Consider the following 111,418-nt stretch of genomic DNA (forward strand, 5'->3'; position numbering starts at 1 on the left):
GGGAGCCGGCGCCTTATCTCAGGGTGAGCGAGAAGCCGCCCGCGCCGTGCGCGTCGAAATACCGGTACAAGGTGGAAGCATTCCAGCCATGCGGCGCCTCGCGACGGACGTCGAGGTGACCTGGGTCTTCAAAGCTCACCTCGGGCGTGGGTCCTTTCAACGTCGCGCCGCTGTAATCCAGCGTCACGGAGTCGCCAGTGTCGGCAAAGGAGATGGTGATCTTGCCGTCGCCATAGCTGATGTCGGCGTCGTCGATTGAACGCTCGGCGAAGACGATCGTTGTCTCTCCGGCAACCCGGACGACATCCTTGCCGTCGCCGCGATCGAAGAACAGCTTGGCCTTATCCGTGCCGGTGAGATCGATCCGATCGTCGCCCAGCCCGCCTGAAATGGCGTCGGCGATGCGCGCGTTGATCCTGATCGTATCGTCGCCGCTGCCACCCTCGACGCGATCGACCTTGGCGGCGGCGATGGCGATGGCGTCGTCGTCATCGCCTCCGTAGACGCCAAAGACGGCCTGACCGCTCGCGATCGTGATGATGTCGGAGCCCTGGCCGCCGGAGATGCCATCGACCCTCTGCCCGGCGGCGGCGGTGATGATGTCGCGGCCTTGGCCGCCTGAAATACCGCGCGCTTCGTTGCCTGCAGCAACGGTGATGATGTCGTCGCCGGCGTCGCCGGTTATGTTGTCGATGTTCATTCCGCCCGCAAGGGCAAGCACATCGCGTCCGTCGCCGCCCCAGATTCCCGAGATATCCCGTCCTGCAGAAACGGCGAGCGCGTCATCGCCTTCGCCGGCGGAGACGTTATAGACATCCCGTCCGGCAGCAATGTTGACGACATCATTGCCGGCGCCGGCGAAGATGCCACGACCACTGGGTATGACGACGGCGATTTCTTTGCCACCGACCATCGTGTTCGTCACGACAGCGCCCGGTGCGGTCTTTCCCTGCCAATAGTCGGAGGTGGCGTCTTCAGTCGACACCAGATTGAGCCGATCGTTTCCGTCGCCCAGCGAGACGTAGTTCGGTGCGGTATCGTCGCCGGACGACATGATGTTGACGGTGTCGTTGCCGGATCCGGTTTCGATAAACTCGGCATTGACGGGCATAACGAGCAGGAAGCCGTCGCTGCTCCCGGCGCCTTCAATCGACAGCTTGATGATCCTCGCCAACGCACTTTGCTGGGCGCTGTCGCCTCTGCGAAGGCTTGGACCATCGGTCAGGAGGCCGATCGGTTTCGGCTTCTCACCGGAACCGCCTCTGAGCAGCAATTGCAGGGCCACCTGCTGTCGGGATACGGATGAGGCGCTCGTCATGGGTCCGGAACCGGTTGCACGGTTCCAGACAGGCGTCGCCCGACTGAAACCAGGGATTGCAAGGCAGTTTGCCGATTCGGCGTTACCAAACCGTGCATGGTTGCAGACGGGAAAGCAGAAATCCGGTCGGCTCAATCCTGGTGCAGGATGAATTCCAGATAGAGGTTGCGCTGCAGGATCGAGTGGTTGTCGTCCGAGATCAGCGACACCATCACCGCGCCGTCGTCGCGGGTCCAGACGTCGAGCCCTTCCATATTGTCGATCTGATAGCCCATATCGGCTTCCATCAGCACCGGTCCGTCGGCGACAGCGCCCTTCTCGACGCTTTCGCCATAGATGCGTCTGAGCCGCATCTTCACCCCGCCGGCCATCGAGAAACTGCGCTCCAGAAGCAGAAGGTCGCCGTCCGGCAGGAAGGCGCCGTCGGTGATATCGAAATCGCCATTGCGCTTGACGGTAAAGACGCCCTTGTGTGGCCCTTCGATGATGGCGGCATAGATGTTGCCGGCCTTGTCCAGGCTCTTTTCCGAAACCACGACCAACCCGCCCTCGTGCTGGCCGTAGGGATTGGCGTGGGTGACAGTCTCGAAGCCACGGTTCTGCCTAAGTTCCCGGGCTGGAACCAGGAAATTCAGCTGCTTGAACGGCGCCTTCATATTGTCGGGGTCGATCTTGAACTGGGCGACGCGCTGGTCGCGCTCGAAGCCGACGGTAGCGATGCCATCCTTGACCGCCAGGCCCTCGGCGTCGACCTGCCATTTCTTGTCGATCGGCCGTCCCGAGGCATCGACCATCTGTTGCATGCGGAAATTCTGGATGCCGGACGGCCGCTTGTCGGCGTCGTGGGCTATGGTGCCGAAAAACCAGAAGCCTGTATCGGCGACGCCGATGAAATCACTGCCGGGTTTGAGGAAGCGAAACGCCGACAGCGCGCCGAAATCGCGCGTCGTCGAGGTCATCTCAAGACCGCCGACGAACTCCAGCGGACCGAACTGTTTGTCGGCGCTGCCTATATGGAAGTTGCTGATCGGTCGGGCCGAGACTTCGACCGGCTCGATCGCGCTTGGCCCGGCGGCGATGGCTGGCGCCAAAGCCATGCCAAACAAGGCAGTGGCGGCGAAAAACGTCTGCCTGAAGCCACCACGCAAAAAGATCATCCGGCGCGCCGATAGCCGCCGCGGCGCGTGTCGCGCGCGTTTTCCTCGGCAAACAGCGAGGCCAGCTGCTCGGTCATGGCGCCGGCCAGTTCCTCGGCATCGACAATGGTGACGGCGCGCCGGTAATAGCGGGTGACGTCGTGGCCGATGCCGATGGCTAGAAGCTCCACCGGCGAGCGCGTCTCGATCAGCTCGATGACGGCGCGCAGATGGCGCTCGAGATAATTGCCCGGATTGACCGACAGCGTCGAATCGTCGACCGGCGCGCCGTCCGAGATCATCATCAGGATCTTGCGCTGTTCGGGCCGGGCGATCAGCCGGTTGTGCGCCCACAGCAGCGCCTCGCCGTCGATGTTTTCCTTGAGCAGGCCCTCGCGCATCATCAGGCCGAGATTGCGCCTGGCCCGCCGCCAAGGATGGTCGGCAGATTTGTAGATGATGTGGCGCAGATCGTTGAGCCGTCCGGGATTTGGCGGCTTGCCGTCCTTCAGCCACTTCTCGCGCGCCTGGCCGCCCTTCCACGCCCTTGTGGTGAAGCCGAGAATCTCGACCGAGACGCCGCACCGCTCCAGCGTGCGCGCCAGAATGTCGGCGCAGGTGGCGGCAACCGTGATCGGCCGGCCGCGCATCGAGCCCGAATTGTCGAGCACCAGCGTCACCACCGTGTCGCGGAATTTGGTATCGCGCTCCTGCTTGAACGACAGCGGCTGCATCGGGTCGATGACGACACGCACCAGCCGGGCCGGATCGAGGTAGCCCTCTTCGAGGTCGAAATCCCAGGAGCGGTTCTGCTGCGCCATCAGGCGCCGTTGCAGCCGGTTGGCGAGCCGGCCGACGACGCCGGAGAGATTGGCCAGTTGCTTGTCGAGGAAGGCACGCAGCCGGTCGAGTTCTTCCTCCTCGCATAGCTCTTCCGCGCCGACCGTCTCGTCGAAGGCAGTGGTAAAGACCTTGTAGTCGATCTCTTTTGGCAGATTGGTGAAGGGATTGTCGTTGCGGCGCGCCTCGCCGGGCGTCTCGGCGTCTGCATCGTCATCGTCGGAGAGGTCGTCGGCGGTGGCGTCTGACGCCTCCGTCTCGGACGACTGTTCGTCGTCAGCCGAGGCCTCGGCATCCTCGGACTGCGACTGCTCGGAGCCGGAATCGTCTTCGCCGCCCTCCTCGCTTTGCTCCTCGCCTTGCGGCTGGTTCTCGTCATTGTCCTCGGAGTCTTCGGTCTCCTGGTCGTCGCCGAGTTCCTCGGCCATCTCCATGGACGCCAGCATGTCACGCACGACGCGGGCGAAGGCCTGCTGGTCGCCGAGTTTGGCCGAGAGACCATCGAGGTCGGCCTTGGCCTTCTCCTCGACCCAGGGCCGCCAAAGTTCGACCAGCCGCTCGCCGCTCTTCGGGATCGGGCGGCCGGTCAGCTTCTCGCGCACCATGAGCGCGAGTGCTTCCTCGATCGGCGCGTCGGCCTTGTCCTTGACGTCGACAAGGTTGGCCTTGGCGTATTTGTCTTCCAGCATCGAGCCGATATTGTCGGCAACGCCTTGCATGGCACGGCTGCCGATCGCCTCGACACGCGCCTGTTCGACCGCGTCATAGATCGAACGCGCCAGCTTGCCTTCCGGCGCCAGCTTGGTGTGGATGCGCTGATCGTGGCAGGCCCGCTTCAGCGCCATGGAATCGCCGAGCCCGCGGGTAATCGCGATATCCTCCTTCGAGGCTTTCTTCGGCAATTCAGGCAAACGGGCACGGCTGCCGGCAAGTGCGGGCCTGTCCTTGGCGAAACCGACTTCGAGTTCCTTGTCACCGGCAATGGCGCGCATGCAGACGGTGACGGCGCGCTTGAAGCTGTCGGCTTCAGACCCCGTCTTCGACTTGTTGCGCGTGTTGTCGCCCGGACCCGCCATTATCTATCTCTAATTCGCCGCCGGCTGCTGGCCGAGCTGAGTGCGCAGGATACCAACAATCTCTTGCACCGAGATTGTAAAATAGCCTCCCTTGCCGCTGTCATATGCCTGTCTCCACAGGCTGTATCCATGGCCGAAGCCATCGGGAATTGGTGCAGTCCCCTCAAGCTCAACCACACTCTCCCTGAGCACGTCAGCCGCCACAGGAAGGTGGGGAACGGTTTGCAGCGGCTTTCCGTCATTCGGTATCGGCGCATCGGTAACTGAAATCGACACGATCGGTTGATCTTCGCCTTCCAGATTGTCGACTGCGCCTATGATCACCCGCGACGATATTGGCGTCGCACCGTGATAGGTCCAGGTCTGCCCAGGTTTGAAGGGTTCGTTCTGGGCCATAGCTGCCTGAGAGAGACCAAAGCAGAGGATTGAGAAGCCCCACAGGAACGTCCGACCGGTTGTTCCCATGGAGCGATGTTACCCCAGCACCACGTTGGCGGCGCTCTCGGGCAAATCCTCGCCGAAGGCGCGCTGGTAGAACTCGGCCACCACCGACCGCTCCAGCTCGTCGCATTTGTTGAGGAAGGTCAGCCGGAACGCCATGCCGATATTGCCGAAGATCTCGGCATTTTCGGCCCAGGTGATGACGGTACGCGGGCTCATCACGGTCGACAAGTCGCCATTGATGAAGGCCGAGCGCGTCATGTCGGCGACGCGCACCATCTTGTTGACGATGTCCTTGCCCTTGCCGTCGCGATAGTGCTTGGCCTTGGCCAGAACGATGTTCACCTCATTGTCGTGCGGCAAATAGTTCAGCGTCGTGACGATCGACCAGCGATCCATCTGCGCCTGGTTGATCTGCTGCGTGCCGTGATAGAGGCCCGTGGTGTCGCCGAGACCGACCGTGTTGGCGGTCGAAAACAGCCGGAACGCCGGATGCGGACGGATGACCCGGCTCTGGTCGAGCAGCGTCAGGCGGCCTGACGATTCCAGCACGCGCTGGATGACGAACATCACGTCCGGACGTCCGGCGTCATACTCGTCGAAGCACAGCGCGACATTGTGCTGGTAGGCCCAGGGCAGGATGCCGTCGCGGAATTCAGTGATTTGCAGCCCGTCCTTGACGACGATGGCATCCTTGCCGACAAGGTCGATACGGCTGACATGGCTGTCGAGGTTGACGCGCACGCAAGGCCAGTTGAGGCGGGCGGCGACCTGTTCGATATGGGTCGACTTGCCGGTGCCGTGATAGCCCGACACCATGACGCGGCGGTTGTAGGCAAAGCCGGCAAGGATCGCCAGCGTCGTCGCCTTGTCGAACAGATAGTCCGGATCGATGTCCGGCACATGTTCTGATGTCACCGAATAGGCCGGCACCACCATCTTGGACTCGAAGCCGAATTTTTCCTTCACCGACACCGTCGTGTCCGGCAAATTGGCGATGTCGCGATCGACCTTGTTCATCTCTATCCACGTCTCCACGGGCGAAAAGCCTGATTTCGCCGGCAATCGATTTTGTCCGGGGGCGGTCTTAGAGCCTTTTCCACCCTTATGAAAGTTGGAAAACGACACGAACCGTTGGGTTGCTCAGCACAAACCCGCCTGCTTGAGCACGCGATAGGCCTGCAGCACATCGCGGAACCGGTCTTCCGAACCTCTGTCGCCGCCATTCGCATCCGGATGGTGGCGCTTCACCAGTTCCTTATAGCGCGCCTTGATGTCCTTGCCAGTCGCCTTTGTATCAAGGCCAAGCGTTTCCAGCGCCTTGGCCTCAAGCGGCTTGGCCTTGCGTTCGCGCGCCTCGCGCGGGTCTTTCGGCCCTTTGAACAGGTCGAAAGGGTCGCGCATGCGGTTGTAGTAGCCGGCGCGGCCGGAGCGCATCTGCGCCATATCGGGGGAAGAGCGCGTCGAGGCACCGGCGATGCCCATCTTCCACGTCGGCCGGTGGCCGGTCATCGCCTCCTTCTGGAAGCGGGCGATCTCGGTGTCCGGCACGCCGGAGAAGTAGTTGAAACCCTTGTTGTATTCGCGCACGTGGTCGAAGCAGAACTGAAAATACTCGCCTTCCTTCATGCGCCCGACCGGCGCGCGATGGGTGCCGGCCTCCTTGCAGCCGTCCCACTGGCAGATCGGCGAGCGCGACTTCAGCTCCGCGTCCTTTTCGGGACGGATCCGAATCTTCTCGAAATATTTGGGGTACGGTTTCATCTCACCCATTTATGGGCTGTTCGCACGTGCGAAACAAGAATTGACATTTTCGCGATGATCGCCCTAACCGCTGAATCGCGGCATAAAGCAGGGCGAATGGTGATTTTTGAGGCGGCCCGGCGAGATCGATCCCGATTTCCCGATCACGCCTTGCAGATATGGTGAAGGGAAACGGCGATGTCCATACAGGCGACCATGGAAGACAAGCTGAACAAGGCGTTTTCGCCGGAGCGGCTGGTTATCGTCAACGAAAGCCACCTCCATGCCGGCCACCACCACCACGGCTCCGACCATCACGGCGCCTATGACGGCACCGGCGAGACGCATTTTCGCGTCCGCATCGTCTCGCCCGTCTTTGCCGGCATGAGCCGCATCGACCGCCACCGCGCCGTCAACGAATTGCTGGCGGCGGAGCTGAAGGCCGGCGTCCATGCGCTGGCCATCGAACCGGCCGCCCCCGGCGAAAAGACCCGCTGGTAGGCGGATTTCGCCTTAGATCACTGCTTCGATCAGAAACGGTCCGGGGCGCGAAAGCGCGCTGTCGAGCAGCGCGTCGAAGCGTTCGCACGTATCGGCGCGGGCCGCCTCGACGCCCATGCCATTGGCCAGTGCAACCCACTCCAGCGCGGGATGGTCGAGACCGAGCATGCGCCTGGCGTTCTCGCCGATCGAATTCACACCGACATTTGTCATTTCACCATGCAGGATGGCGTAGGTCCGGTTGGAAAACACGATTGTGACCACGTCGAGCTATGCGCGCATAGCCGTCGGCGGCACCCGTGACTACGCCCTCGAACAGGCCGAGCACGCACCGCATCTCAGGCTTGCGGTCGAGTGCGGCAACGAAATGCATTTCCGACGTGCCGGGGTTGGCGAAACAGACGGTGACATGATTGGCCAGCAGCACGTCACACAGCAGGTCGGCGCCATTCATGAAATTCTCCCCCCGGTTCGACAGTCAGCAGCAATGCACCTAGGTGCGCCGGCTCGGCAATATCCCCCGGCACTTTTGGTCTGATCCAGCACGCTCGCGGCGATCAGCTGACCGTCGATTTGAGGAACGCCAGCGCGGCGGCCGTCAACGCATCGCCGTCCTCGCCAAAATCATGGTTGATCGACATATGCGTGTAGGCGCTGCCGTCGAACAGCGTCACCGCTGTGCCGGTGGCGCGCAGGCGCTTGGCAAAGGCCGTCGATTGCTCGTCACGGCCATCGGCGCGAGAGTAGGCGATGAAGGTCGGCGGATGCTTGCGCCCGTCGACATAGCTCGCCGGCGACAGGGTCGCCCATTGCGAAGGATCGGAAAAGACGCGGGCATAAGCGCGGACCATGCCGCCACTTTTCTCAAGCGCCGCAAGATCATAAGCCCTGGTATCGTCGAGGATCAGCCCGGCCACACCGGGCAGCCCGCCGCGCATGCCGGTAAGCGCGATCAAATGGCAGCCGGCCGAATGGCCCATGCCGACGATGCGGTCGGGATCGCCGCCATGTTTGGCGATGTTGGCCCTGACATAGGCATAGGCCTTCTCAACATCGCCGGCCTGGGCGGCGACATCGGCCTCGGGCAACATTCGATAGTCGATGGAGACGAAGCAGAAGCCGTTGGCGAGCAGGAAGGCGGGCTTGGCGCCGACCTGGCTGCGTTTGCCGAACTGCCAGGTGCCGCCATGAACGAAAAACACCACCGGCAGGCCGCTGGCGTTTTCGGGTGCATAGATATCGAGCTTGGCCGGTCCGTAATCGAAGGTCTGGGCAGACGGCCGCCGCCCCGAAGCCGTTGCGCCGCCGACCGGCAACAGCGCCGCCAGTGAGGCCAGAAGCAGAGTTCGCCGGTCGATCATCATTCTCTCCTGGTCACCCGTCGCAGAATGCATCGTGGCGCCGCGAAGTTCCAATGAAGGATTGGTAATGCGGGCTGCGCTAGGTTTCTCCCGCCGGCCGGATCCTGATCCTGGCGATCCGGTTCTTGTCGCGCTTCATCACCACGAAGCGCTTGCCGTGGAAGGTGAAAGCCTGCTTTTCCTCGGGGATCGACTGCGTCTCGTGGATGACCAGGCCGGCAATGGTGGTGGCTTCCTCGTCCGGCAGGTTCCAGTCGAGCGCCCGGTTGAGATCCCTGATCGGCACCGTGCCGTCGACGACGACGGAGCCGTCGGCTTCCTGCTTGACGCCCTGGATGTCGACATCGTGCTCGTCGGCGATCTCGCCGACGATCTCCTCGATGATGTCCTCCAGTGTCACCAGACCTTCGACCTCGCCATACTCGTCGACGACGATGGCGAAATGCGCCTTGGCGCGCAGGAAGGCGTTGAGCTGCTCTTGCAAGGTCGTGGTGTCGGGCACGAACCACGGCTTGGACGCGATCTTCATCACGTCGATCTTGGTAAAGTCGTTGCCGACCTCGTTTAGCGCCCGCAGCAAATCCTTGGCGTGCAGCACGCCGACAATGTTGTCGAGCGAGCCCTTCCACAGCGGCATGCGGGTGTGCGGGCTCTGCAGGATCTCGCGCACCACGGCTTCCGGCGCATTGTCGGCATTGACCGAGCGCATATTGGTGCGGTGGACCATGATGTCGGAGACTTCGAGCTCGTCAAGGTCGAACAGGCCGCCGACACGGTCGCGGTCCTCACGCACCACCTGGCCGTCACGGCGGAAATCGTCGACCGCGCCGCGCAATTCGTCCTGGGTCGACCGCTGCGGCTCGATGCGCGACAACTCATAGCCGAACATGGCAAGCAGGCGCGTGCGCACGGCAATGAAAAACAGGATGAGGATGGCGAGGACGGCGACGACGATCCAGCCAATGTCCATCTCAGCCGGCTTTCCCGTTGTCCGGATGATTTTCCCTGAGGAATGACAGCACTTCCGACGCCGGCACATCCTTGGCAATAAAAGCCTGGCCGATGCCGCGCGTCAGGATGAAGGTCAGCGCGCCGCGCGACACTTTCTTGTCCTGGGTGATGAAGCCAAGCAGCGCCTCGGCGTCGGGCAATTCGCCGGGGATGTCGGACATGCGCCAGGGCAGGCCGACGGCGCGCAGATGCGCCTCGACCCGTGCCGCGTCGTCCGGGCTTGCCAGGTTGAGCCGCGCAGAAAAGCGATGCGCCAGCGCCATGCCGATGGCGACACCTTCGCCATGGACGAGACGGGCGCCGTCATACTGTGTGGCCCCTTCCAGCGCATGGCCGAACGTGTGGCCAAGATTGAGCAGCGCGCGGTCGCCGGTTTCGAACTCGTCGCGGGCAACCACGTCGGCCTTGGCGCGGCAGGCTTCGGCGATGGCCTCGGCTCGCTCCGCACCGCCCGCGAATACTTTTGTCCAGTTCTCTTCCAGCCAGGCGAAAAACGCCGGCCGGTCGATCAGCCCGTATTTGGCGAGCTCGGCATAGCCGGCGCGGAATTCGCGGATCGGCAGCGTATCGAGCACTTCGGTGTCGGCCAGCACCAGCTTCGGCTGGTGGAAGACGCCGACCAAATTCTTGCCGCGCGGGCTGTTGATGCCGGTCTTGCCGCCGACCGAGGAATCGACCTGCGCCAAGAGCGATGTCGGGATCTGGACGAAATTCATGCCGCGGCGCACGATCCCGGCGGCAAAGCCGGTGAGATCGCCGATGACACCGCCGCCAAGCGCTATGACGACGTCGCCACGCTCTAGCTTGGCGGCCAGCACGCCGTCGACCACCTCTTCGAGATGGGCAAAGCTCTTGGTCTTTTCGCCGGCCGGCAGAGTAATCACGGCAGGCTGGATGCCGCCTTTTTCCAGACCGGCCTTCAGTGCGTCGAGATGTGTCGCCGCGACATTGTTGTCGGTGACCACCGCCGCCCTCGTGCCGGGCAGGCGGCGCGATATCTCGGCGCCGGCACGCGTCAAAAGGCCGGGGCCGATCAGGATGTCATAGGCGCGCTCGCCAAGGCCGACCTCGACAATGACAGGCTCGCTCATGGCCGCACCTCGCCCGGCGCCGTGGTGGCCGGAATGCCGAAATGCCCGCACAATGCGTCGACGACCTCTGTCGCAATGACTTCCTTGCGGTCGTCGCGGGTCGGCACGGTAACGTTTGACGTGGCATAGACCGGATAGCGTTCGCCCATCAGCCGCTCCAGCACGGCGCGCGGATCGGGGTTTTTGAGCAAGGGCCGGTTCTGCTTTTTGGAGACGCGCTCCATCAGCAGATCGAGCTCGGCCTTCAGCCACACCGAGACGCCATGCGACGAGATCGCGTCGCGCGTCTGCGCATTCATGAAGGCGCCGCCGCCGGTCGACAGCACCTGCGGGCCGTTTTCCAGGAGGCGCAGGATGACGCGCTGCTCGAGCGCCCGGAATTCGGTCTCGCCATAGCGTTCGAACAGCTCCGGCACGGTCATGCGCGACACGCTTTCAATCTCTTGGTCGCTGTCGATGAACGGCAGCGACAGCATGGCCGCCACCTTGCGGCCGATCGCTGTCTTGCCGGCGCCCATCAGGCCGACAAAGACAATCGAACGACTGCCCAGCCTGTCGAGCAGCGTAGCATGGCTCTCGCCAGGAGGATTAGCTGGTAACGCGTTCATGAAACCATGCTGTTTCTAAGCCGTCTTTGCCGGCGTATCGACATCAAAAGCCGGTTTGCGTCAAGCATGGCACCCTGAGCAGGTCCCGGAAAGTGCAGTGGTTTTCCCGTCGGGACTGGCGTCAAACAAAACCCTTCGTCCTTGAATTGGCCGGATTGGCGTCCCATAAGGGCACAGGGTTTGGAATCGCAGAACAAGAAGACGGGCGAAAATTGATGCCGACACTGTTCCGCTTTGTCGTGACGATGATGATTCTTGCCGGCATTGCCTATGGTATGATGGTGGCGCTGGCGATGTTCGTCGAGCCGAAAAAGGCGGAAATCACCGTGCGCATTCCGCCGGAAAAGCTGAACCCCAAGAAAAACTGACCCGAAGAAACTGACCCAATGCAGGCTGACTTCAGGAAATGAACAGCGCGGCGCGCATCGAAGCCTTTCTCGAAATGATGAGCGCCGAACGCGGTGCCGCCGAAAACACGCTGTCCTCCTATCGCCGCGACCTCGAAGACGCCTCGCGGCAGATTGGCGGCGGGCTAGCCGGTGCTGCTGCGGCCGACATCCGCGCCTATCTCGACGACGTCGCCGCACGCGGTTTTGCGCCGACATCGCAGGCGCGCAAACTGTCGGCGATCCGCCAGTTCTTCAAATTTCTCTATGCCGAGGGCCTGCGCGGCGATGACCCGACCGGCACGCTCGACAGCCCGAAAAAGGGCCGGCCGCTGCCCAAGACGATGAGCGAGGCCGATACCGGCCGGCTGCTCGACCGCGCGGCGCTTGAGGCCGCCGATGATGGCGACGGCGACCGGCTGGCGGCATTGCGCCTGCACGCGCTGGTGGAGGTGCTCTATGCCACCGGCCTGCGCGTCTCCGAACTGGTCGGCCTGCCGGTGACCGTCGCCCAGCGCGACGACCGCTTCTTCATGGTTCGTGGCAAGGGCGACAAGGAGCGCATGGTGCCGCTGTCGGCCAAGGCGCGCACGGCGATGCGGGCCTGGCTCGCGGCCCGCAAAACGGTGCCGGCTTTCGCCGACAGCCCGTTCCTGTTTCCGGCCGCCGGCGACAGCGGCTATCTCTCCCGGCAGGTCTTTGCCCGCGACCTCAAAGGCCTTGCGGCACGGGCCGGCATATCGGCGGCGAAAATATCGCCGCACGTGCTGCGCCATGCTTTCGCCAGCCATCTCCTGCAGAACGGCGCCGATCTCAGGGCGGTGCAGCAACTGCTCGGCCATGCCGATATATCGACCACGCAGATTTACACCCATGTGCTGGAAGAGCGGCTGGTGCGGCTGGTCAACGATCATCATCCGCTTGCCGACTAGGCCTCATATCGCTATGTGAGGGCACGTTCCACCGCGCGGCGCCCCGCTTTTCAGGGTTCCGTCAGTCTTTGCCTTCCGACGCATCGGTCCGCTCAAGAATGTACAATTACCTCGATTTCGAAAAGCCGGTGCAGGACCTTGAACTCAAGATCCTCGAGCTGAAGAAGCTTGCCGAGAATGGCGAGGCGGTCGATGTCGGCGACGAAATCAGCCGGCTTGAGAAGCGCGTGCGCGACGCGCTGCGCGATATCTACAAGGCGCTGACGCCGTGGCAGAAGGTGCAGGTGGCGCGCCACACCGACAGGCCGCATTGCGTCGACTACATCAAGGGCCTGTTCAGCGACTTCACGCCGCTCGCCGGCGACCGCAATTTCGGCGAGGACCAGGCGATCATCGGCGGCTTCGCCCGCTTCCGCGGCGAACCGGTGGCCGTCATCGGCCAGGAAAAAGGCTCGGACACGGCGAGCCGGCTCAAGCATAATTTCGGCTCGGTCCGGCCTGAAGGCTACCGCAAAGCGGTGCGGCTGATGGAGCTTGCCGACCGCTTCAAGATCCCGCTTCTGACGCTGGTCGACACCGCCGGCGCCTATCCCGGTGTCGGCGCCGAGGAACGCGGCCAGGCCGAAGCCATCGCCCGTTCGACCTCGGCTTGTCTTGGCCTCAAAGTGCCGTCGATCTCGGTCGTCATCGGCGAAGGCGGCTCGGGCGGCGCCATTGCCATCGCCACGGCCAACCGCGTCTACATGCTGGAACACGCCATCTATTCGGTGATCTCGCCGGAGGGCGCCGCCTCGATCCTGTGGCGCGACACCACGCGCTCCAAGGATGCGGCGACCAACATGAAGATCACCGCGCAGGACCTTCTGGAAATGAAGATCATCGACGCCATCATTCCCGAGCCGCTCGGCGGCGCTCAGCGCGCGCCCGAAACGGTGATCGCCGCCACCGGCGACCTCATCGCCAAGACGATGAAGGATTTTGCCGGCGCCAACACCGATTTTCGCGAGCAGCGCCGGGAAAAATACCTGGCGATGGGCCGCAGCCTCTGATTTCAGGCCGGCCGGGCGCCGCAATGTGGCGTCAGCGAGCAATTTCGCCACAAAAATGCCGCCGCATTCGGTTCAATGAAAAGTCCGTGACATCGAGCGAAATGCCGTGGGGGCAGCCGTCCGGAGCTTGCGGTAAGGAATTTTCAAGGTTAACGGGCTTAGGGTCCGTGAAGGTTTAGTGTGTTGGCCTGCGGCTGCGAAGCCCCACGCCCCGGGAAAAAGACATAGCCGTAACCATGTTTGCCAAGCTTGCCCGCACCGGAATACTGATTGCCGCCCTCGGCGTCGCCGGCTGCAACGATTCCTCGATGAAGGATTTCGCGCCGGAAGCCAACAAGCCGCTGCCGGACAAGATCCTCGCCGACATGAAGGCCAAGGGCATGGTCCGCACCTCGTCGGTGATGGCCCGCATCTTCAAGGAAGAAGGCAAGCTCGAGATCTGGAAGGCCAAGACCACCGGACGCTACGAGATGGTTGCCAGCTACGACATCTGCAAATGGTCGGGCAAGCTCGGCCCGAAATACACCGAGGGCGACCGCCAGGCGCCGGAAGGTTTTTACACGGTTCGCCCATCGCAGATGAACCCGCGCTCGAACTATCACCTGTCCTTCAACATCGGCTATCCCAACGCCTATGATCGTGCCAATGGCCGCACCGGCGCCAATCTGATGGTGCATGGCGCTTGTTCGTCGTCGGGCTGCTATTCGATGACCGATCCGCAGATCGAGCAGATTTACGCCTTCGGCCGCGACGCCTTCCAGGGCGGCCAGACCGAGTTCCAGATCCAGGCCTTTCCGTTCCGCATGACCGCCGCCAACATGGCGCGCTATCGCAACGACCCGAACTACGAGTTCTGGAAGATGCTGAAGGTCGGCTACGACAATTTCGAGATCACAAAGGTGCCGCCGAAGGTCGACGTCTGCGAGAAGCGCTATGTCTTCAACCAGGTGGCGCCCGAAGGCACGACCTTCGATCCGACCGGCGCCTGCCCTCCGACCACGCAGCCGGATTCGTTGAAGAGCGCCTACAACGCCTATCAAAGCAGCTATGACGCGGCCTTCAGCGGCGCCGTCAAGGCCAGCGTGCCGGCGCCCAAGCCGACCATCGCCGGCATCAAGGAAGCCAGCATCGTTTCCGACTGGTCGAAGCGGCGCGCCCGCGGCGAGCGCGTGCCGATCGATCCGCCGTCGCTCAATGCCGATGGCACGGTGACCGAGACGGCGCGCATGGGCCGCATCGATTCGCCGGCCGGCCGCAAGATGGCCGCGCTCGACGCCGAGAAGGAAGCCAAGCGCAAGGCCGAAGAACAGCGGGTTGCGGCCATCGAAGCCGCGAAAGCCGCCAAGGCCCAGGCACTGGCTGAAAAGGAAGCGGCCAAGGCCCAGGCGCTGGCCGAGAAGGAAGCAGCCAAGCAGGCCGCCCAGCAACCGGTCGCCACCGCCAGCGTCGAGGCAGCCCCAGCCGAGCCGCAGGCCGACGAAAGCCGGCTGGCAAAGATCAAGAACAAGCTGCTCGGCATGTTCGGCGGCTGAGCGCTTGGCCAAACGCGCTTCCGTCTACGATCTCAAGGGGCTGAACTGCCCCCTGCCCGTTCTCAAGGCGAAGAAACGCCTGGCGGCAATGCAGCCGGGTAGCCAGCTGTGGCTGGAGACCACCGACCCGCTGGCCGTTATCGACATCCCCGCCTTTTGCGCCGACGCCGGGCATCAGCTGGTCGAAACTGCGGCCGTCACCGGCGGCCATCGCTTCCTGGTCGAGCGCGGCGCTTAGCGCCCTGGAAATGCTCTAGCCCCCGGCAATCGCCAGCGGATTGCTCTCCAGCGCCGCACGATCCGGCGTGTCGATCGACGGGCGGTTGGTGAAGGCGGCAAACAGCCGGCGCACATAGTCTTCCGGCATATCGAGCGTGATCAGCACCAGCCTGGTGCCGCGCTGGCCGTCCGGCCAGGACGGCAGCCGCGCCGGCGGATGCAGAATCCTCTGCACGCCGTGGACGACCAGCGGCCGTGACGGATCTTCCGTAAGCTCGATGACGCCCTTCATGCGCAACAGCTTGTCGCCATGCGCCGAGCGCAACAGGTCGAGGAACATCTCGATCGCCGAAAACGGCACGGGCCCGTCATGGACCAGCGAATAGGAACGCACACGGGAATCGTGGCGGTGCTCGGCGTGATCATGATCGCCGTGGCCATGGTGATGGTGGTCGCCATGATCATGGTGATGTTCATGCGCGGCTTCTTCGCCGAGCCAGCGCTGGACATCGGCGGATTTGGTCGCCGGATTGTAGAGGCCGCAATCGAACAGCGCCGCGACGCCGGTTTGGCTGTCACCGGCCTCCAGCACTCTGGCTCCCGGATTGAGCTGATGGAGCCGCGCCCGCAGGGCCTTGAGATCGGCGGGATCGCCGGCCAGATCGACCTTGGTCAGCACGATACGGTCGGCCACCGCCACCTGTTTGACCGCCTCGACATGACCATCGAGCGTGGCATTGCCGTTGACCGCGTCGACCAGTGTGATGACGCCGTCGAGCCTGAACGCCTGGACAAGCGCCGGATGCGCCATGATCGACTGCAGCACCGGCGCCGGATCGGCGAGCCCGGTGGTCTCGACAACGACGCGGGCAAGGCGGGCTATACGACCTGTCTGCAGCCTGTCGACGAGGTCGGCCAGCGTGTCGACCAGTTCGCCGCGCACCGTGCAGCACAGGCAGCCATCGGACAGCTGGATGATGCCGTCGGAGGCCTGCTCGACCAAGAGATGGTCCATCGCAACCTCGCCGAATTCGTTGATGATAACGGCGGTATCGACCAGCGCCGGATCCTTGAGCAGCCGGTTGAGCAATGTCGTCTTGCCGGCGCCGAGGAAGCCGGTGAGCACAGTGACGGGTATCGGAAAGCTGGCCATCGGCCTAGTTCGCGGCCTTGACCGGCTGGTCGCCTTGCACCGCGGTTGCCGAACCCACCACGACCGGTTCCGAGCCCTTTGGCGCCGGGATGTCAGGCCGCCAGTTCGGCAGCGGCACATCGGCGAATTCCTGGCCGCCCTGGTCGAGCATTGCCTTCGGCGCCGGCCCGGTGGCGCCGCCGAGGCCGACGGCAACCAGCGTCGGCACGTGGTCGAGCTTTTCCCGATAGGGCGATTTCGGTGCGGCCGCAGCGTCTTTTGGGGCCACCGGCGGCGCTGCCTCGGACTGTTCTTCGGGCGCCTTCTTCTTGCAGATCTCGTCATGCATGTCGTGGGGTGACATGGTGTCGCCATAGGAAGGCATGGCCGCGACCGTGAGCCAGTTCGGCTCGGACATGGCAAAGCCCTGGTCGAGCAGCCTGGCGGCGGTCTCGGCGCGGCTGATCGCCGATTTTTCGCCAAGCACGACAGCGACCAGCGTGCGCCCATTGCGGGTCGCCGAGCCGATCATGTTGAAGCCCGAGGGACAGACGAAGCCGGTTTTCATGCCGTCGGCGCCGGGATAGCGGCCGATCAAGAGATTGTAGTTTGAGATCGCCTTCTTGCCGACGGCAAGGCCTTCGATCGAGAACCAGGGCGCATATTGCGGGAATTCCTTGCGGATCGCCATCACCAGCAAGGCAAGGTCACGCGCCGTCGTATACTGCTCCGGCGAAAACAGCCCGTTCGGGTTGACGAAATGCGTCCCGGTCATGCCGAGCCGCGCGGCTTCAGCGTTCATGCGGATGGCGAAGCCGGCCTGCGAGCCGCCTATATTCTCGCCGACAGCCATCGCGATGTCGTTGGCCGATTTGACCAGCATCATCTTCAGCGCATTGTCGAGCCGCATCACCGAACCAGGCTTGAAGCCCATCTTGCTCGGCGGTTCGCCGGCCGAATGCTTGGTCACCTTGATCGGTGAATCGAGTTGGACCTCGCCGGCGGCAATCGCCCGGAAGGTGACATAGGCAGTCATCAGCTTGCTCAGCGAAGCCGGATACCAGCGGCTGAAGGCGTCCTGATGCTGCAGGACCTTGCCGCTGTTCAGGTCGAACAGGACAATCGGATTGGCCGAAGCCGGCCCAGCCAGCATCGGCAGCGCCAAGGCGCCCGTTAGCAGTAATTTGAGGATATGGCTGTGCCGCATCATGGAATCCGAAATCGCCTCTTGCCGTAGTCGCCCCTGGCTCCGTAAGATTTCGTTACGCGATGGCCAGCATGATGAGATCCGGCCCTCAATTTCCGGATCACGTTGTTTGCGGTGCTATTTACCCTATGTGACGCCAAGATGGCAAAGTGCCTGGCAATCACAATTGCAAAGCAGCAGGCCAGACCGTCTGCTCCAACAGCGAGATGGAACCATTATGCCGATTCTGAACCGCGCCGCCGAGATGCAGGATGAAGTTGCCGGCTGGCGACGCCATCTGCACCAGACACCAGAACTGAATTTCGATGTCTTCAAGACCGCGGCCTTCGTCACCGAGAAGCTGAAGGAGTTCGGCTGCGACGACGTGGTGACGGGCCTCGGCAAGACCGGCGTCGTCGGCATCATCCATGGCCGCAAGGGCGATGGCGCGACCATTGGCTTGCGCGCCGACATGGACGCGCTGCCGATCAACGAGATCACCGGCAAGTCCTACGCCTCGACCGTTCCCGGCAAAATGCACGCCTGCGGCCATGACGGCCACACGGCAATGCTTCTGGGCGCAGCCAAATACCTAACCGAGACGCGCAATTTCGCCGGCTCCGTGGCTGTCATCTTCCAGCCGGCGGAGGAAGGCGGCGGCGGCGGCAACGAGATGGTCAAGGACGGCATGATGGAGCGCTTCGACATTTCCAGAGTGTTCGGCATGCACAACATGCCGGGCCTGCCGGTCGGCCAGTTCGCCATCCGGCCGGGCCCGATCATGGCGGCGACGGCCGAGTTCACCATCACCGTCAAGGGCCGCGGCGGCCACGCGGCGATGCCGCACGGCACGATCGACCCGATCGTCATCGCCAGCCAGCTTGTCGGCGCCCTGCAGACCGTTGCCTCGCGCAGCACCGACCCGGTCGAGGCCGTAGTGGTGTCGGTGACCAAATTCCACGCCGGCGACGCCTACAACGTCATTCCCGAGATCGCCGAGATCGCCGGCACGGTGCGCACGCTGAAAAAGGAGATCGCCAAGAAGTCGGAAGAGCGCATCCGCGCCATTTGCGACGGTATTGCCACCGCCTTCGGCGCGACGATCACTGTCGACTATGACGCCAACTACCCCGTGACCTTCAACAATCCGGAAGAAACCGTCTTTGCCAGCGATGTCGCGGCAAGTGTCGCCGGCGACACCCAGGTCCACCGCGCCATCCAGCCGGTGATGGGCGGCGAGGATTTCTCCTACATGCTGGAAGCCCGGCCCGGCGCCTTCATCTTCATCGGTAATGGCGAGACCGCCGGCCTCCACCACCCGGCCTACGACTTCAACGACGAAGTCATCCCGCACGGCATGAGCTACTGGGTGAAACTGGCCGAAACAGCGCTCGCCGCCTAACCTATGCCGCCGAAAGGCCGGCCGATTTGCCTTCGGCCGGCCTCTTGATCTGCCTTCGGCGAGCCTCTTGGCGAAACGATCCGAAGCGGCTATGTGTCTGGCCGCGTGGTCCCGTAGCTCAGTAGGATAGAGCGGCAGATTCCTAATCTGTAGGTCACAGGTTCGATTCCTGTCGGGATCACCAAACAAAATCAAGGCGTTGGTGGAATGAAGCCCGCAAGGCAGTCTCCCGTGGGGGCGCCGCTGGGGACGCGAGACGCCGCGAGCGTGCTTAAGCTGCCCGTCGTAGTCCCCGTCGCACGTCCTCGACGTACCACTGCAGCGCCTGCCATGGGTCATCTTCGAGCAGCCTCACCGCCTCGGCGTAGGCCTCGCCCTCGCCAAAGTCCTCCTTGAGGCTTTCAATGTGTCCCTTCATCCACTCGGCCACGGCGGTCTCAAGGATGCCGTAGTCGATTCGCTCGCTGCGCTGCTCGAAGGTCTTCATCTGGTCTAGCTCCTGTTGTCGCCCCCATCGGATAGAGGGCCGGCCCCGAACCCGTCAAATCAGGAATAGTCAATGTGCCGGTGGAGACATCCCTCGACCGGGAACGTCCCGCCTGTGGAGCGAATCGACAGACCGCCCCGACACACCTCTTGGGGGCGATGCATCGGGACGGGAAAGTCGTTGTGGATCAGAGACCGTGCGCCTTCCGAGCCGCTGCTATGGCCTGAGCATGTCCATGGAAGACATGCCACTCGCCCTTGGCCGCAGCCCTGCGAAGCGCCGGGTAGTCGGCCTCGTCGACGTGCTCGAAGTAGGTCTGAAGGTTCAGCCCATGCTGCCGCAAAACGTTGCGGTCGAGGTGCTGGTTAAATGCAGTCTCGACCACAGCCGCCTCCACCGGGTCGATCCCGTACGCTTCGCCGGTAAGGATTTGTCCGGTCTCCACGTAGGCATCCACGATGAACTGCTGTTGGGGTTCGCTGTGAGTGTCCCTGAAGCGGTCAAGGCTCTGGTCAGCCATGCGGACAAACTCGGCATGTTGTTTCTCTTCTCTCTCGTCGTCGGTTAGTTCCTCGTCGGCCTCCCCGGCCTTGTCATCCACGGTGGGCAACGGAGCGGCATCAACCGCCCCGTCACTCTCGGCCCCCGTGGCTACCTGAAAGAATAGCCGTAGGGGACCAGAGCCGCGTTCACAGCCGCGACGTAATCGCCCTGGCTGATCTCCCCACGTGCCGCCATGTCTTTGGCTTGCTGGGCTCCCAACTGGATGCCACCAACGGTCACCGCAAGCTGATCTACAAGGGCCTGCGGAGCTGAGCCGTTCATCGGCTTAGCCGCTGCTATCTGGGCTTTCTGGCCTTCGGTCAGGGCCTGCCCGGTGTTGATGCCAAGGCGCTTAGCCTGAAGCTGTTGATTTGCCCGAAGGCCTGCTTCCGTTTGTGCCGCGATCTGCTCGTTGAAATCGGCCTCCCTGCGGTCTTTCTCGGCCTGCTCATGGTCCCGCCGCATCTGATCCACCCGGTCTTCAAGGGCCTGTCGCTCCCGTGCTTCCTGAGCGCGGATGTCGATCTGGTTGCTGTTGATCTGGAGCCCGGAGGCCTTGCTGAAATCGTTCATGGTGTTCGTTCCTTCTGGTCGTGATGGATCGCCCCGGCGCGTCATTGCTCCGGGTGCGGTATGTCAGTCTTGGTGGTGGCTGGGTCAGCGCCTTGGCGTGAACCCAAAGGTCATCGTCTGTGGGGCTTCAGGACGCGCGCTAAGGCCTGTTGGGGTAGTTGCTCCGGCAAGACCATCGCTGCCTCCGGCCACCCTTCCACGCGGCGCTGTGGGTCTCATAGACATCTCGGCAATACGCCGTGCGACTGCCACAGCCTCAAGCTCGGGATAGCCGTAGACTTCAAAGCATCGTTCAGCAGCCGTGTTGAAGCTGTGGGTCCATTCGATGCCGATCCCCGGTAGCCTTCGGTCCAACTCGGAGACGGTTTCCCAGTCGTCCGCTTTGATCCACTCGACCAACGCAAGGGCCGCTTCTCGCGTGGGGTAGGTCGCGACCCAATCCCCCCGCCTGATGTCGTCAAGGTTCAAAGCGAGCGTTCCTATCGTTGCGCCACCTAAGCGGCCCGTGCTTCACGATTAGGGGCAGATGGTCATGGAAGGTTTCCCCATGCTCGCTGCCCGCTGTAGACGCCTCCAGCATGTCGATAACGCTAGGCTCATTGTCCCGCGACGGATGCCGAACGGGAAGGCGGTTCAACCAGTCTAGGGCGTCCAGTTCGACATGCCCGCGAAGACCAGCCTTGGCGGCTCCTTTGCCGACCAGCCGCTTCAGTTCCATGTTCAGCATTGACCGGCTGGTGATGTACGCGCGGTCGGCCCATTTGCCGGTGGTGTGAACCCTCTGCCTGCGGGTCCGCTTCATCTCGACCGTCTGGATGATCCATTCACGGTCGGTCTCGACAACCCGGATTGCTGGGGTGATCTGGCGGGTTATCTCAGCCATTTGTTGCCTCCTTGACCAGACGCGCGGCCTCTCGCTTCATCCTCCGCACCTCGGCAACCTGGGCCTTGTTGCGGTGATACCATTCCCGGCTGATTTCCTTGGCGCGAGCCGGGTTCGCTGCTCGCCATTCTCGACCGTGTATCCGCCATGCAATGCGGTCGGCCTCAGTCGACATGATAGGGGTTGGCTCCTGTGGTAATGTTCATCGGTTGTGATCCTTTCGGGTGGGTGTTCGTGGTGACATTCGAGCTTCCCTTAAAGGGACGCCTCTGGTTGACGTGGAAGGGTGAAGACCTGTGGAGGGGAGACAGTCGGTCATCCAAGCCTGTGGAGGCCAGACTTCAGGGCTCGTTGGGGTTCCCTCTGGCTATGACCTTGGAACAGGGGAAATCCAGAGAGTAGACCAAGCTGTGAGTGAAGCTGTGCTGAGGTGGATCAGGGTACTCAGGAAACACATTCCATGGTCTTCGGAGCGAAGCGACCAAGGACAACTCAGAAATAAGGGTATCTCTAGGTTGTCTCTGGTTTCAGAGGGCTTGTAGAGGGGTGTCTTATGTCCCTGATCCACTCAGGAGAACCTTGGTGTCATCTTCGGACAAACCTATCGTCGATAGGAAACCCGAAGGGCTGACCAAGGTAAACCCGAAGGGGATGTCCCTGAGGGGAGTTGTGCCTATATGCGGTAGTCAACCATCTATCTTGTTGTTATGATTGAGAAATCAGACTTCGATGCCCTCACAACTTCCGGGTTGGTTTGTACACTAATGATCTTTGGCCTGTGCGTTTGCGCGACGCGATCTGCGCCTTGATTGCAGCGACATGCTTTGATACCGCCTGCTTGGAGATGCCGAGCAGCGCCGCCACGTCGGATTGAGGCCATCCATCCACGACGTAGAAGGCAACCTTCTCGCGGGTGCTGGCTCCGATGCCCTCGGCTGTCCACGGATCGAAACCGAGAAGGTCAGCGACCATGGGAGGCTGTGCGGCCCTCAGGTATGCCCAGACATCGAACGGAGCGCGTCCACGCTTGGTCACCTCATGGCGCTGCACACGGCCCCGCCAAGCGATCCCCCTCCGCTCAGCTTCCAGAGCCTCACAGGGCTGCGACAGGTGAGATCGGATGGCACGGTCGGTGATCCCCAGCACTTTCGCTGATGCGGGCTGCGAGAAGCCCTCAGCGCGTAGGACGAGGGCGGCCTTATGGTTGAACTCTGGCGCGCGTTCATTGTCCTTGCGGGTGGCCTCTTGGTAGCGTTGGGTTGTCCACCGGGGGCCTTTCTCCCGGAACGCCTCGACCGCTGCAGTCCAGTCCGCCGAGACCTTGGAGAAGTTCATCTCGACGGGATCGAATGAAGTCATGCTGGTTCCTTGATGCTGATGGTTCAATGGGCAGTGCCTCATACAAAACAAATCCATGGTCGGCGGTTTCATACAAAGCGGTTCTCAAAACAGATAGAGGGACACGCGCGCCTCACCAAAGCTGACCCGCCAAGCGCCACGTCCCGCTGCCCCGGAAGGTGCAAACAGGGCAACAGGCAGTCGCAATGCAGGGGAGAACCGCGCGGGTCAGCTTGGGAGAGGAGCGTCTCGTAGTGCTAGTGGAAGGGTTATTCGCCTTCACAGTGCTAGTGGGGGCCTTATCGCCCTGGTAGTGCTAGTGGTCACCCTAACGCCTTCACAGTGCTAGTGGAGGCCCTATTGAACCACCTTGGCAGTGCTAGTGGTGCGGGTATTCGCCTTAGCAGTGCTAGTGGGCAACCTATCCGCTTCGTAGTGCTAGTGGTCAGGGTAATCGCCTTCGCAGTGCTAGTGGAGGTGCTATGGCCTTCATAGTGCGCCCCTATCTGGTGAGGAGCCGTTTCGTAGTCCTAGTGGGTGGGTCATTCCCTCGGTAGTCTTAGTGGAGTACCTATTCAGCAAAGTTGGTTTGTCTTGTGAGGCCGGGGGGCATTCACTGTGGAACCCGAGGAGTTGAAAGTTCGCATTGAGATTGCGCTGGCTGGCGGGCGCCTCAGCCAATGGCAAAGACACTTCCTCGTCGACATTCACGCCCGTCTTGTGAAGTACGGCCCCGAAACGCGCCTGACCGACAAGCAGCGCGCCAAGCTCTTTGAGGCTATCGGCTACGCACCACCAATCAGCCAGGCACCGCCGCAGCCCCGCCCTACCGGCCCTCGGTCGACCCCGTGGAGGCCGCGCCGCCGACGGAGCCCACTTGCGCGTGAGGCCCGCTATCTGGCCGGTCGATTTGCCAGAGCCTTTGGCTTCGCACTGGCATTAGTCGTGGGGGGCCTGATCTACTCTTACGTTACCGGAGCCAGCCACATGCCGTCTTCAAGCGGTTGGGCCTCCGGGTCACCAGACACCGAAACCACCACCGTCACGCCGTTGACGAGGAGCCAGTTCACGATCACGGACGGTGATACCATTCGGCTTATTGGTGCCGCGAAAGGGACCCGGCTGGTCGGCTTCAACGCGCCCGAAAGCATCGAGCCAAGGTGCGACGTTGAGGCAGACCTTGGGCGTCGAGCGAAGGCGCGGCTCAAAGAGTTGGTTGCTACAGGGAAGCTGGAGCTGAAGATGATCCCGTGTTCTTGCCCGCCGGGCACTGAGGGGACGGGCAAGTGCAACTACGGGCGTAGCTGCGGTCATCTATTTGCCGATGGCCAAGATGTGGGCGACGTATTGGTGTCAGAGGGGTTGGCCGTGCCGTTCGTCTGCGGCTCCACAAGCTGTCCGCCAACGCCACGCCCTTGGTGTGGGTAGGGCTGCGCTTAAAGCCCCCACACTGCCAACGCCTTCTCGGCGCCTGCCCGATCTCCCTTGATCCTAAGAACGGCCTGTCTGGTCAGTCCTGTTGTTTCGGCAATGGCCGATGCCCCAGCCCCCGCGTCCAGCATCGCGGTTACCCTAGCGAGCCCGTCACGGTCATAGCTAGGCTTCCTGCCACGATACGCCCTCGGGTTGACCCTAGCCGCCTCTATGCCAGCCTTCTGGGCCTCCTTGGTGGCGACCGCTTGTGCCTCTGCCGTTGCCGCCATGAAGGCAATCAGCGCGTCTCTCACGGCCTTCTGTATCGGGTCCTTGGTCGCGCCGTCGAACACCATGGCGTTGATGACGGTCTTGATGATGACGCCATCCCGCATGAAGTGGCGAATGCTGTCCGACACATCCTGATAGTCGCGCCCCAGCCGGTCGACCCAGCGCACCACCAGCGTGTCACCAGGGCGCAGGATGTCGAACAGCCGCTTGCCCTGGGGTCGCTCTGCCAGCTTGGTCGAGACGCCAGACACGCCGTGGTCAGCAACCACCTTGTCGATCTTGAAGCCTGCCTGCTCGGCCTGCTTCTGTTGGTGATCTAGTGTCTGCTCTGCGGTGGATACGCGGGCATAAAGGACGGTCTTAGTCACGGGTCGGCTCCTGTCCGTAAGGGTTCTGTCCGCTGACTAGCCTGCCCGTTGATCGAAGTCAATCCTAACGGACACTCTTTCGGGCACCATTCTGTCTGTACGTTGGACTATACCCTTGCGTACAGTCCTCACTTGCCCTCAGTAGACGTACCACTCGGCTGGAAACGAAAGGGGGCACGGGGGGGCGAGGCGCGTGCCTGTTATCCGATCATCCGCTCAGATTTTTGCACCGAACATTCCCGCCTCGACAAGGTGCATGGTAAAGGTCGTTTGGGCTAAGACGAGGTAGGGACGATGGCGGGGTACGATGTTGGTACGCATTGGCAGCAACTTGTTCTGGCGCCATACCATGAATTTCTTGATGCCGAGAACCACCTTGCGCAAGAGCCAGACGGGTTCAGGGCTGTTCGCGCGGGCATCACTGCAGCTTTCTTCCTCTACCACTTTCACGAAGTGGCGACAGCGAGGGGACTGTTCGGTAGCGCATCGGTTGTCGACGTAAGGCGGAAGATTGAGCTCGCGGCAAGATCGGCGGCAAAGGAGAGCCGGGTGGAAGATCACGGCCTGCTTGAGGAGGTCATAAACGCCGTGAAGCATGGGAGTCTTTATAGGAACAGGCTTTTGTACAACGGTGATCACCAAATCATCCTGATTTCCCCTGGCCGGATAATGGTCCACAACGAAGAGTATCGTGATGGGAACCCGATGGTCATTGTCGAGACTGATGGGGCCGGGGACCGATCGCTTGCCACTATGTGCCAGAATGTAATCTACGGCTGGCGTGACCTTCTCGGACTCCCTGACGGCAACTAAGTCGTGGTGTGAGATCCACTTTTGTGGGGCGCTGATGGATTTCTTGGGGTTCACCTCTTGGGACTGGGCTACCATCTCAAAGACTGTCGTCGGGGCTGGTATAGGCACGGCAGGCGTCCAAGGCGCTCTTTCGTTTCTGAAAGAGGCTAGGGAACGGAAGTTTCATGCCGCCTATGTGGCGCTTCGGATTGCGGTCGCATTGGAGACGTTTGCGGACGCTTGCTTGAAAGTGATCGGAGACAACGACCTTGCGGAAAGTTCTCGTGGTCACGCTGGCGGGGTGACAACCGACCTTCCCGACACACCAATCTATCCAGCGGATGATGGCGGCTGGCGGTCACTGAGGCCACAACTTGCCGAACGAGCCCTTACATTCCCCGGTAAAGTATCGTCGGCCCAGCGGAGCGTAAGCTTCATGTTTGATGTCGCTGACTACGACAGCGCAGCTGGAGCTTGCTACGACGCCTGCGCGAGGCTGGGAACAGAAGCTTTGGACTTGGCCGAGGAATTGCGGCGCGCCTACAGATTTCCGCTGTTCAAGATGAGCGGCGCCGACAAGTTACGATCAGCTGCGGATGAAATTGAGGCCCGGAGGAGCTGAGCCTCGGCGTGTTCGCAGACGCGCCGACGGAAAGTTCTACCAAACATTTCGACCCTCCATTAGCATCGCCTAATGGCTCTCCATTGGTTCAACCCTCCGGTCCCTGTAAGCGGCGAACGCGCAGGCATGACCCACAACGTCAGCAACGTCGAGGCGGCCTCCGAACTTCTCCTTCAGTGGACCAAGCGTGGGCCTAAGTGGAACCTCGCGGTGCGCGTCTGCATGGCCTGCCTGGCTGACCAAGCGACACCTCAGGAGGTTCGCAAAGCGTTCCGAGCTGCTGCAATTGAGGAGGGGAAGCTCCGCACTGCTCATGAGGGGGGCTGAGTGAGCATCTGCGAGGGATGCCTCGTCACTCCATGTCCGGCACGTCGCCACCAACAAAGAGCGTGGTCGGTTCTCCGTATTCGCCCAGCGACGGGTTTGCATCGCGTGACCACGCAATGACCCCGGCATGTTTCCCCGCCAAGCCCTTCGCCGTCCTTATCGCCCGGTCCTCGGTCTGCTGCTCAGCTGGTCCGAAGACAGGCTGAAGGTCGCCGCTCTCATCGCGGTCGAAGGCCGTGACGACTATCAGCTTGGGCATCTTCGGTTGCGGAAGGATGTTGTCTGACATGCTGCGGCCCTTCGTTGGAGGTTCGTTAATCGGCCCCACCGCGCTGGCGTCGATGCCACCCCCGGCTGAACCCATAGCTGACCGCAGGAGCCCACAGGGCCACCTCGCGTTCTAATGCGGCCTTGGCTGCCAGAAGCGCCTTCACCGCCTCTCGGGCATCCCCTCCGTAAGCCGCTATGGTCTGATCGACCGCAAGCTCCCAGTCCATGGCGGGAGGATCGACTTGCTGTTGCTCAGCCGGCATTGCTCGGTCTCACAGGTATTTCTCACCATCGCCGCGATGCTCGAAACAGAACCAGTGCGGTTCACGCTTTGGCTTCGCGAAACCCCATCCGGCATCTTTGCCGCAGCCAGGACGCTCGCACCAATGATGCTGGATACCGGGCGCTGTGACGTGTTCTGGGCTTGGAAGCCTGATCTCGTCGCTCATGTCGCCGGCCTCAACCAACGACAGGCGGGGTCTCGTCGTAGCCAATCGCAACCATGCCCGGATGCCGGTAGGCCACGGCAAGTATCTTGGTCTCAAGCTCGCAGTTGTAGACCATAAGCGCCTTCACAGTCTCAAGCGGGCTGTCGTAGCGGGCGATCAACTTCTCCGCTTCGGAGTGCAGTTCGGCTTTGGCGTCAGCGTCTAAATGGATGGTGCCCATTGTCCTACCTCCGTGCCGCCCGGTGTGGTTCCGAGCGAGCGTCAAGTTGTTGCTGAAGGCGCCCGTTGAGGACGATCATTTCCTTGAGCGCCTTCATCACGTCGCCCTTGTTGACGGCTACGAACTTGTCGGCGACGGCTTGAAGAGCAGCCTCTTGGCGGCTGTCGAGCCTGACAATGTGGTCCATGGCGATTACTCCAAACGCTTAGACACCCGCAGTGAACAAAAAGAGAACATAAATGTCAAGGGCGGATTGACCGAGGCAGGAATGAGTTCCTATTTTGGGTCATGCCCGATACTGGTGGAAGACGAAAGCGCGGCGGCGAATGGAAGCTCAGCAATGCCCATGAGATTGGGCAGCTGGTGCTGGTCCGCTGTGGGCTCTGCAACGTCAAACGATGGTATCTGCCGAGTGACCTGAGGGAAATCTTCGGGGACATCGAGGCCGAGCTGGTCGGGAGCAAAATGAGCTGCAAACGGTGCGGCAAGAACGAGTACATGCACGCCGAGACACAGAACCCTTCCGCACCAGAACGGCAGAACATTAGGGTTACGCGGCTTGCCGAGGTTAGGACGGTGCGGCGGGTGGTCTGGAAGGATGAGGACTGAGGAAGGGTGCGGTCCAAGCAGGCATTGGTGCAGTCAGCTATATCTGGAACTGTGAATTTCCGTCGAAATGAATGCACCTCTTACTCGGGCAGGGATAGGTTATTTGCTTGCTTGACACCCGCCTGAAGTGTCTCCACTTCTGGGGGCCATGACGCTCATCAGACCTCGACTAACCGACCATTACGGCATACTGCGATCACAGGCAGAATTGGACTTCGCAATACCGTTTTTCGACGAAGACGTGCCACTGTACGTCGATCCTTTCCTGTTGTGGCGTTCTCCCTCGCATCAGGATCAGGCATTACACACAGGTCTACTGAACGCCTTTAATCACTTGGGCTATTTGGTAGCAAAGGGGGAAGAGACGCAGGCCATAGCAACTCTGATCGCCGCTTCCGAATGTGACGAGGTGGGTCTTGGCTCATCGGCCACGCGAAGGGGAAAGCGCATTGGAGAGGGCAAGGCGGGGGAGATCATATCGCTTTTCAAGCGGGTTCCAAGATATGCGCAATCCGGTTTTCGCCACTTTGAGGAGATTCAGTTTTTTGTCGATGGGATATCCAAGGACCGCATCAGCGACATCACTTGTAGCTTTCTGAAGTCGTTCCTGATCGACTTTACGATTCAGCAATGCGACCGGCTCGGAATACCCAAGCAACGATGCGACGTTGAGAATGTCTACAACGCCAGGAAAAATTCGTTCGAGATCGGGCGAGCCATTGAGTTGCCGGCAAATCCGCGAGACGGAAGGCCCCTGATTTTCGTTCCCAAGCGTTGGCTTAGGTTCGTGCCGTGGATCAACTATGATGACTATTTTGAAAAGCATTGCCCTCAGGATGAAATCTCTCATGCCCCGGAGGAGTTAACCCGCGTCGAGGTCCTCACATACAATCGGGATCACTACGGGGTAGTGAACGCATACATCGAAGCTAAAGAGCGCACGTTTGAAGATTGCCACAACGACCCTCTTTTCTCACAGATTCCTATCACCTCGGCCAAGCGGAAACTCTCGCTCATTCAGAAACTTCCGACAGGAAAGAATGACAATGCAGACAAGAAATATGAGGAGGCAATTGGCCAACTGTTACCTTCGCTTCTCTATCCAAAACTCGATTTTGCTAAAGAGCAGGCGCGTACGAATAGCGGGGTCAGCATTCGAGACCTGATATTCTACAACACGGCTTCGACCCCGTTTCTTGATGACATATACAAAAGCTACGGCTCTCGGCAAATCACCATGGAACTCAAGAACGTCGCTGCAATCGAGCGCGAGCACGTTGATCAGCTAAATCGGTATCTCGCCGACGAGCTGGGCCGGTTCGGCCTGTTTGTTACTCGGAACCCGCTCAAAAAAGCAGAGATGAACCGTACTATCGAATTGTGGTCGGGACAACGAAAGGCGATTGTGACCCTCACTGATGTCGACATCGCTCAGATGGTAGAGCTATTTGAAAGCAAGCAACGCGATCCGTTAGATGTGATTGTAAAGAAATACGTCGAATTTAGGGCAAAATGCCCGTGAGGAATATTATGAAAACGAAGCAAGAAGTTGAAGAGCTTGAAAAGATAATCGGGCAACTAAGTGGTTTGCATTTAGAAATTTCTCAATTGGCAAAGAAATCTCCCAACGACGGCCTCAACGTGTTCAAGTTGAAGCTTGTCAATAAAGTTTTGGAGGGATCAAATAATATCTTGATTGGGCGATACAGGCCATTCGAGGATTTCGATCAGTTCGACGAATCTGCACTTCCAACAAATAGTGACGTGACGATGATCCTGGCACTGTATTTAGAGCAAGTAGAGAGATTTCGTTCCGACAATGTTGTCTTTCATGCGCATCAGTGGGTTTATCTTGTTGATGAATCGCCCAGCAACATCAAGGCCCTTGGACCCACAAGGGTGGGAGGAGAAAAGAAGTGAGATCCGAGGACGAGTTCCCGTACGTCACTACTGATGCAAATGTGGCGATCTATGAGGCGAGCACTCCCATCTTCGAGGGGATACTAAGCGAGGTTCGGGAACTCTCAAAAAAGAAACCCGAGGCCTCTATGAGTGCCAGTAAGGTGAAACTGGTGAATCGCGTGCTTGCCGATCTTCTGATCTTTCTTAAAGACGAGCCAGCCGGAAAATACCTCGAGGAGCTGGATGAGGATGCATTGCCCCAAATGAGCGATGCGGTACTGAACATGGTGCAATTCGAGAAAGCGCTGGAGTCATATCACTCAAAATATCACCAGTATTTCAGTGATCTTGGCGGCAGCTACTGGCTCACGAAGGAGCTAAAGGAGGATTGGACGGAGACTGATGACGGCCCGGAAGAATGACGGCCAGTCGGATGATCTTTGTCGCCGCAAGCTGAACGGGAGCCCATTTGAAGTCGTCCAGTTGCATTCCTGCCCTACAGCAAATTCAGCTGGCTCCCTGCATCGTTGCTACCCTGGGTAAACTTGATCTGCGTGGCCGGCTTCTCGACGATCACAAGCGCGTCGTCCGGTGCAGTGCGCTGTAGCTGCTTCGCCTCTGGCCAGGGCGCCGTAAGCCACTTCTCCGTCTCCTCTTGCGTCCTCAGGATGACCGGCATTGCCTTCTCGTGGATCGGCTTGATGAGGGCGTTAGGCTCGGTCGTCAGGAACCCATAGACCTCATGGTCGCCCGGACCATCCTTCACCTTGCGCACCCCGTACCAAGGGGTCCAGAGGCCGGCAAAGAAGAACAGCGGACGATCCTCACTCAGGGCAAACCAGTAGTTCCGCTGAATGCCGGTCTCGGGGTCCTTGTCATCCGGCTTGGGGCTTGGCTCCGCGAAGCTGGTCACCGGCACAACGCAACGATGCTCGACCCCGAGATACTGCTGCCAGTGAAAGTAGTTGGTCTTGCGAACGTTGGTTGTGCCATAGTCGGCCTTGCCTTTCACTCGCTCCGGCGGTGACGGCATTCCCCACAGGAGATTGCCAAGCTCGCGCGCCCCGTCCAGCGCGTTTCGGACCACCGGGCCGGGCCTGTTCGGGTAAATGTCAATGGACGGCTCAAGATTGCCCAAGATGTCCCGCAAGGTGCCGGTCCATTGGCGGATGGCCTCTTGCGAAGTGGTGAGGTTGTAGAGGTTGCACATCGTTTTAATGTTCCCAACAGACACTGAGTTTCAACCAGTTTCTCTCATCGCCAGTTGCCCCGGTCCAGTTGCCCCTTGAAATAGTTCTTTAAGTGGCTCTTAGTTGAGGTTGGTGGGTTTGGATGTTGGGTTATGCGTTCGGTTGTGAAGTTTCTCGCTGTCGCGTCAGTTATTGTCGCCACATCAAGTTCAGCTAAGGCTCTGGAATACAAGCCGGTATCGTCGCCGGGCGAGCTTCCGTTTCTCATCGTCTCCGGTGAATTTGGGGTCAACGAACCTCTGAATGAGTTTAGCCGCGCTGTCACAAGCAGTGGGGCTAGGGTGGTCGTATTCGACTCGCCGGGGGGCAGTATCGGAAGTGCAATGCAGCTTGGACGTATGATCCGCGCAGCCGGCCTTGATACGCTTCAAGTCCGACAGTTGCAGTGCGCGTCGGCTTGCTCGTTAGCTTACATGGGTGGCGTTCGCCGTGTTGCCGATCCGGGCTCTATTGGTGTTCATCGCTCATCCTTCGCCCCAGAGAACGGGATGTCCACCGACGAGGCTGTGGCCAACGTTCAAGCCGTAACTGCCGATATCATGTCCTACATGTCCGAGATGGGCGTGGACCCCAAGTTGATGGCCGTAGCATTGAGTTACGACAGGTCTGATATGCGATATCTCTCCGCCAGTGAGATGGCTGAACTGCGGGTAACCAACATTTCCACCACGCCGCCGTCCATTGACACGTCGCGTGTGTCGCCAACGCCCAGTCCGGCCCCGGCTGAAGCCAGCGCAGACGAGCGGCAGCTAGAGAACGCGGCGGTAGCATTTATCAAAGGGCTCATCGAGCACCATGGCGACAACGCAGATTTGGCGATAGCTCAGGTTCAAAATTCGTATGCTGGCATCGTCGACTATTACGGAAAGCCAACGGACCTAAGCTCGATCATCGCCGACAAGAGAAGCTATTTCCAACGATGGCCGGAACGGGGATACAATCTCCACGACGAGAGCGTCATAGTCACCTGTGCCAATGAGCGATGCATGGTGTCGGGCACTTACGACTGGGTCGTCCGCAGCCTGCCAAGGCACAAGCAGGCAAAAGGTGTGGCGCGCTTCAGTTACACGATTGCGATTGGGCAGAACCCCAAAATCATCGCTGAGACCAGCAAAGTCATGCGCTGAAAGTTCCGTCAGATTAGTGCCTTCTCAAGCGCCCGTCTCGCAACCTCAAGCCGCGCCTCGTCGCCCCCATAGTCCTCACCAACGCTGCCCGATGAGTGACCCAGAACAATGTCTTGGTCGGACTTGGTGACGCCCGACATCACCCGAACGCCTTCTCAAGCACTTCCTTCTGTTTCCCGTCCATCACGTGCGCATAGTGCTTCAACAGCACCGCAACCTGTGTGTGCCCGGTCAAAGACATCACCGTCCTGAGGTCGGCGCCCGACGCCACCAGACGGGACGCAAACGCCTTCCTGAGGTCGTATGGACGGACGTCACTGAGCCCCGCCGCCTCGAACATCTTGGCGGCGAACTTCTTGATGGTCGTTAAGTGCCCCGTCTTCGCTGCCTTGTAGCCCCGCTGCCGCGTCCCCTTCGCTCCATCTGACGGAAACACGAACGGGCTGTCTCCGCGCTCTTCGATCATACGCTTGAGCAGCGCCACCGCCTCGGCCCGCAGCGTCACGCGATGGGTCCGCCGTTGCTTCACTGTTTGAGCCGGCTTCGTCCACACACCGGCGTCGAGGTCGACGTCAGTCCATCGCATGGCGAATGCTTCCTGCGGTCGGCTCCCGGTCAACCACAACAGCCGCATGGCGTCCGCATTTTGCCCGGGATTGGCATCAAGCACCTTCAACAGGCCGTCAATCTCAGAGTCAGCTAACAGCCGCTCCCGGTGTCGAGCTTCCGCCTTGGCGCTGCCCATGACTGGATTGTCTGCCCGATAGCGTCCCCGCAATGCCGCTGTAAACACGCTCGATAGGCCGGCCCTGACATGGTTGTGTAGAGCCGGTCGACGGGCGAGCTTCGTGAGAATGCGATCGATATCCGTAGCCGTCACGTCCCTCAGAAACCGAGTTCCGATTGTTGGCTCGACGTGGTCACGCATCTGTTGCTTGAAATCGCGCACGTAGCGCGCCGCCCTCCCCTTCGCTTCCATTGTCTCGACCACTTCCTTGATCAGGTCGGACACGGTAACGCCAGATCGCTTTCGCTCCCGCTGCTTCTCTGCCGGGTCGGAGCCCGCAGCAAGCTCTCCGAAGCGTTGCCTCGCGATTGCCCTAGCGTCATCAAGGTCAATTTGCTCGACGGGTCCGATGTTCATCTTCCGGTCGCGACCGTTCCTGCCGCCGAAGGTGTCGTCCTTCCAGCGCATCGCGAAGGTCGGTCTCCTCCCAGGCCGAAGGCGAATGCCAAACGCAAGAACCTCGGTGTCCCAAATCCATGTCTCTGTGGTAGTCTCCTTAGGCAAATCTCGTTCTATGAGCCGCTTTGTGATCTTCACGCGCATGTATCGCCTCTCTGCCCTGAGGACCTAGCCGGGGACGCCGTGGGGACGTGCGATGCCGCCACCGTACGCCTTGTGTTCCTGTATTTCTGAGTCCGTCATGGGGACGTGTAATTGCGCCGGGTCCACTCCGCAAGCCTTATTTCTCTAAGGCGTATCCCCTGTAGCGTAAGGTATTTACCTGCCAGACATGGGCGACTTCGGCCACAGCTTCCTAATCTGTAGGTCACAGGTTCGATTCCTGTCGGGATCACCATTCAGTCACTGCCATTTTGGCGGCGTTGAACGGCCCCGGAATTGGGCGGACATTTCCGCTTGTTAGCGATAAGGATACCCTGACTGTTGGCGGAGCGCTGGCCAAAAGTCTCCGTTCTGTTCGATTTCCTAGCAGGCGTCTCTGCATGGCAATTTACGTGCCCGACTGTTTTGCCAAGCCAATTTCCGCCTGCCGCACTCTACTTTATTGCAAGACGTTCAAATTTGAGCTTCCGCGCTCATGCTTTGTCGAGAGTATCTCCTGTAGTCATTTAGACCTTCTGCGCCGCAAGGATCCGCCGTTCAGGATGGCCGTCGGCGACGATGACGAAGAAATAGGAGAACGCAATGACTCGCAGTCACGTTGAACGTCTTGATGAGTTCAGGGAGATCCTGGTCGCGACTCGACGCGAAGGAGTCCGTAACGTGCACCATACTCGCGACGCAATGCGGGCAAGTGGCTTTCAGATCGGGGACAGCGACGGCTCCAGCTACGGAGCCGAGTTGAAGGCGCTCCAAGAGGAAATTGAGGCAGTCGATCGCGCCATCGAAGACGAGAAGCGGCTGGCCTTGGCCATCGAGAGCGCCGCTCAATCCCGACGACCGACCAAACCGAGAATCGTGAAAGGGGCATAGATTCAGATACGGCTCTTGGCGCCCGTCGATCGCCTGCGGCGCCCAGCCGATCAGGACAGTGCCGGCCGGGTGCGTGCATCGATACGCGCGTGTCGCTCAGGGACGAACGCGGATGACTGTCTTCCCCGAGCGTCGCTCGGTCGGGTTGAAGGCGGAAACGGCATCGTCGAAGATCGAGATGGTGCCGATATTAGTCCGCAGTCGTCCGTCCCGCACCCGCTGGACGATCTCACTCAGTTGAGCACGATCGGACTCGACAACGAAATCGACGGCCAGGCCATTGGCGGGCCGCGCCTCGGTCGGCCCGACGATAGACACCAGTGTTCCTTCGGCTCGAATCAGGCCTGCTGACCGCTTCTGGATGTCGCCGCCGATTACATCGAACACCAGGTCGACGCCGCCGACGTCTTCCAGGGCGTCCTTCTCGAGGTCGACGAACTCGTTCGCGCCGAAGTCGAGCGCCTTCTGACGGTCGGCAGCGCGTCCGGTGCCAATGACGTAGGCGCCGGCCTCCCGTGCGAGTTGTGTCACCATCGATCCGACTGCGCCGGCCGCACCGTGCGCAAGGACGCTCCGCCCAGCCCGAAGGCGGCCATGGTCGAACAGACCCTGCCACGCAGTCAGGCCTGAGATCGGCAAACTAGCGCCTACCGCAAAGTCGACGTCGCCCGGCAGCGGCGCGAGGTTACGCGCCTCGACGGCCGCATACTCCGCTAGAGTGCCGTCGCGATACCAATCGGTGAGGCCGAACACCCGCTGGCCCACCGACAGTCCCGTCGTGCCGTAGCCGAGGGCGGTAATAATTCCGGCCAGCTCGTGCCCGGGGACCGATGGCGTTCGGTCACGGCCAACCCGATCAATCCAGGTCGAGGGCCATGTCAGTTCAGTCGGGACGAATCCCGACGCATGAACCTGAACGACGACGTCGTTTATAGCCGCCTGTGGCTCGGGGCGTTCCACTAGCTTCATCCCGGCCGTTCCCGCAGCCTGGTCTGTCACAACGATTGCCTTCATCGGAATTGTCTCCTCCGTCATTTGTCACGTGGCGATGGCCGGTAGATATGTCCGGCTCTGGTCATGAAACAGGACCAAGATTGTCGGGAATGATGGTGCCGTTGCGCCATGGCCACTATGTGTATCCATGCTGACCGCACCGCTAGGACGCCGCTGGCCAACGAAAACGTATGAGGGTTCACTAAAAAGTTCGGAACATCAAATGGACAGGAACAGAACCAAAGCGGTTACATCAGACCTTCGAAAGCAAGCAGCAAGACTTTAGTCCGATAGAGAAAAAGCCCACCACTGAGGTGCCAGCAGCGGGCTTTTAAGCGGCTACATCGACCGCCTTGCAAGTACAACTCGAATGGGCGGCTATGGCTCCCGGTGGTTCCGTTACGGTCCGAGTTGGGTCGCCAACTCAACGAAAGCCGGCCGCAATCTAGCTGGCAACCAGCGGAACGGTGACGGTCGTAGCGTAATTAATCGGATACTGGTCGAAATACGGGAAGGCGATGACGAAGGCATAGCTGGCGGTCAGATGCGCCATCTTGAACCCGCCGCTGGCAGGGTCGATCGCGATCGTCACAACGACGTTCTGCAGACCCAGGTTCGCCAATTTCTCCGTAGCGATGGCCTGGATGTCGCTCTGCGAAAGCGTGTTGTTCAGTTGCAGCGCACGAGAAGAGGTCTCCAGCGTATAGCGGACGGTCGACACGGCGTTCATGGCCCAGCCGAAGGCGAAGATTCCGAACAAAAGCATCACCAGGATCGGCGCGATCAAGGCGAATTCCAGCCCTGCTCCGCCGGAGCAGTCACGGCGCCATCTGGACCAGATCCTTTCAGCGGACACGGATCACCTGCTGATGACTGATCGCGCGCGGGTCCGGGAAGACGCCGAAGTTGAACGGGGGCACCCAGGTGCCCGTCGCCGTTATCTGGACGAAGATGGTCGGCAGCTTCTTTCCGCCGCAGATGGTGGTCTCATCCACGACAGTGGTGCCGCACAAATAGGACCGGACCAGCACGACCGCGGCGTCATCGGGCTTGTTGTTCCAGCTCGAAAGCGCCATCGCCTGCGTTCCCGTGTCATAGGACGCGCCGGCCATCACGAGATTGGCCGCGGTTTTGACGCTGGCGCGCATCTGCAGGTAACTCGTCACGTAGGACCAGCCGTCGGCGATGCCGAAGCAGACCAAGCACAGGACGGGCAGCAACATGGCAAATTCCACGGCAGCTATACCGGATTTGTCCCGGACAATGCGCAAGGTCCGCCCACCCATCGCGCTACTCGACGAGCTGAACGGACTGCGTCGCCGGAATGTCGCCCATCCCGAGGCTGGTGCAGTCTTGCTTGATGGTCGTGCTGCCGGACCACTGGATGGTGTCGGCGACGACCTGAGTGCAGCCGCCGCTGCCCGAGAAGTTGCCAAGGTAGTTGACCTGCTGTCTGGGAAAATAGATGGCGCCGGTCAAAAGCGAGTCCGCGGTGCCATTGAAGGTGCTCTGCGCCGCGTTCCCCGTCCTGTCGCCGTAGAACAGCACGCCGGAATAGGTTCCGGATGTCGGCGCGCTCAGCGTCACCTTGGCGTTGCCGTTCATGCTGACGGTGTTGCTGCCCGCCATGAAGATGGTTACCCCGCTGCCCGCGACGACTGCGTTGGCGTTGACCTTCATAGCGCCCTGCACGACGTAGACGCCGGGCTGCAGGGTGACGTTGCCGCTGAGGCTCATGCCGCTGCAGTAGGTGCCAGGCTGGAGTGTTTGCGACGTCTTGTTGCCGTTGACATTCTTGCACGGGTTGCCGGCCGCGGGCGTCGCCAGGCTGGAGAAAGGATCGGATGCCGGCAAGGCTTTGGTGATGTTGGACTTGCAGACCGTGGTTGCTGGAACGTTCAGCACCATGCCGCCGACCGTGATCAGACAGTCGGCCTTTATCGTCGCCGATCCCTGGGTCTTGATGGCGTCCGAGGCAATCGAGTCCGACATGACCGAGCAGCCGGTGAGGTTGACGGTGGTGTTGCCGGAAAAGAGCGCAGCCTGGGCGGCCGACGTGCTGAGCGCCAGCACGCAGGCTTTTGAGGCGTCGGTGATGAGCGCCACGGCCCTCGCCTGTTCCGGAACCGGTGCGCTGTTGAAGATCGCCGTGAAATAGCGATCGAGGTTCTGCTTGACGATGACCTCCACCGCCTTCTTCGCGGTGTTTGGGCCGGACAATGGCGGCGTGTTGACCTGGATCGTGCCCGGCGTGACAAAATTGTTCGAGGTCGCCGACTGCGTGGCGGCCGCGATAATGGTCGGGTTGTCGGAACCCGCGACTTTCTCGAGCGCACCGGCATAGGCCGCGGCATCGGCGACGGCCTGCAGCTTAAGGCTGCTGTAGTACCAGAAGGACGTCTCCACACCGAGGCCGGCGCCGCCGACCACGATCGGCAAGGTGAAGGCAAAGGTGACGGCAACGTTACCGCTCGCGGCGCGTGTTAGGCGGCCGAAAACAAACCACATCCATGTGAACGCATTGAATGCCATATGTTATTAGAAACCACGAATAGATAAACGAATGTCTAAAAACTCCATTCCGATTCGACGTAGTCCGACGGGCCAGGCGCAATTGTTGCGATCGCGCCTCATGCCGCCGCTTGACCGTCGGAGGTATCGCCCCAGAAACGATGAATGCGAAACATCGTTTTCATGAAGAGGTCATACGCCGCTATCGCGAACTTTGTTGTCGACCAAAATGACATTTTACCCGTCAGAGACGAAGCTATCGAGAAGACAGGGGGATGGTTTCAAGACGCAAAATTGTTCAAATGTGCGGCGAGGCCGGAACGACAATCACGGGTACACTGAAGGGGCGCCTGACAGGAATGGATTTTGATTGGCAAAGCATCAACGCTTCAGCTTCGTTTGCCGAGCGCGACTACGTGACGAACAAGCTGTCGACGTGGATGCCCATTCTTGAACCTCTAAGGGACACGCCGCTTTCGATTCTGGAAATTGGCTCCATGGAAGGTCGCTCCGCGCTCTTCTTTGCCAGCTATTTGCGAAAGGCCGTCATCACCTGCGTCGATCCCTTCCACAAACGGGGGAAACGGTTCGACAGGAATTTGAAGCGCTACGCCGATCGGGTGACGAAGATTCGCGACTTCTCGCTGCCGGCGCTGATCAGACTACGCCAGGCAGGGGCGGAATTCGACCTGGTCTATATCGATGGCTGTCATGAGCGCGAAAGCGTCATGATGGATAGCGTCCTGGCATGGGGGATGCTCAAGCTTGGCGGCATGCTCATTTGGGACGACTACACCGACTATAAGGACGACAAGGCAAATTGGGAGCGTCCCACGTCCGCCGTCGATGGCTTCCTGGTCGCCTACTCGCAAGAGTTTCAAGAGATCTCGCGCACCAAACAGCTCATCGTAAAGAAGACCGCCGATACCCCACGGTGCCCGGTAAGGGGAAAGATCGGCTCCCGCCGCCTCAGGGCCTTTGTGCAATCCATCCAGGGCTGGCTTTGAGAGCCACGGCGACGGGACGCGCCTCGGACAGACGTTCCATCCGAAACCAGCCATTCCGCGGCAATCAGCTCGTGAGGCGCCCACGAAACAACGTGCAGCCATCGGTCAGGCGCGACCTGGAGATATCCCGAAATCCAGCCTCGCTCATCCACGCCCGATACTGACCTTCGGTGTACGATTCGCCTGCGCGATAGAGGTTCAGGAAGGTGAGATTGAGAAACACGCCCTCACGCGGGCCGAGGCGGTCGTCATCGACGACGCCCCACCCTGCAATTGCGATCTCGCCGCCTTGTGTGAGGCAACGCGCCGCGTTCAGGATCGAACTGCGCGCCTGGTCCGGCGGCAGGACCTGGACGACGGCCTTCAGGATCGCCAGATCGTGCCGGCCGATCGATGGCGCGACCGTTATGTCGCCTTCTTCGACAGCCACGTCGCCGGCGCCGTATTCCGACAGGATGGCTGGCGCGACCGCTGCGACCGTTGGCAGTTCCATCAGCGTCGCCGCGATGTGCGGCCACCGCTCGCGAAGTCCGACGAGAATGGTCCCGGCGCCGCCGCCAATGTCGATCACCGAACCGATCGCCGAGAGGTCCAACTCGCGGGCCAGATTTCGGCCGAAAATCACCCCGCCCGGTGCGAGCATGCGGCTGAAGGCCGCCGCGGACTCAGGCCCCGCTTCGGAAAAGTCGTGCAGCGCAGCCGGTCGGTTCTGTCGCAACGACTCCGCGGTCAAAACGTCGGCTCCCCAGAGCTCGCGCAGCAGCGCATGGTCGCCGCCGCGATAGGTCGGCTTGGACGCGTCGAGGAATTCCGACGCTTCGGCTCCGTTGCGAAATTGACCATCCTCGACTTCGAGGAGAGCGATGCTGGCGAGCGCGTAGAGGAGCCGCGACAGACGATCGGGCTCGACCTTGAGCGCCGCCCCAAGGCTGTCGGCAGTCATCGCGTTGCCACCGAGCCGGGTGAAAATGCCAAGGTCCAGCCCAGCGCGAAGCGCCAAGGCGGGGGGCACCCCTGCGATCAGCTTGTCGATCCGCTCAAAATCCACCATGTCATATCCCGTTCCGCGATCCGGGACCGACTTTGAAACAGCTCGGCTAACCTCGTCAAATCAGTTGACCAGCGCTCGCCCGCTCGGCGTCGAGCAGGTTCAGCTTGGCGGTGTCGGGTTCGACGTAAAGCACATCGCCCGGACGCGCGCTGATCCTTTCGCGAAACACGGCGACCGCCGGCACGCCGGCCATTGTCAGATGGACCTGGGTTGGCCGCGGGACAATTCCTCGATGCGGCGCTTTTCAAAGCCGCTGAGACCGACGACATCAAGGACCGCGCCGACGCGGCCGGGGATACCGGCCTTTTTGACGTGCCGTTGCCGATCGAGCTTTGCTTGCCTCGAGCGCTACGCAGGCAAAGCCAGCAATGCCAGTCCGGCCAGTGCTGAGCCGGCTAATGTCGGCAGCATACCGATCTTCAGTTTCAGCATGGCGACCATCGCGGCTGCCGAAAGCAGTGCGGCACGCCAGTCCAGCGACGACAGCACCGGCACCTCCATCCCGAGGCCGACGCGGTGCACCGCGCCGAAGACGACATGCAGCGCAAACCACAGCGCAAGGTTCATCACCACGCCGACGACAGCCGCCGTGATCGCGCTCAGTGCCGCCGACAGAGCCTTGTTGCCGCGCAGCGCCTCGATGTAGGGCGCCCCGAGAAATATCCAGAAGAAGCAGGGCACGAACGTCACCCAGAGCGTCAGCAGTGCGCCGAGCGATCCAGCGACGAGCGGAATCATCGCGCCGGCATGCCGGTAGGCGGCGATGAAGCCGACGAATTGCAGCACGAGGATCAGCGGTCCCGGCGTCGTCTCGGCAAGGCCAAGGCCGTCGACCATTTCACCGGGCGCCAGCCAGCCGAATGACGTCACGGCCGCCTGCGCGACATAGGAGAGCGCTGCATAGGCGCCGCCGAAGGTGACCACCGCCATCAGGCTGAAGAAGCCGCCGAGCTGTGTCCACACACTGGCTGGGCCGGTCAGCGCCAGGATCAGCACGACCGGTCCGAGCCAGATCGGCAGCCAGATCGCGATGGTGCGCGGCGCGTGCCATTTCGTCGGCCTGGTATGGGTAAGTTCGCCGCGCTCGAACATCAGGTCGACCGCGCCTCTGACATCAGGCAAATTGTCCTTGCCGTGTGCGGCTCCGGAAAACCAGGCCGGCGCCAGGCGATTGCCGATCCAGCCGGTCAGCCCTGCAAACAGGATGATGAGCGGGAACGGCAGCCTGACGACATAGATAGCAAGGAAGGCGATCACCGCGATCGCCACCATCACCCGGTTCTTGAGCGCCCGTTTGCCGATGCGGATGACCGCCTCGACGACGACGGCCAGCACCGCTGCCTTGATGCCGAAGAACAGCGCCTCGATGACAGGGGCATCATTGTAGAGCACGTAGAAGATGCTGAGACCCAGCATGACCAGGGCGCCGGGCAGCACGAACAGGATGCCGGCAACGAGGCCGCCGGCGGTCCGGTGCAGCAGCCAGCCGATATAAATCGCCAGCTGCTGCGCCTCGGGTCCGGGCAACAGCATGCAATAATTGAGCGCATGCAAAAAACGCTGCTCGCCGATCCAGCGCCGCTCCTCGACCAGTTCCTTGTGCATCAGCGCGATCTGTCCGGCCGGCCCGCCGAAGGAGAGCAGACCGATCTTCGCCCACAGTTTTGTGGCTTGCCCGAAGGTGGGCGCTGGGGGCGCCTCGACACCATGAGCCTTTTCGCCGGCGGCAACGGCGCTCATGTTTTGCCCCCGCTCGGCCAGTTGTGGGTTTCGTCGGTGGCGTCGCGGCACCACCTGAAAAACGCGTCATAGAGCAGCATGCCGGCCTCGAGCTGTTCGAGATCGTCGCGGAACATGCGCGACAGGCCGAGCGATGCCGCCAGGAACCCTGCCGCCTGCGGTATGAGATCAAGGCGCGCCGTGTCGGCTGCACGCACGATCAAAGCAAGACGGTCGAGCGCCTCGGAGCGCAGCCCGAATTCCTCGATCATGGTGTCGAAGGTGCAGCGTTCGCCGCGATGGCTCCAGAACACATCGTCGATGTCGAAGGGGATCGCCGCGAAACGATCACCGGCAGCCAGCACTTCGGCCGGTTCGACGAACAGAAACACCGCTGAAGGATCAATGAAGCGGCGGATCAGCCATGGGCAGGCGATGCGGTCGACCTTGGGGCGGGCGCGCGTCACCCAGACCGTGCGGCCCTTGTCGTCGCGGCGCGGCATCTTGTCGGTCTTGATCACAAGACCCTTGGCCGCCAACCAGGCCTCGAAGCCGCCTTCCAGGGATTCGGCAGCGATGCCCTCATGGCGCAGCCAGGCAGCGACGCCTTGCGAGAGTTTTTGCCCCCTTTGACAGATGACGACGACGTGGCGTCCGGCGAACTCGGCCGCCCAGGTGGAAACGGTCTTGAAGTCGCGCCGTGATGAGGCCGGAAGCAAGCGCGGATCGGCGTCATAATCCTCGTCGATGCGGACATCGACAAGAACAGGCGCGTCCGGCAGGCCGACGAGGCGGGAGAGCTGCGCTACGGTGATTGCGGTTGTTGACGGCATGGCGTCCACCTCCAGAGTGAGAGTTTGGACGCGATCATTGGGCTGACGCCTCACGGGGTCGTCGCGAAGGGAACCCCTTATCACTATGCTGGAATGATCCTTCGTGCTTGTCAATCCATAACCCGGCTGTTCGTTTCGACGTCTTCAGCGCGGCGAAATTTGCCAAACCGCCACGCCAGCAAGAATGAGGCCGGCGAAACCTTCGATGCTTCTGGATACTATGTTGAACAAGCGTGGCCGGCTGTCGAAAAAATGCACCAGCCGTTCCCGAAACAGGATCGACAACACCGCCACACAGGACAAGGTCAGCGCCACGCCGGCCATCATGGTGATCGCAAACAGTATACCGGCAAGCGGAACGCTTCTGGATATCGCGAAGGTCATCACGAACAGGGTCAGCGGGCATGGAATCAGACCGGCCATGAACCCAACGGCTTCGCCCTCATGCTTGTGATGGTGGCCGTGGCTCAATGCGCGCCACAACATCCAGACGCCGATCAGGCCAAGCAACCCACGGCTGACGTCTTCCAGCAGCGGCGCTCGGCCAACGCTTCCCAAGGCAATCGATACCAGCGGTAACGAGAATGCCGCGATTAGCACTGCGATCGTCACATGCGTGAAGGAGAGCGTCAGTGACACCAGAAGGCCGCGTGAAACCTTCGCGTCCGAACCGGCCAGATACGTGGCCAGGACGGCCTTGCTATGTCCTGGCGTCAGGGCATGCGCCGCACCGAAAAGCACGCCCATCGGCAGAAAGGCAAGGAACGCAAGCCAGCCACCGCCAGCCGAGAGCAGCTTTATCTGATCGGCGAGCGCCAGGTAAATCGTGCGCTGGAATTCGACAAGCGTCTGGAGCATCAGCCTGGACCGGCAGAAGCGGGTGGTTTTCTGCGCACGTCAGTGTTGGTGGTCGCGGTGTTCGCCATGATTGTGGACGTGAGGATGTGGATGCTCGTGCGCGCCATGTTCGCTCGAAAACCGGATGTTGGCAGTCGCGAGCGCAGGCATGTGTTCGAACAGTTCAGTCTCCAGCGCTGCCGTGATCTTGTTTGCTTCTGCGAGCGGCAACGTTTCGTCCACAGCGATGGCGATGTCGGCGTGCAACTTGTGGCCAATCCAGCGGGCCTTGGCATCGACGATGTGAGCACCTGGCACATGCTCGCCAGCATGATGAATTTCGGCCATCACACCCGGCTCGACGCCGTCGAGCATACGGGTGAGCACCGAGCGCGCGGACTGCCAGACGATAGCAAAAATGGCGACCGTGATGAGGAGCCCGATAATCGGGTCGGCCAGCGGAAATTCGAGCCAGACGCCGATAGCGCCAATGACCACGGCAAGGCTGGTGAGCCCGTCGGTACGGGCATGGTAGCCGTCAGCGACGAGCGCCGCACTGTTGATTTCCCTGCCGATGCGGATGCGAAACACCGCGACGGCCTCATTGCCGAGGAAACCAACGATACCCGCCGCCGTCAGCCAGCCAAGATGCGTCACTGCCTGCGGATGGATCAGGCGCTCGATAGCCTGGTATCCCGCGACGATGGCGCTGAACAGAATGATCAGGACGATGACGATACCGGCGAGGTCTTCGACCCGACCCAGTCCATAGGTGAAGGTTGATGACGGCTTGCGCCTCGCCAGCATAAAGGCGACCCACAAGGGGATGGCAGTGGTTGCGTCTCCAACATTGTGAATGGTGTCGGCAAGAAGCGCCACGCTGCCCGAGAGAACCACTACGGCCATTTGCATCGCTGCCGTGACCGCCAGGATGACAAACGACCATTTTATGGCCCAGATGCCCCGATCGGTCGTCGCGATGGTTGCATCGATGACGCCGTGTGTATGACCATGCGGGCCGTGGTGGTCGTGATCGTGGCCGGCACGACCGTGCGAACCGAAGCCGAACCAGTCGAGGGTGCGCCTGCCGAGACCGCTCATAGATACTTGGCCAACTGCTTGAGTTCCGTCAGCGAGTCGTGCGCTCCGCTCTCGGCGGTGTCGGTCAGGCAATGTTCGATATGATCGTGGATCAGTTCTCGCTTGGCGCTGCTTATGGCGCTTTCCACGGCATGGAGTTGCTGTGCGAGGTCAACACAGGAACGATGAGCTTCGAACATGGAGAGCACTGCCGCAAGGTGGCCTTGCGCGCGCTTTAGACGCTTCACGATAGCGGGATGCGACCGGTGCGTGTTGTCTGTCATGCCAGTCGACTATCCCCCCCGGGAGGATGAGTCAATCTGCAGTCTGTGATGGCGAGTTGATCTCGGGGACAGCCCTATTGCGCCGTCCAGCCGCCATCCATCGGCAAGGTCGTGCCGGTGATCTGCCTGGCCGCGTCAGAGCACAGGAAAAGCGTCAGCGCGGCAAGCTCCTCGACGGTTACGAATTCCTTGGTTGGCTGCGCCGCGAGGAGCACGTCGTGCTTGACCTGCTCCTCGGTCATGCCGCGCGCCTTCATCGTGTCGGGGATCTGCTTTTCGACCAGCGGTGTCCAGACATAGCCAGGCGCGATGGCGTTGACGGTGATGCCGTCCTGCGCGACTTCGAGCGCCACCGTCTTGGTCAGGCCGGCGATGCCGTGTTTGGCCGAGACATAAGCCGACTTGAACGGTGAGGCGACCAGCGCATGCGCCGACGCGGTGTTGATGATGCGCCCCCATTTGCGCGCCTTCATGCCCGGCACCACAGCCTTGATCGCATAGAAGGCAGCCAGCAGATTGATGCGGATGATGGCTTCCCACTTGTCGTCGGGGAATTCCTCGATCGGCGCGACATGCTGTATCCCGGCATTATTGACCAGAATGTCGAGGCTGCCGAAGGCAGCTTCGGCCTCGTGCACCATGGCGGTCACCGCGGCGCCGTCCATCATGTTGGCGCCGGAATAGCGGCACTTGACGCCGAAATCCTTCTCGATGCCGGCGCGCTCCTGCTCGATCACGGCGGCATCGCCGAGTCCGTTGATGGTGACGTTGGCGCCTTCGGCGGCAAAGGCGCGGGCAATGGCCAGGCCGATGCCGCTGGTCGAGCCCGTGACGAGCGCATTCTTCGAAGACAGGGAACCCATGGTGATCTCGCGACTGGTGGGAAGGAGCTTTGACGCAGATGGTTTGTGCATCGCAACATAACAATGGCATGACCATATGTCATTGCGATTACAATGTTGTGATCCTTCACGCGCGCCTTGCACTGGCATCGAAGTGACACGACATGGCAATGTCATGCTGCCGTGCAACATAGTCGTCCTGCACGTCCCGCACAGATCATTCCTGAATCAGAGGGTGAGCAATTTGGAAATCGCCGATGTCGTGAAGCGCGCCTATGCGATGCCGCTGACCAACCCTTCCTTCCCGCCCGGCCCGTACCGCTTCTTCGATCGCGAATACGTCATCATCACCTACCGCACGACGCGCGAGGCGCTCGAGGCCGTGGTGCCGGCGCCGCTGGAGATCGACGAGCCGCTGGTCAAATACGAATTCATCCGCATGCCTGACTCAACCGGCTTCGGCGACTACACAGAGACCGGCCAGGTCATCCCCGTCCGCTACAAGGGCCAGCATGGCGGCTACGTCCATTCCATGTATCTCGACGACGACGCGCCGATCGCCGGCGGCCGTGAACTCTGGGGATTTCCCAAAAAGCTCGCCAACCCGAAGATCGTGCATGAGGGCGAAGTGGTGGTCGGCACGCTGCATTACGGCAGCGTTCTCTGCGCCACCGGCACGATGGGCTACAAGCATCGCGAGGCCGACCACGATCAGGTGCTCGCCTCGCTCGCCGCGCCAAACTTCCTGATCAAGATCATCCCGCATGTCGACGGAACCCCGCGCATCTGCGAGCTGGTGCGCTACTACCTCACCGACATCACGCTGAAGGAAGCCTGGACGGCGCCGGCCGCGCTCGATCTTCGCCCGCACGTCATGGCCGATGTGGCGAAATTGCCGGTGCTCGACATCGTCTCGGCCGTCCACTTCAAAGCAGATCTGACGCTTGGCCTCGGCGAAGTCGTGCATGACTACCTCGCCGACCAGTCTGCTGCCGGCGCGACCAGACTGGAGAAAGTCAGTGCTTGAGCGTAACCGCAGCAAGGCAGCTGCCGCCACGATCGCGGAAATCACCGCGCAATACGATCGCATCGCCCTGGTGTTCCAGGGCGGCGGCGCGCTCGGCGCCTATCAGGCCGGCGTCTATCAGGCACTTGCCGATGCCGGTTGCGAGCCGACCTGGCTGTCCGGCGTCTCGATCGGCGCCATCAATGCCGCCATCATCGCCGGCAACGAGCCGAGCCGCCGGCTGCAGCGGCTGGAACAGTTCTGGCAGACGGTCTCGGGCCGCAAGATCTGGGCCTACACGCCGGAAGGCGACATCTACCGCGACATCCGCAACCAGACCTCGTCCTTCATGACGATGGCGATGGGCCAGCCTGGCTTCTTCAAGCCGCGCTCGCCCAATCCCTGGCTCCAGCTGTCGGGCGCCGAAGGCGCTACCTCTTTCTACGACACCGCCGAGCTCAAGGACACGCTGGAAAGCCTGATCGACTTCGACGTGCTGAACGACGGCAAGAAGCGGCTGAGCGTCGGCGCCGTCAATGTCAGGACCGGCAATTTCGTCTATTTCGACACCGAGAAGGTGCGCATCGAGCCGGAGCACATCATGGCCAGCGGCGCGCTGCCGCCGGCCTTCCCGTCGATTCGCATCGAGGGCGAATATTACTGGGACGGCGGCATCGTCTCCAACACGCCGCTGCAATATCTGCTCGACCAGGAAGAGGACCGCTCCTCGCTGGTGTTCCAGGTCGACCTGTTCAGCGCCCGCGGCGTGCTGCCGCGCGGCATGGCAGACGTGCTGTCGCGCCACAAGGACATCATGTATTCCAGCCGCACACGCCAGAACACCGACAATTTCCAGCGCATCCATGCGCTGAAGATGAAGTTGCTCGATGCGCTGAAGCGCGTGCCGCCGGAGCAGCTTAAGGACGGCGAGAAGGAATTGATCGCCGATTATTCGGATGCCGGCGTGGTCAACATCGTCCACCTGATCTATCAGCACAAAGGCTACGAGGGCCACGCCAAGGACTACGAATTCTCCGGTACCTCGATGCGGGAGCATTGGGAGATGGGCCTGGAGGACACGGAACGCACGCTGCGCCACAAGAAGTGGCTGATGCTGCCGACCAATGCCGACGGCGTCACCATACACGATCTGCACCGCGAGGATCCGACCTAAGGCCTGGCAGAAGGACAACTCGACGAGGTCTTTCCGGTATAGGAAATCACCGCTGTCGAGTTCCTTCACACCCCCCTCTGTCCTGCCGGACATCTCCCCCTCAAGGGGGGAGATTGGCTGTCGCGAATGCTTTCGCCAATCGCCAGTGTTGCAGGGAAAGCGCCTTCGAACGAACTGCTGATCTCCCCCCTTGAGGGGGAGATGGCCGGCAGGCCAGAGGGGGGTGTTGTCCCGCCGGCACTCGTAACGAACAACAACAAAGGCAGCGCCGATCGCCGGCGCTGCCTTTTCGTTGAAAGCCTTATCGCCCCGCTCAGAACACCTGGCGGAAGATGATGAACAGCACGAAGGCGAGGGTAATCGAGCACGGCAGCGTCAGCACCCAGGCCAGCAGCAGGTTGCGCACCGTCGACCATTGCAGGCCAGAACCGTTGGCTGCCATGGTGCCGGCAACGCCCGACGACAGCACATGGGTGGTCGACACCGGCAGGCCGAAACGGTCGGCCATGCCGATGGTGATCATGGCAACCAGTTCGGCGGCGGCGCCCTGGCCATAGGTCAAGTGGCTCTTGCCGATCTTCTCGCCGACGGTGACGACGATGCGCTTCCAACCGACCATCGTGCCGAGGCCGAGCGCCAACGCCACCGCGATCTTCACCCATAGCGGGATGAACTTCGTCGCGTTGTCGACAGCCTTGTGATAGTCAGTCACCGCCTTCAGGTCGGCGTCTTGCATCGGCAGCAGTTTCTTCTTGTCGATCAGCTTCAGCGCCTCGCCGATCAGATAGATGTCGTTGCGCGCATTGCTGACGAGGTCAGTCGGCACATTGTTGACCGAAGCGTAAGGCTGCAACGAAGCCGTGGTGTCGTGGATGTATGTCTGCAGCGCCACCGTGGTCTGGTCGCCCCAGGTCTTGGTGCGCACCGCATCCTGCACCGCTGCCTTGGCGTCGGTGACGGTGACGCCCGGCTTGACGTAATTGCCGAGCGCCGTCTCGACGCCGGCCGAAGCCGCCTTGTAGGCCTCGAGATAGTTGATGTCGGGCGTGCGGTTGAGCGCATAGGCCGTCGGCACGACGCCGATCAGGATCAGCATGATCAGGCCCATGCCTTTCTGTCCGTCATTGGAGCCGTGCGCAAAGCTCACGCCGGTGCAGGTGAAGATCAGCAGGCCGCGGATCCACCATGGCGGGGGCGTGCTGCCCTTCGGCGCCTCGTAGAGAGCGGGATTACGCACCAGCAGCTTCATCACATAGAGCAGGACAAAGGCGGCGAAGAAGCCGACGATCGGCGACACCAGAAGCGTGATGCCAACATTGGTCGCCTGACCCCAGTCGACACCGCTGGTGGCGCTGCCGGCCGGCGCCATGAACTGATTGGCGAGGCCAACGCCGATGATCGAGCCGACCATCGTGTGCGAACTGGAAGCCGGCAGACCGAGGAACCAGGTGCCGAGGTTCCACAGGATCGCCGCGACGAGCAGCGCGAACACCATGGCGAAGCCCGAGGAAGAACCAACCTGAAGGATGAGCTCGACCGGCAGCAGCGACAAGATGCCGAACGCAACCGCGCCGCTCGAGGTCAAAACGCCAAGGAAGTTGAAGACACCCGACCACATGACAGCGAATTCAGCCGGCATGGAGCGGGTGTAGATGACGGTCGCCACCGCATTGGCGGTGTCGTGGAAGCCGTTGACGAACTCGAAACCCAGCGCAATCAGCAAGGCAATGCCAAGCAGGATCCACGGCACGGTCTTAGCCACCGCCAGATCCTGGCTGAGCGCGTAGCCGACATAAATGACACCGACGAGCACCAGCACGCCGAAGGCCGGCAGGAACCACTTCGCGCCGCCTGATCGATTGAGCGGATGGTCCGGTCTCGGAATACCCGCCTCGCTAGAAACAACGTCCACCATCGTCCCACTCCGTTTGCACTGCAGCAAAGAACCACGGGTGACGCTATGGCTGGACGATGAAGCTGATGTGACGGCTATGGTCTTTTTGATCGCGCAAGGAGGCGCAGCAGCGCCGGAATTTGACCCGCCCGCTTGCATCGCCCTGATGGAACTATCCCGCAATCTCGAGCAGCGCCGATACGAGCAAGCGGCGTTCGTCGGCAGAAAGCACATCGGAATCGAAGAGGTTCATGCTGCGCATCCCTTCGATGGCCAGAAAGCAGACCAGCAGCGTCTTGAGGTCCGGTGTCTCGCTCTTCAGCCGCTGCAGAAGCTGCGACTTGAAGGCTTTTATCGGCGTCAGGAAATCCGGATCCTCGGCGATCGCCGAGAAGATCCACGAGGCCGTCGGCTTCGGTTCCTCGCAATCAGCCGCCGAGAGCCGGATATAAGTGGCAAGCAGGCTCTCGCCGCTGGCGCCGGCGACACGGCCCGATTCCAGCGCCAGCTCGAAGGCGCGCAGGTAATTCTCCACCAGGCCCTGCATCAATTTGGCCTTGGTCGGAAAATTGTAAAGCAAGCCGCCTTTTGACACGCCGGCGCGGCTGGCGACGGCATCCAGCGACAGGCTGCCGGGGCCGGTCTCGCGTGCTACGTCGGCAGCGGCGGCGAGTATCTTGTCGCGCGAATTTGCCCTTCGGGTCTTCATCGGTCCCCTTCCCCCACACGAGCCTAGGCGGAATTGACAAGACCGTCCAGACGGTACAGTAAGTTCGCCGTCATTTGTAATCGGGACCTACCCGTGGATAGGTGTCCCGAAATTCGGCTATTTTGCCGGACACCGGCCCAGGGGACAGTTCGTGAAGCGCTTCATCTCTATCACAGCAATTCTGCTTCTGCTCGCTCTGGTGTGCGTCGGCGTCGTCGGCTTCAACCTGTTCCGTGACAGCGCCATCAAACAGTATTTTGCCACCATGAAGCCGCCGGCGACGACCGTGTCGACGGTTGTCGTCAAGCCTTCCGACTGGACGCCGGGCGTCGAGGCGATCGGCACGGTGCGCGCCGTGCGCGGCGTCGACCTGACCGTCGAGACCAGCGGCGTTGTCAAGGAGATCCTGTTTCACGCCAATCAGAAGGTTGCAGACGGTGCAGTCCTGTTGCAGCTCGACGACGCAGTCGAGCGCGCCGATCTCGAAGCAACGAAGGCGCAAGTGGCGGTCGTCCAGACGGCGCTGGAGCGCGCCATCGAACTGCAGAAGCGCGGCGTTAATCCGGAAGCTACGCTCGACACGGCACGTGCAACCGCAACAGCCACCGAAGCCCAAGTGGCCAAACTGCAGGCGGTGCTCGACCAGAAGCGGCTGACGGCGCCTTTCAGCGGCACGGTCGGTATCCCCAAGATCGATCTCGGCCAATATCTCTCGCCCGGCAACGCGGTGGTAACCTTGCAAGATCTGGACACCATGCGGGTCGATTTCACCGTGCCCGAACAGCAGCTGCCACTGCTCAAGATCGGCCAGACCGTGCGGCTCGGCCTCGGCGGCAGCGGCGGCGGCGCCGACATGCCATTTGCCGGCGCCATTCGCGGCATCGACCCCAAGATCGACGCTTCGAGCCGCCTGGTGTCCGTCCGGGGCGAAGTCGCCAACCCCGACGGCAAGCTGACGCCCGGCCAATTCGTCCAGGTTCGCGTCGAGCTGCCGCAGGAGAAAAATGTGCTGTCCTTGCCGCAGACGGCATTGACGTCGAGCCTCTATGGCGACTTCGTCTTCGTGGTCGTTCCGGCAAAGCCCGCCGAGGCGGGCGCGGCTCCGCCGACCAAGGCCGAGGATCAGAAGCCGGCCGCCGACAAGCCAGCCGACGACGCCACAAAGCCGCAGGCCGAGGCCGCCAAGCCCGCCGCCGACGCGGCAAAGTCCACGGACAAGGCCGCCGACAAGCCCGACGCTGCCGACGCCGGCAAACCCGCCGCTGAAGAGGAGAAGCCGGCGCTTGTCCTGTCGCAGGTGTTCGTGAAGCCTGGCCGCCGCAACGACGGCATGGTCGAGATCGTGGAAGGCATCAAGGCCGGCGACGAGGTCGTCACCGCCGGTCAGAACCGTCTCTTCAACGGCATGTCCGTTGCTGTCGACAACACCATTGACCCCAGCAAGTCGGCTAACCAGCAGGCTCAGCAATGAACGTTTCCGATATCTTCATTCGCCGGCCGGTGCTCTCCACCGTGCTGGCCTGCATGATCCTGCTCCTGGGTTTCCAGGGCATCTTCAACCTGTCGATCCGGCAATATCCCAAGGTCGACGAGACGGCGATCACCATCACGACGGCCTATCCCGGCGCCAGCGCCGACCTGATCCAGGGCTTCATCTCCGCCCCGATCGCGCGTGCCGTCGCATCGACCGAGAACATCGACTACGTCACCTCGTCGAGCCGGCCGTCTTCGAGCACCGTGGTGGTACAGATGAAGCTCGGCTCCAACCCGGATGTCGCGCTGACCGAGGTGCTGTCGAAGGTGCAGGGCGTGCGCGGCACGTTGCCTGACGCCTCGAAGGACCCTGTCATCGTCAAGGGTACCGGCCAAGAATTCGCGATGATGTACATCTCGATGCAGAATCCGAACATGACGAAGGAGCAGCTCACCGAATATATCGAGCGCGTGGTGCGGCCGCGCATATCGACGGTGGAAGGCGTCGCCGACGTGCAGATCTTCGGCGCCGAGGAATATTCGATGCGCGTCTGGATCGACCCGGTCAAGCTCGCCGCGCGCGGCGTCACCGCGGCCGAAGTGTTGACCGCGATCAACAACTCCAACTTCCTGTCGGCGCCTGGCAACACCGAGAACGAGTATGTCGTATCCTCGATCACCGTTCGCTCGACGTTGCAGACGCCGGAGGCCTTTGCCGAACTTCCGCTGCGTTCGACCGACGGCCAGGTGGTGCGGTTGCGCGACGTGGCACGCGTCGAGCTTGCCGCCGAGAGCACCGACACCAGGGTGAGCTTCAATGGCAAGCCAGGCACCTTCCTCGCCATCTTCCCGACGCCGGCCGCCAACCCGCTGACGACGGCGGAAGCGATCCACAAGATCGTGCCTTTGATTCAGGACACGCTGCCGAAAGGCATGACCATCGAGATCGTCTACGATTCCACCGAGCAGATCAGCGCCTCGATCGACGAGGTGTTCAAGACGATCGCCGAGGCCGTCGCCATCGTCATCGTGGTCATCCTGTTGTTCCTCGGCTCGTTCCGCTCGGTGATGATGCCGATCGTGACCATCCCGCTGTCGCTGGTCGGCGTCTGCTTCCTTTTGTTTGCGGTCGGATATTCGATCAACCTTCTGTCGCTGCTGGCCATGGTGCTGGCCATCGGCCTTGTCGTCGATGACGCCATCGTGGTGGTGGAGAATATCCATCGCCACATGGAGGAAGACCACATGTCGCCGATGCAGGCGGCCTTCAACGGCATGCGCGAGATTTTCTCCGCCATCGTGGCCATGACCATTACGTTGGCCGCCGTGTTCGCGCCGCTGGCCTTCACGGGCGGCCTGACCGGTGCGCTGTTCCGCGAGTTCGCGGTGACGCTGGCCGGATCGGTGGTGCTGTCCGGCGTCATCGCCGTCACCATCACGCCGATGATGGCGGCGCGCCTGCTGAAGGCCGGCGCCCCCGGCCGCTTCCAGCGCATCGTCGACGGCACCTTCAGCCGTGTCGAGCACGTCTACGAGCGGGCGGTCACCGCCTCGTTGAGAAATCGGCCGGTGACCCTGCTGATGGTCGTGGCGCTGGTTGCGCTCACCGGCTTCATGTTCACCAAGACTTCAAGCGAACTGGCGCCGGAAGAGGACCAGGGCTTCCTGCTGTCGATCGTGACGGCACCGCGCTATGCGACATCCGACTACACCGAGACCTATGTCAACCAGATCCTCGGCCTGGTGAAGGACATTCCTGAAACCAGGGCGCAATTCTCCGCCGTTGCCTTTGGCGGCGCGACCAACGGCGCCTTTGTCGGCTTCGCCTTCAAGGATTGGGCCGAGCGTCAGCGCAGTTCAAAGGAGCTTCAGGCCGACATCCAGGGACGTCTCGCCAAGGTCGCCGGCGTCGAGGCCTTCGTCTTCGCGCCGCCGACGCTGCCCGGCTCCGGCGGCGGCCTGCCGATCTCCATGGTGGTTCGCTCGACCGGCGGTTCGGCCGAGGTTTACGAGGCGGCCGAGCAGATCAAGAACAAGGCGCAGGCCTCCGGCCGCTTCATCGTCGTGCAAAACTCGATGTCCTTTGACGCGCCGCAGGTGACGGTGACCATCGACCGCGACCGTTCCGCGGCTCTCAACCTGCCGATTGCCGACATCGGCCAGACCCTGACGCTATTGGTCGGCGGCGCCGAAGTGGCGCAGTTCGACCGCGACTCCAACAGCTATGACATCATCCCGCAGGTACCGCAGGAATTCCGCGACAATCCCGACAAGCTCGGCGAATATTTCGTGCGCAGCGTGACCGGCGAGATGGTGCCGCTTTCGGCGGTTGTGAAGATTTCGACCAACGCCTCGCCGGCCGCGATCGAGCAGTTCAACCAACTGAACTCGGCGACGATATCAGCGCTGCCGCTTCCAGGCGTCACCACGGGCGACGGGCTGCAGACCCTGGAGAACCTTGCCAAGGAGAGCTTGCCCGAAAGCTTTTTCATCGATTATTCCGGCCAGTCCCGGCAGGAGAAGGAACAGGGCAACACGATCCTGATCGCGTTCGCGGCCGCCGTGATCGTCATCTACTTGGTGCTGGCGGCGCAGTTCGAAAGCTTCCGCGATCCGCTGATCATCATGATGGCGGTGCCGCTGTCGATCTTCGGCGCCATCGTGCCGCTCAATCTGGGGCTTGGAACGCTTAACATCTACACGCAGGTCGGCCTGATCACGCTGATCGGCCTGATCACCAAGCACGGCATTCTCCTGGTCGAGTTCGCCAACCAGCAACGCGAGAAGCACAAGATGTCGCGAAGGGAGGCCATCATCGCCTCGGCCAAGGTGCGCCTGCGGCCGATCCTGATGACGACGGCGGCAATGGCGCTCGGCGTCGTGCCGCTGATCGTGTCCAGCGGCGCGGGTGCGGCGGCGCGTTATTCGATGGGCCTGGTGATCTTCACCGGCATCCTGGTCGGAACCATGTTCACCCTGTTCGTGGTGCCGATGTTCTACACCTTCATCGCCAGCAAGGACCTTCCGCATCACGCCGAGAAGCCGGACCCGAAGCTGATGCCGGTGCCCGTGGACTAAAACTGCCCCGGTCGAACTGCGAAGCGAACAAACGAAAAGAGGCCGGAAACTTCCGGCCTCTTTTTTTGACTGGATTGATTTACCGCGAAGCCCTGATGGAGCCTCAGGCGGGAGCTTGCGGTGCGGCACGGCCGTCTGGCTGCGCTGCACGACCACTCCAACCGCAGTCTGCTACTTGACGATGACGATGCTGGTGTTGGTCGGGCCGAAGGTTTCAACCAGCTGATAGAAGTCGGCGGCATTGTCGGGATGCAGCCGCACGCAACCATGCGATGCCGGCTGTCCCAGCCGCTTGATGGCGTACGTCGCATGCACGGCGTAGCCGCCGCTGAAGAACACCGAATGCGGCATCGGCGCGTTATCGTATTTCTTCGAGTACCACATCTCATGCATGCGGGTCGGCTTGAACGAGCCGGTCGGCGTGACATGCGCCCTGTCGCCGGTCGAGACCTTCCAGGCGAAGGTGGGCCGGCCGTCGACCAGCACTTCCATGGTCTGCTGCGACAGCGAAACACGCGCCACGATCTGGTTTGCTGCAGCATGGGCGGCGCTGTTGGCGGCGCCAAGCAGAAGTGCGGCGCCGGCAGCGGCGACGGTGACGTTGATGAGTTTGGCGGAAATGGCTCTGTACATGATGGCTCCCCTTTTTGCCGGCCCGGCCGGCGTCAATTCGATGACCGCCTTATCCCTGCGTCATGTTTCAGACTGACTTCGCTTGATACTCGTTTGTGTTTCGAATCTGTTTCCTCTGGTTAACAAGCAAGGCGGGCAAGGGAGAAGCCGAGGAGGAGCGTCCCGTCCGTCCTGCGCACTCCGGCTGTGGCCAGTTCGCCAAACGAAGGCGCGGATATCCTTATATGAAAGAGGTTTGGCTTCGCTCGAAACCCACTTGCAACAAAGCGCGGTCGGGGCGGCATGATCTGGTTACAGGCCAACCGCACAGTCATCCCAACGAGAACAGCCGGCGCCAAACGAAAATGAGCATCAAATCGACCACCCTGTCCTGGCTTTTCAGGATCAGCATTGCCGCATTTGTTGTCGGCGGCATCGGCACAGTAGCCGGCACCCCGATGACGAAACTGGCGGCCATGAATTCGGGTGAAGTTTCGACGCTGCATGCCGCGCTGTTCATAGCGTTGGTCTGGATTGTCTCCAGTCTGCGCATCAACCGCCTCAAGGCCTTCTGGCGGGTCGGCCTTGGGTTGAAGTGGATGCGCGGCCCCTCCGGCAACTTGCTGCCGAGAGGACCGAAGGCCCGCGCCGCAGCGGGGGGCTCCGTGGGCGGCGCGGGCACTTCGGGTTTATCCTGAAGCACCCGCGGTTTTTGATTTTTGGGGATACCGATGAAGACGAAATCTGCTGCCACGGTGCTTTCGGCACTGCTCTACACACAGGGCCTGCTCGGCTTTGCCGGTCTCGCCACGGTTCTCCTGAAGGACCGCGCGCAGGCTTCCAGCGACATCGTGGTCGCCAGTGAATTGCCGTCGGGACCATCGCTTCTGGTGGTGCGCTGACGCCTATGCATGCCGCCCAAAATTGCGCAGCGGTTTTGGGCGAGCCGCGTAACAATCCAGCCTTACTGCTCTCAGTCGGCGCGCTGCGTCGGCGGGTCGAACCGGTAACCGGCGCCGCGTATGGTGATGATGGTTTCGGTGTCGAGCTTGCGGCGCAACCGCACGATGCGCGAATCGATCGAGCGGTCGAAGGCATCGGCATTTTCAGCCGGCGCCGCCGCAATGATGTCGTCGCGCGTCAGCACCTTGCGCGGGCTGGCCAGAAACAGCCTGAGCAACGCCACCTGACCCGGCGACAGCTGCTCTTCCGCACCCGAGCGGTGCATGACGATAGCCGACCGCAAATCGACGGTGGCATTTTCCAGCACGATCAGTTCCTGGGCAGACCTGCCGCGTCGCGTCAGCAGGCCGCCGATGCGCGCGGCAAGCTCCCGGACATTGAGCGGGCTTTCAACGACGTCGGCGGCGCCAAGCTCGAGCGCCAGCACCTTGTCGACCAGATCGGCTGGTCGGCAGATCAGGATGAAATCGGGCGCGGCCTTCCCGTCCACGCTCTTGCCGCCGCCATAACGCCTGAGCAGGTCCCGCCCCTCCGCCTGGCTGACGCTGTCACCGACGATGACGACGTCGATGCCTCCGGCCGAGAGCAGGGATTCGGCTTCCCAGGGCTGCCGCGCCTCGCGCACGTCATGGCCACGCCGGTCGAGATGGTCGGCGAGATCGCCGGCCACCACATCAGCGACGGAAACCAGCGCGATGACGGATCGTGCAGCCATATTTTCTTCCCCTGCCCCTGCAACCGGATATGAGTGCTGGACATCATGTTTATACCCAATCTACTTTCTGCTGAAAGCGGGAGCGAGGCCATAGTGCGGGCACGAATTGTCATCGTCGAGGACGAGCCCGATCTCAGGGACGCGGTCGCCGAGTATCTCGGCGCCAATGGTTACGATGTGACCCAAGTCGGAAGCGCTGCCGAGGCGCGCACCTTGCTGGAGACCGAAGCGTTCAACCTGGCCATCCTCGACATCGCCATGCCCGGCGAGGATGGCCTCTCGCTCGGCCGCTGGCTGCGCTCGAAAATGCCGATCGGCATCATCTATGCCACTGCTGCCGGCACCGCGCTCGACCGCATTGTCGGCCTGGAGCTTGGCGCCGACGACTACATCGTCAAGCCCTATGAATTGCGTGAGGTGCTGGCCCGTGTCCGCTCCGTGCTGCGCCGGGTGCCGCAACCGAGCCCGCCGCAGGCCGCGAAGGCGCAAGCCGGCGGGCGCCGGCTGAGCTTCGGTCAATTCCAGGCTGACCTCGACGGCAGGCTTGTCACCGGCGCCAATGGCGCCGTCATCGACATGGCCAAGAGCGAGTTCGACGTGCTGGAGGTTTTCCTGACCCGTGCCAACCGGCTGTTGACGCGGGCGGCGATCTCCGAGGCGATCGGCTTCGTCGAAGATCCGGAATCGTCGCGTGCGGTCGACATCCGCATCATGCGGCTGCGCAAGAAGATCGAAGCCGACCCGGCCAATCCAAAATTTTTACGCACGGTGCGCGGCGAAGGCTATATCTTCTCGCTGCCGACCGGCGACGGACACTAGCAATTCCAGGAAAAGTGCGTAGCGGTTTTCCGTCCGGAATTGCGTCGGAACAAAGAGATGGAACGGGTGCACCGTTCTAGAGCCCTACCACCCACGGCCCTGTATAGATGGCTGACATGACCGCTGACCCAGCACGCATGGACCTGAAGGGCGTTCGCCAGGGCGCCGCAATGGCGGCCGTGCGTGTCGTGCGCCGGCTGCGCGAAGCCGGCGACTGGCAGCGCGAGATGCACACCATCCTGGAGACGCTGTGCGTCGCCATGCACTGCCAGCGCGGCATTCTGTTCAGGCTGCGCGAATTGCCCGGCCAGGGTTTTGCCCAGTCGGTCGCCGCCTACTGGATCGACCCGCGCTTCGGCGGCGAGTTGGCCTCGCCGACAGTGATCATGCAATCGATCGTCGACAACGACCCGCTGCTGGAGCGGGTTGCGGAGGACGAACGGCAAGGCAAGATCTTCGCCGGCCACACGCGCAACCTCGACGGTTTTCTCAGGACCGATTTCGAAAAGCAGCACATCAAATCGTTCCTGTCGGTGTCGGTGTTCGCCCACGGCCATCTGTGGGGGACGCTTGCGGTCAATGACTGCGTCAATGAGCGTGAGTGGACCGATGAGGAAGAGGCGGCGCTGCACATCATCGCGCTGGCCATCGGTGACGCCATCGAGCGGTCGCCGTCGGATGCCCATGCCAGCGAAGTCATCCGCCGCACCATGCTGCAGGCCTCGCTCGACGCCATCATCGTCATCGACGAGACCGGCTCGATCATCGAATTCAATCCGGCCGCCGAAAAGATGTTCGGCTTCCAGCGCAGCGACATCCTCGGCAAGGATCTGCTCGATACGGTGGTGCCGGAATATTATCGCAAGGGCTACGTGTCGGGGGCCGAATACATGTCTGGCCGCGGCGCGCCGATGGTCGGACAGCGGCTGGAGACGGTGACCCAGAATGCCGCCGGCGAGGTTTTTCCGATCGAATTGACCGCGACCGAGATGCGGGTTGCCGACCGCCGCCTCATCTTCGGCTCGATCCGCGACCTGCGTGACAAACTGCGCGCCGAGGAAGAGATCAACCGCCAACGCGAGAAACTGCACCAGAACGAGAAGATGGCGGCGATGGGTTCGCTGCTGGCCGGCGTTTCGCACGAGCTCAACAACCCGCTCGCCGTGGTCGTCGCGCAGTCGACGCTGCTGCACGAATTCGCCACCGACCCGCAGACCAAGGTACGCGCCGAAAAAGTGCGCGCCGCCGCCGAGCGCTGCGGCCGCATCGTCAAGAGCTTCCTGTCGATGGTGCGCCTGCACCCGGCGGCCCAGGCCGAGACCGATCTCAACCAGGTGATCCGCGCGGCACTTGAGGTGACAGCCTATGGCGCGCGCTCGAGCGGCATCATCATCGACACCGATTTCGCACCAGGCCCGCTGCTGGCGATGGCCGATGCCGACCATGTGACGCAGGTGGCCGCCAATTTCCTGATCAACTCCCAGCACGCTCTGGCCGGCATTGGCGGCGACCGCCTGATCAAGGTGCGGACGTTCCGCAGCGACCGCGGCAATCCCGGCTTTTCGGTCGAGGACAATGGACCGGGCATTCCCGAGGCGATCCGCGGCCGCATCTTCGAATCCTATTTCACCACCAAGCCGGTTGGCGTCGGCACCGGCATCGGCCTGTCGATCTCGAAGTCGATCATCGAGCGGCACAATGGCAATGTCTGGTTCGAGGAGGTGCTGCCGCGCGGCGCGCGCTTTGTCGTCCAGCTGCCGGCGATCAACAGCGGTGCGGCCACGGTCGGCGACAGCCCGGCCCGTTCGAGCGGCTTGCGCCATGCGCTGATCATCGACGACGAACCCGACGTCGCCGGCTCGCTCTCCGACATTCTGGAATTGATGGGCATCAAGTCGCGCATCGTGCCGGCCTGGACGTCCGCGGCCGCAACCCTGATTGGCCACATGCCACCCGACATCGTCTTTTCCGACCTGCGCATGCCCGGCATCAGCGGCATTTCCATCTACCGCGAGCTGTTGGCCGAGCAATCGGCGCTCGCCAAACGCTTCGTGCTGGTCACCGGCGACCTGATCGGCGCTAAGGCCGAGATCGAAGCCTTGCCGGCGCAGCAGCGGCCGCAGATTCTGGAAAAGCCCTTCTCGACGCTCGACGTCCGCGGTGTCCTCTCAGCAATCGCCGACCAGGTCGCCGCCGCCGGCTGATTCTTTCCAGGTTGGACCGAGGGTCAGCCGAGATTCAGGTCAGGCCGAGTCGAGAATGGCGGCTTCCGAGAACCGGAGCGGAGCCCCATCCGCAGGCCGGCCTCACCTATCGCCTGACCCAGAAAAAAGAGGCTCCCGACCGGCAGGGCGGCGGGAGCCAAGAAAGAGCGCGGGAGGAAGCGCTCGGGAGGTTCAAAAAACGTTGGGTGTCGTGGTCAGCGGCGCGGCGTTGGCGATCATGCGGATGGCACGCGCTCTGTGCACGCCGGACTGGGCGGCGATGACGCGCAGGCACTCCGCGCTCTCGGCGCCCCAGGCCTGGCCCTTGCAGGCAAAATCGATTTCCGGCACCGGCAGCCGGGCGGTCTTGATGGTGGTCGGCGCGCCATCGACGACATTGGCCGGCGGGTTGAGCGAAGCGAAGGCCGGACCGGAAGTCGGCGTCAGGAACAGGACGGCAAGCGCGCAGGCGCCCAGCATCGAGAACATCACGACCGGATGGTCGCTGGCGCGCTGGCGCAGTGCCAGTTTGGCGCGCCGTTCATTCCTGGCGATCTTGGCTTTCGTATACATATTGCTCCCCTTCGATTTCTTATGAAACGAATTTAAACGCGCCTGGTAACGGGCGAATGATGCGTTTGGCTTGCCCGCGTAACAGGTTTGAAACAAGAAATTCGGGCATATCCGGGCAAATCCGGTCATGTGCCGACGGCAGGGTTCGTTTGCGGTGCTGTTTCATGCGCACAATCAAAACGTTGACGACAGGCGGGCCGTGAACGCAGCAAAGCCTACTGCTGGCCAGTCAAACTATGAACAAGCTCACACTGCGGACTGAATTTGCGACGGCAGGCATTTTTTCATCTCCGGACAGGGCCGCTTTTTCGGTCCGGCGCGTCCAAATCCGTATGCGAGACGGCCATTTCACGACCTGGGCTAACGCCCGGATTTTCCGGGATTTTCTTCAATAGAGCCGGCTCCGAGCTGGCTCGACTACACCATTGAGAAACCTCCTGATTTCCACAAACCATTGCATTTCAATGCAAAATGTGATTTTATTGAATGAGTATTCAACAAAAAAAGAGCTTTCTATGAACCCGCACCTCCGTGACGTGGCGATCCCCAATGATTGGGACCGGCGGGGCCTGCCAGGCTGGGCTTATCACTCCGACGCGCTTCTCGAACTCGAGAAGGAATACGTCTTCCGCAACCATTGGCAGATCGCCGGCCATGTCTCCGACGTGCCGAATGCCGGCGACTATCTGACCATGGACGTGGTCGGCGAGCGCGCGCTGATCGTGCGCGGCAAGGACGGCGTCGTGCGCGCCTTCAACAATATGTGCCGGCATCGCGGCAGCCGCGTCGTCGCCGACAGCCAGGGCACCTGCAAGAACGCGCTGGTCTGCCCGTTCCATGGCTGGGTCTACAATCTCGACGGCACGCTGCGCGGCGCCGCCCGCCCGCGCTCCTTCCCCGAACTCGACAAGACCGAATTCGGCCTGATGCCGCTCGACCTCGAAATCTGGATGGGTTTCATCTTCATCCGCTTCCGCAAAGGCGGCCCGCAACCTTCGGTGGCCGAACTGCTGAAGCCTATCGAAGCAGAGATGGCTCATTACAATGTGGCCGAGATGGTGCCGTCCTGGGGAATCTGGACGCAGAAGACGCCGGTCAACTGGAAGTCGGTGCGCGACGTCGACAATGAAGGCTACCACGTCGCCATGGCGCATCCGGCGCTGCAGGATCTCTACGGCGCGACCTATTTCGACGAGCCGTTCATCAACGGCGTGTCGCGCTCATTCGCCACCTACAATCCGCATGCGGGACGGCGCTGGAGCGTGCGCGAGTACATCAAGCTCACGCCCGACGCGTCGCATCTGCCGGAGCATCTGCGCAGGGCCTGGATCTATTACGGCATCTTCCCCAACAACGCGCTGTCGATCATGCCGGAATCGGTGCAGTTCTATCAGGAGTTCCCGCTGTCGACCGGCGAGACGCTGCTGCGCGGCGCTATCTATCGCTACCCCGACGAGACGCGCGAACAGGCCGCGGCCCGCTACCTCGCCTACCGCATCGACCGCGACACCATGAACGAGGATGTGCAGCTTTCCGTCTGGTCGAACGAGTCCATGATTTCAGACGCCTTCGAGGGTTTTTATCTCTCCGACCTCGAATATGGCGTGCGCACCCACCACGACCATCTGCGCAAGCAGATCCCGGTTCTGGGCCTGGAGACGGCACCTGAGGAAAAGGACATGTGGAACCTCAACGAGGCCATGCGGTCGCAGGTTTAGGGCTTTTTCCCTTCTCCCCGTTTCACGGGGAGAAGGTGCCCGAAGGGCGGATGAGGGGCAGCGCCATCATCTCGCTATTGGTTGCGGAACCCTAACCTCGACAAGCGCCTGCGCCAAAATCTCGCAAGCCGGCGCCGCCCCTCACCTGCCTGCCGGCATCCTCTCCCCGTAGAACGGGGCGAGGAACGCTATCACCCCTGCCAAACGCCCTCTTTCCTCAGATCATCCATCGTCCGCGAAATGCCCTCGCGCAGGATCGCCACCATGTCGTCGATCTGCGCGCGCGTAATGATCAGCGGCGGCGACATCACGCACATGTTGATCAGCGGCCGCACCAAAAGGCCGAGTTCATGGCAGTGCGCGTCGATGCGTTTGCCGACATCCTTGTCGAGCTGCAGCGGGTCCTTGCTTTCGCGGTCGGCGACGCATTCGACGCAGCCCATCAGCCCCATGCCGCGGACTTCGCCGACCAGCGGCAGTTCCTCAAGCGTCTTCAGCTGCGCCTGGAAATAGGGCGCGACCTCGCGCGTATGGGCAAGCACGCTGTCTTCGAGGATGTCCAGGTTCTTCAGCGCCACCGCACAACCGATCGGATGGCTGGTATAGGTCAGGCCGTGGCCGAACAGCGCGTCGGGATGGTTGGAGCGGCGCATGTCCTGGAGCAGCCGCTCCGAGATGATGACGCCGCCGAGCGGGAAATAGCCTGAGGTGACGCCCTTGGCGAAGGTGATCATGTCGGGGTCGATGCCGAACACGTCGCCGGAGGCAAAGACATGGCCGAGCCGGCCGAAGCCGGTCACCACCTCGTCGGAGACATAGAGGATGTCATTGTCCCTGCAGATCTCGCGGATGCGCTTGAGATAGCCGTCCGGCGGCACGACGACGCCGCCCGATGCCTGCACCGGCTCGCCGACGAAAGCGCCGATCTTCTCAGCGCCGACACGGGCGACCGTGTCGCGGAACTGATCGACCAGGAAATCGGTGAAGACGGCGATATCAGTGCCTTTCGGCCGCCGGAACGGGTCGGGCGAGGACAGTTTGACCACCAGATCGTCGGCGCCGTCCATCCAGTCGCGGTCGCGCGGCCGGCCGTTGAGCGAGGCCGACAGATAGGTCGAGCCGTGATAGGCGCCGCCGCGGCTGAGGATCAGCTTCTTTTCCGGGCGCCCACGCACATTGTTGTAGAACTGCATGAAACGCAGCGCCGTCTCGACAGCCGACGAACCGCCAGTGGTGAAGAAGGTATGGCTGAGATCGCCCGGTGCATGATCGGCAATGCGCTTGGCGAGTTCGGCCGAGGGAGCATTCATCGTGTACCAGGGCGTGTTGTAGGACAGCATCATCGCCTGGTCGTACATCACCCGGGCCAGTTCCTCGCGGCGATGACCGATATTGATGCACCACATTCCGGCAGGTCCGTCGATCAGCCGCTTGCCTGTCACATCGGTGATGTAGATGCCGTCGCCTTCGCCGATCAGCGCACGCGCTTCATTGCCGACCGAGCCGGCATAAGGCCAGGGCTGGACAAGATGGCGCTTGGCGAGCTCGACCGCGTCGCCGTCGCCAGCCATCTCCATCGCTCTTAGGTCTCTTGCAGCCGCCATCATTGCCTCGCAGGTCTGGAGCGTCATTTTCGCCGGACAGGAAACGAAGCGCCAAGCGTTGAAAAGCAAGCTTTCTTCACTTCATTTTGAATGTCCGTTCAATCAATATTACAGAAATAGCGCTTGATTTCAATCCACGGATGCGCTCATGATGAAAGAAAGCCGGCAAGCTTGGAGCGCGACCAGAAAATCGCGCTCCGAAAAAATTGGGAACAGGCAGCCGGCCCGGTCAATGGGAGTCGCATGGCGGGACAGTTCGAGCCAGCAACCGAGATCACGCCCGGAGCGCTGCAATGACAGCGGCTGCCGAACGGTCGCCCGCGTTCGGCATAACGCGGGCCAGGCGAAACGCCCTTCTGCAGTCCGAATCCGTTCAGGGCTTTGCCCTGATCAGCCCGACCTTCGTCTACGCTTTGATCCTGCTTGTGCTGCCGATCCTGGTGGTGCTCGCCCATTCGTTCTGGACGCAGCACTACCTCACCATCGACCGCACTTTCACACTGGAAAACTACCGCATCGCGCTGACCGAGCCGATCTACCGCGATCTCCTCTGGCGCTCGCTCTACATCTCGCTGACGGTGAGCTTCTTTACCGTCACCCTCGCCTATCCGATCGCCTATTTCATTTCCTTCCACGGCGGCCGCCACAAGAGCCTGTGGCTGTTCCTGATCACCATCCCGTTCTGGACCAGCTATCTCCTGCGCGTGATGTCGTGGAAGGTGATCCTCGGCTATAATGGCGTGCTCAATTCCGGTCTGATGGGCCTCGGCATCATTGACGAACCGTCGACGGCACTGCTCTACAATTCCAGCGCCGTCATCATCACGCTGACCCATGCCTGGGCGGCCTTCGCCATCCTGCCGATCTTCGTCTCGCTGGAAAAGGTCGACCGCACGCTGGTCGAAGCGGCCACCGATCTCGGCGACGGCCCGCTGCGCTCCTTCCTGCGGGTGACGCTGCCGCTGTCGGCGCCGGGCGTCATTTCGGCGGCACTCATCGTCATGATCCCGACCGTCGGCGATTACGTCACCCCGAAGCTGGTCGGCGGCAAGGACGGCGTGATGATCGCCAATGCCATCCAGGCGCAGTTCGGCAAGGCCGCCAACTGGCCGCTCGGCGCCGCACTGTCGGTGACCACCATGCTGGTGGTGTCGCTGATGGCGGGCGCCACGGTGCTCATCATCCGCGCCATTCAGAGGCTGGCGCGATGACGGCGATGCGACGCTTTTTTGCCGGCGGCTGGCTGACCGCCTACGCCTTCCTCTACATCGTCTTTCTCTATCTGCCCGTGATCTTCCTGCCGATCTTCTCGATCAACACCGCGCCGACGCCGAAGTTTCCCCTCACCGGCTATACGCTGAAATGGTACGAAGACCTGCCCAAGACGCCGGCACTGCTTGATGCCGCCTGGAACAGCCTGATCGTCGGTGTCTCGGCCTCGGTGCTGGCGACGCTCCTCGGTATCCTCGCCGCCCGTTCCATCACCCGCTACCGCTATCCCGGCCGCCGCACCATCAACGGCCTGATCATGGCGCCGCTGGTGCTGCCGGAAATCATCCTCGCCATCTCCATGCTGCTGGTCATGCTGCAGTTGGGCCTCAGCCTGTCGCTGTTCACCGTCGTGCTCGGCCATGTCCTGATCTGCATTCCCTATTCGATGACGGTGCTGACCGCAGGCTTCGAGGGCTTCGACCGCAGCCTGGAAGAAGCCTCCGCCGATCTCGGCGAAAGCGCCTTCGGCACCTTCCGTCGGGTGACGCTGCCGATGGTGGCACCGGCGATCATTTCCAGCCTGCTCGTCTGCTTCACCATCTCGCTCGACGAGTTCGTCATCGCCTTCTTTTTGACCGGCACCGAGACGACGCTGCCGATCTATATCTGGGGCCAGCTGCGCTTCGCCGCCAAGCTGCCGGGTGTGCTGGCGCTGGGGACACTGCTTTTGGTTGCCTCTTTTGTCTTGATGACCGTTGCCGAAATTCTGCGCCGCCGTGCGGCCAGGCGCACCCAAAGCGAGGGAGGCCTCTATGCCTGAGCCAACCCAGGCCGAACGGCCCCAAGAGGATCGAACAAAATCCGACCGACCGATGATCGAGATCCGCAGCGTCACCCGCAGCTACGGCGCCTTCAAGGCGCTCGACGACGCGACACTGACCATCCGGGAAGGCGAGTTCTTTTCGCTGCTCGGTCCCTCGGGTTGCGGCAAGACAACGCTGCTGCGCATGATTGCCGGTTTCGACAACCCGACCAGCGGCTCGATCTCAGTCGGCGGCCAGTCGATGGAAGGCATTCCGGCCAACCGCCGGCCGACCAACATGGTGTTCCAGAGCTACGCCATCTTCCCGCATCTCAATGTCGAGCAGAACGTCGCCTATGGGCTGAAACGGCTGAAGCTGGGTGCGGTTGAGGAAAAGCGCCGCGTCGAGGAGGCGCTGGCGCAGGTATCGCTGACGGGTCTCGGCAAGCGCCTCGCCACCGAGCTTTCCGGCGGCCAGCGCCAGCGCGTGGCGCTCGCCCGCGCGCTGGTGATGCGGCCCAAGGTGCTGCTGCTCGACGAGCCACTGTCGGCACTGGACAAGAAGCTGCGCGAGCAGATGCAGGTCGAGCTGCGCCGGCTACAGCAGGCGGTCGGCATCACCTTCGTGCTGGTTACCCACGACCAGTATGAGGCGCTGGCAATGTCCGACCGCATCGCCGTGATGTTCGGCGGCAAGATCGCCCAGGTCGCCTCGCCCAAGGAAATCTACCAGCGGCCGGTCAACCGCCAGGTCGCCGACTTCCTCGGCGGCATGAACTTCGTCAAGGCTGAGATCGTCGAGGAGAATGCCGCCTCGCTGGTCGTCGACACGCTGGGCTTCGGCCGCGTCAGGACCGACAAGCCAAAAGCTTTCGTACGCAATGGCGGCGGCGCCACGCTGGGCATCAGGCCGGAGCGCCTGCGCGTGCTGTGGGACAATGCGACGGCGAAATTCGAGGTCGCCGGCAAGGTGGTCGAACGCCATTATTTCGGCGAGATTACCCATCTGATCGTTGAGATACCGGGCCTGGAAAAGCCGCTGTCGGTGACCGAGACCAATGATTTCGGCGCCGACGATATCCCCGTCGGCACCTCGATCCGCCTTGCCTACGACCCCGAGGCTTTGGTGGCCATGGCGGACTGAAGCGCCGCCAAAATCTCCTTCGCGGCGATGCGTCCCATCACGATCGCACCTTCGATATAGCCCGGAAATGACGGCGACAGTTCCGATGATGCGAAATGGACAGGAGCTGCGCCGGCACGGATCGTGCGTTCGGCATCCCGTGCCGTCACATCGACAATGAGGTCGCTATAGGCGCCGCCGCTCCAGCGGTCCTGGATCCAGTCGCGCTGGCTGAAATCGACAATGTCGGCCGCTTCCGGACCAAGGGCGCTCACCAGCCTTGCCGTTACTTCCGCGAGCAGCGCAGCATCGTCCAGTGGGCGCCAGCGCAGTGCCAGCGGTCCGCCGACGAAGACGACCAGTGCGGCGTGGTCGATATCCTTGCTTGCGTCACAGGCGAACAGGCCCGGCAAATCGCGCCACATCACCATGCCGCACAGATCGCGATCCCGCCAGAACGGCTTGGCATAGCGCACCAGGATCTTGATCACCGCACCGCTTTCCCAGACGCCGAGCGCCTTGCCGAGAGCTTGCGGCAAGGCCGGCGCGAAATCCAGCTTCGCGGCCGTCGCCGGCGGCAGCGCGACCAGCACTTTTCGCGCTTCGATGGCGCTGCTTGCCGAGACGATACGAATCCCGTGCGGCCCGTGCTCGATGTGCGTCACCGGTTCGTTGAGCCGCACCCGATCGCCGAGATCGCTGGCAACATCCTCGGCCAGCGACTGCATGGTCTCGCGCAGCGAATATTGCAATTCCGGCACCTCGTTGGTGATGCGCCGGTCGTTGTCGATCAGGTGCCACAGCGGCACCTTGTCCATCGCCAGGCACCACAGGCCTTCGATCATCGACCGGAAAGCCGTCTTGGCGTCAGTGGGATCAGGCTGATGTTCGAGCCAGGTGGCAACACTCATGCCGGCGATCGCAGGGTCGTCCGGCTCGATCGCGTTCATCCGCTCGCGGATCGCCATCGCGCCGTAATAGGTCCGCTCGGCCTGTTCGACCGACAGTGACGGATGGGTGATGAAATCGCCATCCCCATAGGTCTCGACGAAGGCCTTGCCGCGGGCCGCCGCCAGCGCCGTCACCTCCGGCATGTCTTCGCAGAAAAACTGACCGCCGCTGTCGATCCGTTCGCCAAGCCCGTTGCGAACCGCTTCGACCCTGCCGCCGACACGGTCGCGCGCTTCGAGCAGCACGAAATCGATGTCAGCCTGCTTCAGCACAAGCGCGGCCGACAGCCCGGTGAAACCGGCGCCGACGATGACGACGTCGGTTCTTTCGGTCTTGTCGCTCAATAGCCCGCCTTGATCTTCTCGAATTCGGTGACCATGCGCTGCTTGAGCTCTGGCGGCACCGGCTGTTGGAACAGCGTCTTGTCGAGGAACTTGTCGAGATTGTCGAAGCCGCGGTCGGTCAGCACCTGGTGGTCGATCGCCGCCATGCCGGCGCTGTTGCCGTGACCGTAACCGAAGGTCTTCACCAGATAGTCGGACACGGCATGCGCGTTGACCGCGCTCAGGAAATCATAGGCCTGGTCAAGCTTGCCCGGCGCGTCCTTCATCAGCACATAGCCGCACACCCAGGTCGAAATGCCTTCCTTGGTGTCGCGGTTCATGGCGATCGGCATGCCCTGGCCCTTGAGCGTCACGAAGGTTTCGTTCCAGCCCCAGACGAGGTCGACCTCATTACCGGTAAAGGCCTGGTTGAGATCGGTGTCGTCGGTCCAATAGAAGCGGACATTCTTGTGCACGTCGCGCAGGAAGGCGGACGCCTCCAGGAACTGCGCGTCGGTCATCTTGGTCCAGTCCTTGAGGCCGACGACCAGGCTTGCCAGCGCATAGGCATCGTCGACATTGTCGCCGATGGTGACGCGGCCCTTGAATTTAGGATCGGCGAAAATCCTCAGCGACTGCGCCTCCTCAGCCGTCACCTTGTCGGTGCGGTAGAGCAGCGAGGTGTTGCCCCAGTCGAACGGCATGAACCACGCCTTGCCGTCGGCGGTGACGGCAAGATCCTTCATCGCCATGATGCCGGGATTGAGATCTTTCCAGCCGGCAATGCGGCTGATGTCGAGCGGCTGTAGAATGCCGGCCGCGCGCCATTTGGCCACGCTTTGCGAGCAGGGGTGGGCGATGTCGGCTTTGAAGCCGGCCCGCATCTTCTCGAAGGCTTCGTCCTCGTCGCCGAAGAAAGCGAAAGTCGGCTCGGCACCGTATTTGGCGGCGTAGTCGGGATGCAGCAGCGGATCCTCATAGCCCGACCAGTCGAACACGACGAGGTCGCCACCGCCCTCGGCATAAGCCAGCACGGCGCCGGCGCCTACAGTTAAGGCAGCGGCAAGGGCAAGGCGGCGAAGCATGGAATTCATGATGTGAAACTCCCCCGTCGCAAGGATCTCAGGCGAGGTTAGGAGAATTCCCCGGTTTTGGCGAGCCTGCAAAAGCCGGCGCCGCCCCTCATTGTCCTGCCGGACATTTCTCCCCGTATAGCGACGGGGAGAAAGGGCTGACCGCATCCTCGGCACTATTTCTTGCAACGCTGGAGATTGGCGAAATCATCGATGACAGCATCCCTCTCCCCGTCACTATACGGGGAGAGGATGCCGGCAGGCAGGTGAGGGGCAGCACAAACGCTCGGAAAAGAAAACGAGCATTCAATATCTGGCCTTACGCACCTGCATCAAACGCACCAGCCCAGCTCAATAGCCCGCTTTGATCTTCTCGAACTCGGCGATCATTTTGAGCTTGAGGTCGGACGGCAGAGGCGACTGGAACAGCGTCTTGTCGACGAATTTCTGCACGTCGTCATAGCCCTTTTCCTTCAGGATCGCCTGGTCGACACCGGCCATGCCCTTGGCGTTGGCCTGTCCATAGCCCCAGTCCTTGACCAGTACCTTGGCCGTCTCCGGATCGTTGACGGCGTTCAGATAGTCATAAGCCTTGTCGATATTGCCGGGCGCGTCCTTGAACAGGACATAGCCACAGACCCAGGTCGAAATGCCTTCATCCGTGTCCTTCCTGGACTTGATGGGCACGCCGGCCGCCACGGACTGGACCGTCGCGTCGTTCCACGCCCAAGCGAGATCAACCTCGCCGCCGGAGAGGAGTTGCACGATATCGGTGGTGTCGGCCCAATAGGAGCGGACATTCTTGTGCACCTGGCGCAGGAAGTCGGATGCTTGTTTGAATTGGTCATCCGTCATCTTGGTCCAGTCCTTGAGACCGATGGCAAGGCTGGCCAGCGCATAGGCGTCGTCGACATTGTCGCCGATCGAGACCCGGCCCTTGAACTTGGGATCGGTGAAGGCCTTTAGCGACTGCACATCCTTCGCGTCGATCTTGTCGGAGTTATAGGTGAGCTGGGTGTTGCCCCAGTCCCAGGGCATGAACCAGGCCTTGCCATCCGGGGTGGTGGCCAGATCCTTCATCGCCATGATGCCGGGATTGAGGTCTTTCCAGCCGGCAATCTTCGACGTGTCGAGTGGCTGCAACAGGCCTGCCTCACGCCACTTTGTCACGCTCTGCGAGCAGGGATGGCCGAGATCGGCCTTGAAGCCGGAGCGCACCTTCTCGAAGGCTTCGTCCTCGTCGCCGAAGAAGGCGAAGGTCGGCGAGTCGCCGTTCTTCTCGACATATTTCGGGTGGAAGCTCGGATCCTCATAGCCGGACCAGTCGAATACAATCAGGTCTTTGTCGGCGGCAACAGCGAGCGCTGCAGCCGAAGCCGCAAGCGTTGCCGTCAGCGCCAATGTCAGCGTCAGGCGTCTGGTTAGTCTTTTCATTGCTGTTCCATCCTCTCTTGTCGTTGCGCCCGCCGGCTCGACTGGCCGGCTTCCGGTTATCCGTAGTGCTTGGGAAATGCCGCCGCGAGGAACGCATTCGCCGCCTGCAGGGCGGTCTCGCGCGTGGTGTCCTCGGTTCCCATCATCAGCCGCAGCCACAAGCCTTCCAGCATGGCCGACAGCGCCAGCGCCATCACCTGCGGCTCATAGCCGTAGCCGCCGCTCTGTTTGAGCGTCGCGCAAAGATCGATGAAGACCTGCTGGTAGTAAGCGTCGCGAGAACTGCTCAGCGCCTGATAGACCGGCCGTGACTTGGCCTCGCCCCAGAAAGCGAGCCAGGCGGCGAGCTTGCGCTTGTTGCAGATCGAGCGGTCGAAGTCGGCCCAAACCAGCACCTGCAATTGGCGGGCCGGATCATCACCGGCTTTCTGCAGGGCAGCACGCCAATGTGCCGAATACTCGTCATACATATACTGCAGCGTGGCGATCAGCAGCTTTTCCTTGCTCTCGAAATGAAAGTTGACGATGCCGCGCGACAGGCCAGCGCCATCGGCGACATCGGCCATTGTTGTCTCGGCGTAGCCGCGCTTGGCCAGCGAATCGATGGTCGCCTCGATCAGTTGCTGCTGCCTGACCTCCTTCGACGCCTTGCGGCCGCGTTTTTCCGGTTCGGTTTTTCCGGACGTGTCGGGGGACCGCTCTTCGCGCGCTGCAGCTTTCATCGGTGCCGTCATGCTCCACATTGCCGGCTATCCCACCATAGCCGGCTTCCACCCGCGAAGATGAGTGGGACGGTGCTCGCCACTGTCAAGCACCTTCTGCATGGCTTCCCAGGTCCGTATGTTCTTGTCGACATAGGCGGCCCCGACCGCGGCCGCCACGGTCCCGTAGAGCGGGCCTTTCAGCCTTTCCAGCTCGCCGCGCGCGACCTCGCGATACCAGGGATTGCGATCCTTGACCGCGACATCGGCAAAGCCGGCGCGCTGCATCGCTTGCGCATAGCGCGCCGGCGACGCCATGGCGAACGACAGGCCTTCAGCCGCGACATAGGCCTTCATCTCCGATGACGGCTCTCCGTCATGGCCAATCAACCAATCGGAGGCGGCAAAGACGCCGCCCGGTTTCAGGACGCGGAAAATCTCGGCAAACAGCGCGTCCTTGTCGGACACATGCAACAGCGCATCCTTGGAGAAGACGACATCGAACGAGCCATCGGTGAAAGGCAGCGACCCCGGCGGCGCCTGGACGAAACTGGTTCGGTCCGAAAACTGGCGCGCGGCAGCGCGCTTCCTGGCCGCCTCGATCACCGGACGCTCGATGTCGAAGCCGGTGGCGTGGGCGGCACCGTGGCGTTCGACCAGATGCAGCGCGATGCCGCCTGAGCCGCAGCCAATATCGAGGATGGTCTTGCCCTTCAGCGAGAGCCCTTCGATCACCCGGTCGACCTCATCAGGTCCGCCCGGCGACAGATAACCCTCGCCCCACAGTGCCTCGAGGAAACGGATGGCGGTGTCGTCATATTCCGGCTCGGCATCTGCTGCTTCGATCATCGAACCTCGGTCCCGTCATCCGAATTCAACACGTTCGATTGCCGGCAAAGCGTAGCGCATACCAGAGAAAACGCAAGACCATTTGTTGAACATTCATTCAATATGGCTGGACAAAATGGCGGCTGCCATGCCAAATTCCGCGCATTCGGGAACGAGATCGCGCAAAAATGAACGCGGATCGCAAGGGAACACTGAATGAAAGCTTGGGATGCGATCATCATCGGCGGCGGACACAATGGCCTGGTCAACGCCTGCTACCTGCAGCGCGCCGGGCTCGACGTGCTGGTGGTGGAGAAGAACGACTGGGTCGGCGGCGCCGCCACCAGCCGCGAGCTGACGCCGGGTTTCCTCTACTCCAACTGCTCCTATGTCTGCTCGCTGTTTCGCCCCGAGATCATGCGCGACCTCGAACTGCCGCGTTTCGGCCTGCAGGTCATCTCCTATGAGGGCGGCGCGGTGTTCACCCGCGACGGCGACTACCTCGCCAATTACCGCGACCATGATGCGCATCGGCGCGAATTTGCCCGCTTCTCCAAGCGCGACGCCGAAGCCTATGACCGCTATTCCCGCGACGTGACCCGGCAGTGCCGCTTCATCCAGCCGCTGCTGATGCGCACCGCGCCCGACCCGACCAGCCTCAAGCCGCGCGACCTCGGCGAACTTCTCTATCTCGGCAAGAAGTTCGCCGGCCTGTCGGCCGAGGAAATGGCGCTGACGCTGCGCTTCTGGACCATGTCGATCTCGGAATTCCTCGACGAATATTTCGAGACCGACGTCATCAAGGCGAACTTCGCTCTGTCCGGTATCATTGGCACCGCGCTCGGGCCGATGTCGCCCGGCACGGCTTACGTGCTGCTGCATCACTATATGGGCGAGGTCGACGGCTCGGTCGGCGCCTGGGGCTATGCGCGCGGCGGCATGGGCGCCGTCACCAAGGCGCTCGCCGCCTCGTTCAAGGCCAGCGGAGGCACCATCCGCACCGGCGCCGAGGTTGACCATGTGCTGGTCGGCAGGGGCAAGGCGAAGGGCGTGGTGCTGGCCGGCGGCGAGGAGATTTACGGCAAGCTCGTCGTCTCCAACGCCGACGTCAAACGCACCTTCCTGAACCTGGTCGAGGAGAAGGAACTGCCCGACATTTTCCTGCGCCGGGTGAAGAACTTCAAGATCCGCGGCTCGTCCGGCAAGGTCAACATTGCGCTGGATTCGCTGCCGGAATTTCCGGCTTTGCCGAAGGATTCGCCGGTCTATCGCGGCGACATGCATTTCACCGATTCGATGGAGCGCATGGAGCGCGCCTATGACGACTGGAAGGCCGGGCGCTGGTCGGCCGATCCGTTCCTCGACATGGTCATCCCGACGACGCTCGACCCGACCATGGCGCCACCCGGCAAGCACTTCATGAGCTGCTTCGTGCAATACGCGCCGCCCAAGGTGAACGGCCAAGACTGGACCGATGCCGACCGTGACGGCTTTGCGGAAAGCGTGGTTTCGCAGATCGCTGAATACTCGCCCGGCTTCCGCGATCGCATCGTGCACATGGAGGTGCGCACGCCGCGAGAGATCGAGGCCGAGGTCGGTCTCACCGAAGGCAACATTTTCCAGGGCGAACTGACCTTCGACCAGTTGCTGTTCAACCGCCCGGTGCCAGGTTACGCGCAGTATCGCTCGCCGATTGGCGGGCTCTATATGTGCGGCTCCTCGACCCATCCCGGCGGCGGCGTCATGGGTGCACCCGGCCGCAATGCGGCAGCTGAAATCCTGCGCGACCTCGCCAAGTCAACCTCGCATATGAGCCCGGCCCATGACGTCATTTGATGCAATCGTCATCGGCGGCGGCCATAACGGCCTTGTCGCTGCCGCCGCGCTGGCGAAGGCCGGCCGCAAGGTGCTGGTGCTGGAAGCCGCGGCCGAAGTCGGCGGCGCCGCGCGCACCGAGGAGTTTGCGCCGGGCTTTCGCGTATCCTCGATCGCCCATGTGCTCAACCGCCTGCATCCCGATGTGGTGAAGACGCTGGAGCTGGAAAAGCAAGGGCTGCAAATCGCACGCACCGACTTCATGCCGTCCGTTGCATTGTCGAAGGACGGCCCGCCGCTGATCTTGCATGGCGCCTATGGTGAGGTACTGACAGGCTCCACCCCGTCCGAGCAATCCGCCTGGAAAGAATTGCGCGCGCAGCTGTTGCGCTATGCCGGCATCTTGAAACCATTCCTGTCGCGACGCCCGCCGGATCTCAGCGGCATGTCGCTGCTTGAAACCGCAGCACTAGGCCAGACAGCCTTGGCGTTGAAAAAACTCGGCAAGGAAGACATGCGCGATTTCCTGCGCGTGCTCCTGATGAACGTCGCCGACCTGCTCGATGAGCAGCTAGCCGATATCAGGCTGAAGGGCCTGCTTGCGTTTGATGCGACGCTAGGCAGCCATCTCGGCCCGCGATCGCCGACCTCGCTGCTCGGCCTCTACTATAGGCTGGCAGGCGAGACCGACGGTGCGGCCGGCGCGCAGATGCTGCCGAAGGGCGGCATGGGCGCGGTCATCACCGCCATCAGGTCTGCGGCGGAGAAAGCCGGCGCCACCATCCGCACGGCAGCGCCGGTGGCCAAGATCATCGTCGAGAAAGGGCGCGCTGTCGGCATCGCGCTGGACAGCGGCGAGATGCTGCACGCCAGAACCATCGTCTCCGCCATCAATCCCGCCACCACCATGCTCGACCTCGTCGGGCCGCGCGATATCGACACCGGCTTTGTGCGCAAGGTGAAGAACATCCGCATGAAGGGCGATGCGGCCAAGCTCCATCTGGCGCTCGACCGGCCGCCGCAATTTTCCGGGGTCGACGCCGCCAGCCACAAAGGCCGCCTGGTCATCGCGCCCTCGCCCGACCATGTCGAACGCGCCTTCAACCCGTCGAAATACGGTGAGTTCTCAGCCGAACCGGTGATGGAAATCACTCTGCCCTCGCTCTCCGACCCGTCGCTCGCACCTGCTGGCGCCTGCGTGCTCTCGGCGGTGGTGCAATACGCGCCCTATGCGCTGAAAGAAGGTTGGGACGCCGGCAAACCAAAATTCCTTAGGGCTGTCATGGCGCAGCTCGAGCCTTATGCGCCAGGCATCGGCAAATCCGTCCTGCACGCCGAGCTTTTGACACCGGCCGACATAGAGGCGCGCAACCGCATGCCTGGCGGCCATTGGCACCATGGCGAATTGCAGGCCGATCAGATGCTGATGTCGCGACCGGTCTCCGGCTGGTCGGGCTACGACACACCGGTGGAAGGGCTGTTCCTCGCCGGCGCCGGCTCGCATCCCGGTGGCGGTGTTTCAGGTGCGCCGGGCTTGAATGCCGCGAAGCGCATTATTGCGATGAAGGGCTAGATCATGGCGCAAGCAACAAGGAAGAAGCCCGTCTCAAAAACCGCCGATGCAGCCACCTCTGCCCGCACCGCCGCGCAGTCGCATTTCCGCAACCTGCGTCTCGGCACGCCGTTCCAGCCGCGTATCGACGCGCTGGCCAGGACACAGGACTGGTACAATTGGGCCGGCTACCGCGCGCCGCATTCGCTGTGGGATGAGGAGCTCGAATATTTCGCCATTCGCAGCCAGGCGGCTTTGTTCGACATCTCGCCGATGACGAAATACCGCATAGAGGGGCCTGACGCCGAAGCCTTCCTTGATCGCGTCACGCTGCGCGATGTCACCAAGCTGAAACCCGGCCGCGTCCATTACACCGCCTGGTGCGACGACGAAGGTTTTGTGCTCGACGACGGCACTTTGTTCCGGCTGTCGCCGACCCGCTTCCGCCTGTGCTCGCAGGAACGGCACCTCCCCTGGCTGCTCGACAGCGCGATCGGCTTCGACGTGACGACCGAGGAAGAGACCGAAGCCGTTGCCGGTCTTGCCCTGCAAGGCCCGACCTCCTTCGCCGTGCTGCGCGATGCCGGCTTTGCCGGTGTCGAGAAACTCAAGATATTCGACCTCGCCGAGTTTCCGCATGATGGCGGCACCGTCACCATTTCCCGCACCGGCTTTACCGGCGATCTCGGCTACGAACTATTCGTACCGGCGGACAAGGCGCTGAGCCTGTGGGACCGGTTGATGGCGGCAGGCGAACTGCGCGGCATCCGCGCCATCGGCTATACCGCGCTCAACCGCGCCCGCCTCGAGGCAGGGCTGATCGTCGCCAATGCCGATTTCACCACCGCCGAGCATGCCATCCGCGCCGATCGTCTGCGCATGCCGGACGAGATCGGCCTCGGCTTCATGATCGATTTGGAGAAGGGCCATTTCAACGGCCGCCGCGCCATCCTGGAAGCCCGCGCCAAGCGCAAGCTGCGCCATGTGCTGGTCGGGCTGGAGATCGAGGGCAATATCCCGGCCGAACACGCCATCGTCTACCACAAGAAGCATCAGGAGGTCGGTCTGGTCAGCGCCGCCATGTGGTCGCCGATGGCCAAGCGCAACATCGCCATCGCCTCACTGGCGCGGCCCTACGGTGATACGATGGTGGAAGACCTCTGGGTCGAGATCTACGCCATGCGCGAGCTGCAGTACCAAAAGCTGATGAAGCGGGCCAAGGTGGTGGCGCGGTCGTTCATCAAGCTTGACCGCCGCACCGCCAATCCACCTGCGGACTTCTGACCATGGCTGACGAACCCGATGATGCGGCGGAAGCCGCCGAACAGTGGCAGCTGGTGAACACGCCGCTGGGCGAAAAATGGTCGGGCCGCACACGCTATGCCGCCGCCATGTACTTCTACAAGCGCGGCGAGATGAGCGCCGAAACGCTCGAGGTCTACCGCATCTGCGCGCGGCTGGATTCGGAGAACCCACTGACCATCATCCGGGATCGCGGCACCGGCAGGGACTGGCTGAAGCGTGTGGGTTTTGAATAAGCACCGCGCGTCAGGGCGCCTGCACGCCGCGACAGACTGCGGCGAGCTTGTTGCCGTCTGGATCGCGCACATACGCTGCATAGAAGTCCGGACTGTAGTGCAATCGTAGGCCTGGGGGACCTTCGCAGCGTCCTCCATTGGCGATGGCCGCAACATAAAAGTCGTCGACCTGTTTCCATGATCGCGCTCTGAACGCGACCATGCTGCCATTTCCTGTTGTCGCTGCCTGTTGGTCGAATGGCTTTCCGATCCAGAACGCCAGTTCGCGCACACCGCCGTCCTCGTAGGTGCCCCATCCAGCGGAAGTGCTGTCCCAGTCGGGATCGCCGGTGATGCAGCGTTCCATGCCCAGCGGCGCTAGCGCGGCATCATAGAACACTGTGGCCCGCTTCAGGTCATTTGTTCCGAAGTAGACATATGTGAGCATGGCGCACCCACTTCACCCTATGGTTCTTTCCAGCACGCTCAGCCAGTTCCGATAGGCGATCTTCTCGATCAGCGCGCGCCCGAAACCGCGCGCGGCGAGCGCATCTATCAGCTTCGGCAGGCCGGCGACGTCGCCGATGACCGCCGGGATCATGGCGCCGTCGAAATCCGAACCAAGGCCGACGCCATCCTCGCCCAGCGCCTGCAGCAGCGAGTCGACATGCCGCACCATGATGTCGAGGCTGGTGTCGGAATTCATCCGCCCGTCCTCGCGCAGGAAGCCGGTGGCGAAATTCAGCCCGACCATGCCGCCGGTCTCGCGGATGGCGCCGAGCTGCCAGTCGGTCAGATTGCGCGAATGGGTGCAGAGCGCATGCACGTTCGAATGCGTGGCGACCAGCGGTGCGTCGCTGAGGGCTGCGACATCGCGAAAGCCTTTCTCGTTGAGATGCGAGAGGTCGATCATGATCTTCAGCTGATTGCAGGCCTTGACCAGTGCCTTGCCGGCGTCGGTCAGTCCCGGACCAGTGTCGGGCGACGACGGAAAGCGGAACGGCACGCCATGGCCGAAGGCGTTGGGCCGGCTCCAGACAATGCCGAGCGAGCGCAGGCCGGCTTCATAGAGCACGTCGAGCAGCGTGAGCTCGGGGTCTATCGCCTCGACGCCTTCGATGTGGAACACCGCCGCGATCGAATCTTTCGCCATCGCCGCGCGAATGTCACCAGCGCTGCGGCAGACGGTCAGCGCTCCCGCCCGCTCCAGCCGAAACAGGATCGAAGCCATGCCAATGGTGGACGTCAGCGCGTCAGCGCGCGGCAGCTCCGGCGGCAACGGCTCGTTGTCGCTCGGCGCCGGCGGCACCGCTGGGCGCTTGGCCTTCTCGACCGGCGGCGGGAAGATCGCGAACATGCCGCCGGCAAAGCCACCCTTCTTGGCGCGCGGCAGATCGATATGGCCGCCCTGCGTCCCCTCGATGAACAGCTTTTCGACATCCGTGTCCTTCGACTGGTAAAGTCGCAGCAGCGTGTCGTTGTGGCCGTCGAAGACGGGTACGAGATCGGATTCGGTCATCAGGAAGCCATTCGGTCAGTTGGCAGGAGCGGACGAACCGCAGCGAACTGTGTACTTAGGCAAGAAGGCCAAACTGCGCAAATGCCAGAGACGTGTTCGCTCTTGTGGCTGAGCGGCTCCGATCCACCTGCCGGGTCCCCGCTGCTACGCAGCGTCCCGGCGTTCGCCGGCCTTTCATCGTGCCACCGGCACGATGAATTCGCTTCGCGAACCGGCTGCTCACCCTATTGCTTCAGCACATCGGCCCATTCCGGGTGGCGGCGGAACTGGGCATTGGCGAAGGGGCAGAGCGGGATGATCTTCTTGCCCGCTGCGCGCGCATCCTCGACGGCGCGGGTGACGAGCCGAAGCCCGGCACCCTGGCCGCGAAACACGTCCGGCACTTCGGTGTGGTCGATGATGATCTGGTGCTCGCCGATCTTGGTGAAGGTCATCTCCGCCTCGGCGCCGCCCGATCCGCGCAGAACATAGCGGCCCTTCGAGCCGCGGTCCTCCAGTTCGATTTCAGGCAATTGGTCAGGCATTGCTTGCTCCTTCAACCGGCGCGGCAGCAAAAAGCCGCCTTGCCGCTTCGATCTCGTTTGGCTGCACCTCGTGGCCGCCACCGTGCCATTCCACTGTGACATCGGCGCCATCGGCGCGCAAATAGGCTTCCAGCCGCGACGTCAGATCGGGCGGGCAGATCGGGTCGCGCTTGCCGGCGGTCACCAGAATACGACGGCCGGCAAGGCTGCCTTTCACCTCAGGTTCGAATGGGATCAACGGGTGCATCAGCACCGCCGCATCGAACAGATCAGGCGCAGCGAACATGACGGAAGCCAGGATGTTGGCGCCATTGGAATAGCCGAGACCGAGCACCGATGACGGCTTTGCCGCCGCGATCTGCGCCTTGATGAAGCCGGCCATCTTTGCGGTCGCCCGGCCAAGGTCGTCCATGTCGTAGACGCCCTCGCCGGTGCGGCGGAAGAAACGCGCCGCCCCATATTCAGAGACATCGCCGCGCGGCGACACGATGGTCGCCCGAGGCGCGAGGTCGCGCCCCAGCGATAGCAGCTGGCTTTCGTCCGCCCCGGTGCCGTGGAAGACGAAGAGCAGCGGGCCGCCGGGCGAACCCGGCAGCGCCTTATGGATGTAAGCGTCCTTGCTCATTGTCTCAGCCTTCCAGCTTCTGCAGATGTTCTTCGAGATAGGGCCTGAGATGCTGGTGCTGCGTCGGCAGCTTCAGCGCCTCGCCGAGATGGGCGGTGTCCTCGTCGCGGTCGAAGCCCGGCTCATTGGTGGCGACTTCGAACAGTACCCCGCCCGGCGTGCGGAAGTAGATCGCCCAGAAATAGTCGCGGTCGATCACCGGTGTCACGCCGTAGCCCGTATCGATGAGCGCCTTGCGCACTTCGAGCTGCTTGGCGCGGTTCTCCACCGCGAAGGCGACATGATGGACCGAGCCGGCGCCGAGATTGGCGAAGCCAGCCGTCGGCAGCGATTCGATGTCGACGACGTCGGCGCCGTTGCCGTTCTTAATGGCGAGACGGCTGACATTGCCGGATTTGTCGACCTCCTCGTAACCCATGAATTTCAACAGCTCCTCGGTGGCGCCGCCATCCTTGAGGCGCAGCGACACCGAATGAAAGCCGCGGATCGCTTCGTCGGCGGGAACACCGCCCTTCAACCACGGCGCGCGGCTGTCGGCCTTGTCTTCGACCAGCGCGAAGCCATCGCCATCGGGACCGGCGAAGGCCAGCCGCTTCTCGCCGAACGTCTCCTCGCGTGAGACACCCGTAACGCCTTCATCGGCAAAGCGCTTTTCCCAATAGCCGAGCGTGCCCGCCGGCACGGAATAGGCCGTGGTGCCGACCTCGCCGACGCCGTGGCGGCCCCTGGCAATGTCTGGAAACGGAAAATAGGTCATCACCGAGCCCGGCGTGCCGTGCTCGTCGCCATAGTAGAGGTGATAGACATCAGGCGCGTCAAAGTTGACGGTCTTCTTGACCCGGCGCAGACCGAGCTTGTGTGTAAAGAAATCATTGTTCTGGCGCGCATCGCCGGCCATCGAGGTTACGTGATGCAGGCCCTTGATCTGGTCGAGCATTGTCTTGCTCCTTCCCTGGTGTTTGTGCGGCCCTCGCCGCTGTCCACGCCTATATGAGGGGTCGCCCGGCAGTGGCAAAGGCGGCAAACTCAGAATGGACTGTATCCTAATCGTGAACAGCAGAAAATTTTCGTTCACCATTTCAATGGGACTGGCAGGCTTGCGCCACCACCAGAATCCGGTTCATTGAACGTCTTCCCGACGTGACAGGATACATCCATTGGCCGCGAAAAGCAGACGCCCGAATATCCTCCTGATCTCTTGCGACCAGTGGCGCGGCGACTGCCTGTCGGCTGCCGGCCATCCCACGGTGAAGACACCCAACGCCGACGCGCTGGCCGCCGAGGGCGTCCTTTTCAAGCGGCATTACGGCGGCGCGGCGCCCTGCTCTCCGGCGCGAGCCTGCCTCTACACCGGCCTCTACCAGATGAACAACCGCGTCTGCCGCAATGGCACGCCACTCGACACCCGTCACGGCAACATCGCGCTTTCGGCCCGCGCCCTCGGTTACGATCCGACGCTGTTTGGCTACACCGACGTCTCGTCCGATCCGCGCACGTTGGCGCCGGGCGATCCCCGGCAGAAAACCTATGAGGGCGTCCTGCCCGGCTTCAGCGTGCGCCAGTTCCTGCCCGAGCATCAGAAACCGTGGCTGTCATGGCTGAAGGCGCGCGGGCTCGACACCAGTGCCGGCTCTCCCGGCATTCACCGCCGCGTGGGCGAGGAGGCCGGCGACGCCGTGACCAATGCGCCGCCGGTCTATTCCAGGGACGAGACGCCGACGGCTTTCCTCGCCGGCGAATTCATCCGCTGGCTGGGCGAACAGGATGCGCCCTGGTTCGCGCATGTGTCCTTCATCAGCCCGCATCCGCCCTTCATCGTGCCGGCACCTTACAACACGCTGTATGATCCCACGGACGGCCCGGCCTTCCCTCGTGGCGAAAGCTGGCAGGCGGAGGCGCAAAGCCATCCCTATCTGGCCTACGATCTCGGCCGGCAAAAGCGTAAGAACTTCCGCCCCGGCACGGACGGCAAGGTGCGCGACTGGGGGGACGACAACATCCGCGCCATCCGCGCGATCTATTACGGCATGATCTCGGAGGTCGACGCGCAGCTTGGCCGCATCTGGCAGGCGATCAAGGCGGCGGGAGCCTGGGACGAGACGATCGTCATCCTGACATCGGACCACGCAGAGATGATGGGCGACCATTTCATGCTCGGCAAAGGCGGTTTCTTTGACGGCAGCTATCACATCCCGCTGATCGTCCGCGACCCGCGCCGCGGCAAGGCGGCGGGCTCGACCGTCGATCGCTTCACCGAGGCCGTCGACATCTTCCCGACCTTGCTCGATCTGCTGGATGCCGACGCCCAGCCGCCTCTCGACGGCCGCTCGCTGAAACCGTTCCTGGAATGTCAACCGCCCAAGGATTGGCGTGACGCGGCGCATTGGGAGTTCGATTTCCGCTCGATTGCCGAGGGTGAAGCCGAACGGCATTTCGGCATCGCCTCGCGCCAGTGCAACCTCGCCGTCATCCGCACGGAAGACTTCAAATATGTGCATTTCGGTGGTGGTTTGCCGCCCTTACTGTTCGATCTGAAAAAGGATCCGGGCGAGCTGGCCAATGTCGCCACCGACCCGACCTATCTCAGCGTGCGGCTTGAATTTGCCGAGCGTCTGCTTGCCTGGCGCGCCGAACATCTCGACCAGTCTCTCGCGCTGGCGGAGCTGACCGCGGATGGGGTGGCTGGATATGTGGGTAGGGCAGTAGGGCGGTAGGGCAGTAGGGCAGTAGGGCAGTAGGGCAGTAGGAAAATTATGGGATAGGCGGTGCTGTCGCGCTCCCTAATTTTTATCCCTATTGCCTTACTGCCCTACTCCTTTCCTTTACTGCATCATCATCCGCTGCTGATCGCGCTTCTCCGCATAGCTGCCCTTGTCGTAGGCAGCCTGCGCCTGCAGCTGCTCCTTGGTGAAGTTGGTGTAGAGATACTTCTTGCCGTCCTTGTCGGTCATGAATTTGAGCTTGTCCATGCCGACCGCAACCTCCTTGGCGCCGATGCCGAGGAAACCGCCGACATCGACAATCACCGCATCCGGCTTGCTGTCGGGTGCCAGCACGACGTCGCCGATCTCGCCGACCTTGGCGTCGTTGGCGCCATAGACGGTCGTGCCTTTCAGATCGTCGCCCCTGATTTCACCGACCGGCATTTCGGTCAGCGTCGATTTGTCGATCGCTGCCGTCTGCGTCGGGTCCGTGGCCTTCACATCAGGCGACTCGGCCGCCGGAGCCTCGGCCGTCTTGTCCATCGGCGCAGCCGTGTCAGCCGGAGCGGTGGCTGCAGGGGCAGCGGGCGTCCCGGCGTCGGACATCGTCGTCACCGGCACCGGATCATAGACCTTACGGTCGAAATCAGGCTGTGCCTGCAGTTCCTCCTTCGTGGTGTGCGCCACCAGCCAGCGATCGCCGTTCTTCTGCGCCCACTCGGCCTTGGCGAAATCATAGGTGACATTCTTTTCACCCAGGCCGAGGAAGCCACCGACGCCAATCACCAGTGATTGCGCCTTGCCCTCCTTGGTCAGTACGATGTCGTTGACGTCGCCGATATTCTGGGCATCGTCGGCGGTGCCGTTATAGACGCTCTCGCCGATGATGTTGGTGGCGAGATTGCCGTCGGCGCGTTTCACCACCGGCTCTGACGGCGCGGCGTTCAGATCGACAGGCTTCTGCGGATCATTCTGCGCGCTGTCCGTAGTGGCGGGCGCCGGCGCCGGATCATAAGGTTTGCGGTCGAAGTCCGGCAGCGCAGTGAGCGCTTCCTTGCTCGTCTCGGCAACCAGCCAGCGGTCGCCATTCTTTTCGACCCATTTGAGCTTGCCGTAGTCGAAAGCGACATTCTTGCTGCCTATGCCGAGAAAGCCGCCGACGCCGATGATGGCGGATTTCGCCTGGCCATTTTCATCGAAGACGACATCGCCGACGTCGCCTATTTTTTGCGCGTCATCGGCAGTGCCGTTGTAGACGGATTCGCCGATGATATTGGTCATCAGGGCGCCATCGGCCCGCTGCGCTGCCGGCGCGATGGTGGCAGGCGCTTCAGCCGGTGCCGGGGTTGTCGCCGGGGTTGTCGTTGACTGCGCAAATGCACCGGTGGCGATCAGCGTTGCAAGCGCGGTCGTCGCGAAAAGAGTGCGGATCATGATTAAGTCTCCTCTTGCGTGATCTCGTGCGCGCCGCACCGGCAAACCGTCGCCGGGAGGCCGAAAGCGGCGCCTCCAATGCGTTCACAACGTCGTGACAAGGCGCTTGTTCCGAAAAAACGGGGGCATCGGGATACCTCGGGCAAGTCCGTGGAATCGCCCGACATTTCCGGCGGCCGATGGAACCTTTGTAAGGCTTCGCCGTTTCAGCCTGCGGCTGGGCATTCCAGCCGCTAAAATGGATACGGAGCGGGCATGCGATTTGCGGCGGTGCTGAACCGGGACGGCGGCACCTTGCGGACGACCGATGTTTCCGCTTTTTCGGACCGGATGCGCCAGACGCTTGAGGCGGCTGGCCACACTGTCGATATCGACATCGTCGAAGGCAAGGACATTGTCGCGGCACTCGACAAGGTCGCCTCGCGGCGCGGCATCGATGTGGTTCTGGCCGGTGGCGGCGACGGCACCATTTCGGCCGCGGCGGCGCGGCTGATGAACACGAAGAAGACGCTGGCTGTCCTGCCAGCCGGGACCATGAACCTGTTCGCCCGCGGCCTCGGCATTCCGCAGACCCTCGACGGAGCCCTGACCTCCTTTGCCGATGGCGAGGTCATCGCGATCGACGTCGCCAGCGCCAATGGCCGACCTTTCGTGCATCAGTTCTCCATCGGCCTGCACGCCAGGATGGTGAGGCTGCGCGACTCCATGGAGTTCGCCTCGCGACTGGGAAAGATCCGTGCTTCGGCAAAGGCCGCCTGGACGACGATCAACAATCCGCCCGCCATGAAGGTGACGTTGACGGTCGGCGACGCCGAGATCGTGACCCGCATCAGCGGCATCGGCATCTCCAACAACCTGTTCGGCGAGGGTCACCTGCCCTATGCCGACAATCCTGCCGGCGGCGTGCTCGGCATCTATGTCACCGTGGCACGGCGGCGCGGCGAACTCGCCAGGGCCCTCTTCGACATGGCGCGCGGCAGGTGGCGCGACAGCGACCATGTCGAAATCCATCAGGCCGACAAGGCAGTCGTGAAAATCCACACCGGAAGCAAGAAGTTCGGCGCCGTCATCGACGGCGAACTGGTCAAGCTGGAGCGCGAAACGACATTCAAAATCCATCCCGGCGCTTTGAACGTGCTGGTGCCGGCGCGCGCTGCGCAGGCAAAGGCCGCCTGATGCGAGCGCCGAAGACGACGAGCGCTTTAGCCGCCGGCCGGCTGGCTCTGACTGGCGGGCGCGCTCTGGTTGGCGGGCGCGCTGTTGTCGATCTTTTCGCCATAGATTTCGGCGATGCCCCAGGCGATGAAGGCCAACAGCAGCGCTGCGATCAGGATGCGCAGCCCATGCCAACCCCAGCGCCCCTGGCGGGCCTTGTTCTCAGGGATGATCTTGGTCATTGGCGGCGTTCCTATCATGCGACTGCAGGCGTGGCGGACAAAGCCATGTCTGGCGAAACATGGTCGGGTAACGATTGCTTGCTACAAAAGTTCCGGGTCCCGACGGCAGCGCGCAACGCGCGGCACTGCGGATGGGACCTGCAAGCGAGGGGACTTGGTGGATAAGAAGGTGGAGAAGGGTCTGCCGGCCGACGTTCGACGCGCCGTGGCGGCGCCGGAGCGGCTTGCCATGCTGCACGGGCTCGACGCGATCGACACGGCCTCCGATCCCGACTTCGATCACATCACCGGTCTTGCCGCCGCCGTGATGCAGGCGCCAATCGCCTTGGTCACGTTGCTCGATACCGAACGACAATGGTTCAAGTCCTGTGTCGGTCTGGACGAGACCGAGACTGCCACCGACATCTCGTTTTGCGCGCACGCGATTGCCGCCGGCGACGAGCCTATGGTGGTGACCGATGCCAGCATCGATCCCCGCTTCGCCGCCAATCCGCTCGTGACCGGTAAGCATCATCTGCGGTTCTATGTCGGCGCGCCCATGGTGGTGGCCGGTGCGCGCATTGGCACCGTATGTGTACTCGACCGGGAACCGCATGACTTTCCGTCCCCTGCCGCACTCGATCAACTGAAGGCGTTGGCCAGTCTCGCCGCCAGCCTGTTTACGCTCAAAAACGCCACCCGCAGCGGCGCCATCGCCGCCGCAGCTTTGGCGCAGGAGGAAAAGCGCCGCGCCATCGCGCTCGATGCCGCCTCGCTTGCCAGCTGGGCCTGGGATATCCGCACCGACATGATCGAATGCGATGTGCGCCTGTCGGAACTGTTCAATCTGCCGCGCTCGAACCGGTTGCGGGCGCGCGACATATTGGGCGCCATCGACCCGCGCGACGTATACCAGACCGAGACGCGCTTTCGCGACGCCCTGACCGGCAGCGACGATTATTTCGGCGAATACCGGGTCAAGGGCTTCGATCCGCCGCGCTGGATAGCCACCCGCGGCCGCGTCATCGAGCGCGACGGCGAAGGCAAACCGACGCTGATCTTCGGCGTCAACTACGACATATCGGAACGCAAGCTCGGTGAGGAGCGGCAAAGGTTGTTGTTGCGCGAGCTCAACCACCGGGTCAAGAACACGTTGGCGACGGTGCAGGCACTGGCGACGCAGACCGTTCGCCATGCCCGCCGCCCAAGCGAATTCCTCGAAGCCTTCGGCGCCAGGCTGCAGGCGCTCGGTGCTGCCCATAACCTCTTGTCCGATCGCGAATGGCGCGGCATCGGCATTCGCGAACTGATGCAGATCGAGGTCAAACCGTTCGATTCAACCGAACAGCCGCGCATCGCGATTTCCGGCCCGGATCTGCTGCTTTCGCCCGACCAGGCGGTGGGGCTCGGCCTGATCATGCACGAACTGGCCAGCAACGCGCTGCAATACGGATCGCTGTCGGTGGGCTCGGGAAAGGTCGGTGTCGACTGGAAGGCGCTGGGCAAGAAGGGCGCACGCCGCCTGGTGCTGACCTGGCGCGAAAGCGGTGGGCCGCAGGTCCAGCCGCCGGAACGCCAGGGATTCGGCTCGATCCTGATCCGCCGCAGCCTCGCCAAGGTCTTGTCCAGCGAGGTTGTGCACGAGTTCCGTCGGGAAGGTGTGTTCGCGGAAATATCGATGCCGCTGGAAGATTTGCCGAGCTGAAGCGTCGGGGGAGTTCGGGCCTACTCGGCCTCGTCGTCCGGATCGCCCGGCCGCGGTTTGACGTTTTCCTTGTAGATGGCATAGGCCACCAGCGCGATGATCGGTCCAAGGACAAGTTCCTTGCCGCCTTTCCCCTTGAGCAGCGACGGCAATACGGCAAGGGCCGCCGCGATGCCGAGTGCCTTGAGGTCGGCATTGCGCCTTCGCGCGCGTCTACGGGCGCGCGCGCCGGCCGCCAGTTGATGGATGAGCAGGATGAGCCCGGCAAGCACCAGGAAGCCGGCCGCGAAGCCCAAGCAGGCCGCCATCGACCCATAGCTGTCGGCGGCCCAGATATAGGCCGCCCCCAGGAGAAATCCGAGCCCGCACAGAGCCGCAACCGCGGCGAGCCCATAGACGATTGCCGCCGTGCGCGCGCGGCGCATGGCGGCAATGGCCTCACCCGAGGCCAAGGCCGAGATCAGCGATGCCAGCGTCCCCATGTCTATGGAGAACTAGCGCCGGGCGAGAAGCGCGAACAGGAAGCCGACGCCGGCTGCGATGGCCAGCGACGTCACCGGCTTTTCGCGCACATTGGCGGTGATCTGGGCCTCGAGGTCCTTGGCGTTGCCGCGCAGGCTGTCAAAGGCGGCTTCGCCTTGGGCGCGCAGCTGCTCGACGCCTTCGGCGGCGGCGCGGCGGGCCGTCCCGTAGCCATGCTCGCCGGTCTTGGCCAATTGCTTGGTCAGCTTTTCGATATCGGCCTTCAACTGCCGGATATCGGCTTCGAGGTCGACGTTCGCCTGGGTTTCACCAGCGGTTTTTCCTGTGGCAGTTGCCATTCCCATAACTCCTTGCGTTTGCTTGGTTTCAAACGCCCCACACACTCCAAGGTTCCGAAATCGGAGACCATATCCATGAAAGGGTGTTTGCCTGTGCGAGTCCAGCCCGGAGGGACGCGTTTCCCTTTCAGATCAGCGGCCGGCGACCCTCGCTTAAGCCCTCCCAGCGTGCGAGGTCCTTCAGCGCCTCCCGGTCGACCACTTCGCAACCGCCGTCGCGCCAGACGATCAGCTTGCGGTCGATCAGCTTGCGGATCGTCTTGTTGGTGTGGACCAGAGACAGGCCGAGCGTATCGGCGACGTGTTGCTGCGTGATCGGGATTTGCACCGGCGCCTTGCCGTTGAGCCCGACTATCGCCGCGCGGCTGGCGATGAAAGCGATGAGATAGGCGGTGCGCTCGAGCGCCGTGCGCCTGCCGATGCTGAGCAAATTCTCGTCCAGCATGCGCTCCTCGCGCGATGCCAGCCAGGTGATGTCGTAGGCTAGGCCCGGATGGTTGCGGTAGAGCTCGTGAAGGTTTTCGCGCTCGAAGACGCACAACAGCATCGGCGACAGCGCCTCGATCGAGTGCTGCATTTCACCCATCACGCTGCCTTGCAGGCCGATGAGATCGCCGGGCATCGAATAGTTGAGAATCTGGCGCCTGCCGTCCGACAGCAATTTGTAGCGGAAGGCCCAGCCCGAAAGCACCGTATAGAGATGAGCGCTGTGGCTGCCTTCGACCAGCACCGTTGCGCCCTTGTCGACGGCCAGTTCGCCCTTCTTGAACTTGCTGACGAAGTCGAGCTCCTGCTTCTCGAAGTCCCGGAACACCTGCAATGGCCGCAGTGGGCACTTCTCGCACGGATATTGGCGGCTGGAAAAAGAACGACCATTCTGGCCAGACATTTCGACCCCTCTTCGAAAGCCTCATTGACAGAGACTGAGTGCAACGCCTTTGCTAGAGCCCGGTTCCGCCGCCGGCGAAGAGCATGTCTTTTTTAAATGACAGGATAGCAAATAGCGATCATGACTCGCTGCGCTCCAGTGAGGTGAAGTCGAAACCCGCCTGACGTTGGAGCAGATCCGGCGAGCGAATTCGGATAAAAGCTACCGACGGGCCTCCGGTCCGATGCGGATTTGATTTGGAGCCCTGAACCCTGATGCCGCAAGAATTAAGGAGACATTGCGAGGTGCCGCCATTGCTCGAGGGATTGCGAATTCTTGTCCTAGAGGATGAATTCCTGATCGCCATGGATGTCGAGCAGCTTTGCCGCGACCATGGCGCCGGCGACGTGGTGATTGCCCGCGACCTGGCAGAGATCGACGAGCAGACGGTCGCCGACAGGTTCGACGGCGTTATCGTCGACCTGATGCTGAGTGGGACGTCGACGCTCGACTTCGCCGCGCAACTGCGTCAGGCGGGCATGCCCTTCGTCTTTGCCTCCGGCTATTCGGACGCGGACGAGATCAGGGCGTCTTTCCCCGGCGTGCGACTGGTAACCAAGCCATATTCGGGAGACGATCTCGTCGAGGCGCTGGCGGTGGCCTGCGGCCGCGCGCCAGTCTGAAATGCCTTCGATCGGTACTTGAGAGCCCGAGCGCGCAAACGGCCTCCACTCTCAGGCGGCGTTTGAGCCCGTGACCTGGGACGAGATGGCGTCGGGCCCGTATTCGTCTTCGCCGGAGATTTTCAGAATCTCCTGCAACCGCGTGCGGGCCCGACTGACCCGGCTCTTGATGGTTCCGACCGCGCAGCCGCAAATCTCGGCGGCCTCCTCATAGGAAAAGCCGGAAGCGCCGATGAGGATGATGGCTTCGCGCTGGTCCTCGGGCAGTTGCTCGAGCGCGCCGCGGAAATCCTTGAGGTCGAGCTGGCCGTGCTGGGCCGGATGAACCGCGAGCCTGGCGGTCATGATGCCGTCGCTGTCCTGCACCTCGCGGCCGCGCTTGCGCATCTGCGAATAGAACTCGTTGCGCAGGATGGTGAACAGCCATGCCTTGAGATTGGTGCCCGGCTGGAAGCTCTCATGCTTGTCCCAGGCCTTGACCAGCGTCTCCTGCACCAGATCGTCGGCCTTGTCGGCATTCTGCGTCAGCGACACGGCAAAGGCCCGTAGGCTCGGGATCGAGCCGAGCAGATCGGTCTTGAACCCTTGTGAGACAGCTGCCATGCCTCAGTCCTTCTTCTGTGCGGGTTCGGCCTGTTCCAGTTGCCTGAGCAACTGGGCGAAGCGATCCGGCACATTGTCGGAGACCAGCTCGTCATAATATTGTTTGAGTTTGCGGCCGATTTCCGAATTCGCCCCGAGCGGGTCACCGGAATTGGCCCGGCGCCTGTCAGCGGCGCCAGCCAGTGTTTCTTTATTCATGTCCTCATTTCGCCCTTAATTCCAGCGCTCTAGCCGCCCTATCACACAACACAAAGCGGCCCCCTCGTCTGGTTGCCCATCGCACCACAAACGTCGTCCTTGGAGATTCGTTCCACAACCCTCGGAACTTTTTCATAAAACCCGCGTTGTTTGCCGGGGCTTGCAATCAGCTTGACCTGGAATCTATGCAATTACGTCATCTGAGGGAGACGTCTATCATGAGCCTTTCCGCAACCATTGCTCCGCACCTGCCGTTCCTGCGCCGCTTCTCGCGCGCCGTTTCGGGATCGCAGGAGAGTGGCGATGCGCTGGTCGCCGCGATGCTCGAAGCCATCATCGCCGACGTCGACATCTTCCCCGAAGCGTCGAACGACCGCATCGCGATCTACAAGGTTTTCGCAAAATTGTTCACCTCCATTGCCATCCGCGTTCCGCAGGAGCATGCGCAATCGGCATGGGAGCAGCGCGCCGCCGCCAATCTGAACGCCATTGCGCCACGGCCACGCCAGGCCTTCCTGCTGGTCGCCGTCGAAGGCTTTAGCGAGGACGAGGCAGCTGAAATTCTCGATGTCGACGACAGGGAATTCTCCGAACTGCTGGCCCAGGCGAGCAACGAGATCTCCCGCCAGGTGGCGACCGACGTGCTGATCATCGAGGACGAGCCGCTGATCGCCATGGACATCGAGGAAATGGTCGAGAGCCTCGGCCACCGTGTCGTCGGCACCGCCCGGACCCATGCCGAGGCGGTGGCGATGTTCGGCAAGACAAGGCCGAAGATGGTGCTGGCCGACATCCAGCTTGCCGACGGCAGCTCGGGCATCGATGCCGTCAACGAAATCCTGTCGTCGACCTCGGTGCCGGTGATCTTCATCACCGCCTTCCCTGAGCGTCTGCTGACCGGCGAGCGGCCCGAACCCGCTTTCCTCGTCACCAAGCCGTTCAACCCTGACATGGTCAAGGCGCTGATCAGCCAGGCGCTGTTCTTTGACCGGCAAGCCAAGGCCGCCGCTTAAAGCAATTCCAGGAAAAGTGTGAAGCGGTTTTCCGTCCGGAATTGCGAAAAACAGAGAGATAGAGCGGTCGCCGTTTCCGTGAAACGGTGAACGGCTCTGGCACAATCTCCAACGTTCGCCGCATCTCGCGGCGTTGATCGCCAGTTGTCGGTCGCTCCATGCCGCGCTTTCATGGTTGCGCTCGCGTGCCCGAATCAATTCGCGTCCGGGCCTCTTCCAAAGCCTGTCTTTTTCGGCAAATGGTGGAACAAACACCTACCACCCACGTTTTTATCTCAGCATCGGAAGGAGACAGATCATGCTCTACTGGGCGCTCGTATTTCTGGTCGTGGCGATCATCGCCGGCGCGCTTGGTTTCGGCGGTATCGCCGGCACCTCGGCCGGCATTGCGCAAATCCTGTTCTTCATCTTTCTCGCCTTCCTGGTCATCTCGCTTCTGGCCGGCCTGTTCAGGCGGGCGTCGTAAGACCCGGTAGCGAGCCAACACTGGAAGCCGCACCCCTCAAACGGTTTCCAGCCACCGCCGGGCGGTGTCCTTCAAGGGACATCGTCCGGCGGACCTGTTTTGGGGGCTTATTTCAGGAACTGATTTCAGCGTGAATCGTTCAGCTGGAGGGGTGGACAGGTGACTGATGCGTTCCAGAAGCGGAGAGACAGGCGAAAGCGGGCAGAATGACGAAGTCATCGCCCTGCATCCCGCTGAAAGCGGCATGCAGCTCGGCCGTGCCTTGCTCCACGCTCTGCACAATGCCGGCATTTCCGTTCTGTACCAGGACCGTGAGATGAAGACCGTGTGGGCGCGCAACATGCGTGAGCCATGGGCTTCCGACACCGCGGACAGCAACGGCATACTGCCGCCGGCGCAGGCCGAACACATCGATGCCGCCAAACGCCATGTCATAGCTTCCGGCAATCCCGAACACCTCGAGCTCAACGTTCCCACGGCCGAAGGCATCCGCTGGTTCCAGGTCTGGGTCGATGCCGATCGCGGCGATGGTGGCGATGTTCAGGGCGTTGTCACCACAATGGTCGAGACAACCGAGCAGAAACGCCGCGAACAGACGTTGAAGACGCTGCTGCGCGAGGTCAGCCACCGCTCCAAGAACCTGTTGGCCATTATCCAGAGCATTGCCACACAGACCGGCCGCTATTCCGAGACATCGGACGATTTCCTGACGCGCTTTCGCGGCCGGTTGCAGTCACTCGCCTCCTCCCAGGATCTGGTGACGTCATCGAACTGGCGAGGTGCCGCGCTGCGCGAACTAGTCCGTGGCCAGGTCGTGCGCTATGGCGCCGATCCCGCGCAGAGCCTGCGCTTCAATGGCGTCAATCCCTACCTCAATCCCAACGCTGCTCTTCATATCGGCCTGGCCATGCACGAGCTCGCAGTCAATTCATTCAGTTACGGCGCCTTGGCGCGGCCGGATGGCTTCGTCGAGGTAACCGCCAATCTGTCGAGCGTCACGGAGGCCGCTGATAAGCCGGCTTTGTCGCTGACCTGGGTCGAGGCTATTGTCGCCAATGACAACAGGCGCACCGAGAAACGCTTCGGCAGCGTTGCTCTCGAACGCGTTGTGCCGGTATCGCTGAACGGCACGGCGACGCTGGAAATCACCGGCGACCGCCTCGAATATCGGCTTCTCGTTCCGCACGGCAATTTCGAAACCGAGTGAGCGGCCGGATTTGCCTCAGAGCAATTCCGTCCCGAATTGCGTCAAACAGAGAGCCCAGAGCGCCGGATCCCTTAACCGGCTGTTCACCATAAAGTCTGATGCTGAGGCTCCCAGAGATTGCCGGCTCTTGACCGATTCAACCGACGCTTCGGCCGTGGCTTGCGACCCAACTATGGGAGGAATGGATCTTGACGGTTGCCGATATGAACAGGCTGGAGCAGGCCGCCCGCGTTTCGATGAGCGGCTTTCAGGATCCTGATGCATCCGCCTCGCCGGCGCCGCACGCCTGGCATCCCTTGCTTCGCTTCGCCGCTGTCGCGCTCGTCGCCGCCATCGTTCTGATCGTGGCGTCGCAGCTGGGGCTGAGCCACGTTCGCTTCGGGTTCACGCTGCTCCCAAATCTGGCTAGGCTGAAGGCTGGTCTGGCTCCTGGCCAAGCCGATTATTAACCTCCCCAGCTTGCATCACAGGAACTTTGACGACTGTTGACCGTTCTTATGGCGAGAGGATCTTTCGCCGTGGAACACATCGCCGCTTTGCTTCTGGTTATCGGCTGTTCAAACAGCATGACCGAATGCCGCGAACTGCCGGTGCCGGTCAGCGTGTTCGAGACTGCGGACGCATGCACCGCCGAGCGGCCTTTCGCCATGGGCGACGTGCAGGGCCAGGCTGAGCACGTCGTTTCCAAATGTCTTGCCGTCGACCCGGCACTCGAGGACGACTACGACCAGATCGTCTGGAACGTGCGCCCGGACGGTTCGCTCGACGCATCCTTGCAGATTTCCAACGTCACGGTCGCGTCGAATGTATCGCGCCCAGAAAAAGACTATCTTAGCCAACAATAAGATCGAGCGGGCAAAGGCCGTCATTTCATGCTAAATGGCGGCTGAAGCTTATTAAAGTGAGGACGAAAGTGAGGAGAGACTCTATGCAGAAATTGATTATTGCCATGGTTGCCGTGGTCGCCGTCAGCGGCTGCAGCACGACCGAGCAGGACGTGGGTGTCGGTACGTTGGTTGGCGCCGGCGTCGGCGGCCTGGTTGGCGGTGGCAAGGGTGCGCTCATCGGCGCAGCCGTTGGTGCCGGTTCCGGTCTGCTGGTGCGCAACCTGCGCAATGGTTATTGCCAGTATCGCGACAATCGCGGCCGGCTCTACACCGCTCGCTGCTGATCCGCTTCAAAAGCGTCAAACAATCGAGACGGAGACCGGTTAGCCGGTCTCCGTTTGTTTGCCTGTGCCGGGCGGCGGAATCCTGATTTCCACGGTAAGCCCGTCGGCGCGAAAATCTCTGGCGATCGTGCCTCGCAATTCGCGCGTGACATTGAGATCGATCAGCTTAGTGCCGAAGCCGGTCTTGACCGGCGCTTCGAGTTGCTTCTGCCCGGCTTCGCGCCAGTTCAGAACCAGCATCCTGTCGGATCCGCGCCCCTGGAACGACCAGTCGACCTTCAGCGCGCCGACCGAATTGCCGGCCTCGCCATATTTCAGCGCATTCGTCGCCAGTTCGTGGAAAGTCAGCCCAAGCGCCTGCGTTGTCGTCTCGTCGAGCAGCACCTGAGGGCCTGACAATATTCCTTCCGGAAGCTCCTTGCCGAACACCTGGCCAAGCTCGATCCGCAAGAGATCGCCAAGGTCGGCCTTCTGCCACCGCGAGCGCGTCAGCATGTCCTGGGACGCCGCCATTGCCTGCAGGCGGGCCGAGAAGGAAGAGGAGAACTCCTTTACGTCGGTGGCGTGCGCTGCTGTCTGGCGCGCGATCGCCAGCACCCGCGTAATCGAATTCTTGATCCGATGCTTCATCTCCTGCAGCATCAGATCCTTTTCGAGCAGGCTCTTTTCCGTCGTCTCGTGCAACAGCGACTTGGCGTCATAGGCACGCTCCTGGTAGCGCGCCACCAGCGCGATCGCGCCCGCCAGGAGCAACCCCAACAGGCCGAGCATCACCGGAATAGCGCGTGAAGACGGCTGCGAGAAAGCGCTGGTCGGCCGAAACAGCACCGTCCACGGCCGGCCGGCGACGATGATCTTGCGCGTCACCAACAGTCTGTCGCCGAAGCTCGCAACCGGCGGCGTTTCCGACTGGAACAGAAGATTGCCGGCGTCGACCTTGCCGTCATAGACCTCGGTGTTGACCGGCAGCAGCGGCGTGCGGCTGAGCGCGGTCTGGAACAGGTCGCGGGCGCGGAAAGCGGCGTAGAGAAAGCCTGATGTCGACGACCTGGAGGCGTTAATGCCATCCGGCGCGGTTTCGACATTGAGCCTGACGAAGACCAGGAAGCCGGTAAAGGTCTGTGCCGCGCCCGTGCCTTGGCCGAGTTGCACCAGACCGCTTGCATGCTGTGCGTCATCGGCCATCGCCTTTTCGATCGCTTCGCGCCGCGCCGGTTCGGTGAACATGTCGTAGCCGATGGTCGACTCGTTGGCAGGATCGAGCGGCTCGAACAGCACGACGGGGGTGCGCCAGGACTGTGCCGTGTCCGGATAGACAGCGTGGGGTACGCCACGGTCGCGCAACATGTCGCGCTCGACCGCCGCTTCGTCGCCGGTTTTTGCCAACCTCAGATAGCCTATGCCGCGCAGGCCGGCGAAATTGCTGTCGAGGTCGAGCGCGCTGAAGAAGGCCTTGAATTCGCTTCGCGAAATCTCACCATTGCGGGCGTCGAACAGCGCCTGCGTCGAGCGCAGCAGCGACAGATGCAGGTCGATGCGGCTTTCGATGCGGTTGAGCGCATCGTCGGCCGTCGCCTCGAATTTGATCCGTGCCGCCTCCTGGGTGGCGAAGTAGGCGAAGCCTGCCATCGTCATGCTGATCAGCGCGACGGCAATGAAGGCGACGATCGGGAAAAACTTCTTCAAAGGATGCTGCGGCCCATGGATTTAGGACCTTTATGGCATGTCACCGCGCTAACACAATGGCGAGGCCAAACCATCGTGACAGCTGGCACATCACGTTCCAAATATTAGCCGGCTTATCGATCGCGCATCGGAGAAGATAACCGCCGGTGATGGCGCTTGTCTCAGGCGGCGATCTTCAGCGCGCCCGGCCCGGGAATGGCGCCAGGCGGACACTTGCCGAGGATGATCATGCCGAGCACCTCGTCCTGGGTGACGTCGGTGGTGCGCGCGGTGCCGACGACCTGGCCGTTCTTCATCACGCAGACGCGGTCGGCAAGCTCGAACACGTCATGGATGTCGTGGCTGATCAGGAAGATGCCGATGCCGTCCGACTTGAGCTGCTTGACCAGCTCGCCGACCTGCGCCGTTTCCTGCGGACCAAGAGCCGCCGTCGGTTCGTCCATGATCAGGATGCGGGCGTTGAACAGGATGGCGCGCGCGATCGCCACCGATTGGCGCTGGCCGCCCGACAGCTTGATCACCGGCTCCTTGAAGCGCTGGAAACGCGGATTGAGCCGGCCCATGACCTTGCGCGCCTCGGCTTCCATGGCGACATCGTCGAGCGTACCCCAGCCGGTCATCAGCTCACGGCCGAGGAAGAGGTTGGCGGCGGCGTCGACATTGTCGGCCAGCGCCAGCGTCTGATAGATGGTTTCGATTCCGTATTTCTTGGCGTCGCGGGGGTTGGAGATCGAGGCCTCTTGGCCGTTGACGAATATCTGGCCCGCGTCGCGCTTGTAGGCGCCCGACAGGATCTTGATCAGCGTCGACTTGCCGGCGCCGTTATGGCCGAGCAGCGCCATGACCTCGCCCGGGAAAAGATCGATGGACGCATCGTCGACGGCGCGGATGCCGCCGAAGGCGATCGAGATGTTGCGCATGTCGATCAGCGCTGTGCCCGTGGGAGCAGTTTTTTCCATGATCGTTCCTCCCCTAGACCCGCTTGCGGTAGACGGTGTCGAGCCACACGGCGATGACCAGCACGGCGCCAACGACGATGCTCTGCAGCGGCGAGTCGATGCCGAGCAGCACCATGCCGGATTGCAGCGACTGCATCAGAAGCGCGCCGAGCATGGCGCCCATCACCGTTCCGGCGCCGCCGGCCAGCGACGTGCCGCCGATGACGGCGGCGGCGATGACCAGCAGCTCGTCCAGCGTGCCCAGTGCGTTGGTCGACGCGTTGAGGCGGGCCGACGAGATCGCCGCGCTGATCGCCGCCAGCACCCCCATGATCATGAACACCTTCATGGTCACCCAGCGCGTGTTGATGCCGGCAAGTTCTGCTGCTTCCGGATTGCCACCGATGGCGAAGACATAGCGGCCGAAACGCGTGCGCTTGGTGATGAAGGTCATGATGATGCCCGTGGCCACCGCCATCAGCACCGGTATGGCGATTCCATGCGCGATAAACAGCCCGCCTTCGGGAAGGGTGATGCCGTTCTGCAGCGCATACTGGCGCACGATGCCGATCGGCCATGGATAGGAATTGGCGATCCAGACGGCGCCGAGGATGGCCGCGCAAGCGACCACGCCAAGCAAGGTCTCGGCCCACACGGGGCGCAGTGGAAAGCTGAACCGCTTGCGCTGCGAGCGGCCGTTGAGCAGCGCGAAGGCAACCGCCGCACAGGCGACGATGCCGACGATCCAGCTGGCGGTAGCGCCGATCGAGCCGCGTGGTCCGCCACCCATCAGCTGGAAGGTGGCGTCGAGTGGCGCGACCGTGCGCCCGCTGGTAATCAGCCATGCCATACCGCGCCACACCAGTAGGCCGCCCAGCGTCACGATGAAAGCCGGAACCTCCATATAGGCGATGATGAAGCCCTGGAACGCGCCGATCAGCAGACCAAGCGCCACGCCGGCGGCCAGCGCGATGATCCAGAGCCATGGATTTCCAAGCTGGAAGCCGATGACGCGAATGAGGAATTCGGCCTGCGCCACGCCCATGATCATACCGATCACGCCTTCGACGGAGCCAACCGAAAGGTCGATGTTGCGCATGACGATGACCAGCACCATGCCGGTCGCCATGATCGCGACCGAGGAGGTCTGCACCGACAGGTTCCACAGATTGCGCGGCGTCAGGAAAAGCCCGCCCGACAGGATGTGTATGCCGACCCAGATGACCAGCAGGGCGCCGACCATGCCGAGCATGCGCGTGTCGAGTTCGGTAGCCTTGAGGAACCGCCCGACGGCGCTGAGCTCGGATGCGCGCGCCCGGTCCGCGGCAGTGCTGGCGACCGGCTGATTAGAGGTCGTGTCGGTCATGCTATCCTCCCACCGGTTTGCCGTCTGGCGCGGATGCCGGAACATGGATGCTATTTGCTTTCCGTGGTCATTTGAAGCGGAAAGCCCTTGGAGAAACGCCGCGGCTTTTGGGCCGCGGCGCCGAGATTTCGAACCGATAGCGGTCCGGTTTTAGTTGCAGGCTGCAACGCTGCCGGCAGTGACGCCGGCGCAGACTTCGTCCTTCTTGATCCACCCGGCGTCGATGACGACGTTGAGGTTGTCCTTGGTGATGGCAACCGGGGTCAGGAACAGCGACTTGACGGTGTTGCCGCCGGGCGTGGTGAAGTCCTTGGCGCCGGCAATGTCGCTTGTCTTCTTGCCGTCGGCCAGCTGCGAAGCGATCTCGGCGGCGTTCTTGCCGAGCTCGCGCGCGTCCTTCCACACCGACACGGTCTGCGTACCGAGCGCGATGCGGTTCAGCGCGGCATGGTCGCCGTCCTGGCCCGAAACCGGAACCGTTCCGGCCAGGCCCTGCGCCGTCAGCGCCGCGACGACGCCGCCGGCGGTGCCGTCATTGGCCGCAACCACCGCATCGACCTTGTTGTCGTTGGCGGTCAGGAACTGCTCCATGTTCTTCTGGGCGTTGGCGGGCAGCCAGCCATCCGTGTAAGCCTCGCCGACATTCTTGATCTTGCCCGAGTCGATGGCTTCCTTGAGCACTTCCATCGAGCCGGCGAACAGGAAATCGGCATTCGGATCGGCACCCGAGCCCTTGATGAAGACATAGTTGCCTTCCGGCTTGGCCTTGAACACTTCGCGGGCCTGCATGCGGCCGACTTCCTTGTTGTCGAAGGTCAGATAGAAGACGTCCTTGTTCTCGATCAGACGGTCATAGCCGACGACCGGAATGCCTTCGTCCAGTGCCTTCTGCACCGCCGGGCCGATGGCCGAGGCGTCCTGCGCCAGGATGATCAGCGAGTTGGCGCCCTGCGAGATCAGGCTCTCGACGTCGGTCAACTGCTTGCCGGGATTGGACTGCGCGTCGGCGGAAATGTACTTGTCGCCGGCCGCCTCGATCGCCGCCTTCATCGCCGCTTCGTCGGTCTTCCAGCGCTCTTCCTGGAAGTTCGACCACGACACGCCGATGACCTTGTCCTTCGCCTGCGCGACCGACACCAGCGTCAGCGACATGGCGACACCCGCCAGCATGGCGGCTGCAAATCTGTTCATGATAATCCTCCCTGCGCCGCGCGCGGCGCGACAAAACTGGCCCGAAGGCCGGCACACAGAGGCTCTATTTTTTCGAGCCTCGAAAAAATACTGGTCCATCGGCGAGGCGCTGTCAACATCGATTCTGATGGATTCTGATGGCTTCGCGGAATTTTTTCGAGACCCGCAATAAACAATGACAGCGCGGCCTGCTTCTGCCAATATTTGGCTGGTACCACCGAACGCCTTCACTATCATGAGGCGCGAGGAGGACCGGGAGGAAAACAAAAACGATGTCGGTTGGAATCCGCCACGACGACCTGCGCCGTCGCAACCGCGCGATGGTGATTTCGGCCGTGCGCCGGGCAGGCCAACCGTCGAGGACCGAGATTGCGGCGACCACCGGTCTCAGCCACTCGACCATATCGGCGATCTCGTCTGATCTGATTCAAGAAGGCATCCTGGCCGAGAGCAAGCCTGGCGAGACCGGTGCGCTGAAACGCGGCCGGCCCCAGGTTGGCCTTGCGCTCAACCCGGAAGCCGCCGCGGTGATGACCGTGGTGCTGTCGCTGAATTTCCTTTCCGTCACCGTCATCGACTATGCCGGCCAGGTGGTCGCCGAGGAGCAGCGCCGGCTGGATACGCTGACTATGCCGCGCGACGAGCTGATCGGCGAATGCACGGCAATCGTGCGGCGGCGGCTCGAGGATCCCGACCTCGATGTTCAGAGCATTGCCCGCATTGCCATGGGCATCCAGGGCATCACCGATTCGCAGGCGCGCGCCATGCTGTGGTCGCCGATCACGCCGCTGACCGACATTGCCTTCGCCGACATACTGGAAGCGGAGTTCGGTATTCCGGCCACCATGGAAAACGATTGCAACATGATGGCAGTGGCGCTGCAATGGCGCCAGCCTGAGCGCTACCGCGACAATTTCATCGCTATCCTGCTCTCGCACGGCATCGGCATGGGGCTGGTGCTGAAGGGCGAATTGTTCACCGGCACCCATTCCTCGGGCGGCGAGTTCGGCCACATGATCCACCGGCCCGGCGGCGCGCTGTGCCGTTGCGGGCGGCGCGGCTGCGTCGAGGCCTATGCCGGCAACTACGCCATCTGGCGCAGCGCCAAAATGATGAGCGAGGATGCCGAACCGGTCGATGTCGGCGACGCCGACATGCGGGCGCTCGCCACACGTGCCCGCGAGACCGATGGCCCCGAGCGCGAAGCCTACCGCAAGGCCGGCGAGGCGCTTGGCTTCGGCCTCGGCAGCCTGTTCGCGCTGATCGATCCAGCACCTGTCGCCATGGTCGGAGTCAGCGCCGCCGCGTTCGATCTGATCGAACCGGCATTGCGCGAGGCGATTGCCCAGACCGCCGGCGGCCAGCACTCGAAATCGATTTCCTTCGACACCGAGCCCAACGAACTGCCGCTGATCCGCGAAGGCTGCGCCATGCGCGCGCTCGGCTTCGTCGACCAGGAGATTTTCGCACCGGGCATTCAGGCGAAAGCGGGCAAGCATGTCGCCTGAAAGGCCGGCAACAGTGCGGCGTGCCTAATCTTCCCGGATAGCGTAGCCGGCGCCGCGAATGGTGCGGATCACATCCGGCATGCGGCCATTGTTGACCGCCTTGCGCAGGCGCCCGACATGCACGTCGACGGTGCGCTCGTCGATATAGATCGTCTCGCCCCAGACATTGTCGAGCAGCTGGCTGCGCGAGAACACGCGGCCGGGATGGCGCATCATGAATTCGAGCAGGCGGAACTCGGTCGGTCCGAGCCTGATTTCGCTCTTCTTGCGGTAAACGCGGTGCGATTCACGATCGAGCACGATGTCGCCGACCTTGAGCACGCTGGACAGCACTTCCGGCTTTGCGCGGCGCAGCAGCGCTTTCACGCGCGCCATGAATTCCGGCGTGGAAAACGGCTTGACCAGATAGTCGTCGGCGCCGGTGGACAGGCCACGCACACGGTCGCTCTCCTCGCCGCGCGCGGTCAGCATGATGATTGGCAGCCGTTCGGTCTCGGGCCGCATGCGCAGCCGGCGACAGAGCTCGATGCCGGACACCGCCGGCACCATCCAGTCGAGCACCAGCAGATCGGGAACGTTTTCCTGCAGCCGGATTTCGGCCTCGTCGCCGCGCGTCACCACCTCGACCTGGTAGCCTTCGGATTCGAGGTTGTAGCGGAGAAGCACGCCCAGCGGCTCCTCGTCCTCCACGACCATGATGCGTGGCGCGATCATCAGCAGTTCACCCTTGTCAGGCCGAAGTGGCCATCGCCGTCTCGTCCTGCTTCGGGCGATTGGCGGGCAATTGCTGGCCGGTCAGCACATAATACGCATTTTCAGCGATGTTGGTGACATGATCACCGATGCGCTCCAGATTCTTGGCGCAGAACAGAAGATGCGTGCAGGCAGTGATGTTGCGCGGGTCTTCCATCATATAGGTCAAGAGTTCACGAAACACCGACGTGTATTTGACGTCGATGCGCTCGTCCTCATTCCTGAGCTTTGCCAGCGCAGCCGCATCCGCGGCGGCATATTCCTCGACCACCCCTTGCACCTGGATCAGCACCAGCTGCGCCATTGCATCGATGGAATGCGAGAGGTCGCGCGGCGTGACGCTGAGGCCGACGGTGCCGACGCGCTTGGCGATGTTCTTGGCAAGGTCGCCGATGCGCTCGAGGTCGCCGGCCATACGGATCGAGCCCACCACGGCGCGCAGATCGTTGGCCACCGGCTGGCGCTTGGCGATGAGCGTGATGGCGCGATCGTCGAGTTCCCGCTGGCGCGCGTCCATGATGGCATCGTCGGACACGACACGTTGCGCCAGCGCATTGTCGGAATTGAGCAACGCTTTGGTCGAGCCGCTGACCATCGACCCGGCCAGATCGCCCATGTCGCGGATCAGCTTGCTGATCTGGCCCAACTCTTCATCGAAGGAGGCGACGGTATGTTCACCCATGATCGTGGTCCTCGTGCCTGAAAATTCAACCGCTGGACGGCTCAGCCGAAGCGGCCGGTAATGTAGTCCTGGGTGCGCTTGTCGTCGGGATTGGTGAACATCTTGTCGGTGGCGCCCTCCTCGACCAGGTAGCCGAGGTGGAACATCGCCGTGCGCTGCGACACGCGCGCTGCCTGCTGCATCGAGTGGGTGACGATGACGATGGTGTAGTTCTGGCGCAGTTCGTCGATAAGTTCCTCGACGCGTGCGGTGGCGATCGGATCGAGCGCCGAGCAGGGCTCGTCCATCAGGATCACTTCCGGCGACACCGCGATGGCGCGCGCGATGCACAGGCGCTGCTGCTGGCCGCCGGACAGGCCGGTGCCCGGCTCCTGCAGGCGGTCCTTGACCTCGTTCCAGATCGCCGCCTTCTTCAGGCTGGACTCGACGATCTGGTCCATGTCGGACTTGCGCTTGGCCAGCCCATGGATGCGCGGGCCGTAGGCAACGTTCTCGTAGATCGACTTCGGGAACGGATTGGGCTTCTGGAACACCATGCCGACGCGAGCCCTGAGTTCGACGACGTCGATGTTCTTGTCATAGATGTCGTCCTCGTCGAGCGTGATCTTGCCGGTCACCCGCGCCGAATCGATGGTGTCGTTCATGCGGTTGAGGCAGCGCAGGAAGGTCGACTTGCCGCAGCCGGACGGGCCGATCAGCGCCGTCACCTGGTTCTGGCGGACGTCGAGATTGACGTCGAACAGCGCCTGCTTCTCGCCGTAGAACACGCCGACCTTGTCGCCGCGCATCTTGATCACTTCGTTCGATTTGGCGTTCATTTTGTCGCCCACTGCGTTTTCAAGGGACTGTTCGGTCATGATGTTCATACCAAATTGCCTTTTTTCTACCAGCGCCGCTCGAACCGGCGCCGAAGCACGATCGCGGTGATGTTCATGGCCATGAGGAAGACGAGCAGAATGATGATGGCGCCCGACATACGCTCGACAAAAGCGCGTTCGGCCTCGTTCGCCCACAGATAGATCTGCACCGGCAGCGCGGTCGACGGATCGAAAGGCGTCTTCGGATAGTCGGCGACGAAGGCAACCATGCCGATCAGAAGCAGCGGTGCTGTTTCGCCAAGTGCGCGCGCCAGGCCGATGATCGTGCCGGTCAGGATGCCGGGAGCGGCAAGCGGCAGGATGTGCTGGAACACCATCTGCATCTTGGAGGCGCCGAGGCCGAGCGCTGCCGAACGGATCGATGGCGGCACCGCGGCAAGAGCGGCGCGCGTCGCGATGATGATGGTCGGCAGCGTCATCAGGGTCAGCACCAGACCGCCGACGAAAGCGGCGGAACGCGGCATGCCTAGGAAATTGATGAACACGGCAAGGCCGAGCAGGCCGAAGACGATCGACGGCACCGCCGCCAGATTGTTGATGTTGACTTCGATCAGATCGGTGAAGCGGTTCTTCTTGGCGAACTCCTCCAGATAGATGGAGGCGGCGACGCCGATCGGCAGCGCCAGCAGCAACACGATTATCATCATGTACAGAGAACCGATGATCGCCACACCCATGCCTGACGTTTCAGGGCGGCTGGAAGCGCCATAGGTGAACAGGCCGGTGTTGAAATGCTCGGCCATCACGCCGTCGGCCTTGAGTTTGTTCATCCAGTCGATCTGCTGGTTGGACACCTTGCGGCGCGCTTCATCGACGCTGAGGTCGATCTGGCCCTTGAAGGCGGAGTCGAGATTGGCCGCGGCCAGGATGTTGACGTCGCGCGTCGTGCCGATCACCGACGGATCGGCGGCGACGATGTCGCGCAGCTGGACGCGGGCGCCTTCCGACAGGAAGCCCTTGAGCTTCATGACCATGGGCTTGTTGCTTGGGTCGATGCCGAGCTTGGCCATCAGCGCCGTATCGGCAAGCTTGGGATAGTTTGCCTTGATCAGCACGCTCGGATCGGTGGCGCGCTTGCCGGAAGGGTCGATGACCTTCTCGTCGAAAGTGATCGGCAGCGTCACCGTCGTCTGCCAGAAGGCGGTATAGCCTTTCGAGACGATGGTGAGCAGGATAATCGCCAGAAACGCCAGGCCGATGGAGATCGCCACCATGCCATAGATGCGGAAGCGGCGCTCGGCGGCATAACGGGCCTTGAGGCCTATGTCGCGGCGCGGACGCGCAACGGCACCCGCCATCGTATCCAGGGGAATGTCGGTCATTCGTACTGCTCCCGGTACTTGCGCACGATGTAGAGGGCGACGATGTTCATCACCAGCGTCAGCGCGAACAACGTCAGGCCGAGCGCGAAGGCGACCAGCGTCTGCGGCGAGTTGAACTCGAGATCGCCGGTCAACTGGTTGACGATCTTGACAGTGATGGTCGTCATCGCCTCGAACGGATTGATGGTGAGATTGGCGGCGACACCCGCCGCCAGCACGACAATCATTGTTTCGCCGATAGCGCGCGACGCGGTGAGCAGGATGGCTCCGACGATGCCGGGAAGTGCCGCCGGCAGGATCACCCGCTTGATCGTCTCCGAGCGCGTCGCACCCAGGCCAAGCGAGCCGTCACGCATGGCGCGCGGCACCGCGGTGATGATGTCGTCGGATAGCGATGACACGACCGGGATCAGCATGACGCCCATAACCAGGCCGGCGGTGAAGATGCTCTGGCCCTGGATGAACGGCGAACCACCGGTCAGCGCCGCCGACAGGTCGCGCAGGAATGGCCCCAGCGTGACGACGGCGAAGATGCCGTAGACGATGGTCGGGATACCGGCCAGCAATTCAAGCGCCGGTTTGACCACCGAGCGCAGCCTGGGCGATGCATATTCGGCCATGTAGACCGCCGACAGCAGGCCGATCGGCACCGCGACCAGCAATGCAATGAATGCGATGTAAAGCGTTCCGGCCAGAAGCGGGATCAGACCGAACTGACCTTGGCTGCCGGCCGAGCCCGCGGCGGAGAAACGCGGGTCCCAGACCGTGCCGAAGAAGAAGCTCATCGGCGACACGCTCTCGAAAAAGGTGATCGTCTGGAACAACATGGACAGCACGATGCCGACCGTGGTCAGGATGGCGATAGTCGAGGCAGCAAGCAGCCCCCACAGCATCAGCCTCTCGACATTGTTGCGCGCCCTTGCGCGCGGCGCAATTTGCCTGATCGCGTAGAAGGCGCCGGCGATCGACAATGCCAACGTGATGACGGCGCCGAACAGTCCAAGCCGGTCCTGAACGGCATTCGCCTCGACCGCGATCGGGATCGTATAGTCCTGCGTATCCGTCGCCAGCGCCACGCCCTTGGCGATGAGCAGCGGCTGCAATTCAGCGAACGTGGCGGGAAGCGGCGTTCCGGCATCAAGCCGGCGCAGGCCCTTGGCGAGGCTCTTCACCAGGCTGGCGTCGAGCGCTTCGCTGGCGACCTTGGAGTCGACAGTGCGCTCAGGCAGGGCGGCGTGTATGTGCCGGTCAAGATAGAAGGACGAGCCGATGTCCCAGACGGCGAGCAGCAGGACGGCAGGCAGGACGGCGAGTAGAAAGGCCCACCAGCCGTGATAGTGGGCGCGCGAATGCGGCTTGACCTTGCCGGTATCGTGCGCCGTGGCGCGCTGGCGGCCGATCACGAAGGCGACCACGCCGATGGCGATGACTATGGCGAGTACGAGCAAGGACGACATCACCCACCCCAGGGAAAATTCAGGTCGCCGCCGCCGTTGCGGCATGCAGCGAAATCAGGGCGCGGATTTGGTCCGCGCCCTGATCCAGTCGTTGATTACATGCTCTTCCCGGCAGCGAACGCGTCGCGCTGCGCCTGACGTTCGGCATCCGGAGCCGAAACCAGGCCGTACTGGGCGAGCGGGCTTTCCGGGCCGATCATCTGGTCGTCAAGGAAGAACTCGACATATTCCTTGAGACCGGGAACGACGCCGAGATGCGCCTTCTTGACGTAGAAGAACAGCGGGCGAGAAACCGGATACTTGCCGGTTGCGATCGTCTCGGTCGAAGGCACGATGCCTTCCACGGTAGCGACCTTCAGCTTGTCGGCATTGTTCTCGTAGAAGGCGAGGCCGAACACGCCGACGCCGGTCTTGTTGGAGTCGATGCGGGCAAGCGTCTCGGTGTAGTCGCCGTCGATGTCGACAGCCTTGCCGTCCTTGCGGATGGCGACGCAGGTCTTGCTGATTTCCTTGTCGTCGGCAATGCCGGTGGCCTTGATGGCGGCCTTGTCGCAGCCGGCGTCGAGAAGCTTGGTCTCGAACACTTCGCGGGTGCCGTGCTTTTCACCGGGGATGTAGGCAGCGATATCCCAGTCGGGGAGCTTCGGATTGACCTGGCTCCACTTGGTGTTCGGATTGTCGACCAGCTTGCCGTCAACGACCAGCTTGGCGGCGAGCGCCTTGTAGATGTCGGCAGGAACCAGCGCCCAGTCCGGGCCCTTGATGTCGGTGGCGAAGACTATGCCGTCATAGCCGATGCGGACTTCCTGGACTTCCTTCACGCCGGCGTCGGCGCAGGACTTCAGTTCGTCCTTCTTGATCGGACGCGAGGAGTTGGCGATGTCGATAGTGTCTTCGCCGACGCCCTTGCAGAATTCCTTGATGCCGGCGCCGCTGCCGCCGGACTCGACCACCGGGGTCTTGAAGTTGGTGAAGGTTTCGCCGAACTGCTCGGCGACGATCTTGGCGTAAGGTAGCACGGTCGACGAACCGGCGACCTGGATCTGGTCGCGCGCGGCGGCGACACCCGACGATGCGGCGAACGCTACCGCCACGGCCGATGCCGTAACGAGGAATTTCTTCATGTGGCCTGCTCCTGTTCGGAAGATGGTCTCTCGGCGCCCTCTTCAGCCGGCGCCCGCTGAGGCCAATAGCCTTCGATTATTACAGTCGCATGACAGTTTCGTGTCAGCCCGGTAACGTCGGATGGACGCACTGAAAACCGCAACCGCCCGGCCTCTCCGCGAGAGTCGCAGTTTGCCGCTGGAATCATGAGCTTGCGGGATTTTGCGCCGGCATTTGTCCCGGCGGATCGCAGGCCGCGATGCCGAGAAAGAAAAACCGGACGGGAGCGCGTTGCCCGTGGCCAGAGCGTATCTTGGCCGAGCCATCGCCAAAAACAGGTCCGTTGGGGTAGATTTCGACGCTGTTTCTTTGTCGGCGGTCGCTTGCTCCCGCCCGTAACTGAATGAGCGGTTGAGTCGCCGCCATTTTCCCGACTGGGCGCAAGCTTTGATATGGTGCGATCGCACCATATCCCTGGACGTCGCGGCACCGCCGAATCCCGGCGCTGACATCAGCTAGCCGGCGTCTCGCTGGGCTTCGCTCGCGATGCCGGCCCAGCGCTCGACCTTTTCGAGCAGCGCCTTGGGACTGATCGGCTTGGGCAGATAGTCGTCCATGCCGGCTTCAAGGCAGCGCTCGCGATCGCCCTTCAAGGCATGCGCGGTGACGCCGACGATCGGGATATGCGTGCCGCTCTCTTGCTCCAGCCGGCGAATCGCGGCCGTGGCTTCGAGCCCGTTCATCTCCGGCATCGAGACATCCATCAAGATCATGCGCGGATTGAGCCGGCCGAAAGCGTCGAGCGCCTTGCGGCCGTTGCCGACGATCTCGAAACTGTAGCCGGTTTCACCGAGGATCTGCGTGAACACCATCTGGTTCACCTCATTGTCCTCGGCAACGAGGATATCGAGCCCGCGTTCGTTGCCGCCGGCCCGGGCGCGGGCGCGCACTGGCGGCGGATGCAACTGCGCCCGCTCGGACGCGGCGCGTGCCGGCGGCGCCGACACCCGCTGTACCATCGCTTCGCCGGAACCGCCGCTTGCGGCTTCCGGCGCCTGACCTGTCGTGCCGTGGCGATGGCGCTGGATGGTCGCGACCAGCGTCTCCAGCAACACCGAGGAGCGCGCAGGCTTGATCAGCTGCGCGTCGATGCCGAGGTCGCGGTAGCTGGTGTTGGCGAGCGACTGGTCGACCGAGGTCAGCATGATGATCGGTGTGTCGGCCAGCCCTGCGGTGTTGCGCACGATGCGCGCCATTTCGGCGCCGCTCATCCCCGGCATCTGGTAGTCGAGGACGACGCAGTCGACAGGCACGCCATAGGCAGCCGCGGCGACCAGCACCTTCAGCCCTTCGGCACCGCTTTCGGCGGCGCAGGAATCGAACGTCCACGACACCATCTGCTCGGTCAGGATCGAGCGGTTGACGGCGTTATCGTCGACGATCAGCACCCGCGCGCCGGTGACGTCGACGGGCATGATACGCTGCCCCGTCTGCTGGCCGGCCCTCGGCAGCGTGACGGTGAACCAGAAGGTCGAGCCCTTGCCCTCGGCGCTCTCGACGCCGATCTCGCCGCCCATCAGCTCGACCAGCCGCGAGGTGATGGCAAGGCCGAGGCCGGTGCCTTCGTGGCGCCTGGTCGACGAGGTATCGACCTGATTGAACTTTTCGAAGACAGCCTTCAGCTTGTCCTCCGGAATGCCGATGCCGGTGTCGGTGACCGAGATGGTGAGCCTGGTTCCGGCCGCAACCCTTGTCCCCGTGACATCGACCAGCACATGGCCTTCGTCGGTGAACTTCACCGCATTGCCGAGCAGATTGGTGACGATCTGCCTGAAGCGGCCGACATCGCCGATGAACTGGCTTTCCAGGCCCGGCTCGACGCGCACGATCAGTTCGAGATCCTTCTCCTTGGCGCGTGTCGACACCAATGTCGCCACATCCTCGATCGCCTCGGGCAGGTTGAACGGCGCCGGGTCGAGCACGAGCTGGCCGGCATCGATCTTGGAGAAATCGAGGATGTCGTTGATGATGGTCAAAAGCGCGTTGCCCGACTTGACGATGATGTCGGTGAACGTCTTCTGCTTGGGGTCGAGGTCGGATTTGGCGAGCAGCTCGGCCATGCCGAGCACGCCGTTCATCGGCGTGCGGATCTCGTGGCTCATATTGGCCAGGAATTCCGACTTGGCGCGGTCGGCGAGGACGGCGCGCTGGCGCGCCTCACGCAATTCGGCCTCGCGCATCTTCAACTCGGTGATGTCGGTGGTCGATCCGATGAGATAGAGCGAACCGTCGGAGGCGATCATCGCGCCCTTGCGCGCGAACTGATGGCGCACCTTGCCGTCGGCAAGCGTCACCGTCTCCTCGATCTCCTGGGTCTCGCCGGTGCGCAGCACGGCCAGATCGCCGGCGACGAAGGCCTCGCCGTCCGAGCCGAAAATCTCGACGTCGGTCTTGCCGATCGCCTCCTCCTTGCTCAGGCCTGTCAGGTCGCACCAGCCCTTGTTGACGTAAAACTGGCGAAGATCCGAGCGCTTGGCGTAGATCGACACCGGTACGTTGTCGATGAGACTGCGGAACACCTCGTTCTCGCGCATGCTTTCTTCCAGCGCCTGCTCACGCGCCTTGACCTCGGTAATGTCGGTGCTGGAGCCGACCAGATGCACAGACCCGTCGAGCGCCACCAGCCGGCTCTTGCGCGTCATCAATTGCCGCACCGTGCCGTCGCGATGGGTAACGGGCTCCTCGATCTCGCGACCGCGGCCGGTGACGACGACCTCGGTGTCGTCATGGGTGTAGGTTTCGGCGTCGTCGATGTTGAAAAGCTGGAGATCGGTCCGGCCGATAACCTCCTCCTTGGGGATGCCGGTCAGCGCGCACCAGGCCTTGTTGACGAATTCCATGCTCAGATCCTGCGCCTTGATGAAGGCGGCGACCGGCAATTCGTCCATGACGTGACGGAACAGGTCGATCTGACGCATGCTTTCCTGCAGCGCCTTTTCGCGGCTTTTGATCTCCGAAATGTCGACGCGCACACCGATGAACGTACCGTCCTCGGTCCGCATGTCGTAGACCTGGTACCAGCGGCCGTCCGGATTGAGGCGCTCGTAGGAGGTGTTCGGCAAGTGATAGCGGGCGAGGATGGCATTGAGCCAGACCTCGCGGTCGCCGTCATAGAGTCTGTCGACCTCGGGATCGCCGCTCGATCGGAAATAGCCGACCGAGTGTCCCAGTTCCAGCGCGTCGCGGAAGCTGCTGCCGGGCTGCCATGCCGGCACCAGCGCCGGCAGGGTGTCCTGCAGCTTGCGGTTGGCGAAGACGAACTTGTCGTCGCGGTCGTAGATGATGACGGCGGCGGGCAGTGATTCCAGCACCGTGGCAAGGTTCTTGCGCGCGTCCTCGGCTTCCGTCTCGCGGCGCTTCATGTCGGAGATGTCGAACAGGAAACCGGCGACATAGTTGCGGCCACTTGGCATGCCGACGCGGTTCTTGCGCACGATGCGCGAACGCCTGGCGCCCTCGACCTCGAAATTCTCCTCGATCTCGTAAGGCGTGCCGGTCGCCAGCACGGCGCGTTCGCTGTCTTCGAACAGTGCGGCATCCTTCCCCGGCATGAAGTCGCCGCCAGGCCTGCCCAGCATCGCTTGCGGCGTCTGCCCGAACAGGGCCGAGAACGCCTCGTTGACGAAGACGAAGCGCAGATTGTCGTCCTTGACGAAGATCGGGTCCTCGACGGCGTTGATCACCGCCTCGGCCAGCCGCGATTTTTCCAGCGCCTCGGCAAGCTCCGCCTCGCGGTCCTTCATGTCGGTGACGTCGACATAGGAGATCAGCCTTTTGCCGCCGGCGAGCGGCGCCAGCGATGCAATCAGCGTACGGCCGTCATTGCGCGGCAATTGTCTGGAGCCCACCACGCCGGCCGAGATTTCTGCTTCGCGCTCGGCG

The 111,418-nt window shown here is 62.2% G+C and carries 116 protein-coding genes, 1 tRNA gene and 1 pseudogene (1 of these 118 running past the window's edge); 45 read left to right on the plus strand and 73 right to left on the minus strand.

What is annotated here, in order from left to right; translation table 11 throughout:
* Positions 1-13: 13 nt before the first annotated feature.
* The 6 genes from AC04SH_RS20230 to AC04SH_RS20255 all read right to left on the minus strand — a co-directional run bounded on the left by AC04SH_RS20230 (position 14) and on the right by AC04SH_RS20255 (position 6,584).
* Positions 14-1,318: a calcium-binding protein gene (locus tag AC04SH_RS20230; RefSeq protein ID WP_488576364.1), complete on the minus strand. Its 1,305-nt coding sequence runs from the start codon at positions 1,316-1,318 to the stop codon at positions 14-16.
* 131 nt (positions 1,319-1,449) lie between these two features.
* Positions 1,450-2,475, minus strand: coding sequence for an esterase-like activity of phytase family protein (locus tag AC04SH_RS20235; protein ID WP_488576365.1), 1,026 nt, complete (start codon positions 2,473-2,475; stop codon positions 1,450-1,452).
* Entirely contained in the window at positions 2,472-4,370 is a 1,899-nt protein-coding gene (gene cobT / locus AC04SH_RS20240) for a cobaltochelatase subunit CobT (protein ID WP_477263107.1), read from the minus strand. The genes AC04SH_RS20235 and cobT overlap by 4 nt, the downstream gene beginning before the upstream one ends.
* Positions 4,371-4,379: 9 nt before the next feature.
* The gene (locus AC04SH_RS20245; protein WP_477235948.1) at positions 4,380-4,766 is read right to left on the minus strand and encodes a hypothetical protein; all 387 of its coding nucleotides are present in this window, start codon (positions 4,764-4,766) and stop codon (positions 4,380-4,382) included.
* Positions 4,767-4,844: 78 nt separating this feature from the next.
* The gene (gene cobS / locus AC04SH_RS20250) at positions 4,845-5,831 is read right to left on the minus strand and encodes a cobaltochelatase subunit CobS (protein ID WP_112393311.1); all 987 of its coding nucleotides are present in this window, start codon (positions 5,829-5,831) and stop codon (positions 4,845-4,847) included.
* A gap of 123 nt (positions 5,832-5,954) precedes the next feature.
* Entirely contained in the window at positions 5,955-6,584 is a 630-nt protein-coding gene (locus tag AC04SH_RS20255) for a J domain-containing protein (RefSeq protein WP_488576366.1), read from the minus strand.
* A 168-nt stretch (positions 6,585-6,752) separates the two neighbouring features.
* On the opposite strand from AC04SH_RS20255, the gene AC04SH_RS20260 reads away from it, so the two are divergent.
* The gene (locus AC04SH_RS20260) at positions 6,753-7,055 is read left to right on the plus strand and encodes a BolA family protein (protein ID WP_192258319.1); all 303 of its coding nucleotides are present in this window, start codon (positions 6,753-6,755) and stop codon (positions 7,053-7,055) included.
* Positions 7,056-7,067: 12 nt separating this feature from the next.
* On the opposite strand, the gene AC04SH_RS20265 is transcribed toward AC04SH_RS20260, so the two are convergent.
* The 6 genes and pseudogenes from AC04SH_RS20265 to AC04SH_RS20290 form a co-directional block, all read right to left on the minus strand.
* Positions 7,068-7,268 carry a thiamine pyrophosphate-dependent enzyme gene (locus AC04SH_RS20265; protein ID WP_488576367.1) on the minus strand — a complete coding sequence of 67 codons (201 nt, stop codon included), beginning with the start codon at positions 7,266-7,268 and terminating at the stop codon, positions 7,068-7,070.
* A 55-nt stretch (positions 7,269-7,323) separates the two neighbouring features.
* Positions 7,324-7,509: pseudogene (locus AC04SH_RS20270) on the minus strand (thiamine pyrophosphate-binding protein); the annotation flags it as partial.
* Positions 7,510-7,612: 103 nt separating this feature from the next.
* Positions 7,613-8,416 (minus strand): alpha/beta hydrolase, encoded by an 804-nt coding sequence (locus AC04SH_RS20275; protein ID WP_488576368.1) that lies wholly within the window; start codon positions 8,414-8,416, stop codon positions 7,613-7,615.
* Positions 8,417-8,495: 79 nt separating this feature from the next.
* Entirely contained in the window at positions 8,496-9,386 is an 891-nt protein-coding gene (locus AC04SH_RS20280; protein WP_488576369.1) for an HlyC/CorC family transporter, read from the minus strand.
* A 1-nt stretch (position 9,387) separates the two neighbouring features.
* Entirely contained in the window at positions 9,388-10,518 is a 1,131-nt protein-coding gene (aroB, locus tag AC04SH_RS20285; RefSeq protein WP_488576370.1) for a 3-dehydroquinate synthase, read from the minus strand.
* Complete coding sequence (locus AC04SH_RS20290; RefSeq protein ID WP_488576371.1) at positions 10,515-11,126, minus strand: shikimate kinase; 612 nt, start codon at positions 11,124-11,126, stop codon at positions 10,515-10,517. The genes aroB and AC04SH_RS20290 overlap by 4 nt, the downstream gene beginning before the upstream one ends.
* 215 nt (positions 11,127-11,341) lie before the next feature.
* Between AC04SH_RS20290 and AC04SH_RS20295 the strand changes: the two genes are divergently transcribed.
* The 5 genes from AC04SH_RS20295 to AC04SH_RS20315 all read left to right on the plus strand — a co-directional run bounded on the left by AC04SH_RS20295 (position 11,342) and on the right by AC04SH_RS20315 (position 15,263).
* Positions 11,342-11,494, plus strand: a complete 153-nt coding sequence (locus tag AC04SH_RS20295; protein WP_192258326.1) for a histidine kinase — start codon at positions 11,342-11,344, stop codon at positions 11,492-11,494.
* Positions 11,495-11,532: 38 nt separating this feature from the next.
* Positions 11,533-12,444, plus strand: a complete 912-nt coding sequence (locus tag AC04SH_RS20300; RefSeq protein WP_488576372.1) for a site-specific tyrosine recombinase XerD — start codon at positions 11,533-11,535, stop codon at positions 12,442-12,444.
* A 98-nt stretch (positions 12,445-12,542) separates the two neighbouring features.
* A complete protein-coding gene (locus AC04SH_RS20305) occupies positions 12,543-13,493 on the plus strand; it encodes an acetyl-CoA carboxylase carboxyltransferase subunit alpha (protein ID WP_192258328.1) in 951 nt (316 codons plus the stop codon).
* A 236-nt stretch (positions 13,494-13,729) separates the two neighbouring features.
* Positions 13,730-15,025, plus strand: coding sequence for a L,D-transpeptidase family protein (locus AC04SH_RS20310; RefSeq protein WP_488576373.1), 1,296 nt, complete (start codon positions 13,730-13,732; stop codon positions 15,023-15,025).
* Positions 15,026-15,029: 4 nt separating this feature from the next.
* A complete protein-coding gene (locus AC04SH_RS20315; protein ID WP_488576374.1) occupies positions 15,030-15,263 on the plus strand; it encodes a sulfurtransferase TusA family protein in 234 nt (77 codons plus the stop codon).
* 15 nt (positions 15,264-15,278) lie between these two features.
* Here AC04SH_RS20315 and AC04SH_RS20320 read toward each other — a convergent pair whose 3' ends face one another.
* Positions 15,279-16,397 (minus strand): CobW family GTP-binding protein, encoded by a 1,119-nt coding sequence (locus AC04SH_RS20320; protein WP_488576375.1) that lies wholly within the window; start codon positions 16,395-16,397, stop codon positions 15,279-15,281.
* A gap of 4 nt (positions 16,398-16,401) precedes the next feature.
* Entirely contained in the window at positions 16,402-17,583 is a 1,182-nt protein-coding gene (locus AC04SH_RS20325; RefSeq protein ID WP_488576376.1) for a D-alanyl-D-alanine carboxypeptidase family protein, read from the minus strand.
* Positions 17,584-17,800: 217 nt separating this feature from the next.
* Here AC04SH_RS20325 and AC04SH_RS20330 point away from each other — a divergent pair, with 217 nt between their 5' ends.
* Both AC04SH_RS20330 and AC04SH_RS20335 read left to right on the plus strand, forming a co-directional pair.
* Positions 17,801-18,964, plus strand: a complete 1,164-nt coding sequence (locus AC04SH_RS20330; protein WP_488576377.1) for a M20 aminoacylase family protein — start codon at positions 17,801-17,803, stop codon at positions 18,962-18,964.
* A gap of 107 nt (positions 18,965-19,071) precedes the next feature.
* Positions 19,072-19,148 (plus strand) — tRNA-Arg (locus AC04SH_RS20335).
* 87 nt (positions 19,149-19,235) lie between these two features.
* On the opposite strand, the gene AC04SH_RS20340 is transcribed toward AC04SH_RS20335, so the two are convergent.
* From AC04SH_RS20340 to AC04SH_RS20360, 5 genes are all read right to left on the minus strand, one after another.
* Positions 19,236-19,451 carry a hypothetical protein gene (locus tag AC04SH_RS20340; RefSeq protein WP_488576378.1) on the minus strand — a complete coding sequence of 72 codons (216 nt, stop codon included), beginning with the start codon at positions 19,449-19,451 and terminating at the stop codon, positions 19,236-19,238.
* Between the two features lie 187 nt (positions 19,452-19,638).
* Entirely contained in the window at positions 19,639-20,061 is a 423-nt protein-coding gene (locus AC04SH_RS20345) for a hypothetical protein (RefSeq protein ID WP_488576379.1), read from the minus strand.
* Positions 20,062-20,102: 41 nt separating this feature from the next.
* Positions 20,103-20,567 carry a hypothetical protein gene (locus AC04SH_RS20350; RefSeq protein ID WP_488576380.1) on the minus strand — a complete coding sequence of 155 codons (465 nt, stop codon included), beginning with the start codon at positions 20,565-20,567 and terminating at the stop codon, positions 20,103-20,105.
* A gap of 457 nt (positions 20,568-21,024) precedes the next feature.
* A complete protein-coding gene (locus tag AC04SH_RS20355) occupies positions 21,025-21,450 on the minus strand; it encodes a hypothetical protein (protein ID WP_488576381.1) in 426 nt (141 codons plus the stop codon).
* Positions 21,451-22,185: 735 nt separating this feature from the next.
* On the minus strand, positions 22,186-22,809 hold the full coding sequence (locus tag AC04SH_RS20360; RefSeq protein ID WP_488576382.1) for a hypothetical protein: 624 nt from the start codon (positions 22,807-22,809) through the stop codon (positions 22,186-22,188).
* 597 nt (positions 22,810-23,406) lie between these two features.
* On the opposite strand from AC04SH_RS20360, the gene AC04SH_RS20365 reads away from it, so the two are divergent.
* Entirely contained in the window at positions 23,407-24,216 is an 810-nt protein-coding gene (locus tag AC04SH_RS20365) for a thermonuclease family protein (RefSeq protein ID WP_488576383.1), read from the plus strand.
* Positions 24,217-24,224: 8 nt separating this feature from the next.
* On the opposite strand, the gene AC04SH_RS20370 is transcribed toward AC04SH_RS20365, so the two are convergent.
* Both AC04SH_RS20370 and AC04SH_RS20375 read right to left on the minus strand, forming a co-directional pair.
* Positions 24,225-24,860 carry a recombinase family protein gene (locus tag AC04SH_RS20370; protein ID WP_488576384.1) on the minus strand — a complete coding sequence of 212 codons (636 nt, stop codon included), beginning with the start codon at positions 24,858-24,860 and terminating at the stop codon, positions 24,225-24,227.
* Positions 24,861-25,076: 216 nt separating this feature from the next.
* A complete protein-coding gene (locus AC04SH_RS20375; protein WP_488576385.1) occupies positions 25,077-25,748 on the minus strand; it encodes a hypothetical protein in 672 nt (223 codons plus the stop codon).
* Between the two features lie 148 nt (positions 25,749-25,896).
* Between AC04SH_RS20375 and AC04SH_RS20380 the strand changes: the two genes are divergently transcribed.
* Entirely contained in the window at positions 25,897-26,274 is a 378-nt protein-coding gene (locus tag AC04SH_RS20380; RefSeq protein ID WP_488576386.1) for a hypothetical protein, read from the plus strand.
* Positions 26,275-26,346: 72 nt separating this feature from the next.
* Positions 26,347-26,601, plus strand: coding sequence for a DUF982 domain-containing protein (locus AC04SH_RS20385; protein ID WP_488576387.1), 255 nt, complete (start codon positions 26,347-26,349; stop codon positions 26,599-26,601).
* Positions 26,602-26,626: 25 nt separating this feature from the next.
* On the opposite strand, the gene AC04SH_RS20390 is transcribed toward AC04SH_RS20385, so the two are convergent.
* The 4 genes from AC04SH_RS20390 to AC04SH_RS20405 all read right to left on the minus strand — a co-directional run bounded on the left by AC04SH_RS20390 (position 26,627) and on the right by AC04SH_RS20405 (position 27,727).
* Complete coding sequence (locus tag AC04SH_RS20390) at positions 26,627-26,890, minus strand: hypothetical protein (RefSeq protein ID WP_488576388.1); 264 nt, start codon at positions 26,888-26,890, stop codon at positions 26,627-26,629.
* 253 nt (positions 26,891-27,143) lie between these two features.
* Positions 27,144-27,320, minus strand: coding sequence for a hypothetical protein (locus AC04SH_RS20395; RefSeq protein WP_488576389.1), 177 nt, complete (start codon positions 27,318-27,320; stop codon positions 27,144-27,146).
* Positions 27,321-27,330: 10 nt separating this feature from the next.
* Positions 27,331-27,540 carry a hypothetical protein gene (locus AC04SH_RS20400; RefSeq protein WP_488576390.1) on the minus strand — a complete coding sequence of 70 codons (210 nt, stop codon included), beginning with the start codon at positions 27,538-27,540 and terminating at the stop codon, positions 27,331-27,333.
* A gap of 4 nt (positions 27,541-27,544) precedes the next feature.
* Positions 27,545-27,727, minus strand: a complete 183-nt coding sequence (locus AC04SH_RS20405; protein ID WP_488576391.1) for a hypothetical protein — start codon at positions 27,725-27,727, stop codon at positions 27,545-27,547.
* A gap of 101 nt (positions 27,728-27,828) precedes the next feature.
* Here AC04SH_RS20405 and AC04SH_RS20410 point away from each other — a divergent pair, with 101 nt between their 5' ends.
* The 4 genes from AC04SH_RS20410 (at position 27,829) to AC04SH_RS20425 (ending at position 30,473) form a co-directional block, all read left to right on the plus strand.
* Complete coding sequence (locus tag AC04SH_RS20410; RefSeq protein ID WP_488576392.1) at positions 27,829-28,149, plus strand: hypothetical protein; 321 nt, start codon at positions 27,829-27,831, stop codon at positions 28,147-28,149.
* Between the two features lie 148 nt (positions 28,150-28,297).
* Positions 28,298-29,671, plus strand: a complete 1,374-nt coding sequence (locus tag AC04SH_RS20415) for a hypothetical protein (protein WP_488576393.1) — start codon at positions 28,298-28,300, stop codon at positions 29,669-29,671.
* Between the two features lie 8 nt (positions 29,672-29,679).
* Entirely contained in the window at positions 29,680-30,069 is a 390-nt protein-coding gene (locus AC04SH_RS20420; protein ID WP_488576394.1) for a hypothetical protein, read from the plus strand.
* A complete protein-coding gene (locus AC04SH_RS20425) occupies positions 30,066-30,473 on the plus strand; it encodes a hypothetical protein (protein ID WP_488576395.1) in 408 nt (135 codons plus the stop codon). The genes AC04SH_RS20420 and AC04SH_RS20425 overlap by 4 nt, the downstream gene beginning before the upstream one ends.
* A gap of 74 nt (positions 30,474-30,547) precedes the next feature.
* On the opposite strand, the gene AC04SH_RS20430 is transcribed toward AC04SH_RS20425, so the two are convergent.
* Complete coding sequence (locus tag AC04SH_RS20430; protein WP_488576396.1) at positions 30,548-31,261, minus strand: SOS response-associated peptidase; 714 nt, start codon at positions 31,259-31,261, stop codon at positions 30,548-30,550.
* A 132-nt stretch (positions 31,262-31,393) separates the two neighbouring features.
* On the opposite strand from AC04SH_RS20430, the gene AC04SH_RS20435 reads away from it, so the two are divergent.
* Positions 31,394-32,428, plus strand: coding sequence for a COG3904 family protein (locus AC04SH_RS20435; RefSeq protein WP_488576397.1), 1,035 nt, complete (start codon positions 31,394-31,396; stop codon positions 32,426-32,428).
* 139 nt (positions 32,429-32,567) lie between these two features.
* Here the strand turns inward: AC04SH_RS20435 and AC04SH_RS20440 are convergent, their stop codons facing one another.
* Positions 32,568-33,758 (minus strand): tyrosine-type recombinase/integrase, encoded by a 1,191-nt coding sequence (locus AC04SH_RS20440; protein ID WP_488576398.1) that lies wholly within the window; start codon positions 33,756-33,758, stop codon positions 32,568-32,570.
* A gap of 600 nt (positions 33,759-34,358) precedes the next feature.
* Between AC04SH_RS20440 and AC04SH_RS20445 the strand changes: the two genes are divergently transcribed.
* Positions 34,359-34,646 (plus strand): hypothetical protein, encoded by a 288-nt coding sequence (locus AC04SH_RS20445; protein WP_477235925.1) that lies wholly within the window; start codon positions 34,359-34,361, stop codon positions 34,644-34,646.
* Between the two features lie 96 nt (positions 34,647-34,742).
* Here the strand turns inward: AC04SH_RS20445 and AC04SH_RS20450 are convergent, their stop codons facing one another.
* The 4 genes from AC04SH_RS20450 to AC04SH_RS20465 form a co-directional block, all read right to left on the minus strand.
* Complete coding sequence (locus AC04SH_RS20450; RefSeq protein ID WP_488576399.1) at positions 34,743-35,660, minus strand: NADP-dependent oxidoreductase; 918 nt, start codon at positions 35,658-35,660, stop codon at positions 34,743-34,745.
* Positions 35,661-36,084: 424 nt separating this feature from the next.
* Positions 36,085-36,426 carry a TadE/TadG family type IV pilus assembly protein gene (locus AC04SH_RS20455; RefSeq protein ID WP_246501830.1) on the minus strand — a complete coding sequence of 114 codons (342 nt, stop codon included), beginning with the start codon at positions 36,424-36,426 and terminating at the stop codon, positions 36,085-36,087.
* 58 nt (positions 36,427-36,484) lie between these two features.
* A complete protein-coding gene (locus AC04SH_RS20460) occupies positions 36,485-36,925 on the minus strand; it encodes a TadE/TadG family type IV pilus assembly protein (protein WP_488576400.1) in 441 nt (146 codons plus the stop codon).
* A 4-nt stretch (positions 36,926-36,929) separates the two neighbouring features.
* Positions 36,930-38,147, minus strand: a complete 1,218-nt coding sequence (locus AC04SH_RS20465; RefSeq protein WP_488576401.1) for a pilus assembly protein TadG-related protein — start codon at positions 38,145-38,147, stop codon at positions 36,930-36,932.
* A gap of 278 nt (positions 38,148-38,425) precedes the next feature.
* Between AC04SH_RS20465 and AC04SH_RS20470 the strand changes: the two genes are divergently transcribed.
* Entirely contained in the window at positions 38,426-39,157 is a 732-nt protein-coding gene (locus AC04SH_RS20470) for a class I SAM-dependent methyltransferase (protein WP_477235917.1), read from the plus strand.
* A 64-nt stretch (positions 39,158-39,221) separates the two neighbouring features.
* Here AC04SH_RS20470 and AC04SH_RS20475 read toward each other — a convergent pair whose 3' ends face one another.
* From AC04SH_RS20475 to AC04SH_RS20510, 8 genes are all read right to left on the minus strand, one after another.
* Entirely contained in the window at positions 39,222-40,208 is a 987-nt protein-coding gene (locus AC04SH_RS20475) for a methyltransferase (RefSeq protein ID WP_488576402.1), read from the minus strand.
* Positions 40,209-40,263: 55 nt separating this feature from the next.
* Positions 40,264-40,401, minus strand: a complete 138-nt coding sequence (locus AC04SH_RS20480) for a hypothetical protein (RefSeq protein WP_488576403.1) — start codon at positions 40,399-40,401, stop codon at positions 40,264-40,266.
* Between the two features lie 155 nt (positions 40,402-40,556).
* Positions 40,557-41,948, minus strand: coding sequence for a chromate efflux transporter (gene chrA / locus AC04SH_RS20485; protein WP_488576404.1), 1,392 nt, complete (start codon positions 41,946-41,948; stop codon positions 40,557-40,559).
* On the minus strand, positions 41,945-42,760 hold the full coding sequence (locus tag AC04SH_RS20490; RefSeq protein WP_488576405.1) for a chromate resistance protein ChrB domain-containing protein: 816 nt from the start codon (positions 42,758-42,760) through the stop codon (positions 41,945-41,947). The genes chrA and AC04SH_RS20490 overlap by 4 nt, the downstream gene beginning before the upstream one ends.
* Positions 42,761-42,904: 144 nt before the next feature.
* Positions 42,905-43,618 (minus strand): HoxN/HupN/NixA family nickel/cobalt transporter, encoded by a 714-nt coding sequence (locus AC04SH_RS20495; protein ID WP_488576406.1) that lies wholly within the window; start codon positions 43,616-43,618, stop codon positions 42,905-42,907.
* Between the two features lie 39 nt (positions 43,619-43,657).
* Positions 43,658-44,698 (minus strand): cation diffusion facilitator family transporter, encoded by a 1,041-nt coding sequence (locus tag AC04SH_RS20500; RefSeq protein WP_488576407.1) that lies wholly within the window; start codon positions 44,696-44,698, stop codon positions 43,658-43,660.
* The gene (locus tag AC04SH_RS20505) at positions 44,695-44,961 is read right to left on the minus strand and encodes a metal-sensing transcriptional repressor (protein ID WP_477235903.1); all 267 of its coding nucleotides are present in this window, start codon (positions 44,959-44,961) and stop codon (positions 44,695-44,697) included. The genes AC04SH_RS20500 and AC04SH_RS20505 overlap by 4 nt, the downstream gene beginning before the upstream one ends.
* Positions 44,962-45,035: 74 nt before the next feature.
* Positions 45,036-45,824 (minus strand): 3-hydroxybutyrate dehydrogenase, encoded by a 789-nt coding sequence (locus AC04SH_RS20510; protein ID WP_488576408.1) that lies wholly within the window; start codon positions 45,822-45,824, stop codon positions 45,036-45,038.
* 223 nt (positions 45,825-46,047) lie between these two features.
* Between AC04SH_RS20510 and AC04SH_RS20515 the strand changes: the two genes are divergently transcribed.
* Both AC04SH_RS20515 and AC04SH_RS20520 read left to right on the plus strand, forming a co-directional pair.
* Complete coding sequence (locus tag AC04SH_RS20515; protein WP_477236142.1) at positions 46,048-46,830, plus strand: acetoacetate decarboxylase; 783 nt, start codon at positions 46,048-46,050, stop codon at positions 46,828-46,830.
* Complete coding sequence (locus AC04SH_RS20520) at positions 46,823-47,983, plus strand: patatin-like phospholipase family protein (protein WP_488576409.1); 1,161 nt, start codon at positions 46,823-46,825, stop codon at positions 47,981-47,983. Before AC04SH_RS20515 ends, AC04SH_RS20520 begins: the two co-directional genes overlap by 8 nt.
* A 313-nt stretch (positions 47,984-48,296) precedes the next feature.
* On the opposite strand, the gene AC04SH_RS20525 is transcribed toward AC04SH_RS20520, so the two are convergent.
* Positions 48,297-49,898, minus strand: a complete 1,602-nt coding sequence (locus AC04SH_RS20525; RefSeq protein ID WP_488576410.1) for an inorganic phosphate transporter — start codon at positions 49,896-49,898, stop codon at positions 48,297-48,299.
* Positions 49,899-50,049: 151 nt separating this feature from the next.
* Complete coding sequence (locus AC04SH_RS20530) at positions 50,050-50,586, minus strand: TetR/AcrR family transcriptional regulator (protein WP_488576411.1); 537 nt, start codon at positions 50,584-50,586, stop codon at positions 50,050-50,052.
* 151 nt (positions 50,587-50,737) lie between these two features.
* Between AC04SH_RS20530 and AC04SH_RS20535 the strand changes: the two genes are divergently transcribed.
* Entirely contained in the window at positions 50,738-52,057 is a 1,320-nt protein-coding gene (locus AC04SH_RS20535) for an efflux RND transporter periplasmic adaptor subunit (RefSeq protein ID WP_488576412.1), read from the plus strand.
* Positions 52,054-55,137: an efflux RND transporter permease subunit gene (locus AC04SH_RS20540; RefSeq protein WP_488576413.1), complete on the plus strand. Its 3,084-nt coding sequence runs from the start codon at positions 52,054-52,056 to the stop codon at positions 55,135-55,137. Before AC04SH_RS20535 ends, AC04SH_RS20540 begins: the two co-directional genes overlap by 4 nt.
* 171 nt (positions 55,138-55,308) lie before the next feature.
* Here AC04SH_RS20540 and AC04SH_RS20545 read toward each other — a convergent pair whose 3' ends face one another.
* Entirely contained in the window at positions 55,309-55,770 is a 462-nt protein-coding gene (locus tag AC04SH_RS20545; RefSeq protein ID WP_477235889.1) for a L,D-transpeptidase, read from the minus strand.
* A 344-nt stretch (positions 55,771-56,114) separates the two neighbouring features.
* On the opposite strand from AC04SH_RS20545, the gene AC04SH_RS20550 reads away from it, so the two are divergent.
* Complete coding sequence (locus AC04SH_RS20550) at positions 56,115-56,447, plus strand: hypothetical protein (protein ID WP_488576414.1); 333 nt, start codon at positions 56,115-56,117, stop codon at positions 56,445-56,447.
* Between the two features lie 33 nt (positions 56,448-56,480).
* Positions 56,481-56,651 carry a hypothetical protein gene (locus AC04SH_RS20555; protein WP_488576415.1) on the plus strand — a complete coding sequence of 57 codons (171 nt, stop codon included), beginning with the start codon at positions 56,481-56,483 and terminating at the stop codon, positions 56,649-56,651.
* Positions 56,652-56,722: 71 nt separating this feature from the next.
* Here the strand turns inward: AC04SH_RS20555 and AC04SH_RS20560 are convergent, their stop codons facing one another.
* On the minus strand, positions 56,723-57,427 hold the full coding sequence (locus AC04SH_RS20560; RefSeq protein ID WP_488576416.1) for a winged helix-turn-helix domain-containing protein: 705 nt from the start codon (positions 57,425-57,427) through the stop codon (positions 56,723-56,725).
* A 45-nt stretch (positions 57,428-57,472) separates the two neighbouring features.
* On the opposite strand from AC04SH_RS20560, the gene AC04SH_RS20565 reads away from it, so the two are divergent.
* A complete protein-coding gene (locus AC04SH_RS20565) occupies positions 57,473-58,246 on the plus strand; it encodes a response regulator transcription factor (protein ID WP_477235884.1) in 774 nt (257 codons plus the stop codon).
* A 116-nt stretch (positions 58,247-58,362) separates the two neighbouring features.
* On the plus strand, positions 58,363-60,450 hold the full coding sequence (locus AC04SH_RS20570) for a hybrid sensor histidine kinase/response regulator (protein WP_488576417.1): 2,088 nt from the start codon (positions 58,363-58,365) through the stop codon (positions 60,448-60,450).
* A gap of 192 nt (positions 60,451-60,642) precedes the next feature.
* On the opposite strand, the gene AC04SH_RS20575 is transcribed toward AC04SH_RS20570, so the two are convergent.
* Positions 60,643-61,023 (minus strand): hypothetical protein, encoded by a 381-nt coding sequence (locus AC04SH_RS20575; RefSeq protein WP_488576418.1) that lies wholly within the window; start codon positions 61,021-61,023, stop codon positions 60,643-60,645.
* A 515-nt stretch (positions 61,024-61,538) separates the two neighbouring features.
* Between AC04SH_RS20575 and AC04SH_RS20580 the strand changes: the two genes are divergently transcribed.
* The gene (locus AC04SH_RS20580; protein WP_488576419.1) at positions 61,539-62,741 is read left to right on the plus strand and encodes an aromatic ring-hydroxylating oxygenase subunit alpha; all 1,203 of its coding nucleotides are present in this window, start codon (positions 61,539-61,541) and stop codon (positions 62,739-62,741) included.
* Between the two features lie 191 nt (positions 62,742-62,932).
* On the opposite strand, the gene AC04SH_RS20585 is transcribed toward AC04SH_RS20580, so the two are convergent.
* Positions 62,933-64,345 (minus strand): aminotransferase, encoded by a 1,413-nt coding sequence (locus AC04SH_RS20585; protein WP_488576420.1) that lies wholly within the window; start codon positions 64,343-64,345, stop codon positions 62,933-62,935.
* A 293-nt stretch (positions 64,346-64,638) separates the two neighbouring features.
* Here AC04SH_RS20585 and AC04SH_RS20590 point away from each other — a divergent pair, with 293 nt between their 5' ends.
* From AC04SH_RS20590 to AC04SH_RS20600, 3 genes are read left to right on the plus strand one after another with little or no spacing between them, the layout of a single operon-like run.
* Complete coding sequence (locus tag AC04SH_RS20590) at positions 64,639-65,556, plus strand: ABC transporter permease (protein WP_488576421.1); 918 nt, start codon at positions 64,639-64,641, stop codon at positions 65,554-65,556.
* The gene (locus AC04SH_RS20595; RefSeq protein WP_488576422.1) at positions 65,553-66,377 is read left to right on the plus strand and encodes an ABC transporter permease; all 825 of its coding nucleotides are present in this window, start codon (positions 65,553-65,555) and stop codon (positions 66,375-66,377) included. The genes AC04SH_RS20590 and AC04SH_RS20595 overlap by 4 nt, the downstream gene beginning before the upstream one ends.
* 52 nt (positions 66,378-66,429) lie before the next feature.
* Positions 66,430-67,503, plus strand: coding sequence for an ABC transporter ATP-binding protein (locus AC04SH_RS20600; protein ID WP_488576534.1), 1,074 nt, complete (start codon positions 66,430-66,432; stop codon positions 67,501-67,503).
* On the opposite strand, the gene AC04SH_RS20605 is transcribed toward AC04SH_RS20600, so the two are convergent.
* The 5 genes from AC04SH_RS20605 to AC04SH_RS20625 all read right to left on the minus strand — a co-directional run bounded on the left by AC04SH_RS20605 (position 67,467) and on the right by AC04SH_RS20625 (position 72,813).
* On the minus strand, positions 67,467-68,777 hold the full coding sequence (locus AC04SH_RS20605) for a flavin monoamine oxidase family protein (RefSeq protein ID WP_488576423.1): 1,311 nt from the start codon (positions 68,775-68,777) through the stop codon (positions 67,467-67,469). The genes AC04SH_RS20600 and AC04SH_RS20605 overlap by 37 nt on opposite strands.
* On the minus strand, positions 68,774-69,850 hold the full coding sequence (locus AC04SH_RS20610) for an extracellular solute-binding protein (protein WP_488576424.1): 1,077 nt from the start codon (positions 69,848-69,850) through the stop codon (positions 68,774-68,776). The genes AC04SH_RS20605 and AC04SH_RS20610 overlap by 4 nt, the downstream gene beginning before the upstream one ends.
* Before the next feature lie 330 nt (positions 69,851-70,180).
* Positions 70,181-71,263 carry an ABC transporter substrate-binding protein gene (locus tag AC04SH_RS20615; protein ID WP_488576425.1) on the minus strand — a complete coding sequence of 361 codons (1,083 nt, stop codon included), beginning with the start codon at positions 71,261-71,263 and terminating at the stop codon, positions 70,181-70,183.
* A 56-nt stretch (positions 71,264-71,319) separates the two neighbouring features.
* Positions 71,320-71,985, minus strand: coding sequence for a transcriptional regulator BetI (gene betI, locus AC04SH_RS20620; protein ID WP_488576426.1), 666 nt, complete (start codon positions 71,983-71,985; stop codon positions 71,320-71,322).
* Positions 71,986-72,012: 27 nt separating this feature from the next.
* Entirely contained in the window at positions 72,013-72,813 is an 801-nt protein-coding gene (locus tag AC04SH_RS20625) for a class I SAM-dependent methyltransferase (protein WP_488576427.1), read from the minus strand.
* Between the two features lie 195 nt (positions 72,814-73,008).
* Between AC04SH_RS20625 and AC04SH_RS20630 the strand changes: the two genes are divergently transcribed.
* Genes AC04SH_RS20630 through AC04SH_RS20645 form a run of 4 tightly spaced genes read left to right on the plus strand, consistent with a single transcriptional unit; the run spans position 73,009 to position 77,697 of the window.
* Positions 73,009-74,628 carry a phytoene desaturase family protein gene (locus AC04SH_RS20630; RefSeq protein ID WP_488576428.1) on the plus strand — a complete coding sequence of 540 codons (1,620 nt, stop codon included), beginning with the start codon at positions 73,009-73,011 and terminating at the stop codon, positions 74,626-74,628.
* On the plus strand, positions 74,615-76,180 hold the full coding sequence (locus AC04SH_RS20635; RefSeq protein ID WP_488576429.1) for a phytoene desaturase family protein: 1,566 nt from the start codon (positions 74,615-74,617) through the stop codon (positions 76,178-76,180). The genes AC04SH_RS20630 and AC04SH_RS20635 overlap by 14 nt, the downstream gene beginning before the upstream one ends.
* A 3-nt stretch (positions 76,181-76,183) precedes the next feature.
* Positions 76,184-77,443 (plus strand): aminomethyl transferase family protein, encoded by a 1,260-nt coding sequence (locus tag AC04SH_RS20640; RefSeq protein ID WP_488576430.1) that lies wholly within the window; start codon positions 76,184-76,186, stop codon positions 77,441-77,443.
* Positions 77,444-77,445: 2 nt separating this feature from the next.
* Complete coding sequence (locus AC04SH_RS20645) at positions 77,446-77,697, plus strand: hypothetical protein (protein WP_488576431.1); 252 nt, start codon at positions 77,446-77,448, stop codon at positions 77,695-77,697.
* Positions 77,698-77,707: 10 nt separating this feature from the next.
* Here AC04SH_RS20645 and AC04SH_RS20650 read toward each other — a convergent pair whose 3' ends face one another.
* The 5 genes from AC04SH_RS20650 to AC04SH_RS20670 form a co-directional block, all read right to left on the minus strand.
* Positions 77,708-78,124 (minus strand): VOC family protein, encoded by a 417-nt coding sequence (locus AC04SH_RS20650; protein ID WP_488576432.1) that lies wholly within the window; start codon positions 78,122-78,124, stop codon positions 77,708-77,710.
* Positions 78,125-78,136: 12 nt separating this feature from the next.
* A complete protein-coding gene (locus AC04SH_RS20655) occupies positions 78,137-79,195 on the minus strand; it encodes a dipeptidase (RefSeq protein WP_488576433.1) in 1,059 nt (352 codons plus the stop codon).
* Positions 79,196-79,419: 224 nt separating this feature from the next.
* Entirely contained in the window at positions 79,420-79,719 is a 300-nt protein-coding gene (locus AC04SH_RS20660; protein WP_488576434.1) for a GNAT family N-acetyltransferase, read from the minus strand.
* Positions 79,712-80,344: an alpha/beta hydrolase gene (locus AC04SH_RS20665; protein ID WP_488576435.1), complete on the minus strand. Its 633-nt coding sequence runs from the start codon at positions 80,342-80,344 to the stop codon at positions 79,712-79,714. Before AC04SH_RS20665 ends, AC04SH_RS20660 begins: the two co-directional genes overlap by 8 nt.
* 4 nt (positions 80,345-80,348) lie before the next feature.
* Entirely contained in the window at positions 80,349-81,281 is a 933-nt protein-coding gene (locus tag AC04SH_RS20670; RefSeq protein WP_488576436.1) for a VOC family protein, read from the minus strand.
* Positions 81,282-81,501: 220 nt separating this feature from the next.
* Here AC04SH_RS20670 and AC04SH_RS20675 point away from each other — a divergent pair, with 220 nt between their 5' ends.
* Entirely contained in the window at positions 81,502-83,058 is a 1,557-nt protein-coding gene (locus AC04SH_RS20675) for an alkaline phosphatase family protein (RefSeq protein ID WP_488576437.1), read from the plus strand.
* A gap of 108 nt (positions 83,059-83,166) precedes the next feature.
* Here AC04SH_RS20675 and AC04SH_RS20680 read toward each other — a convergent pair whose 3' ends face one another.
* Positions 83,167-84,480 carry a PRC-barrel domain-containing protein gene (locus tag AC04SH_RS20680; RefSeq protein ID WP_488576438.1) on the minus strand — a complete coding sequence of 438 codons (1,314 nt, stop codon included), beginning with the start codon at positions 84,478-84,480 and terminating at the stop codon, positions 83,167-83,169.
* Positions 84,481-84,735: 255 nt separating this feature from the next.
* Between AC04SH_RS20680 and AC04SH_RS20685 the strand changes: the two genes are divergently transcribed.
* Positions 84,736-85,656, plus strand: coding sequence for a diacylglycerol/lipid kinase family protein (locus AC04SH_RS20685; protein WP_488576439.1), 921 nt, complete (start codon positions 84,736-84,738; stop codon positions 85,654-85,656).
* A 26-nt stretch (positions 85,657-85,682) separates the two neighbouring features.
* Here the strand turns inward: AC04SH_RS20685 and AC04SH_RS20690 are convergent, their stop codons facing one another.
* Positions 85,683-85,877, minus strand: a complete 195-nt coding sequence (locus tag AC04SH_RS20690; protein WP_192259361.1) for a hypothetical protein — start codon at positions 85,875-85,877, stop codon at positions 85,683-85,685.
* A 157-nt stretch (positions 85,878-86,034) separates the two neighbouring features.
* Here AC04SH_RS20690 and AC04SH_RS20695 point away from each other — a divergent pair, with 157 nt between their 5' ends.
* Entirely contained in the window at positions 86,035-87,561 is a 1,527-nt protein-coding gene (locus AC04SH_RS20695; protein ID WP_488576440.1) for a sensor histidine kinase, read from the plus strand.
* Between the two features lie 20 nt (positions 87,562-87,581).
* Here the strand turns inward: AC04SH_RS20695 and AC04SH_RS20700 are convergent, their stop codons facing one another.
* The 3 genes from AC04SH_RS20700 to AC04SH_RS20710 all read right to left on the minus strand — a co-directional run bounded on the left by AC04SH_RS20700 (position 87,582) and on the right by AC04SH_RS20710 (position 89,271).
* On the minus strand, positions 87,582-88,043 hold the full coding sequence (locus AC04SH_RS20700) for a hypothetical protein (RefSeq protein WP_488576441.1): 462 nt from the start codon (positions 88,041-88,043) through the stop codon (positions 87,582-87,584).
* A 12-nt stretch (positions 88,044-88,055) separates the two neighbouring features.
* Positions 88,056-88,382 carry an ElaB/YgaM/YqjD family protein gene (locus AC04SH_RS20705; RefSeq protein ID WP_488576442.1) on the minus strand — a complete coding sequence of 109 codons (327 nt, stop codon included), beginning with the start codon at positions 88,380-88,382 and terminating at the stop codon, positions 88,056-88,058.
* Between the two features lie 127 nt (positions 88,383-88,509).
* A complete protein-coding gene (locus AC04SH_RS20710; protein ID WP_488576443.1) occupies positions 88,510-89,271 on the minus strand; it encodes a Crp/Fnr family transcriptional regulator in 762 nt (253 codons plus the stop codon).
* 284 nt (positions 89,272-89,555) lie between these two features.
* Between AC04SH_RS20710 and AC04SH_RS20715 the strand changes: the two genes are divergently transcribed.
* The gene (locus AC04SH_RS20715) at positions 89,556-89,933 is read left to right on the plus strand and encodes a response regulator (protein ID WP_488576444.1); all 378 of its coding nucleotides are present in this window, start codon (positions 89,556-89,558) and stop codon (positions 89,931-89,933) included.
* A gap of 51 nt (positions 89,934-89,984) precedes the next feature.
* Here the strand turns inward: AC04SH_RS20715 and AC04SH_RS20720 are convergent, their stop codons facing one another.
* Together AC04SH_RS20720 and AC04SH_RS20725 are read right to left on the minus strand one after the other, a co-directional pair.
* Positions 89,985-90,536 carry a sigma-70 family RNA polymerase sigma factor gene (locus AC04SH_RS20720; protein ID WP_023670095.1) on the minus strand — a complete coding sequence of 184 codons (552 nt, stop codon included), beginning with the start codon at positions 90,534-90,536 and terminating at the stop codon, positions 89,985-89,987.
* A gap of 3 nt (positions 90,537-90,539) precedes the next feature.
* Complete coding sequence (locus AC04SH_RS20725) at positions 90,540-90,734, minus strand: NepR family anti-sigma factor (RefSeq protein WP_142866552.1); 195 nt, start codon at positions 90,732-90,734, stop codon at positions 90,540-90,542.
* 218 nt (positions 90,735-90,952) lie between these two features.
* Here AC04SH_RS20725 and AC04SH_RS20730 point away from each other — a divergent pair, with 218 nt between their 5' ends.
* The 6 genes from AC04SH_RS20730 (at position 90,953) to AC04SH_RS20755 (ending at position 94,591) form a co-directional block, all read left to right on the plus strand.
* Entirely contained in the window at positions 90,953-91,747 is a 795-nt protein-coding gene (locus tag AC04SH_RS20730) for a response regulator (RefSeq protein ID WP_488576445.1), read from the plus strand.
* Positions 91,748-92,045: 298 nt separating this feature from the next.
* Positions 92,046-92,213: a DUF1328 domain-containing protein gene (locus AC04SH_RS20735; RefSeq protein ID WP_023670098.1), complete on the plus strand. Its 168-nt coding sequence runs from the start codon at positions 92,046-92,048 to the stop codon at positions 92,211-92,213.
* Positions 92,214-92,379: 166 nt separating this feature from the next.
* A complete protein-coding gene (locus AC04SH_RS20740) occupies positions 92,380-93,420 on the plus strand; it encodes a sensor histidine kinase (RefSeq protein ID WP_488576446.1) in 1,041 nt (346 codons plus the stop codon).
* Positions 93,421-93,608: 188 nt separating this feature from the next.
* Positions 93,609-93,869 carry a hypothetical protein gene (locus tag AC04SH_RS20745; RefSeq protein ID WP_488576447.1) on the plus strand — a complete coding sequence of 87 codons (261 nt, stop codon included), beginning with the start codon at positions 93,609-93,611 and terminating at the stop codon, positions 93,867-93,869.
* 69 nt (positions 93,870-93,938) lie between these two features.
* Positions 93,939-94,265: a hypothetical protein gene (locus tag AC04SH_RS20750; RefSeq protein ID WP_477235820.1), complete on the plus strand. Its 327-nt coding sequence runs from the start codon at positions 93,939-93,941 to the stop codon at positions 94,263-94,265.
* A gap of 83 nt (positions 94,266-94,348) precedes the next feature.
* Complete coding sequence (locus tag AC04SH_RS20755) at positions 94,349-94,591, plus strand: YMGG-like glycine zipper-containing protein (RefSeq protein ID WP_488576448.1); 243 nt, start codon at positions 94,349-94,351, stop codon at positions 94,589-94,591.
* Between the two features lie 39 nt (positions 94,592-94,630).
* Here the strand turns inward: AC04SH_RS20755 and AC04SH_RS20760 are convergent, their stop codons facing one another.
* The 4 genes from AC04SH_RS20760 to xylF all read right to left on the minus strand — a co-directional run bounded on the left by AC04SH_RS20760 (position 94,631) and on the right by xylF (position 99,772).
* Entirely contained in the window at positions 94,631-96,277 is a 1,647-nt protein-coding gene (locus AC04SH_RS20760) for a CHASE domain-containing protein (protein WP_488576449.1), read from the minus strand.
* A gap of 161 nt (positions 96,278-96,438) precedes the next feature.
* The gene (locus AC04SH_RS20765; RefSeq protein WP_488576450.1) at positions 96,439-97,236 is read right to left on the minus strand and encodes an ATP-binding cassette domain-containing protein; all 798 of its coding nucleotides are present in this window, start codon (positions 97,234-97,236) and stop codon (positions 96,439-96,441) included.
* A 13-nt stretch (positions 97,237-97,249) separates the two neighbouring features.
* Positions 97,250-98,581 (minus strand): sugar ABC transporter permease, encoded by a 1,332-nt coding sequence (locus AC04SH_RS20770; protein ID WP_488576451.1) that lies wholly within the window; start codon positions 98,579-98,581, stop codon positions 97,250-97,252.
* Between the two features lie 150 nt (positions 98,582-98,731).
* Complete coding sequence (gene xylF / locus AC04SH_RS20775) at positions 98,732-99,772, minus strand: D-xylose ABC transporter substrate-binding protein (protein WP_477235814.1); 1,041 nt, start codon at positions 99,770-99,772, stop codon at positions 98,732-98,734.
* A gap of 272 nt (positions 99,773-100,044) precedes the next feature.
* Here xylF and AC04SH_RS20780 point away from each other — a divergent pair, with 272 nt between their 5' ends.
* Positions 100,045-101,280: an ROK family protein gene (locus tag AC04SH_RS20780; RefSeq protein WP_488576452.1), complete on the plus strand. Its 1,236-nt coding sequence runs from the start codon at positions 100,045-100,047 to the stop codon at positions 101,278-101,280.
* 24 nt (positions 101,281-101,304) lie between these two features.
* Here AC04SH_RS20780 and phoB read toward each other — a convergent pair whose 3' ends face one another.
* The 7 genes from phoB to AC04SH_RS20815 all read right to left on the minus strand — a co-directional run.
* A complete protein-coding gene (phoB, locus tag AC04SH_RS20785) occupies positions 101,305-101,994 on the minus strand; it encodes a phosphate regulon transcriptional regulator PhoB (protein ID WP_010911896.1) in 690 nt (229 codons plus the stop codon).
* Between the two features lie 16 nt (positions 101,995-102,010).
* Positions 102,011-102,715, minus strand: coding sequence for a phosphate signaling complex protein PhoU (gene phoU, locus AC04SH_RS20790; protein WP_112559513.1), 705 nt, complete (start codon positions 102,713-102,715; stop codon positions 102,011-102,013).
* A gap of 41 nt (positions 102,716-102,756) precedes the next feature.
* Positions 102,757-103,581, minus strand: a complete 825-nt coding sequence (gene pstB, locus AC04SH_RS20795) for a phosphate ABC transporter ATP-binding protein PstB (RefSeq protein ID WP_112559514.1) — start codon at positions 103,579-103,581, stop codon at positions 102,757-102,759.
* Positions 103,582-103,598: 17 nt separating this feature from the next.
* Entirely contained in the window at positions 103,599-104,915 is a 1,317-nt protein-coding gene (gene pstA, locus AC04SH_RS20800) for a phosphate ABC transporter permease PstA (RefSeq protein WP_192259345.1), read from the minus strand.
* The gene (gene pstC, locus AC04SH_RS20805; protein WP_488576453.1) at positions 104,912-106,372 is read right to left on the minus strand and encodes a phosphate ABC transporter permease subunit PstC; all 1,461 of its coding nucleotides are present in this window, start codon (positions 106,370-106,372) and stop codon (positions 104,912-104,914) included. Before pstC ends, pstA begins: the two co-directional genes overlap by 4 nt.
* A 95-nt stretch (positions 106,373-106,467) precedes the next feature.
* Positions 106,468-107,496, minus strand: coding sequence for a substrate-binding domain-containing protein (locus tag AC04SH_RS20810; protein ID WP_488576454.1), 1,029 nt, complete (start codon positions 107,494-107,496; stop codon positions 106,468-106,470).
* Between the two features lie 495 nt (positions 107,497-107,991).
* Positions 107,992-111,418 carry the 3' portion of a PAS domain-containing protein gene (locus tag AC04SH_RS20815; protein ID WP_488576535.1) on the minus strand. 1,097 nt of this gene lie beyond the right edge of the window, so the window shows 3,427 of its 4,524 coding nt (coding positions 1,098-4,524); the start codon falls outside the window, past its right edge; the stop codon is at positions 107,992-107,994.

It is taken from the genome of Mesorhizobium sp. CNPSo 4688, from assembly GCF_057784295.1.

Bases quoted from the DNA above. Each gene is read 5' to 3' on its own strand.
- AC04SH_RS20230 (WP_488576364.1), bottom strand. From the start codon at position 1,318: ATGACGAGCGCCTCATCCGTATCCCGACAGCAGGTGGCCCTGCAATTG.
- AC04SH_RS20235 (WP_488576365.1), bottom strand. From the start codon at position 2,475: ATGATCTTTTTGCGTGGTGGCTTCAGGCAGACGTTTTTCGCCGCCACT.
- cobT (WP_477263107.1), bottom strand. From the start codon at position 4,370: ATGGCGGGTCCGGGCGACAACACGCGCAACAAGTCGAAGACGGGGTCT.
- AC04SH_RS20245 (WP_477235948.1), bottom strand. From the start codon at position 4,766: ATGGCCCAGAACGAACCCTTCAAACCTGGGCAGACCTGGACCTATCAC.
- cobS (WP_112393311.1), bottom strand. From the start codon at position 5,831: ATGAACAAGGTCGATCGCGACATCGCCAATTTGCCGGACACGACGGTG.
- AC04SH_RS20255 (WP_488576366.1), bottom strand. From the start codon at position 6,584: ATGGGTGAGATGAAACCGTACCCCAAATATTTCGAGAAGATTCGGATC.
- AC04SH_RS20260 (WP_192258319.1), top strand. From the start codon at position 6,753: ATGTCCATACAGGCGACCATGGAAGACAAGCTGAACAAGGCGTTTTCG.
- AC04SH_RS20265 (WP_488576367.1), bottom strand. From the start codon at position 7,268: ATGACAAATGTCGGTGTGAATTCGATCGGCGAGAACGCCAGGCGCATG.
- AC04SH_RS20275 (WP_488576368.1), bottom strand. From the start codon at position 8,416: ATGATCGACCGGCGAACTCTGCTTCTGGCCTCACTGGCGGCGCTGTTG.
- AC04SH_RS20280 (WP_488576369.1), bottom strand. From the start codon at position 9,386: ATGGACATTGGCTGGATCGTCGTCGCCGTCCTCGCCATCCTCATCCTG.
- aroB (WP_488576370.1), bottom strand. From the start codon at position 10,518: ATGAGCGAGCCTGTCATTGTCGAGGTCGGCCTTGGCGAGCGCGCCTAT.
- AC04SH_RS20290 (WP_488576371.1), bottom strand. From the start codon at position 11,126: ATGAACGCGTTACCAGCTAATCCTCCTGGCGAGAGCCATGCTACGCTG.
- AC04SH_RS20295 (WP_192258326.1), top strand. From the start codon at position 11,342: ATGCCGACACTGTTCCGCTTTGTCGTGACGATGATGATTCTTGCCGGC.
- AC04SH_RS20300 (WP_488576372.1), top strand. From the start codon at position 11,533: ATGAACAGCGCGGCGCGCATCGAAGCCTTTCTCGAAATGATGAGCGCC.
- AC04SH_RS20305 (WP_192258328.1), top strand. From the start codon at position 12,543: ATGTACAATTACCTCGATTTCGAAAAGCCGGTGCAGGACCTTGAACTC.
- AC04SH_RS20310 (WP_488576373.1), top strand. From the start codon at position 13,730: ATGTTTGCCAAGCTTGCCCGCACCGGAATACTGATTGCCGCCCTCGGC.
- AC04SH_RS20320 (WP_488576375.1), bottom strand. From the start codon at position 16,397: ATGGCCAGCTTTCCGATACCCGTCACTGTGCTCACCGGCTTCCTCGGC.
- AC04SH_RS20325 (WP_488576376.1), bottom strand. From the start codon at position 17,583: ATGCGGCACAGCCATATCCTCAAATTACTGCTAACGGGCGCCTTGGCG.
- AC04SH_RS20330 (WP_488576377.1), top strand. From the start codon at position 17,801: ATGCCGATTCTGAACCGCGCCGCCGAGATGCAGGATGAAGTTGCCGGC.
- AC04SH_RS20340 (WP_488576378.1), bottom strand. From the start codon at position 19,451: ATGAAGACCTTCGAGCAGCGCAGCGAGCGAATCGACTACGGCATCCTT.
- AC04SH_RS20350 (WP_488576380.1), bottom strand. From the start codon at position 20,567: ATGAACGATTTCAGCAAGGCCTCCGGGCTCCAGATCAACAGCAACCAG.
- AC04SH_RS20355 (WP_488576381.1), bottom strand. From the start codon at position 21,450: ATGGCTGAGATAACCCGCCAGATCACCCCAGCAATCCGGGTTGTCGAG.
- AC04SH_RS20360 (WP_488576382.1), bottom strand. From the start codon at position 22,809: ATGACTTCATTCGATCCCGTCGAGATGAACTTCTCCAAGGTCTCGGCG.
- AC04SH_RS20375 (WP_488576385.1), bottom strand. From the start codon at position 25,748: ATGGTAGCCCAGTCCCAAGAGGTGAACCCCAAGAAATCCATCAGCGCC.
- AC04SH_RS20385 (WP_488576387.1), top strand. From the start codon at position 26,347: ATGGCTCTCCATTGGTTCAACCCTCCGGTCCCTGTAAGCGGCGAACGC.
- AC04SH_RS20390 (WP_488576388.1), bottom strand. From the start codon at position 26,890: ATGTCAGACAACATCCTTCCGCAACCGAAGATGCCCAAGCTGATAGTC.
- AC04SH_RS20395 (WP_488576389.1), bottom strand. From the start codon at position 27,320: ATGAGCGACGAGATCAGGCTTCCAAGCCCAGAACACGTCACAGCGCCC.
- AC04SH_RS20400 (WP_488576390.1), bottom strand. From the start codon at position 27,540: ATGGGCACCATCCATTTAGACGCTGACGCCAAAGCCGAACTGCACTCC.
- AC04SH_RS20405 (WP_488576391.1), bottom strand. From the start codon at position 27,727: ATGGACCACATTGTCAGGCTCGACAGCCGCCAAGAGGCTGCTCTTCAA.
- AC04SH_RS20410 (WP_488576392.1), top strand. From the start codon at position 27,829: ATGCCCGATACTGGTGGAAGACGAAAGCGCGGCGGCGAATGGAAGCTC.
- AC04SH_RS20415 (WP_488576393.1), top strand. From the start codon at position 28,298: ATGACGCTCATCAGACCTCGACTAACCGACCATTACGGCATACTGCGA.
- AC04SH_RS20420 (WP_488576394.1), top strand. From the start codon at position 29,680: ATGAAAACGAAGCAAGAAGTTGAAGAGCTTGAAAAGATAATCGGGCAA.
- AC04SH_RS20430 (WP_488576396.1), bottom strand. From the start codon at position 31,261: ATGTGCAACCTCTACAACCTCACCACTTCGCAAGAGGCCATCCGCCAA.
- AC04SH_RS20435 (WP_488576397.1), top strand. From the start codon at position 31,394: ATGCGTTCGGTTGTGAAGTTTCTCGCTGTCGCGTCAGTTATTGTCGCC.
- AC04SH_RS20440 (WP_488576398.1), bottom strand. From the start codon at position 33,758: ATGCGCGTGAAGATCACAAAGCGGCTCATAGAACGAGATTTGCCTAAG.
- AC04SH_RS20445 (WP_477235925.1), top strand. From the start codon at position 34,359: ATGACTCGCAGTCACGTTGAACGTCTTGATGAGTTCAGGGAGATCCTG.
- AC04SH_RS20450 (WP_488576399.1), bottom strand. From the start codon at position 35,660: ATGAAGGCAATCGTTGTGACAGACCAGGCTGCGGGAACGGCCGGGATG.
- AC04SH_RS20460 (WP_488576400.1), bottom strand. From the start codon at position 36,925: ATGGGTGGGCGGACCTTGCGCATTGTCCGGGACAAATCCGGTATAGCT.
- AC04SH_RS20465 (WP_488576401.1), bottom strand. From the start codon at position 38,147: ATGTGGTTTGTTTTCGGCCGCCTAACACGCGCCGCGAGCGGTAACGTT.
- AC04SH_RS20470 (WP_477235917.1), top strand. From the start codon at position 38,426: ATGGTTTCAAGACGCAAAATTGTTCAAATGTGCGGCGAGGCCGGAACG.
- AC04SH_RS20475 (WP_488576402.1), bottom strand. From the start codon at position 40,208: ATGGTGGATTTTGAGCGGATCGACAAGCTGATCGCAGGGGTGCCCCCC.
- AC04SH_RS20480 (WP_488576403.1), bottom strand. From the start codon at position 40,401: ATGGCCGGCGTGCCGGCGGTCGCCGTGTTTCGCGAAAGGATCAGCGCG.
- chrA (WP_488576404.1), bottom strand. From the start codon at position 41,948: ATGAGCGCCGTTGCCGCCGGCGAAAAGGCTCATGGTGTCGAGGCGCCC.
- AC04SH_RS20490 (WP_488576405.1), bottom strand. From the start codon at position 42,760: ATGCCGTCAACAACCGCAATCACCGTAGCGCAGCTCTCCCGCCTCGTC.
- AC04SH_RS20495 (WP_488576406.1), bottom strand. From the start codon at position 43,618: ATGCTCCAGACGCTTGTCGAATTCCAGCGCACGATTTACCTGGCGCTC.
- AC04SH_RS20500 (WP_488576407.1), bottom strand. From the start codon at position 44,698: ATGAGCGGTCTCGGCAGGCGCACCCTCGACTGGTTCGGCTTCGGTTCG.
- AC04SH_RS20505 (WP_477235903.1), bottom strand. From the start codon at position 44,961: ATGACAGACAACACGCACCGGTCGCATCCCGCTATCGTGAAGCGTCTA.
- AC04SH_RS20510 (WP_488576408.1), bottom strand. From the start codon at position 45,824: ATGGGTTCCCTGTCTTCGAAGAATGCGCTCGTCACGGGCTCGACCAGC.
- AC04SH_RS20525 (WP_488576410.1), bottom strand. From the start codon at position 49,898: ATGGTGGACGTTGTTTCTAGCGAGGCGGGTATTCCGAGACCGGACCAT.
- AC04SH_RS20530 (WP_488576411.1), bottom strand. From the start codon at position 50,586: ATGAAGACCCGAAGGGCAAATTCGCGCGACAAGATACTCGCCGCCGCT.
- AC04SH_RS20540 (WP_488576413.1), top strand. From the start codon at position 52,054: ATGAACGTTTCCGATATCTTCATTCGCCGGCCGGTGCTCTCCACCGTG.
- AC04SH_RS20545 (WP_477235889.1), bottom strand. From the start codon at position 55,770: ATGTACAGAGCCATTTCCGCCAAACTCATCAACGTCACCGTCGCCGCT.
- AC04SH_RS20550 (WP_488576414.1), top strand. From the start codon at position 56,115: ATGAGCATCAAATCGACCACCCTGTCCTGGCTTTTCAGGATCAGCATT.
- AC04SH_RS20555 (WP_488576415.1), top strand. From the start codon at position 56,481: ATGAAGACGAAATCTGCTGCCACGGTGCTTTCGGCACTGCTCTACACA.
- AC04SH_RS20560 (WP_488576416.1), bottom strand. From the start codon at position 57,427: ATGGCTGCACGATCCGTCATCGCGCTGGTTTCCGTCGCTGATGTGGTG.
- AC04SH_RS20565 (WP_477235884.1), top strand. From the start codon at position 57,473: ATGTTTATACCCAATCTACTTTCTGCTGAAAGCGGGAGCGAGGCCATA.
- AC04SH_RS20570 (WP_488576417.1), top strand. From the start codon at position 58,363: ATGACCGCTGACCCAGCACGCATGGACCTGAAGGGCGTTCGCCAGGGC.
- AC04SH_RS20575 (WP_488576418.1), bottom strand. From the start codon at position 61,023: ATGTATACGAAAGCCAAGATCGCCAGGAATGAACGGCGCGCCAAACTG.
- AC04SH_RS20580 (WP_488576419.1), top strand. From the start codon at position 61,539: ATGAACCCGCACCTCCGTGACGTGGCGATCCCCAATGATTGGGACCGG.
- AC04SH_RS20585 (WP_488576420.1), bottom strand. From the start codon at position 64,345: ATGGCGGCTGCAAGAGACCTAAGAGCGATGGAGATGGCTGGCGACGGC.
- AC04SH_RS20590 (WP_488576421.1), top strand. From the start codon at position 64,639: ATGACAGCGGCTGCCGAACGGTCGCCCGCGTTCGGCATAACGCGGGCC.
- AC04SH_RS20595 (WP_488576422.1), top strand. From the start codon at position 65,553: ATGACGGCGATGCGACGCTTTTTTGCCGGCGGCTGGCTGACCGCCTAC.
- AC04SH_RS20600 (WP_488576534.1), top strand. From the start codon at position 66,430: ATGATCGAGATCCGCAGCGTCACCCGCAGCTACGGCGCCTTCAAGGCG.
- AC04SH_RS20610 (WP_488576424.1), bottom strand. From the start codon at position 69,850: ATGAATTCCATGCTTCGCCGCCTTGCCCTTGCCGCTGCCTTAACTGTA.
- AC04SH_RS20615 (WP_488576425.1), bottom strand. From the start codon at position 71,263: ATGAAAAGACTAACCAGACGCCTGACGCTGACATTGGCGCTGACGGCA.
- betI (WP_488576426.1), bottom strand. From the start codon at position 71,985: ATGAAAGCTGCAGCGCGCGAAGAGCGGTCCCCCGACACGTCCGGAAAA.
- AC04SH_RS20625 (WP_488576427.1), bottom strand. From the start codon at position 72,813: ATGATCGAAGCAGCAGATGCCGAGCCGGAATATGACGACACCGCCATC.
- AC04SH_RS20630 (WP_488576428.1), top strand. From the start codon at position 73,009: ATGAAAGCTTGGGATGCGATCATCATCGGCGGCGGACACAATGGCCTG.
- AC04SH_RS20635 (WP_488576429.1), top strand. From the start codon at position 74,615: ATGACGTCATTTGATGCAATCGTCATCGGCGGCGGCCATAACGGCCTT.
- AC04SH_RS20640 (WP_488576430.1), top strand. From the start codon at position 76,184: ATGGCGCAAGCAACAAGGAAGAAGCCCGTCTCAAAAACCGCCGATGCA.
- AC04SH_RS20645 (WP_488576431.1), top strand. From the start codon at position 77,446: ATGGCTGACGAACCCGATGATGCGGCGGAAGCCGCCGAACAGTGGCAG.
- AC04SH_RS20650 (WP_488576432.1), bottom strand. From the start codon at position 78,124: ATGCTCACATATGTCTACTTCGGAACAAATGACCTGAAGCGGGCCACA.
- AC04SH_RS20655 (WP_488576433.1), bottom strand. From the start codon at position 79,195: ATGACCGAATCCGATCTCGTACCCGTCTTCGACGGCCACAACGACACG.
- AC04SH_RS20660 (WP_488576434.1), bottom strand. From the start codon at position 79,719: ATGCCTGACCAATTGCCTGAAATCGAACTGGAGGACCGCGGCTCGAAG.
- AC04SH_RS20665 (WP_488576435.1), bottom strand. From the start codon at position 80,344: ATGAGCAAGGACGCTTACATCCATAAGGCGCTGCCGGGTTCGCCCGGC.
- AC04SH_RS20670 (WP_488576436.1), bottom strand. From the start codon at position 81,281: ATGCTCGACCAGATCAAGGGCCTGCATCACGTAACCTCGATGGCCGGC.
- AC04SH_RS20680 (WP_488576438.1), bottom strand. From the start codon at position 84,480: ATGATCCGCACTCTTTTCGCGACGACCGCGCTTGCAACGCTGATCGCC.
- AC04SH_RS20685 (WP_488576439.1), top strand. From the start codon at position 84,736: ATGCGATTTGCGGCGGTGCTGAACCGGGACGGCGGCACCTTGCGGACG.
- AC04SH_RS20690 (WP_192259361.1), bottom strand. From the start codon at position 85,877: ATGACCAAGATCATCCCTGAGAACAAGGCCCGCCAGGGGCGCTGGGGT.
- AC04SH_RS20700 (WP_488576441.1), bottom strand. From the start codon at position 88,043: ATGGGGACGCTGGCATCGCTGATCTCGGCCTTGGCCTCGGGTGAGGCC.
- AC04SH_RS20705 (WP_488576442.1), bottom strand. From the start codon at position 88,382: ATGGCAACTGCCACAGGAAAAACCGCTGGTGAAACCCAGGCGAACGTC.
- AC04SH_RS20710 (WP_488576443.1), bottom strand. From the start codon at position 89,271: ATGTCTGGCCAGAATGGTCGTTCTTTTTCCAGCCGCCAATATCCGTGC.
- AC04SH_RS20720 (WP_023670095.1), bottom strand. From the start codon at position 90,536: ATGGCAGCTGTCTCACAAGGGTTCAAGACCGATCTGCTCGGCTCGATC.
- AC04SH_RS20725 (WP_142866552.1), bottom strand. From the start codon at position 90,734: ATGAATAAAGAAACACTGGCTGGCGCCGCTGACAGGCGCCGGGCCAAT.
- AC04SH_RS20730 (WP_488576445.1), top strand. From the start codon at position 90,953: ATGAGCCTTTCCGCAACCATTGCTCCGCACCTGCCGTTCCTGCGCCGC.
- AC04SH_RS20735 (WP_023670098.1), top strand. From the start codon at position 92,046: ATGCTCTACTGGGCGCTCGTATTTCTGGTCGTGGCGATCATCGCCGGC.
- AC04SH_RS20740 (WP_488576446.1), top strand. From the start codon at position 92,380: ATGCGTTCCAGAAGCGGAGAGACAGGCGAAAGCGGGCAGAATGACGAA.
- AC04SH_RS20755 (WP_488576448.1), top strand. From the start codon at position 94,349: ATGCAGAAATTGATTATTGCCATGGTTGCCGTGGTCGCCGTCAGCGGC.
- AC04SH_RS20765 (WP_488576450.1), bottom strand. From the start codon at position 97,236: ATGGAAAAAACTGCTCCCACGGGCACAGCGCTGATCGACATGCGCAAC.
- AC04SH_RS20770 (WP_488576451.1), bottom strand. From the start codon at position 98,581: ATGACCGACACGACCTCTAATCAGCCGGTCGCCAGCACTGCCGCGGAC.
- xylF (WP_477235814.1), bottom strand. From the start codon at position 99,772: ATGAACAGATTTGCAGCCGCCATGCTGGCGGGTGTCGCCATGTCGCTG.
- AC04SH_RS20780 (WP_488576452.1), top strand. From the start codon at position 100,045: ATGTCGGTTGGAATCCGCCACGACGACCTGCGCCGTCGCAACCGCGCG.
- phoB (WP_010911896.1), bottom strand. From the start codon at position 101,994: ATGATCGCGCCACGCATCATGGTCGTGGAGGACGAGGAGCCGCTGGGC.
- phoU (WP_112559513.1), bottom strand. From the start codon at position 102,715: ATGGGTGAACATACCGTCGCCTCCTTCGATGAAGAGTTGGGCCAGATC.
- pstB (WP_112559514.1), bottom strand. From the start codon at position 103,581: ATGAACATCATGACCGAACAGTCCCTTGAAAACGCAGTGGGCGACAAA.
- pstA (WP_192259345.1), bottom strand. From the start codon at position 104,915: ATGACCGACATTCCCCTGGATACGATGGCGGGTGCCGTTGCGCGTCCG.
- pstC (WP_488576453.1), bottom strand. From the start codon at position 106,372: ATGTCGTCCTTGCTCGTACTCGCCATAGTCATCGCCATCGGCGTGGTC.
- AC04SH_RS20810 (WP_488576454.1), bottom strand. From the start codon at position 107,496: ATGAAGAAATTCCTCGTTACGGCATCGGCCGTGGCGGTAGCGTTCGCC.